Consider the following 115,343-nt stretch of genomic DNA (forward strand, 5'->3'; position numbering starts at 1 on the left):
GTCGCCGTCACACCCAGATCGAACGAACCACTGAAGTCATCGGCAGGCGTAATCGTCAGACCGTCAAGCTGATCCGAACCCAACGTCCAAGTGCCGTCGCCATTATCGGTCCCGGCAGACAAAGTCGCGCCATCAGGCACACCAGAGATTGTGACCGTCAGGGTTTCGGAGCTGTCGGTGAGACCTGCATCAATATCGAGCGCAATGGCGCTGTCTTCGGAACCGCTTGCATCCGACACATCAAGTGTCGGCGCATCGGCCACACCCGTAACATCAACCGTGATGCTGTCAGTCGTGGTCGCAACATCAGAACCATCCGCCGACGTCGCCGTCACACCAAGATCGAACGAACCACTGAAGTCATCCGCCGGCGTAATCGTCAGACCATCAAGCTGATCGGAGCCCAGCGTCCAGGTGCCATCACCATTGGCCGTACCAGCCGACAGGGTTGCGCCATCAGGCACGCCGGAGATGGTCACAGTTAGTGTTTCTGAGCTGTCAGTGAGGCTGGCATCAATATCGAGCGCAATGGCTCTGTCTTCGTTACCGGAGGCATCAGTGACATCAAGCGTCGGGGCGTCTGCGACACCGGTAACATCAACGGTGATGCTGTCCGTGGTGGTTGCAACATCCGAACCATCAGCAGAAGTCGCCGTCACACCCAGATCGAACGAACCACTGAAGTCATCGGCAGGCGTAATCGTCAGACCGTCAAGCTGATCCGAGCCCAGTGTCCAGGTGCCATCACCATTATCAGCACCAGCCGACAGTGTTGCGCCATCCGGCACACCACTGATCGTGATTGTCAGAGTCTCAGAACTGTCCGTAAGGCCCGCATCGATATCGAGTGCTATCGCATCGCCTTCACCACCGCTTGCATCAGCAACATCAAGCGTTGGGGCGTCGGCAACGCCTTCGACCTCGACCGTAAGGTTTTCCATCACGACGGCGGTGTCATCGCCATCAGTGGTCGAGACCAGAACGGAAAGGTCGATATCGCCGCTGAAGTTTTCAGCTGGCGTAATCGTCAAGCCATCAAGCTGGTCCGAGCCCAGCGTCCAGGTACCATCGCCATTGTCTGTCCCGGCCGAGAGCGTTGCGCCATCGGGAACACCTTCGATGGTGATCGAGAGGTTTTCGCTGCCATCAAGAAGCTCGGTATCAATATCAAGCGCGATCGCGCTGTCTTCGCGGCCACTGGCATCCGAAACATCAAGCGTCGCGCCGTCGGCAACGCCGGTGACGTCGACGGTGAAGCTGGAACTGGTGGTTGCCGTATCACCGTTGGCTTCGCGGCTGGTGGCGGAGATGTCAAGATCAATGCTGCCGCTGAAATCTTCCGGTGGCGTCAGGCTTAGGCCAATTAGTTGCCCGGCAGTAAGAGTCCACGACCCGTCACCGTTGTCGGTGCCAGCCGAGAGTACCGCACCTTCGGGAATGCCTGAAATCGTTATGGAAAGTGTTTCATTGCCGCCATCAAGGTCATTGAGAGATGCTGACAAATCAAGACTGATCGCACTGTCTTCGGCACCTGTGACATCATCCGCACTCAAGCTTGGCGCATCAGCGACCTTGGGTTCTTCAACCTCAACCTCGTCTTCGGGCTCGATTTCTTCCTCAAGCAGAAGTTCATCTTCTTCTAGGTCTTCATCCGCAGCAGCGGCCTCTTGAACCGGTGCGTCTTCAACAGGCGGGACAAAATCGGCCCGCAAGCCTTCATCCGTGTTGGGCCCGGGATCTTCGCGATCGCCGCGCAGCTCATTGGTATCGTTTGTCGAAAGCGGAACGTCGGGAAGCTCGACCGCGCTGGGCTCGGACTGCAGGGCAATCTCATCTGCACCGTCATTCCCAAGGGTGCTTTGGAAAGTGTCCGCACCTGTATCGAGATTATTTTCAATCTCGGCATTTTCGTTCAGGGAAAGCGTCTGCTGCTCGGTTGCTTCTTCGGCCTGTGCACGTTCCTCGCGCTGGGCGGCGGCATTCTGGCGCTGAAATGCCTGTTGTTCTTCAGCCTGCGGATTGCGGATCTGGGTGCCGTAATGCACCGATCCCAACTCCTGCTCCTGCGGACGTGCGGAACTGTCCTGGTCGTCGTGCAATTCGACCAGTTCATCACTCTCACCATCCTGACTAAGCGAGCGCTCCAGATCCTCTGATGCGGCCTCGTGGTCAAGATCGTTCCGAGCATCTTCAGAACGAGAATTTTCAGTATCGTTACGATCGTCCGCCATCTAACCCATTCTCCGTAAAGCGCGGAATAGGATAGGTCCTTTCCGCACCTCTATACAATAGTATAGAATCACTGTTGCCACCAGTGAAATGTACGGCCAGGCAGTAGAAATGAAGGACATTTCCAGCGGGACCAGATCGTTGCTCAGCGTTCGCTAAACGCTTGATCAAGCGAGACATAAACCGGCTTCAACAGATATTCAAGCAGCGTACGCTCCCCGGTTTGAATATCAGCCTGCACCGTCATGCCCGGTATGATTTTCTGAGCCTTCGCACCCTCGCCGACGGAGTCGTCATTGAGGGCAACTTTGCCCTTATAATACGGACGTCCATCTTCATCAACAAAAGTAGAGGCCGAAATTGAGACCAATTCGCCCTCAATCCCGCCATAGCGAATGAAGTCAAATGCACTGACCTTGACCGTGACCGGCTGCCCAAGATGAACATGGCCGATATCTTCAGTCGAAATGCGCGTTTCCGCGATCAGAACATCATCAACCGGTACCAGTTCCATCACCACCTGAGCCGGGGCAATCACCCCGCCAATAGTGGTGAATTGCAGGCCCTTTATATAGCCGCGGGTCGGGGCGACGATTTCAAGCCGCTCCACGCGATCACGCAATTTGCGGAGCGCTTCGCGGGCCTGTGCCATTTCCCCACCCAAACGTCCAAGTTCGGTAATTGCTTCTTCGCGTTGCGTTTTTTCAAGCTCATTGAGGCGCAAGTTTGCCTCGGCGATGGTTTCACGCGCACGCGCCTTTTCGGCAACCACGCCTGAAAGGTTGCCCTGTGCTTCGTTCAGTTCGCGCTGGATATTAAGGAACAGAACCTTGGAATTGAGCCCCTGCTCATAGAGCGAACGGCGCATCGTCACTTCCTGGCTGAGCAGATCAACCGACTTGCGAAGGGTTGCTTCCTGCTCGCTCAGCTGGGCCAGTTCGGCATTGCGTTCCTTGATCTGGACCTGAAGGATTTCGCTTTGATTGGCATCAAGCTCTGTCTGGATGCGATAGATTTCATCCTGATTCTGCGCCAATTCAGGATACTGCACCATCAGTACAGTGAAATCAGGTTCGCGCCCCTCGGCAAGGGCACGGTAACGCTCGGCTTCAAGCTGCAGATTGCCAAGCCGCGTTTCCGTCTGGGAGAGTTCGGCCTGCGCCCCATCGGCTTTTAACCGCATCAGGACCTGTCCTTTTTCAACCAGATCCCCGTCGCGCACCATGATCTGTTCGATAATACCACCCTCAAGATGCTGGATCTTGTTGACTGCACTGGTTGGCATCACCTGACCGAATGTGATCGCGGTTTCCTTGATTTCGGTCGTCGCCGACCAGGCCACGAGTGCCAGGAAGCCGACCGACAGCATCACCATGGCGGAGCGCACAAAGACGGAAATTCCACCTTCTTCAAGCAGGACCGCATGCGACAAGTACCGCGCCATGCGCCGTGAGCGCCGGAACCGCTGGATCGCAGTATCCTGAACTGCTGCATCACTCATAGGTAGCCTCCGTCTATCACTTGCTGCTTGATGCGTTCGGGCGGGCCGTCGCCGCGCAACTGTCCGCCATCAAGAACAAGAATGCGGTCTGCCAAATCCAGATGACTTGGCCGATGGGTAATCAGGAAGATGGTTGAACCACCGCGCAGGCGATTAATCGTGCTTTGGAAAGCACGGTCTGCACGCTGGTCCAAACCATTGGTGGGTTCATCAAACAAAATAATCGGCGCTTCACGCACAAGCGCGCGGGCAAGTGCCAAACGCTGCAGGAAGCTGGCCGAGAAGCGCGATGAATGCTGATCGCCAACACGGGTCTTGAACCCGTTGGGAAGTGCTTCGACTTCATCAAGCATGCCTGCTGCCATGCAGGCCATACGCAAATCATCGTCGGTCGCCACCGGGTTGGCCAGACGCAGGTTCTGCGCGATGGAGCCACGGAAAAACTCGATATCCTGCGGAACATAGGAAATGGCCTGACGCAGGGTCTGCGGATCCATCTGACGGATATCAGCCCCGTCAATCAAGACCGCACCCGCTTGCGGCTGATACATGCCGGCAATCAGTTTGATCAGCGAAGATTTACCCGCACCGTTCGCACCAACAACAGCCACAACCTGCCCCGGTTTGATTTCGAAATTAACCCCCATCAGGGCCGGATCTGAATCCGCTGTGTAACGGAAACTTACCCGTGAAAATGTCACGGCACCGTCAAAGCGATGCTGTTCGACCGAGCGCGGGACAAGATCGCCTTCGGGTGAGATCGTCATCAGACGGTTGATCTGGCGGACACTGCCGCGCAGCTGCGCCAGCCGCGGCATACCGAGAAACGCCTGATTGATCGGACCCAGAACCCGCCATGCCAGCATCATGGATGCCACCAAGGCACCGACACTCATCTGTGCGTCCATCACCCGCTGCGCGCCAAAGGCCAGAACAAGCGCACCCGATGTAATCATCAAAACCTGAGCGGATGTATTGATCACGTTATTGACCATCGCCACCCGGTAGCCTGCATAGGCCGTGTCGGCCGAAATATCGCGGAACCTCGTCAGCCAGCGCTTTTCGGACGCGGTATATTTCAATGCCGACATCTTGGCGACGGTTTCGACAAGGAATTCCTGCCGGTTTGCGCCATGTCGACCAAGTTCGGAAACACGCCGTGCGACAATCGGAAACGCCACAAGACCAATGATGGCAAACACACCGATCAATGCAATCGGGATCAGGGCCAGCCAACCGCCCAGATAGAACATGACGATCAGGAACAGCGGCACAAACGGCATTTCCATGATGACCATTGCCATCGGCCCGGTAAAGAATTCTCGGACACTTTCAAAGTCGCGAATACGCGAAATCTGCACACCGACCGGCGCACGTTCGGTAAAGGCTGGCGGCAAGGACAAGAGCCGTTCGAAAATGGCCCCGCTGACAAGCGTATCAAGGCGTGCGCCAAAATGACTGACGATCTGACTGCGCAAGGCACGCAGAATCCAGCTCAGGATCAGCACGATGCCGATCCCGATGGAAAACTGGATCAACATCGGAATGGAACGCGTGCCAATCACCCGGTCATAGATGCCCATGATAAAGATCGGGGTTGCCAGCGCCATGATGTTCAGAACAAAGGTCATGGCGAGCAGCTGATAACCAAGTCCCGAGAACCGGTCGGCAATACCGCCAAACCAGCCACGCTTGTCATCTTCGAAATAGCGTTCCCGCCGATCTGCCAACGAGAACTGATAAATCTTGCCCGGAAGCGCTGACAGCTTGATGACCATTTCACGGTCTGTTCCGCCATCAAAGACGCGCACGCCATTTTCTTCGGGCCGGATCACGACAAGGGCCGTGCCTTGGTCAGGAACGAACAGGCAGGGCATCAGACGTTCGTCAATCTGATCAAGCGTCGCGTCGATTTCGCGCGACTGATAATTCAGATGCGCCATCACATTGCGAAAATCGGTCAGATCAAGCGCCCGGTCCATATGCGGCAAAGCTTCTGCCACCTGGCGCGGCAAACCACGCCAGCCCAGCGCCTGAAGCAACGGCCAGACACATGCGTCAAAATCGGACAGGGCATCGGTGCTTTCCAGCCCCATCCGATAATTCATCGCATAGTCCATGTTTTCGAGCTTTTTCATCATGCTTCTGCCCCCGCACCCGCCGGGCTGCCAGTGTCCTTGGCAATAGTGGTCGTTTTGTTGGTACGACGCAGGACAGGCACAAGATGCTTGTCGATCAGGCGGTATTGCTTGTTGGCCATCGCAATCAGGGACGGGCGATGCGATACCATCACCAGCGTGCAGTGCTTTTTAAGCTCCACCATCAGGCTGGTCATGATGTTATCGCCTGCGATATCAAGCGAACTGTTGGCTTCGTCAAACAGGACAATGCGCGGATAATCAATAAGCGCCCGCGCAACCGCGATGCGCTGCTTAACACCGCGCGGCAGGGTTTCGGAAGCCTGACCACCAACCTCGGTGTCATAACCTTCGGGCATGCGCATGACGATGTCATCAAGGCCAAGACGACGCGAAATCTCGACCACACGTTCAATGCCGATTTCCTTACGAAACCCGGTAATGTTTTCAAGGATCGTGCCTTTGAACATCACGCCATGTTGCGGCAGATAGGCAATCTGACGGCGGGTGGATTCTGCTGTGTAATCCGCCGGGTCCTTGCCATCCAGAAGCACTTCCCCGCGATCAGGACGCAACGCCCCCATCAACAACCACAAAAGGGTTGTCTTGCCCGTTCCGTTATCACCGGTAATCGCGATGGAATCACCGGGCTCGACCAGCAGATCAAGGTCTTCGAAGATCTTTTTGCCATCGGCATGGGAGAACCCGACATTGCGCAGTTCAATCGTGCCGTCAAGCAACGGCATATCCGCCGATCCGAGCGTGTCTTCTTCTTCAATCTCAAACAGTTCATTGACCCTCTGGCGCGCAACCCGAATGTTCTGGAATTGCGTCCACAAGGTCATCGCCCGTTGCAACGGCTGGATCGACCGGCCCGAAAGCATCGTGCAGGCAGCAAGGCCACCCACGGTCATCTGGCCATTGATCACCAGTACACTGCCAACAGCCGCCACCAGAACCATGGTCATCATTGAAAAAGTCGCGCTGGCGTTAACGGCGGCATGGGCCGACCGTGCCGCACGCAGGTCATCCCCGGCACACTGTGTCTGCAGCTGATCGTGACGACGGATCATCAGGTTTTCCATCGCCATCGATTTGATGGTGTGGATCCCCGTCAGCGTTTCGATAATGAAGTTGTAACGTCGTTCGTCCGATTGGCTGCGATCATCAAGGGCGGCGCGCAGCTGACGCCCCAAGAACATTGCGGTCAAAAGAAACGCCGCAAGGATTGCAAGTGGCACAAAGACCAGTTTCCCGCCAATCACTGCAATCAGGGCCAGGAACAGAACAATGAAGGGCAAATCAACCACTGCCCCGATCGCCTGCCCGGAATAGAAATCACGCAACATATTAAGGCTATTGAGCCGCTGCAGATGCAGACCCGGCGCGGTTTTGCCATAGTCCGTCAAACTCGCCGACAGTAAATGACCCACCGCCTGTTGGGAGCTGTAATGTTCAAACTTTGCAGCTGAAAGCGAAGAGACATAAGACCGGCCGAGACGCAGAATGGCTTCAAGAACAAGCGCCCCCAAAACCCCGAAAATCAAAAGGGTAAGCGTCGGGATGGAGCTGTGCGGCAACACCCGGTCATAGACCTGCAAAAGTGTAATCGGCAAGGCAAGCGTCAGCAGGTTGATCACCAATGCCGTGATCAACAGCGCAAAGCGGCCGGTGCGCAGGTGCGACAATGTGCCGATATTCAATCGAGACCGACGTCTCATCAGGCGGGCAAGCTCCAGAATTTTACAAAATCTACCACCCCAAAGTGGTGGACATATACAATAAGATAGGATGCATACCGGATTGCCCCATCCAACGCAAGAAAATCGTGACGATAATACAACCGGATGTGACTCGTATTACCCGAAATAACCGACCATGGATCAGTTACGGCACAAATATCGGATATACCAACGCATATTATGCATTGCTGCCTTCACCGCGCAACCGGTCGAGGGCGCGACGTTCGGCCTTGGTCGGCCGCCCCGCCCCGGCTTCGCGTTCAGCGACCGGTGCCGTGCGGATATCGGATGCGACATCCTTTTTCGGCGTTCTGGGCGGAGAGTGATCACTGTAAAGCGTTTGCGCCTCTGGCGCCGGACCGCGACGTTGTCCAAGGGCCACGACTTCGATCACGCGCAAATGTGGTCCCTGAAAGAATTGCAGGCGATCACCGGCAACGACGGTGACACTCGCCTTGGAAACAGATTGACCGTTCAGAACAATATGCCCGGACTGGCATGCCTTGCTGGCAAGCGATCTGGTTTTGTAAAACCGCGCATGCCAAAGCCATTTATCAATCCGAAGCTTTTCTGCCTGTTCCGTCACAGCCACCGATTTCCTCCAATCAACGGAATGCTATACATTTGGAAAGCAGAACGGCGACCCACAAGGGTCGCCGTTCAACGCACAATTCTTGAAATGATCAGCCCTTGGCTTCAAGCATTTCCTTAAGCTTGGCAAATGGCGAGTCTTCGTTGATCTGATTGGCTTTTTCAGACGATTGATTGCGACCGCCACCCGGCTTGCCGCCACGACCACCTTTACCGCCCTGGTTCGGACGATTGCCGCCCTTGCCTTTCGCGCCACCCTTGCCACGTGCTTCCTGACGCGGACCGCGCTGACCACGGTTTTGACCACCACTGCGTTTGCGACGATCAACACGGACGAAGTATTTCACTTCGACCAGTTCATCCCCATCGGCATCGGTTTCAACCGCTTCGGTCTCTGCACTGGTCTCCGCAGCAGCTTCGGAAGCCGCTTCTGCCGCCTCGGCCGGTGCTGCCGGTTCAGCCTTGGTTTCCGTCGCGGCTGCTTCCTCTGCCGGGGCTTCGGCCTTGGCCTCGGTTGCTGCGGCTTCGGAACCTTCTGCCTTATCGGCATCAGCCTTGTCGGCTTCCGGCTTGGCTGTTTTGGCAACCTCTTCGGCCTTTTTCTCAGCTTCCTTGGCTTCAAGCTCGGATTTCTTGACCTTGGTCACCTCGGCACGCCAGCCAAGAGCGGTAAACACACCCTCAGCCTGTTCGACCGTGCAGCCCAGAAGCGACAGCAGATCAGGGTCAGGACGTACCTTGCCATCGTTTTCGCGCGCCTTCTGACGCAGAAGGGCAGCAAACCGTTCAAGCATATCCACACGCGCCGCAAGCGGGCCGACCGGCATATAACCGGCCGCCAGATAGAAGCCCTTGGAATTCGCACGGTCATTCGGGACAGAAGTGCGACCAGCCGGCGGCAATTCGGGAAGGGCATCAAGTTCGCGTGCGACCGCCCACAAAATGCCGCGCAGCTCAACCGGATCGGGTTTGAGCGCATCAAGCACATGGACAGTTTCAACACCCAGACGCACACCAAGCTTGGCAAGCGCCTTGCGGTCTTCGTCAGACAGGTCCTTGACCAGACTTTCAAGTTCCGAACGCGGCACACAGCCCAGGCCTTCGTTCAACTGGAACAGAAGACCACGAATCGGCCCCGACAGCTGACAATCGCGGAGCCGCGTCAGCATTTTAAGGCGCGTTTCGATATGGGCATTGATGAAATTCTGCAGCCGGGTACGCACCCGTTCACGGGTCGGACCATCAAAGAACTCGCTGTCGATGACCTGAATTTCGGGCGACAGAACCGTGTCACCTTTTTTCAGCACCCCGACCGGGGCCCCGTTCCACAGCACCTGAAGCTGTCCGTTTACTGCGAATTTGTCGTCTTCGTCAGTTTCAAGTTGTTTGACACGTTGGGCGATTTCGCCGGTCAACGCGCGACGTGCGGCACTGGCGATAGCCTTGCCTTCAAAAGCAGCATCGGTTTCATCAGCAATGAAACGGAATCCGTCAAGACGGCCGACAAATTCACCTTCGACCTGTACTTCACCATTCGCAGTGATGGTAGACATGAGTTCAGACTTGTCCTTGAGACTTTTCAATAAAACCGAGGTTCGTCTGTCAACGAACCTTTGGGTCAGGCGTTCATGTAGCACATCTGAGAGCTTGTCCTCAATGGCCCGCGTGCGTTCCTGCCAATGATTGGCATCTTCGAGCCAGTGATGCTTGTGCGATACATATGTCCAGACGCGAATACCTGCCAAACGTGATGACAACTGATCAATATCACCATCATAACGATCCAGACGCAAGATTTGTTCACCGAGCCAGTCGATGGGCAATTTGCTTCCGGGTTTCGCCAGATAGCGATAGATAGATGTTAGCAGCCTTGGATGCGCATCGGTATGGATATTTCTGAAGTCGGGAATTTGGCAGACTTCCCACAATAATTGTACCCGATCCGGCGCGGTTGCGATGCGTGCGACATCTTCGTTGCGCGCCAGATGATCAAGCATGATTTCATCAACCGGCTCCCGCGCCAGAATAAGGGTCGGATCATCAGACCGACGGCGCAGCGACTTCTGCAGCGCACCGACAGTTCGGAATTCAAGCCGGGCGTTCCGCCAAAACACTTTTGAAAGCGGCTCGAACTCGTGCTCTTCGATCTGTTCGATAATGTCGGGATCAATCCCTGAAAGATTGCCGGTCACGCCAAACGTGCCATCATTCATATGTCGCCCGGCACGGCCAGCAATCTGGGCAGTTTCGGCCGCTGTCAGGCCACGATTGAACTTGCCATCAAACTTTTTCATCGCGGCAAAGGCGACATGGTTGAGATCAAGGTTCAACCCCATGCCAATCGCATCGGTCGCAATCAGGTGTTCGACCTCACCATTCTGAAACATCTCGACCTGGGCATTCCGTGTCCGCGGGCTTAGCGCGCCAAGTACCACGGCCGCCCCCCCCTTCTGGCGGCGAACCAGTTCGGCAACCGCGTAAACTTCCTGGGCCGAAAACGTCACCACCGCCGACTGGGCTGGCAGGCGCTGGATTTTCTTTGCCCCGTTATAGGTCAGGGTCGAAAACCGTTCGCGACGATCAAATTCGACATTGTCGACCAGCTTGCGAATCACCGGACGGATGGTTTCCGCGCCCATGAACATGGTCTCGGAACGCCCGCGCGCATGCAAAAGCCGGTCGGTAAAGACATGGCCGCGTTCGGGGTCGGCGCACATCTGGATTTCATCGATTGCCAGAAAATCGACCTGTTTGGCGATTGGCATCGCCTCGACCGTGCACAGGAAATAACGCGCTGTTTTGGGAAGGATGCGTTCTTCACCGGTGATCAATGCCACCGCCCCCTTGCCGACCTTGGCGACTGCGCGGTCATAATTTTCGCGCGCCAGAAGTCGAAGCGGGAACCCGATCATCCCGGTCGTATGTGCCAACATCCGTTCCATGGCCAGATGGGTCTTGCCGGTGTTGGTCGGCCCCAATATGGCAAGGATACGAGGACCGGTTCGGGTTGAAATCTGCATCAAACTTTTCCAATCGACAGCCCAATGATCCGGGCCATCGCAATCAATGGGCCTTTCAACACGCGATCCGGCGCGCTGTCAAGCTTTCTGCCTGCTATCACCCGCCCTATCAAGCCGGTTCCAAAAGGCCAAAACGCCGGGTAGGCAGCAAAGCCGCCTATTCCTCTTCGAGTTCGAGTAACCTGGCCCCCGGACCATCACCCGCAAGCGTGTCATCAGGGTTGTACAGAGGGCACGCTGCAATCGACAAACACCCACACCCGATGCATTTCCCCAACTGATCGCGCAAACGTGTCAATTGTTCGATCCGCTCATTAAGATCATCACGCCATTGCGATGAAAGCTGCTCCCAGTCCTTGGCCGTCGGCACCGTGTTGCGCGGCAGTTCGTCCAAGGCCGCGCCGATTTCCGAAAGCGGAATCCCGGTTTTCTGCGCGACCTTGATAATGGCGAGCTTGCGCAAGACACCGCGGTGAAAACGCCGCTGATTGCCATCGGTCCGGATCGAACTGATCAGGCCCTTGCGCTCATAAAAATGCACTGCAGAAACTGCAATTCCGCACCGACTTGCGACTTCACCGACGCTCAGATAGCGCTGCAGCACGCCCTTTTCCGCCATTTCGCTTCTCCCATTGCCGACTTTGTAAAACTTCAAAAACGCGCTTGACCTTAACTTTAGTTGAGGTTTTAGAACCTTACGCATTGAAGGCAAATTGGCAAGGAGTCAAAGCCGTGAAAGAAACATTTAACATCGCCGTTATCTTCGGCAGTGCACGTGAAGGCCGCTTTTGCGACACTGTCGGAACCTGGGTGGTTGAAACCCTTAAATCCGATCAGGAGCTTTCGGTCGATACGATTGATCCCGCTGATCTGAATTTGCCCGCCGCCCACGTTGGTGCCGATCACCCTGCAGTACAGCAACTTCATACCGCACTGGCAGAGGCCGACGGGTTTGTCGTCGTGACCCCGGAATATAATCACAGCTTTACAGGCGAGCTAAAGCTCCTGATCGATGCGGCCAAACAGCAATGGAAACGCAAACCCGTTGCCTTTGTATCCTATGGCGGAATGTCAGGTGGCTTGCGCGCTGTTGAACAGTTGCGTCTTGTTTTTGCCGAACTGCATGCCATGACCATGCGCGACGTTGTCAGCTTTGCCCAAGGCTGGGACAAGTTCGATAATACCGGCCGCCCCAAAGACCTTAACGGCACGAACGCCGCCCTGCATCACATGATGACCGACTTTAAATGGTGGGCCGGTGCGCTGCGTGATGCACGGTATCCGCAAAGCCATGAGCAAGTTCTTGAGGCGATCGCATAACGCGTGTCCCTCCCGTGATTGAAGCGGCTTCCCCTAGCCAATTCAATACTGTGTATCAGTTCGGCGCTGCTTATCCCCCAACCCCGGCGGTGTCGGGCTGATACATCTCTCTGGCCACCTCGTGCCACCACACGAAAAAGCGGGGCGACCATCCGGTCGCCCCGCTTGCGTTTTCAAACCTCTTTGTGAACCTTAGTGGTTCCGCATCTTGTCTGCGTATTCCTTGAGCTGGCGCCGCGCCGCCTGAAAACTGTTTTTAAGCGCGATATAAACATCTTCATGGGCGTGGTCAGCACTGTCGCGCTTCACCATGATTTCCTTGCCCGGCACATGGATGCCAAAGTGTACGGCAAAGCGGTTTCCATGGTTATGAGAAGCCTGCGGGCGTTCCACTACAACATGACAACTGGTCATGCGATCGAAGGTTTCTTCCAGTTTTTCCACCTTGAAACGGATACGCTCATCAAGCGCATCAGACTGATCAACATCACGGTAGGTGATTTGAACGGGAACCTTCATGGTACGGCCTCCTGTGTAAAGCCTTGGACGCAATACAGGGCGTTGCACCCTGCAGACTAACCCGGCGCATTTGCTGCGGCTCGGGGACATTCAGGAACGCTTCCAAACTGTTTTGTGCGTCCCTGTAATAAAACCGTCTTTCTATATACTTAGGATACAAGACTTGCGCTGCAAGATGCGTTGACGCATATCAAGCTCGGTTTAAACTAAACCCCGTTGAGGTGTCGGTTCTTCTGCCAATATCGGAGGAGACTGACAGACGCTTGAAACAAAGGAGAAAAAAGAGGTCATGACGGAAGAAAAAATGCGGTTCGAGGCGGAAGTCAGCCGACTGCTCGATATCGTTGTCCATTCGCTTTACTCCAACAAGGACATCTTCCTGCGCGAGCTGATCTCCAACGCTTCGGATGCCTGCGACAAGCTGCGCTACGAAGCGATTGCCAAACCGGATTTGCTCGCTGGCGACGCTGAATTCAAGGTGCGCCTGCTTACAGACAATGTTCGCAATGTTCTGACGATTGCCGATAACGGGATCGGGATGAACAAGGAAGATCTGGTCGAAAACCTGGGTACCATTGCCAATTCCGGCACGGCAAAATTCCTTGATGCCGTTTCGAAATCCGAAAACGCCAAGGATGTCGATCTGATCGGTCAGTTCGGGGTTGGTTTCTATTCCGCCTTCATGGTCGCCAACAAGGTCGAAGTCGTCAGCAAGAAAGCGGGTGAAGATCAGGCATGGAAATGGTCATCTGATGGCAAGGGCGAATACACCATCGCCGAAACCGAGATGGAAGGCCGTGGCACGCAGATCACCCTGCACCTGACCGATGACAACAAGGAATTCACAGACGAAAATCGTCTGCGCCATATCGTCAAAACCTATTCCGACCATATCGGCATTCCGGTGGTCCTGATGAAGGGCGACGGTGATGAAACGCTGAACGAGGCATCCGCACTCTGGACCCGCCCGAAAAGCGAGATCACCGAAGAACAGTACAAGGAATTCTACAAGCATACCTCGCACGCCTTTGATGATCCGTGGAAAACCATCCACTATCAGGCAGAAGGTGCAATTGAATATACCGGTCTGCTGTATCTTCCGACCATGCGCCCGTTTGACCTTTATGATCCAAAGCGCAAAGGCCATCTGAAGCTTTATGTCCGCAAGGTCTTCATCACCGAGGGTGCTGACGAATTGCTGCCGCCTTGGCTGCGGTTTGTCTCCGGTGTGGTCGACAGTCAGGACCTGCCGCTCAACGTCTCGCGCGAGATGTTGCAGGACCATCCGCTGCTGACGAAAATCAAGAGCGGCCTGACCAAAAAGGTCCTCTCCGAACTCGAAAAGGCCGCCAAGAAAGACACCGAAGGGTTTGAAACCTTCTGGGAGAACTTTGGCGCGGTCGTCAAAGAAGGTCTTTACGAAGACCAGTCCCATCAGGACCGTATCCTTAAGATCGCCAAGTTCCGCTCGACCAACGGAGACGGCTGGACCACGCTTGCCGACTATGTCGAACGCATGAAAGACGGCCAGAAGGCGATCTATTACATCAGCGGCGAGGATATCGATGCGCTTAAACGCAGCCCGCAGCTTGAAGGCTTTGCTGCCAAGGGGATCGAAGTCCTGCTTCTGACCGATCCGGTCGATGAGTTCTGGATGCCCTCAGTTGGCCAGTTTGAAGAAAAAGACTTCAAATCTGTCACCCGTGGCGGCGCGGACCTCAATGACATCAAGTCTGATGACAAGGATGCCGACAAGGACGATAAGAAGGACGACGATGCCGCAAGTGATGCATCGGTCGATGCCCTGATTGCCGCGATCAAGCTGGCGCTTGGTACTGGGGTCAAGGACGTTCGGGAATCTGATCGTCTGACCAGTTCGGCCTGCTGTCTGATTGCCGATGAGATGGGCATGGATTTGCGGATGGAACGCCTGATGAAACAGCACAACCGTGTTGATGAAGTCAGCCCGCGCATCCTTGAAATCAACCCGAAACACAGCCTGATCAAAAAGCTGTCCGACATCGCGATCAAGGATGCCAAGGCCCCGATCCTGGGTGACGCAGCCCAGCTGCTGCTCGATCAGGCCCGCATCCTCGAAGGCGAAGCCCTGCCCGACCCGGTCAGCTTCGCCCGCCGCCTTGATCTGGTCATGGAAAAGGGTCTCGGTGCGTAACTGCCCCGACAAGACTTAGCGTTTGCAAAACGGCGCATCAGATGATGCGCCGTTTTCTTTTGGTTTGCGGCAAAATTTAAAATGCTTATTTACCAACAACCGGCATAAACATCCCAGATAGTGAAAAACCAAAGTCCGACCGGAAGGCGCGAAACAAGATGACTGCGATGATGAACTGGCAAAAACTGCTTTCACCGGCGCGCCTTGGCACCCGTCATTCCAGTGTCGGGCCGTTTGGCCGATCAGACTTCCACAAGGACTATGACCGGATCATTTTTTCCGCATCCTTTCGCCGCCTGCAGCGCAAGACACAGGTCCATCCCCTGCCGGAAAATGACAACGTCCATACCCGACTGACCCACAGTCTTGAGGTTTCCTGCATTGCCCGGTCGCTGGGGCTGATGGTTGGTCATCGCCTGCACGAAAAGGGTAGCCTGCCCGACACGATTGAACCTGACCACATGGCCGCCATCGTTCAAGCGGCGGCCCTTTGTCATGATATCGGCAACCCGCCTTTTGGTCATGCCGGCGAATATGCCATCCGCCAATGGTTTGTCGACGCCAGCCCGGAATACACCGAAAGCCTGACAGAGGCGGAGTTCGCCGATCTGACCACATATGAGGGGAATGCGCAGGGATTCCGCCTTCTGACCAACAAACGGACTGGTCTGTATGATGGTGGTATGCGCCTGACCTATGCGACATTGGCGAGTTTCCAGAAATATCCGTGGTCGGCCGCCGGAAGCCCCTTCCCGCACAAAAAGAAGTTCGGCGCGTTTCAAAAGGAATTCGCCCTGCTCGAAGAAGTCGCCAATGCCACAGGCCTGATCCGGACCGGTGATCAGGCATTTTGCCGACACCCGCTCGTCTATCTGGTCGAGGCCGCTGATGATGTTTGCTATGCCCTGATTGATATCGAGGACGGCGTCGAACTTGAACTGGTGGAGTTCGACGTTCTTGAAAAGATGCTGCTGCCTTGTATTTCGGATGAGCTTCCCGCCGAATACGCCCGTGAACCCAATGCCAGTCGCAAGATTTCCTTCCTGCGCGGCAAAATCATGACCGGGCTCATCGACGCGCTGGTCGACGCGTTTGTTGCCAATGAAGAAGCCCTTCTGGCAGGCGAATGGAAGGGCGACCTTCTGGCCTGTGCGGACGGCCCCTATAACGACCTCATCACTCAGGCCAAGTCATTCTCGGAAAAACAGATCATTCTCAACCGGCGAAAGGTCCAGATCGAGGTCGGGGCCTTTGCCCATCTCGAAACATTGCTTGAGACATTCTGCAAGACTGCCCTTGATGTCCACCGCGCCACATCAGAGGCCGATATTTCCTATCGTGCCGGTCGGGTACGTGAACTGATCGGCAAGGATGCCATGCCGATTGGCGCATCGCTTTATGACCTGTATCTGGTCATTCTCGATTATGTATCGGGCATGACCGATGACTTCGCCGCCCGCCTTGCGCGTGATATCGGCGGCGGGCAGCATTAGGGGCCGAACTCATGTGGTTGATTGGTCGCTTCATCGCACGATACCGGCGTCGTACGGCCTTTCTGGGCGCAGCGGCATTGGCCGCAATCATCTATGGTCTGGTCGAACAAAGTACACGCCCGGAGATCGAGGCGTGGTATTGGCCATCGCTTGCCAGTGCGGTGACATTTGTCGTCACCCGTTTTGTTATCGCGCGTCTGATCGGTCGGTTTATCGGCGGTGTGCGTCGAAAACTCCAATAGCGATCATGCACCAAACACAATAAAGGCAGGCTCGAAAGCCTGCCTTTACACTTCAGGTTACAATCTGTTCGCAATATCAGGCGAACAGGGTCAGTCAGTCCTGACCGCCACCCATGGCGCTGTTGATTTTCTTGTCGGTGTTATACTGACTCAGCGAGTAAACAGCCCAGATTGCGGCCGGAACCCAACCTACCAGCGTGATCTGCAAGATCAGGCAGATGATGCCAGCAATCGGACGCCCGATGGTAAAGAAAAGCAACCAAGGCAGAAGTAGTGCGATCAATAGACGCATGGATGAAATCCCCTTTTTAGTTCGACGTGCTTACATGCCGTCTTCGAAAGTGACCGTCACAACGCGGTTGCCCTGTTCAGCAACACCGTCTGCGGTGGAAACCGGTACATTGGCCTCGCCGCTGATGCTGATGATCAGTTTGCTTGCCGGGATACCGGCATCACGCAATTCCTTGACCACCGCATCGACACGCGACTTGGCCAGCATGTCATTATACATTGCATCACCGGCACGGTCAGCATAGGCAACCAGGGTGATCATTGCCGGTTCATATTTGCCATAGGCTTCAACGATACCATCAACAACAGACATCGCCTTGTCACTGACTTCGGCGCTATCGAAACCGAAATAGACATTCATCGGGACCGGCATCGGCATGGCTGCCATCGGGGCCGGTGCAGTATCAAGTTCGGCCTGAACGATCGCAAGTGCCTGATAGAATGCCGAACGGCAATTATCGATGTCTTCCTGCTGAATGTTTTCTTCAAGTTCCTGCAGCCAGCAGTCAAAACCGGTCTGCGCACGGGCGGCAGCACTTGCTGCCTTTTCACGACCACCGGCATCAAGCGCTGCCATCAGGTCCGCACGGGCAACCTCAACTTCGGCCATCGTACCGTCCGGCAGGTTACGCTCTGCAATTTCCTGCGGGCCTGCATCCATGCCCATCGCGGCAGTCTTGGAACGGTTGGTGAAATAGCGCGCATCCGACCAGTCAGCTTCGTCATATTCAGCCTGAGCAAGATCGGCATAATTCTGGTGAAGAGCAGCGTCAAAAGCCGACCCTTCGTCTGCCATCTCGCGTACTCCGGGAATATTCATGTTTGCGCACGCGCTCAAAAAGGCAGCGGCGGATACAACGGCAAGCAGTTTAGCTTTCATCGGTTTTACTCCTTGGTCTGACCGACTATCGGGATCCCATTCCCATTTTTCAGGCCCGGTGACGTTTGTTCCCAACGTCTTTTCTGGCCATCGTTGCGGGTCTTGTGACCCGTCAGTTTCCGTGCCGTTCTTGTTATCAATCAGATCAAAGACCTGACCCCGAATGCCGACCAGCCCCAAGCTCATGGTCAAGCGCCCCAAGACAACACAGATTGCGGATATACTTATCCCTATCCAGAAATATATAGAAGTCAAATTCATGAAAAAAAGCAGTGGGATAGAGAAAATTCAAAAACAGCCAACATCATGTCCCGCCTGCGACGTGGCCAAAACGGATGCCTGATGCCCCTGATAACGACAACGGCCCGACGCATGATGTTCATCCGTCGGGCCGAAGATCAACTCAGATCAATAAGATCAATTGGTGCTAGTCCGAAGAGCCGCCAAACAGTCCCTTCACTGCACCACCAAGCGCATCAGCACCATCTTTCAGCTTTGCGCCACCGCCGCTGGCAGCACCGCCGACGGCACCAACGACCCCCTTGCCGAGGTCACCGACCCCTTGCAACAGGCCATCAACATTCAGGCTGGAAACCGCCTTGAACACAGACGTGTTGATTGCAGTCAGAATTTCGCCTGCCACTTCGGCCGGGGTCGCCCCGCCATCATCCTTGCCAACATCGGTCAGGTGAATTTCCGGCAAGTTGGTCGACAGTTTCTTGCCCTGCAGGAAACCGGCCGAAACGCCGACATCTCCGTTCCGGACATAAACATCGTCAATAATGATCTTGGTCCCGCCCTCATCGGCAACACCACCGCCTGATGCTTCGCCGTCCGATCCGCCTGCACCGGTCGGGCCGGAGACACGCTGAACAAAGGCCTCAACATTGCGCTGGATGGTTGCGATGTTCGAACTGCCATTGCCCAATTCGTAAATCACGCTTGGTGAGTCCACGACGACCTCGATGATACGGATGGTATCGCTGGTCAGGGTCGTACCATCAAGGCGGACCGAAATATTGCCAAGCGAGAACGCGTAGTCGGTGTTGAAGCCATCCGGATTACCCACCACAAGCCCGTTAATCGAAGCGGTATTTTGCGTTGTCTCAATCGATACCCCGTCAACCGTGACATCGGCCAGGGTCACACGCGTGCCAGCCTCTTCGATTGTGGATTTCACAATGTCATCAAGATTGACGTAAACATATACAAGCCCGCCGACGACCAAAACGATGATCGCTGCCAGCCCAATCAGTACCTTTTTCATTGCCCGTATCCTGCGTAGTGAGCCACCGAAATTGCGTGAGTTTTATCCCTATGAAATCAAATGGGCACGCATCTGGTTTCCTTCAACCAGAAGAGTTGCGCTGATCTGCCTGACAATCAAGTTATTTCACATGACAAAACAGCGGATTAGGTTTCCCTGATCCGCTGTTTTCGTTCGGTTTGATCGCGCTTTTGTCAGAGGTTGAATTCAACCACAACGGGGGCATGGTCCGACGGTTTTTCCCAGTCACGGGCGGGATCATAGACAGATGCTGTGCGGACTGTTCCGGCCATATTGGGCGTCATCCAGACATGATCCAGGCGACGTCCCTTGTTGCTCTTGCGCCAATCGCGCGCACGATAGCTCCACCAGCTAAACAGCTTTTCCGGTTCCGGCACCACTTCGCGCACGGCGTCGATGAAATCGCCTGACTGGCGGAATTTCTCAAGAATTTCCACCTCGACCGGGGTGTGGCTGACAACACGCAAAAGCTGCTTGTGCGACCATACGTCGTTTTCCGATGGGGCAATATTGAAGTCACCCACCAGAACCGCCTTGCGATCCGGGTTGGCGGCGCGACGTTCACGCCACCAGCTGGTCATTTCATCAAGGAAAGACAGCTTGTGGGCAAACTTTTCATTGATCGCCGGGTCCGGTTCATCGCCACCTGCCGGGATATAGAAGTTATGAAGTTCGACACCGTTTTCAAACTTCGCCATGCAGTGACGGCGGTCTTCCTTGCCACAGAAATTCTTGATATCGGTTTCAACGAACGGCAGGCGCGAAACAATCGCAACCCCGTTATAGCTTTTCATGCCGTGATTATGGCGATGCACATAGCCCGCCGCTTCAAAGGCATCATGGGGGAAATGCTCATCCGGGCATTTCAATTCCTGCAGGCAAAGCGCATCAGGCTGCTGTTCTTCAAGGAACTTGACGACCTGTTCGATACGCAGACGAACGGAATTGATGTTCCAGCTTACGATTTTCAAAACGGGCTCCGTTTTCATACTTTTAGGGAGGGGCTTTTCGACATGGGCTCCTGACCCACGATCCGCCGCGTGTCCTATTTCAAGGTAACGGACAGGTCCGCAACATCGGCAATCACCAGATCCATGCGATCCCCGCGCACGACCTTGCCAACACCTTCGGGCGTTCCGGTAAACAGAAGATCGCCCGGCTTGAGTTCAATCAGCGTCGAAAGGTGCATCAGCGCATCAACCACCGGCCAGATCATTTTGGCCGTGGTATCGTTCTGTCGGACCTCGCCATTGACCGACAGTTTCAGATTGGTCGCATGCGGATTACCTGCATCGGCTTTGGGCCGGATGGCGGAAATGGCCGCACAGCCATCAAAGGATTTCGCCATATCCCATGGCAGGCGACGCTCCTTAAGACCCGCCTGAACATCGCGGCGGGTCATATCAAGACCGGCGGCATAACCGAAAATAGCGTCTTCGACAGCGGCCCGATCCAGATCCTTGCCGCCTTTTGACAAGGCCGCCACGAGTTCGCCCTCGTAATGCAGATCTTCGGTCCCCGAGGGGTATGGCAGATCACCATTACCAACCACCAGGCAGTCGGTCGGCTTCATGAAGACACAGGGTGGAGTATCCGAGGGGTCAGAACCCATTTCGCGAACGTGCTCGGCGTAGTTCTTGCCGATGCAGAAAATGCGGTTTACCGGGAAAACGTCGTCAGAGCCCTGAACCGGAATGGTCGTCGGTGCAGGTGCGTCAAAGATCAAACTCATGATGACCCCATGTTGTTTATTCAAACTTTGCAACAGTCATAAACAAGCACGGTTCAGAAAGAAACGACCAAAACGATTTGGCAGACATCTGCTGTCAGGAATTGTCAGGAGGCGTAATCGTCACCCCATGGGAGCACATTTGCCGATTACTTCTGATTGTCACACTTCTCAAGCTTCTCAAGCTTCTCGCCAAGGATCATATCCCGCACTTTGGTCCTTGCAGCCATCAAGACAGAAAACTTTTCAGGGTCATGAAGCGCCGGCACAGCAAGGATGAGAAGCTTGGCTGCTTCGCCCGCATTGACATGCAAATGGTATCGCTGCCCCTGAGGGATTGAAATGCAGCTGTCACGGCTTTCAAAGACATTGCCATCACCATCGCTGATTTCAACGGTTCCGGAACGCACAAAGACAATCTCTTCGGCATGACGGGTTTGAACGCCCGACACCACGCATGGTCCCTGCAAGGCGACTTCGCGTGTCGCAAGACAGGATGCAACCTCATCATTTACCGGGGTCGCCGTGTCCTGATCAGTAACAAGGGTATTAAGCCGTCTTACCATTTGTGCAATTCCCGAAATTAAAACCTGTTTGGTTTGAACGCGGGGAAAATGCCGATATCGGGCAAAGCACACCATCCACAAATGGGGAGTGCAGAAAAAAGGGGTGATACAACCTGTACCACCCCTTTGAAATCATTATGAAATGCGGATTACAATAATCCTTCGATCACACGATCCGGTGGTGTGTGACCATCAACAAAGGTCTTGATGTTGATCAGGACCTTCTCGCCCATGTCAACGCGACCCTCAATCGTGGCTGATCCCATATGCGGCAACAGCACTGCGTTTTGAAGTTCCAGCAATTTCGGGTTTACCGCCGGTTCGTGTTCAAACACGTCCAGACCGGCACCGGCAATTTCACCATCCGCCAGCATCCGGGTCAGGGCCGGTTCATCAACGATCTCGCCGCGCGCAGTATTCACCAGAATCGCATGCGACTGCATCAGTTTCAAACGTCGTGCCGACAGCAGATGATAGGTCGCTGGCGTATGCGGACAGTTGACCGAAATGACATCCACATGGGCCAGCATCTGATCAAGGCTTTCCCAATAGGTTGCATCAAGTTCTTCTTCGATATCGGGATGTACACGCCGGCGGTTATGGTAATGCACCGACAGGCCAAAGCCCTTTGCACGGCGTGCAAGTGCACGGCCAATGCGGCCCATGCCCACAATGCCAAGCCGCTTGCCCCAGATACGATGACCCAGCATAAGCGTCGGGCCCCAGCCATCCCATGCGCCCTTGCGAATAAGGCGTTCGCCCTCTGCCAGACGGCGCGATACCGACAGGATAAGCGCCATGGTCATATCGGCGGTATCCTCGGTCAGTACGTCGGGCGTGTTGGTCACGGTGATGCCGCGCGAACGTGCGGTTTGCAAATCGACATGATCAACACCGGTACCGAAATTGGCAATCAGACGCAGGTTCGGCCCCGCATGGGCCAGAACCGCCGCATCGATCTTGTCGGTCACGGTCGGCACCAGCACGTCAGCTTCCTTGACCGCATCAATCAGTTCCTGCTTGCCCATCGGCGCATCGTCAATATTCAGACGCGCGTCAAACAGTTCCATCATGCGGGTTTCAATCGCTTCCGGCAGCTTCCGGGTCACGACGACAAGCGGTTTTTTCTTGGTCATGTGCCGATCCTATGCGGTCTTTTAACTCTTTTTCAGACAAAATACGGCATGTTGCATTTTCATGCCCTGCCGCACTGCAGTGATGCCATGCCAAAAGGTACAAAAGCAAGGATTTTGACGCATTTTTTGTAATTTTATTTCGCAATCGCGAACTTTTACAAAAGCCGTGCAAATGAAATAAACGAGGGAATACCAACAAGATGCCGCAGATTTTGCGCAAATTTCTGTATCGCTTCATGGCTTTGGCGATTCTGGGCAGCCTGACCACACCGATCGTGGCCAGCGCACAGGAATCGGGCCTGCCGATCCCGCGATTTGTCGCACTGCGCTCTGACAAGGTGTTTTTGCGGGCTGGTCCGGGGCTGCGATATCCGAAAGTCTGGATTTATCATCGCCGCAACATGCCGATGGAAGTGGTGTCTGAATTCGACACCTGGCGCAAAGTCCGTGACTGGGAAGGCAGCGAAGGCTGGGTCCATCAGAGCCTTTTGGTCGGATCGCGCCATGTCATCGTTACAGACGAGAACATCACGCTCTATTCTGCGGCCGACAAGAACGCACGCAAGATCGCGCTTGTCTCGACAAGCGTGATTGGCAGCATCGAGGATTGCCCGACCACCGTCGACTGGTGTCAGCTACGTTTTGGTGATTTCGAAGGATGGACGCCCCGTCATGGCTTTTGGGGCATCTATGAGGACGAGAATATCGAAGGATAACAATCCTACTCGGTCATCCCGTCACGCCTGATCAGGTTCAGGCTTCAACAGAAATCCGGTTCGTCGGACGATCAGTGCCGAAGCTGCCACCAGATGTTCCATTGCCACCGCTGTCATATCCGCCAAAGGCGGGCACTGCAAACGGCTGAGCGGGTTCATTGCCTGCACCAAGGAAGCCCTGATCCGACAACGCGTTTTCATCTTCAGCATCCGGATCAAGGAACGGATTTTCTTCACGCTCAGGCACCGGATCAGGTCGCGGTTCTGGCAGGGTAATGCCGCCCACTGCCACCGACTGGCTGGCAAGCTGCGCAGACACGTCTCCAAGATAGGCCTGCAAGTTTTCAGAAATGCGGGCTTGTGCATCCTCACGGCCAGATGGCTCTGATGCGGCAAGCTGTGCCTGCAGGATATTTTCACCCGCAACCTGTGAAACACGGTTTTGATCCTGCGCATTACGCAGGCTGCCCTGATCAGACGCGATGGAAATCTCGCGATCACGGAGTGCTTCCTGCGCGTCGTCAACCAGCGTTCGGGCATTGGAAACGCCAGCAGTATCTGAAACGTTGATGGCTGACAGACCGGTTGCCAGATCTTCAGAGCTTGAGGCTGACAGTTCAACATCAATACGGTTATCCGATGATGTCCCCGTCCCGACCTGGAGCGTGATCGTCTGATCGGATGCCAACAGATCGCGATTCTCAAAGCTGCTATTGGCAGCGATATCGTCAATCTGGGTCAGATAATCTTCGATTTGCGTGTTAAGCTGTGCGCGCTGCTGGGTAGACAGATCGCTGTTTTCTTCTGCGATCGTGACCAGCGCATCAATTTCGTCAAGCGCATCACCAATCCGCGAAAGGTCGCTGGAAGCCTGACCAAGAAGCGAACTGGCATCCCCAAGCGAACTGTTTAATTGCGTACTTGCGTACCCGGCACCCCGGAGCGAGTCGGCATTGCGATTTGTATTCTGATTATCAGCAGAGGACTGGCTGCTTTCAGACGCAATCAACCTGTTCTGCGGTGCGATTGCACGCGCAGTATTGGTATAGATTGGCAGCTGACTGGCCAGTGGTTCCATCGTTTTTCCGCTCAAACAAGCCGGCAAAACAACTACGTGCTGCACGGGCAGAAGGACCAAGCAGTATCGATCCCTTGCCAACCTGACCATCCTGGTGTCCGGCGGAAATACCAGCTACTAGTATAGTATATAAGCGAACAAAAATTAAGCCCCAAAGCGTACCGGTCTACAAACCGGCCTTATTCATTGGGTTTACGCCGCAATATTGCGAACATTTCCAGGTGCGATGACCACAAGAACTGATCCACCGGAACGACTTTTTCAATTTGATAACCACCATTGCGCAACACCCGCATATCGCGGCTAAACGTCGCCGGATTGCATGATACGGCAATAACCCATTCCGGCCCGTCGACGGCCAGGGCTTCACACTGTGCCAGCGCACCGGCACGCGGCGGGTCAAACACAACAAGATCAAAACCGGTCAGTTCATCGCCGACAAGCGGCTGGCGGAAAAGATCGCGTCGCACGACCTTGATCGGGCTTCCCGATTGTCCAACCGCATATTGCAGCAATTCAACCGCACGCGGGTCGCTTTCAACGGCTGTTACCGAACGCCGTTTGCCCGACAGGGCGAGTGAGAATGTAAAACTGCCAACCCCGCAGAAAAGATCGGCCACGTTTTTCGGTGCAATCTCGTTTACCGCGGCCTTGATGGCAGCAACCAGTGCCTGTTCCCCTTCACGGGTGGCTTGCAAGAAACCACCGGGCGCAATCGGAACATCAACATTTTCAAAATGAACAACCGGGGTATGGCGTGCGGCAAGGGGTTCATCCGGACGATCCCCGGTTTTCCAACTGAGCCGCGCAATATTCTGGTCACCGGCGAACTCTGCCAGATCCTGACGCATATCAAGTTCGGGATCTTTGCTTGCCTGAACCAGCACATCCAGTCCCGTATCGGTCAGGGTGACAAACACTTCCTTGATGTCACGCGCCTGCTCGGGCGGGCATGCTTCAAGGAACATCACAAACGCTTCGCGAAACGCCATTAGTTCCGGACGCAACACTGCGCAATCGGGCACGTTTAGGACCGTATGGCTAAACCGCCCATGAAACCCGACAAAGACACCGGTCGCACCGACATGCACGGAAAACCCGGCCCGCCGACGGCTTGCCGGTGGTGAAATTTCGACATCTCCGACCAGCGCATCCGCATCTTGCGGATCGACACCTGCCCGTTGGACTGCCACCAGGGCCTTGTCACGTTTCCACGTGCGGTAATCATCATCATTCATGTGCTGTAGTGCGCAGCCACCGCATTCCTTGAAATGCGCACAACGCGGCGCGCTGCCACCACTGGCGCGTGCAATTTCGGCAACAACCTCTGCACCATAGCCATCACCGCGTTTCTGGCGCAGTGCGACACGCACTTCATCCCCGGGCAAGACGCAATCCACATAGATCAGAACCGACTTTCCATCCGGGGCGATGACATGCGCGATCCCATCGCCACGCGCACCGATCTGCTCGATGGTGACGTCTGCTTCATACCCGATCAGCGGATCACGTCGGGATGGTTGACGCTTGCGTCCCCCGCGGGCGCGGGGATTGCGGTTATGGTGTTTCATGGACTCTCTCTGGGGGTGAACCTTGTCACGCAGTAACCGGCCCTGACTGCGGGGGCCGGATTTCCGCCTGAGATACACCACTTCACGTTTTCAGAACAGGGGCTAACAACGATTTATTATCGCCAAACCGGTCTCAAAACCCTGTCCGGGAAAGCTTTTTGGCAATCACTAGCGAAAATTATTCCGCAATTGCAGGCGACCAACCCCTTAAAGTCGTGTAAGAATAACACCATAAAAGAACGGTACCGTTTTTTGACTCGCAAGATGCCGGACCTACTTTTTATACGTCAGCGCGCATAAGCGCCGATGTTTGCTGGTGACCAGACACCAAGTGTGGGCACGGCCCTGATCGGGGAGGATCAGGACGGGTCGCTGTGTTGGGGGAGATATGGAAGAAGAGACAAAGCACTCAGAGGAAAACGCCAACAAGCAAACGTCACGTTTGAAAAAACGGGCATCGGCGGCGGGTTTCCTGACGGCTGCTTTCTTTGCATCGGTTACTTTCTTTATCTGGCAAACGGTCCAGAATGATCGCCGGACCATCCTCCAATCTGCGGGTCATATAACGGCAAGTGCCGTCGCTCAGCAGGTCAAGGGCATCGTGAACAGCAATCTCTCTGTGCTTGAAAGCTTTGCTGATAATTGGCAGGGCGGCCCGCCAGAGGATGAACGCGACTACCTTTCGATCGCCACCCCACTCCAAAGCCGTTTCCCGGCTCTTCAGGCGATCAACTGGATCACCCCGAATTACATCATCCTTTATGTTGCCCCGATCAAAGGCAACGTTCCGGCCATGGGCGCAGATCTGAAACGCCATCCGCTGGCGGGGCCGGTGCTTGATATCGCGCTTGATCAACGCCGTACCCAGATCACACCGACACTTGAACTGATGCAGGGTGGCCGCGGCTTTGCCGCCTATAGCCCTGTACTTGGACGTGATGGCGAGATTATTGGCATCATCAACGGTGCATTTCGCATTCGATCCATGCTGGCTTCTGTGATCAATACCGAACAGGTCGAAGATTACAGCGTGCGTGTACGCGAAGGCGATACGGTTCTGTTCGAAATTCGTGGCGAGGGTGATGACGAAACCCTCCAGCGCACTGTGGCCTTTGATGTCGTCGGTCGCCAATGGCAGGTCGATGTCATCGCCGATCCGAAACTTGCGCAAGACACCATCAACCCTGAACTGGTGCTGATGTTCGGCGCGTTGACGACGATACTATTTACCACAATCATCTTCCTGCTCGCCAACCGGCAGAAAACCGCCCTGCGGCGGACCGTTCATCACATTAATGCCGGGGATGATATCAGTGACCTGTCGCTTTCGATTACCAAGCTCGACGGTCATCTGAAGTCGATGTCACCGGAAACCGCCGAATTCTTTGACCTGCGCGAAGAGGATTACGGCTTTATCCGGTTTTATAATCTGGCACCGGAATTCCAGTCAGATGGCACGGCATCGCGCCGCTCGCAGGAAAAGATGTTGCTGGCAATCAGTCGCGGTGACGAGGAAATTCGGCGCGAATGGATTGTCCGCAGTGCCGAAGGCGTGCATGTGGTCTGTAACCTGGCGATGAAGCCGTCAACGACCAACCCTGACTGTGTCGACATCACCCTGCACCACAACCCTGCTGCCAACGCATCGGTCAATCGGCTGCGCTATCTGGCAACCCATGACCCGCTAACAGGCCTGCCAAACCATGCGCTGTTTGAAGACCGCCTTAATCAGGCCGTCGCACATGCCAAGCGCTATGAAAAGCTGCTTTCGGTTCTGGTGGTCGATATCGACAACTTCCGGGCGATTAATGACCGGTTTGGTGCGGATGTCGGGGATGAGACGCTCCGCACCATTTCCGGGCGCCTGCGCGCCACTGTGCGCGAAAAGGACACCTGTGCGCGGTTCTCGGGTGATATGTTTGCGATTATCGCAACCGACCTCTCCGAGGCCGAAGGTGCGGCCCTTGTCGCCGAACGCGTTGTCGAAGCCATGTCGCAACCGATCCTGACATCCACCGGTGACGAAATCCGCCTGCATGTCAGTGTCGGTGTTGCACTCTATCCCAATGATGCGCGGGCCCCGTCACAATTGATGGCCAATGCTGACGCGGCGATGTATCGCGCCCAGAAATCAGCAGAATCGTCTTATTGCTTCTTTGTCGAGACGATGAACAACGTCATGCATGCACGCCTGTCGATGGAAACGCAGCTCAGGCGCGCTGTTGATGAAAAACGCTTCGTGCTTGAATATCAGCCGCGCTATCGCACATCGGACCGCACCCTGACCGGGTTCGAGGCACTGCTGCGCTGGATTGATGATAGTGGCAAACGTCGCCTGCCGCCTGATTTCATCGCGGTTGCGGATCGTACCGGCCTGCTTTCGCCACTTGGCCACTGGATCATTGAAACCGTCTGCAAACAGGTCGCTGACTGGCGTAAGCAAGGTTACGTCCCGGTTCCGATTGCGCTCAATGTCTCGAGCCGCCAGTTCATTCAAGCCGATCTGATCAAGAACATTACCGATCTGACCACCGAACACGAAATCGACGCTGCGATGATCGAGATCGAGGTTTCCGAAGAAATCGCCATGCGTGATCCCGAACGCGCACTCGGTCAGTTCTATCGCTTTGCCGAGGCAGGCATTGGTCTGACGCTGGATCACTTTGCGGCGGGCAATACGTCACTTCGTTATCTCAAACGCTTCCCGGTTCAGCGCATCAAGCTGTCCAAATCGCTGTTTAACGTCGCACTCGATGAGCAGCCGGAAAACAGTGTCCTGCAACCGGCAATCCGGCTGTGCAAAAGCCTGAATCGCAAGGTCGTGGCGGTCGGTGTCGAGACAGAGGAACAGATGGCTTCCCTGCAGGCCGCCGATTGCGATGAGATGCAGGGTTTCCTGCTGTCAGCACCGCGCGATGCGGCCGATACGCTGGAACTCCTGATCCAGCAAAATCCAAGCCAGCCAGCGCCAAAACTGACGGCAGCACCGCCAAACAACAAGCAATCCGGATAAGCAGAAATTCCCGTCAAAGCAAAACCCCGCAGCCATATTGGATGCGGGGTTTTATGTTTCTAGGACGTTATCAAATGGCTGGTTAAAGCAGGAAGGCTGCGGCCAGTCCAAGGAAGGCAAAGAAGCCGACCACATCGGTAATCGTCGTCAGGAAGACCGAGGATGACACCGCCGGGTCAATACCGGCACGCTCCAGACCAAGCGGGATCAGCGCCCCGAACAACCCGGCAAACAGCAGGTTGATGATCATCGCAACACCGATGACGCCACCAAGCATCATGTCATCAAACCAGAACCACGTGACCGTCCCGGACAAGACGGCAAAGGCAAGACCATTGAGACCGCAAACCGCAACTTCCTTGCGGATCACACGCCAGGCGTTGGTGCTGGAAAGTTCACGCGTTGCAATGGCGCGCACCGCAACCGTCAGGGTCTGGGTACCGGCATTCCCCCCCATCGAGGCCACAATCGGCATCAGAACCGCAAGGGCAACAAGCTTTTCAATCGTGCCTTCAAACAGGCCGATCACCGCCGATGCCATAATCGCCGTGCCAAGATTGACCAAAAGCCAGGTAAAGCGCGACCGGGTGGTGGCAAGAATGGCGCTTGAAAGGTCATCCTCCTCACCAACACCGGCAAGGCGCATCATGTCTTCTTCATATTCCTCGTCAATAACGTCAACGACGTCATCGACCGTGATCACACCGACCAGTCGGCCGCTATCATCAACAACCGGTGCAGAAATCAGGTCACGCTGACGGAACAGGTGGGCGACGTTTTCCTGTTCCTCGGTCACAACAACCGTGCGCATTTCATCTGATTCCATCACGTCACGGATCAGAACCGGGCGATTGGTGCGGATCACACGCGACAGCGGCACAATGCCGACCGGACTATAGCGCGGATCAACAACAATGATGTCATAGAAATCTTCAGGCAGGCTTTTGGCCGAACGCAGGAAATCAATCGTTTGCCCGACGGACCAGTAATCCGGGATCGCCACCAGCTCGCGCTGCATGATACGACCGGCGGTATATTCCGGATAGGACAGCGCCTCTTCAACACGCGCTCGTTCGATGTCAGACAGCGCGCCCAAAAGCTCGCGCTGTTCATCTTCATCAAAGTCCTCGATGACCTCGACAACGTCATCCGAATCAAGTTCGGTGATTGCCTCGGCCACCACCTCGGTACCCAGAAGGCCGATGACTTCTTCACGAAGTTCGTCATCAAGTTCGGTCAGGAATTCCGGATCAAAATCCGGACGGATCAGATCGACAAGCTGTTCACGCTGGTTGGAGCTGGCCCACCCCAGCAAATCGGCGATATCGGCAAAGTGCAGTTCAGCCAGAAGGTCGGCCGCCTTGTTGCCTTCTTCTTCGCCCAGCGCATCAAAAACTTCGCGGGCATATTCGGGAGTAAGATCGACATATTCATCGCCGGAAGACGTATCCGCCGGACGGTCGAGTTCTTCGACTTGACCTGTCATCTGCCCCTCCCTGATTAATGAGCCGCCAATTTTTCCTGCACAAGATTAAACGCCGTGCCCGGCATTGTGTTCCAATGCCTGACACGGCTGTTTCTGCGCCATCACAGTGCCCCGGTCAAGAGCGCGATGGCAGATACCCTGCCCCGCCTGTGATTAAACACGGGACCGGGGCAGATGTTACTGACTTTCCTGAGTCCGTGTTACGGCGTCAACCACGGCAATCGCGGTCATATTGACAATTCCGCGCACGGTAATCGACGGGCTGACAACGTGGGCCGACTTGGCCGCACCAACCAGGATCGGCCCGACCGGAAGCCCGTCGCCCAACATCTTGACCATGTTGTAGGAAATGTTGGCCGCATCAAGGGTCGGCATCACCAGAAGGTTAGCCGAACCGCTCAGCATCGAGTGCGGGAAGATCCGGTCACGGATCGGCTGCGAAATTGCTGCATCCGCATGCATTTCACCTTCGATCTCAAGGTCGGGTGCCTGCGTTCTGATGAGCTGAAGCGCATCACGCATCTTGCACGCCGACTTGTTTTCGTGACTGCCGAAGTTGGAATGCGAAATCAAGGCGGCCTTTGGCGTAATGCCGAAACGCTTGACCACGTCTGCTGCCATGATGGCGGTTTCCGCCACATGTTCCGGCGTCGGATCCACCGAGACATAGGTATCGGTCAGGAAGAACGTGCCCTGCTTCATGATCATCATGTTGACCGTGGAGAAATCCGTCACTCCCTTGCGCAGGCCGACAAGATTGCGGACATAGCGCAAATGGCGCAGGAAACCACCCTGACAACCACACAGCATCGCATCGACTTCGCCCCGACGCAGCATCAGCGCCGCAATCACGGTCGGACGTGTACGGACAATCGCCCGGGCATATTCCGGGTTGATCCCGCGACGGCCCATGATGTTGTGGAAGTCCTGCCAATCCTGTTCGAAATGCGGATTGTCATCCGGATCGTGAATTTCGATCTGCTCATCAGGGATAAGACGCAGGCCAAGCTCGGTGATCCGCTCAAGGATCACTTCACGACGACCGATCAGAACCGGATGGCAAATACCGTCATCGACAAGCACCTGACAGGCCTGCAAAACACGGCGTGATTCGCCTTCGGGATAGACAACGCGTTTCTTGTGCGAACGTGCAACGTCAAACACCGGCTTCATGACAAGGCCAGACCGGAAGACAAAGCCTTCAAGCTGCTGACGGTACTCGTCAAAATCCTCGATCGGGCGTTTGGCAACACCACTATCCATCGCGGCCTTCGCAACACGCGGCGGAATTTCCAGCATCAGGCGCGGGTCAAACGGCTTCGGGATCAGATATTCCGGTCCGAATTTAAGCTCCTCGCCGCCATAGGCGGTTGCCACCACGTCGGAAACTTCGGCTGTTGCCAGATCGGCAATCGCCTCGACCGCGGCAATTTTCATTTCCTCGTTGATCTCGGTCGCACCAACATCAAGCGCACCACGGAACAGGAACGGGAAACACAGAACGTTGTTCACCTGGTTCGGATAATCGGTACGACCGGTCGCCATAACCGCATCCGGGCGGATTTCCTTGACCAGTTCCGGGGATACTTCCGGGGTCGGGTTGGCCAGCGCCATGATGATCGGGCCTTCGCCCATTTTGCGAAGCTCATCCTCGCCCATCACGTTCGGTGCCGACAGGCCCAGGAAGATATCAGCGCCTTCAATCACGTCGCTGAGTGTACGCGCATTGGTTTCGATGGCGTATTCGGCCTTCCACGGATCCATTTCCTCGGCCCGGCCCTTATAGACCACACCAAACCGGTCAGTGACCGTGATGTTGTGCCTGGGCAACCCCATGGAAACCAGAAGGTTCAAGCATGCCAAGGCTGCTGCACCGGCACCCGATGTGACAAGACGGACCTTGTTGATGTCCTTGCCGGTGACACGCAGACCGTTCAGGACAGCCGCCGCCACACAAATCGCGGTGCCGTGCTGGTCATCGTGGAAAATCGGAATGTTGCAACGTTCGCGCAATGCCTTCTCGATGATGAAGCATTCCGGCGCCTTAATGTCTTCCAGGTTAACACCCCCGAAAGTCGGTTCCAGGGCGGCTACAATATCGATGAATTTTTCGGGATCGGTTTCGTTCACTTCAAGATCGAAGACATCGATATTGGCGAACTTCTTGAACAGAACCGCCTTGCCTTCCATCACCGGCTTGGACGCCAGCGGACCAATCGGCCCAAGCCCCAGCACCGCCGTACCGTTGGAAATCACCCCGACCAGATTGCCACGAGCCGTGTAATCGACTGCGGTATCGGGGTCTTTGACGATTTCCTCGCAGGCAAACGCAACGCCCGGCGAATAGGCAAGCGCCAGATCACGCTGGTTGGCCAGGGTGGTGGTTGCCGTTACGGACAATTTCCCCGGGGTGGGATACCGGTGATAGTCCAAAGCTGCTTCGCGCAGCTTGTCATTTCTATTTGCCATTATAATACCTTTGATTTCAGGTATTTACATAAATTAACCGTAAATCGGTTAAATCCTGATAATTCACTCTAGCGGGATTATTAGACTAAATGAGTTTGGCCCGCGATTGAAGCACTCAGTTCATTCTCTGCCAAGGGGCTGCATTGCGTAATTTTCAACGCCGCACCGCACAATAAATCAATCGGTTGTGCCGCAACTGCGACATCGGATGTCCCAACCGATTCCATGCCGGATGCAAACCATTGTAGGGGATATATGGGGAAGGTCCAGAAACGAAAAAACCCGCCATTGCTGGCGGGCTCTTTTTCGTGACCATCCCGATTGGCCGGGAGGCCAGATAATGGTGCGGTCGAGAAGACTCGAACTTCCACGGGCTATTAACCCACAGCGACCTCAACGCTGCGCGTCTACCAATTCCGCCACGACCGCATATGTATGTCTGCAAGCCCTTGAGGTATCGAAGCGGGCTTGCCTTGGCGCGGAAAGGGAGATAGCAAATTGGTATCCCCTGATCAAGGGCTCATTTCACTTATTTGACAGGAAAAATGCAAAGCAACGCCCCAACCGCGCAAATCCCCGAGTGGCGCACCACCCCGGAGTTGGTTTCCTACCCCGAAGCCCTTGCAGAAATGGAAGCCCGCGCAGAAGCCATAAATGCTGGCGAAGCCCATGAACTTGTTTGGTTTCTTGAGCATCCGCCGCTTTATACAGCCGGCACCAGTGCGCAGGCCGACGACCTTGTCGACCCGGATCGCTTTCCTGTCTATGACGCGGGCCGTGGCGGGCAATATACCTATCACGGGCCGGGGCAGCGCACGGTTTATCTGATGCTCGACCTCAAGAATCGCGGTCGCGACGTGCGGGCCTATGTCCATAATCTTGAAGAATGGGTGATTCGCACCCTCGCCCTGCTTGGCATTACCGGCGAACGCCGTGACGGTCGCGTCGGGATCTGGGTCGTGCGCGATGATGGACGCGAAGACAAGATCGCTGCCATTGGTGTGCGCGTGCGCCGCTGGGTCACTTTTCACGGTATTGCGATCAATGTTGCCCCGGACCTGTCACATTTTGGTGGGATCGTCCCGTGTGGGATTGCCGATCATGGTGTCACCAGCCTCAAGGATCTTGGCGTCGATATTCCTATGGCGGAACTGGATCGCCTGTTAAAACAGACCTTTGGTGAAATCTTTTCGTGAAATCGTTCTCTGAAATCGTTGCTGGGCCATCCGCATGAGTGACAAGTCGCAACCGGCCAAGGCAGACCCTGCCGTGACCAAGCCGACCAAGGGCAAGTCCAGGGGCCATAAAATGCCCGGAAGCGTTGCCGATGGCGGGATGGCTGATGCCGAACGCGATATCCTGGCCGAACTCGAAAAGGCACTTGGCGAACATGTCGCGCTTCTGCTGCGCTGGAACCGCAAACTCATCCTGCCGGATTCGCCTCCCAATTCTGATACCGACAGCGATGAAGACGATCACGACTGTGATTTCGGCGCCTGGTATGCGCTTAACCGCCATAATCGGCTGATTGATCAGCCCGCCATGCATGCGCTGGCAACAACCCATCAACAACTTCACGATTCGGCCAAACGCCTTTTATCCGCGCGTGAGGTCGACGGCGAAGTCGATTCGGCCGAATTCGACATGATGGCACTGCGCGCAGAATCCTTCTTTGCCCAGTTGCGCCGCCTTGAACGCGCATTCAGAACCGCGCGCTCGGATGTCGACCCCCTGACCGGCACATACAACCGCCAAACCATGATGGGCGATCTGAATTCCGAACGCGAACGCACGATCCGTACCGAAGTCCCCACCGCCATCGCGCTGGTCGATCTCGATCACTTCAAATCGGTCAATGACACGTATGGCCATCAGGCAGGCGACATGGTCCTCCAGTCGGTCGCAGGCATCCTGCAATCGCACGTCCGACCGTTTGACAAGGTCTATCGCTATGGCGGGGAAGAATTCCTGATCTGCCTGCCCAATGCCGATATGAAGCAATGTGCACGCGTGCTTGAACGTCTCCGCCGCGTGATAGAAGCCTCCCCTGTCACCATTAGCGACGAGACGGTTCTGCCGGTCACCGCTTCGATCGGGGCAGCCCCCATGACCAAAAGCCGCACCACCGAACAGATCATCGAAAAGGCCGACAGGGCCCTATACGCCGCCAAGGAAGGCGGTCGGAACCGCGTGCGCGTCTGGCGTAACCCAGACGGCAAGAGTGCACCCAAGGCCACAAAAACCGGCAAGGAAGCGACCTGAGCACTTCAGGATCATCTACACACCCGTATTTTATGGAACAGGGCACACCGCGAAAAATTTTCGCGGGAAAATGTCGCATTGCAGCACCCGAAATCTGCGACTGATTACAATCTCTTGTATTGAAAAAGTGTTTTTGTTCACTGCGAAGAACAAAAAATTCCGCATAAGCGAAATCTTGTCTTCACAAGTTGGAAACATATCTGCAAACTATAATAACAATAAGGCGGCCGGGTTGATAAACCCACGAGATAGAAAAGCCGCTGTCTTGGGAGGGAATTCGTTTAGACCCGAACGGAGGCCCATGAATGTCCAGTTCTATGGATTTCGCGCCTGGCGATCCCACCTTGATGCTGACCGTGCTTCGCAGCGCCGAGGCTAATCTTGATCGCAGCATGTTGCTGCGCCGTGTCTTATCCCTTTTTTGCACTGATGATTACGGCAATCAAATTGCCATTGAAGACAGTCCAGAGCTGCAGCGCCGGATCGACAGTGCCATTGCCCACCTCAAACTGGCCGGACTGATCCGCGTGACAGCTGGCGACGAACTTTCGATCACCTCGCTTGGCACCGCCATGATGATGGCCTACCCGCTTGGCATTGATGACGGTGTGCTGTGCTCCCTGCCGGCCTTCCGCAACAGCATCTATGAAACCCATGCCCCGGTGGTTCAGGAACGCCATCTGCCAAACTCGGCTTATGGGTCGGGTTTCTCGGCTGGTATTGATGCCCACCGTCTGACTGAAAACCCTTATCCCTCTGACTCCCGCGACCACGAAGACTGGTTGATGGGCTGGGACGAGGCCCTTGATCAGGCCAAACGCGAAGCGGAAACGCTTGTAAACTGATCCCCGCACTGCCAATCGGCATCGCGGCCAAAGATGTGCGACCGGCACCTTGAAAAGGACTTTACGGTGCTGTGATTTGATGACCCGGCCATGCCGGACCTGCCGTGCAAACCTGTGTAACGGCCAAAACCTGCCCGTTTGACCCGCAACGCTGGCAAAAGGCCACCGTCACTGCGCACCAAACCCGGGCAGCGAACCTTTGCCACTCTGATCCCAAATTCCTGAAAACATCGCACACATGTCGGCTAACGCAGGCGCGTAAACCCATGCGATTACAGCCACCGCCACGTGACCAATCTGAATATGATGTTCAGAGAAAAACCGGGAAATCAGTGATCAGAAGAACGATCAGGCTCAGGCGCGAAAATTGAAACCACATTATTCTCGACGCGTTCGGCGGATGCTGTTTCCTCGCCCGTCGATTTCTCCGCCGCCGGATCGCTGGCATCGGCGACATCCACACGCTTGTGCCCGTCATGCTGCTTGTCAGCGTTCTTGCGTTCCTGATCGGTCAAACTGCGCTCGCCACGCGTTCGGCCATGCAAGGCACGATTTTGATCGGCCTTGCGCGCCTTTTCATCACGTTGTTTTTGTTTGCGTGCCTGACGCAGATTGACGAGATCGCCCATGTGACTCTTCTGTTTGCAAGCTTGCCAAATGCGGCGAAGCCCAAAATAAAAACGGGCGCTTCGATATCCCGAAGCGCCCGCCAGCCGTTCTTAAAATCCGTTTTGTCCGTTTGGACTTAGCGCACGAAGACGTGCACCTCGTTGGACGAAACTGATGCGCTGGTCGCATCGGAAGCACGCACGCGCGAGCTTGGCATGCCCATATCGGTCAGGGACCGAAGAACTGCCTGCGCGTTACGCTTGGATTTGTTGGCGTTCAGCGCAACCTGCGCCGGGGTACCACGATTCGGCGTTACCGCAACCACGTCAAAGCTTGCCTGCGGACGGCGTTCCAGAACACGGTTGACCGCGTTATAAAGCGCCTGTTCGTACTTCACGCTGGCCGAATCAAAGCGAATGACAACAAGCGGACGCTCGCTCGGTGCGGCAGCCATACGCTGACCGCTTGATGCCGGAGCAGCCTGTGACTGGAAAACACGCTTGGAAAAGGAATCCCCGAAGATCTCGCCGTTTTTGACAGCCAGAGCCAGCGCATTGAGGTTCGCACGCTCGGTGCTGACATAAGACGTCTGACGGGCAAGGCTTTCGCTGATTTCATTGAGAAGACGGTCAATCAGCACCGTGGTGCGGTTGGTTTCGTCTTCAAGCAGGGCCAGCTGACGGTGGTCTTCGTCAACAGCGCCTGAAACCTGATAGGCTGAACGAACCGACTCAAGCAGGAAGGTCGACAGCGTGCTGTCGGCGGCAACCTTGTTGGCCAGCGAGTTCAACGCGGCAATATCGTCATTCACACGGTCGAGTTCGCCCTGTGCGGTGTTCCACTGCTGCACCAGAACCGGGTTACCCGGGGTCGTGCCAACCTGCAGACGGGCGCTGATCGCTGCCACAGTGCCATGATAGGCCTGCGAATGCGCAACGGTTTGTCCACGCAGCTGCTGCAACTCATTGCTATGATTGTTCAAAGCCGCCTTCAGACGGTTGAGCTCCTGCTGCATGTTCTCGACTTTGGAACCGACAAAGGTTCCGGTCTGAGACACACCCGTCAGCGGTTCCGTGCTTGCAGCAACGTCATAGCTGGTGATGGCATCGGCACTGGCGGGCTGGGAAGCAACTGCAGTTTCCTGCGTCGTTTCCTCTTCTCCGGCAAGTGTCGGCCACAGGGCCTCAGAAGAAAAAGAACATCCCCCCAGCATCAGGGCGGTGCCGATTACGGCGAGGTAGGTTTTACGAACGGCCATTTCGATCTATTACCTAAGTAGAAATATGCGAATCTCCCTGGGCCTGCCTTTTTATCTAGGTGAAACAAGCCCCTGCTCCCCCGGGATTGAAAGCATCTTAGTCTACGACCACTTATGGAACAAGACGCATTTGCCCCTTTTTTGCCGAGTCTTGTCCTTATTCACTTCAAACCGGACAAAGCCGGGCAAATCAGAGGCGTAGCAGTCAGGCAAACCGCGCCTTACGAAAAAATGGCAAAATTTCAAATTTACTACTTGCAATGACCTGCGCGTTTGCATAAGTTCCGCTCCGCCGACGGGGAGAAGTCCTTTGCAAACCGCCGGAAAATAAGGCAAAGCGCCCGTAGCTCAGCTGGATAGAGCATTTGACTACGAATCAAAAGGCCGGGAGTTCGAATCTTCCCGGGCGCGCCATTGAAAGGCTCGACGTTATCGCGTCGAGCCTTTGCCTTTTATACAAGTCAAAAAGCGCCCGTAGCTCAGCTGGATAGAGCATCTGACTACGAATCAGAAGGCCGGAGGTTCGAATCCTTCCGGGCGCGCCAGTCAAAGGCCCGACGTTAACGCGTCGGGCCTTTGTGTTTTGCCCCACTCACGTCGCATCCCTTTGTTTGCATTTGTGCTCTGTGAACAAGGCCACAGCAAATCGACGATCCGGGCACGTTATGGCTGTTTGACACCGCCTGTCCCTTGCGAAGACCACCCTGCCGTTCATATCCAGATGCAATAGTGACAGGAGGAAGAAATGGATATTGGCAAACTACTTGGCGATGTTTTGGGATCTGGCAACGCGAACACGTCCGGTGGCGGTGGTGGTATGCTCGGCAAAATCGCCCAAAGTGCCCAAAGTGCAGGTGTGTCGTCACAAGGCGCCTCCAACGCAACCAAGGGCATCGGCAATATGTTGGGTAACGGTGTTGGCGGCGGGTTGGTCGGTGGCGCAATATCGGGCGGCCTGATGTCTGCTGTGCTTGGCTCCAAGAAAGGTCGCAAAATGGGCGGCAAGGTGCTTGCCTATGGCGGGACAGCACTGGTGGCAGGCCTCGCCTATAAGGCTTGGCGCGACTACCGCAATAACCAGCCGCCATCCGATCACAGTCAGGATGCAGATCTTGCAAATGTCCCGGTCGATAGCGGTTTTGCCCCCGATCATGAGCCCGACGCCAACCAAATGGATTTCCGATTGTCGCTTGTCCGCGCGATGATCGCGGCAGCCAAATCCGATGGGCACATTGATCAAACCGAACATGCCCGGATTTCTGAACAGATTGCAGCACTGCAACTTGGCCCCGAAGAAAAAGCCTTTCTGTTCGATGCCTTCTCGGCCGACGCCGACCCCATCGAAATCGCGAAACTCGCCAAGACCGAGGAACAGTCAGCGGAACTTTATCTTGTCTCCAATCTGGTGATTGATCCCGACGATCCCGCTGAAATGCAATATCTCGAAAGGCTAAGCGACGGGTTGCGCCTGTCAAACGACCTGCGCCAGCACCTTGATTTTCAGGTGCAAAACGCACGTCATCACAACGCAACCTGAACGCCCGCCAGCAAGCCTGTGTTTTGCAACCAACATCCGAACATATAAAAGCCCGGTGCGTTTCCACACCGGGCTTCTTTTTTTGTCTCGTTGTACTGGGCTTACATGCCCGGCATGATCACGGTGTCGATCACGTGAATCACACCGTTGTCAGCCTCGACATCAGCACTAACCACCGTGGCTTCATCAACCATCACACCGCTGGTGGCATCGACATCAATGCTGTCACCCTGGACACTGGCAACCATCATTTCCTTGCCTGCGATATCCCCGGACATCACTTTGCCCGGCACCACATGATAGGTCAGGATCGAAACAAGCTTGTCCTTGTTTTCCGGTTTCAGAAGATCCTCAACAGTTCCGGCCGGAAGCTTGGCAAAGGCTTCATCTGTCGGGGCAAACACCGTAAACGGACCTTCTCCTTTAAGCGTATCGACAAGACCGGCGGCCTTGACGGCAGCCACAAGCGTATTGAAAGAGCCCGCAGCAACGGCAGTATCAACGATGTCAGCTGCTTTGGCGGACATGGCACCAAAGGTAAGGCTGGCAGCGGTCGCAACGGCAATGAGAGACGATTTAATCGCAGACATGGTCTTAATCTCCTGTTGACCAACGTTAAGTTTAAACGTCGAATTGTTGCTGTCACACGAAGCCATACGCCCCATCAGCACGCGTCAGTTCAATCATATGATTGTGATGACGATGGCCCCATCCAATCACCTGTTCACAACGTACTCGGCCCTTCGTGCGCAGCGATTTCAGGACAAAATCACTGCACCTCGGTTCGCTGCGGTGTTATGGTCTGCTGATCACAAGGGCAAAGCCCGATAAGGGACCTAGGAGGAAGCGCACCAATGAATGCCAACACCCGGATCACCATTTCCTGCGATGACCGCGTCGGTTTGATTTCCGATATCACCGGGCGGCTATTTGATATCGGCACCAATCTTGGTCCGACGTCCTTTTCACTCGAAGGCGGTGTTGCCAGGTTCGAAACCACTTGCGAACTTCCCGAAGATTGCCCGATTGCCGAATGTGAAACCGGCCTGCGTGAACTCGCGCTTGAAAATGCCGACATCACGGTCGAAACCATCGCCGCCGCGCCGGAGCTGACCACCGCACCGGGGGCCACCCATCTGATTGAATGTTCGGGAATTGATCAGCCTGGCCTGATCGCGCGTCTGTCGGAAATCTTTATCGAATATAATGCCAACATCGTGCGTCTGGCAGCATCGGCAACCGACGAAAAGGATGCGCGGATCTACACCCTGCGCTTTGCGGTTGCCATTCCGCCGGAACGTGCCGCCAACTGCTTGGCAACCCTTGCCAATACGGCGGGCTCCATGCGCCTCGTCTTCAAGTTCGACGAACTCTAGGCTTGGCTAAATCACCACGCGGTTCCGACCGGATTGCTTTGCCTGATAAAGCTTCTGGTCGGCACTTTTCAGCACCGCCCACGGATCGGTGGTTTCCTCATCACGTTCGCACACACCAACTGAAATGGTGACGGATACGGATTTGGATTTTTCCGGCGGGGTGATTTTGTTCTCCGCGATCCGCTTGCGCAACGCATCAAGCGGCTCTTGTGCCCGTTCGGCACTGCGCCCGGCAAACAGCACGGCAAACTCTTCACCGCCATAACGGTATGCCTTGCCGCCCCCGCCAACACGTGCGAGTTCGCGTGCAACCTTTTTCAGAACGATATCGCCAACATCATGGCCATAGGTGTCGTTGAACTTCTTGAAGTGATCAACATCGAGCATCGCAATCGCATACTGATTGCCAAGTTCCGCCATGGCATGACCCAGTGCACGCCGCCCCGGCAACCCGGTCAGATCATCAACAAACGCCATCCGCCAAGCTTCCTGCGCCAACCCCGCCAGCACAACACCCGTCGCGGCCAGATACCCGTACTGAATAACACCGGTTCCCATCACCGTTGCCACATCAATGGCGATGATGGCGGCGGCAAAACTCGTTTCAAGCGGTCTGTGCCGGATCAAAAGCAACACCACCGCGATGAACGAAATGATCATCGCCGGATGGGGCATCGCGCCCAGAATGCCGCTACTGACAAAAAAGCGCGTATCGAGCACGCGATGAAGGGCTGATCCGACATCGGGCTGGCCTGCCAGCATCAACATGACAAATAGCTGCAATCCCAGAACCAGCATCCGGGCAATGCCGCGCGGGTTCAAAACACCACGCTCCGCCGTAAAGCCCAGCAAAAGCAGATTGATCGGGATCAGATAAAGTGTTGCGATCCGAAGAAACGCCAATCCCTCCGCCGAGATGCCCGCCCCATTGCCAACCAGCAGCCAATAGCAAACCAACAACAGCAACATGACAAAAACCGCACGCCCGCGGTTAAACCACCAGCCAATCGCCCCGCCCAGAACCGCCAGCAAAAACGGCCCATATTGCACCAGACCGGCAAGTTCCGCAGGCACCAGTGTTGGTGAAACAGCCAGCACCAGACACGCGCCCAAAATAAGCGCAGGTGCCAGACCGGCAGAAACAACAATGGAATAAGCGCGACGCATGGGGCGTTCGATACTACCTGCTGATGGGGCCTTAAGGACCCGCTTTTGGCGGCGTCCCCGGTATCGCCGGTAATCTAACGGCAGTCCGGTTAAGGGGCTATTGCTTTATCCGGCTTGCATCGAGTTTTTCTTAAATACGGAATATCTGCGTCGAAAGCACTAGAAGGATAATCGTATTAGGGCTTGCCAGCATTCGCGTCCGCACCATAAGTTACCCACAGGATTACTGCGACGCACAATGATTGCAGACCACATAACTGTCACGGCGGCCACGGTACGATCCCGAAAACGGGACGCATAAATACGCCACATGCTTCGCGCGATGATCCGTCGCCTGCGACGCACTGATTGAAATGACAGGTTCTGGAGAAACGTTACCATGAGCTTCACCACACCGACCCCGGCCCCGGCACGTCTGAACCGCTCCGAGCTTGCCGTTCCCGGCAGCCGGATCGAACTGTTTGAAAAGGCCGCAAAATCTAAGGCCGATGCCATTTTCCTTGATCTGGAAGACGCGGTTGCGCCCAGTGACAAGGAACAGGCGCGCAAGAATATCATCGAAGCCATCAACGACATCGACTGGGGCGACAAGGTTCTCTCGGTCCGGATCAACGGCCTTGATACCCATTATATGTATCGCGACGTTGTTGATGTGCTCGAACAGGCTGGTGATCGGCTGGATCTGATCATGATCCCCAAGGTCGGCACTGCTGCGGACGTTTACGCCCTTGATATGATGGCAACCCAGATCGAAACCGCCAAGGGCCGCAAAAAACGCATCGGGTTTGAACTGATCATTGAAACCGCGCTCGGCATGCAGAATATCCACGAAATTGCTGCCGGATCACCACGTAATGAAAGCCTGCATTTCGGTGTCGCCGATTACGCCGCCTCGACCAAGGCGATGACAACCGGTATTGGCGGCCCGAACCCTCATTATGGCGTTCTGACCGACAAGGATGGCGACAATCCGCGTGACTATCACTGGGGGGATATGTGGCACTACGCCATTGCCCGCATGGTGGTTGCGGCGCGGGCCAATGGTCTGCGCCCGATTGATGGTCCGTTTGGCGATTTCTCTGATCCCGATGGCTACCGCGCACAAGCCGCCCGCGCCATGGTGCTCGGCTGCGAGGGCAAATGGGCCATCCACCCAAGCCAGATCGCCCTTTCCAACGAAGTCTATTCGCCGTCGGAAGAAGAAGTCACCAAGGCCAAGCGCATCCTTGAAGCCATGGAAAAGGCCCAGGCCGAAGGTGCCGGCGCCGTTGCCCTGGATGGCCGTCTGATTGACATCGCGTCGATCAAACAGGCCGAAGTCATGGTCCGACAGGCCGAAGCCATTGCTGCGCGCGACGCGGGCTAAGCCTTTATAGACAGATCAAAATCGAAAGGGCCGGGGTTTCATCTCCGGCCCTTTTTGATTTTCCTCTAAGATGCCATCGCACGGACTTTGCGAACCTGTCCGCGCAGCACTTCTTCAGGATCACCATCACGCACCAGATGCATGTTGATGCCATCCGACCCACCCCCCAGCTCGGGCTTCAGCCGCTGCTTGCCATCATAGTGCCCGCCATTCTGGGTGCGATACGGGATTGGATCATCGGTAAACAGACCTGCCAGACGCTCCCTGAACGCGGTCTTGATTCCCGCCCATCCTTGTTCATCCATGCGATCACTGCGATAGACCGGAAATGGCGGCATGACATCCATTCCGGGATAGAAAAGCGCGCCATGCTGGATCGGCCATAGCACATCGTGAATGCTGCCATTCACGCCACGGTCGCTGTAATGCGGCAAATGTCCGCCAATCGGCACGATCAGCATCGCCCGACGCCCGGCAAGTGTGCCCTCGCCGTACCGATCCCCCCAGCGTTGGGCATTATGTTCGCCGACACCATAGGCAAAACCAAAGGCAAACACCCGATCAAACCAGCCCTTCAGGATGGCGGGCATCCCGTACCACCACAACGGAAAGCTGAACAGCACCGCATCTGCCCATAAAAGCTTGTCCTGCTCGGCGGCAATATCATTGGACTGGGTGCCAGCCGCATAGGCCTTTTTGGATTCCGCGATGTAAATCAGGCGATCAGGATCGCGGCGCTCGGTAAAGTCTTGCGCATCGGCAAGCGGCTTCCAGTTCATCGCATAAAGATCGGAAACCTTCACCTCATGCCCATCAGCGCGCAGCTTTTCAACCGCGATATCCTTAAGCGCGCTGGTCAGGGATGCGGGTTCCGGGTGGGCATGAACAATCAAGACATTCGACATTGGGCCGTCCTTTTCAAAGGGGATCACGTTCGATGGGTGATCATGGCCTGATCTTCTGCTATCTTTGAAATTCAATGATTTTTGGTCTGGTATAAATATGACAGATATCAGCAAGCTTGACCTCAACCTGCTGGTTACGCTCGATACCCTGCTGGCCGAACGCAATGTCACCCATGCGGCAAGGCGCCTGAACCTGAGCCAACCAGCCATCTCGACCCGGCTGACACGCCTGCGGGATTTGCTGGATGATCCATTATTGCTGCCCGCACAGCGCGGCATGATCCCGACCGAACGCGCACTTGAATTGCAGGAACCACTGCATCAGGCGCTCGAAGGCGTGCGCCGGGTGATTGCGGAAAACAGCCCGTTTGACCCATCGACCATCACCGCCACCATTGCGATTGCCGCCAGTGACTATGTGCAATACGCGGTCCTGATGCCGCTTCTTGAAATTCTGCGCCGCGATGCGCCGGGCATCAAAGTCGCCTGGCGGACGATTGATACATCGATACTCGATGCCCAAATGGCGCGCGGCGATATCGGCTTGGCCCTTTCCACCCCGGAAACCGCACCCGAAACACTTCGGATGCGCAAAATCTATCGCGAGGAATATGTCGCAATCGCCAGAACCGACCATCCGGCAATCAGTGGAACGCTTGATCTCGACCGGTTTTGTGCGCTGGACCACGTGATCGTCTCGCCCGAAGGCGGCGGCTTTCAGGGGCCCGCCGATGATGCGCTTGCGGCCCTTGGGCGCAAACGCAATGTTGCCTTATCCGCACCGGGATTTCTTGTTGTCCCTGAAATCGTCGCACGCAGTGATATGATTGCCCTTGTACCCAGCCGGGTTGCACAGGGCCGCGCCGATCATATCCAGATATTTGCGCCACCCCTGCCCGTCACCGGTTTTGACATGGCGCTGATCTGGCATGACCGCACCACCACACATCCGATGCATCGCTGGATCCGTGATCAGATCACAACCCTGATCGGCAATGACGCGACCGGTTTATCCGCGCAACCTGCCAAACCAAAAAAGGCCGACCCGCGACAGTTACGTGGATCGGCCTGAGATTGAGATGCCTGTTATCGTCAGGCCTCGTGATCAGTCGGCAATACCGTCAAAGGTGATCTTGCCAATGGCCTTGCCGCTTTCCAGCAACGCATGCGCCTTCTGAAGGCTTTCCGGTGTCAGCGGACCAAAGCTTTCATTGGCGGTATTGGTAATGATGCCGTCATCAACCAATTGGGCGACCGTCGTCAGAAGCTTGTGCTGCTCGATCATATCGGCCGTTTCAAACATCGAACGGGTAAACATGAACTCGTAAGAGAAGCTGGCAGACTTGGCTTTCAGAAGATCCACATTGTGGTTTTCCTTGGCCTCGGTGATCGTCACGATCCGGCCTTGCGGTGCGATCAGGGTGGTCATCACATCAAAATACTGATCGGTTTCCGACGTGCAGAAAATGTAATCAACATTGGTAACGTCGATGGCCGACAGTTCTTCATCCAGCGGTTTGCGATGATTGATCACCTGATCTGCACCAAGCTTTTTGACCCATTCGATGGTTTCCGGGCGCGATGCGGTCGTGATGACTTTCAGGCCGGCAAGCTTTGCCAACTGAATGGCGATTGACCCAACCCCACCGGCACCGCCAATGATCAGGATTGTTTTGTCAGCATTGGCCTCAACCGCTGTACGATCGATCAGAAGACGATCAAACATCGCCTCCCACGCGGTAATCGTGGTCAGTGGCAAGGCCGCGGCTTCGGCAAATCCAAGTGATTTGGGCTTGGGTGCAACAATGCGCTCATCAACAAGCTGCAGCTGGGCATTGGAACCCGAACGGGTCACATCCCCGGCATACCAGACCTCATCGCCCGGACGAAACAGGGCAACGTCTTCTCCAACCGCCTCGACCACACCGGCCGCATCCCAACCAAGCACCTTGAACGCACCGTCATCCTGCTTGCCCTTGCGGACTTTGAAGTCGACCGGATTAACCGCAACGCCCTTGACCCGAACCAGGATATCGCGTCCTTCGGCGACCGGGGCATCGGTTTCGATCTGGGTGAACAACCCGTCGGTTTCGACCGGGGCAGACGTATAAACACCAATGGCTTTCATCGTTGGCCTTCCTTCTCATCAAAGGTTTGATTTGTGAATGGCCAAGTTCTAACGCATAATCCCCATTGAAATAAGTACGCACATTTTTTGCATATAGTATCAGTTTGTATACTATTGTGATTTTCCGCGTCTTACAGGATCAGAACCTGTGCTAGAACTTGATTATTTAGAGGTTGAACATGGCGACCTGCCCATCAAACAGAAGTCCCGGCTGCCCGGTTGAAGGCGCGCTTGATGTGATTGGCGGCAAGTGGAAAGGCGTTGTCATTTTCCATCTGCTTGACGGCACCAAACGCTTTAACGAGTTGCGCCGTTTGATGCCCGGTGTGACGCAGCGCATGTTAACCCGCCAACTCCGAGAGCTGGAGGCGGACGGCCTTGTGCATCGCGAAGTGTATGCCGAAGTCCCACCGCGCGTTGAATACAGCTTGACCGCCAAGGGCGAAACGCTGCGCGGCATCATTCTGGCCCTGAAGGATTGGGGCGAAACCCACGTTCCTTACTATGCCCTGTCAAAAAACCCGATGCCCGAAAGTGAAACAGCGTAATCACAACGCCGACCAATACGTCTCCCTGTTTAATAACCGGGGGCTTTATGGTCTGTGTGATCTGGTTACTGGACGGCACCGACATCAACGTGCAAACTGGTGATATTAAAAATAGCTTTAAGCGCCAGATGCTTTACATAAACGGAAAATGTGGGCCGCGGATCGGTCGCCCCTTGACGTAGCGGGTCGATATACTATGTTCCGCCCAAATGTTTCCCAGTCGGATATGATGCCCTGATGCATAACTTCCTTGATTTTGAAAAACCGATCGCCGAACTCGAAGGCAAGATCGAAGAGCTCCGTCACCTGACGGGCAATGACGAAGTCAACATCGCAGACGAGGTTTCCCGCCTTCAGGAAAAGCTGACCAAGCTTTTGCAAGGCACCTATGGCAAGCTGACTCCTTGGCAAAAGACCCAGGTGGCGCGCCATCCGGACCGTCCGCATTTCACCGACTATATCGCCAATCTGTTTGACGATTTCACCCCGCTTGCCGGTGACCGCCAGTTTGGCGAAGACGCAGCAATCATTGGTGGTTTTGGTCGTCTGCAGGGTCGTACGGTAATGGTAATCGGCCATGAAAAAGGCCGCGACACCGAAACCCGTGTAAAACACAATTTCGGTTCTGCCCGTCCCGAAGGCTATCGCAAGGCGATCCGCCTGATGCGTATGGCGGAACGTTTCAATATTCCGGTTGTCACCCTTGTTGATACCGCCGGTGCCTTCCCCGGCGCCGATGCCGAGGCCCGCGGCCAGTCCGAAGCCATCGCGCGGTCAATCGAAGCCTGCCTTGATATCAAGGTGCCGCTGGTCTCCGTGATCATTGGCGAAGGCGGATCGGGTGGCGCGATTGCACTTGCGGTCGCCAACAGCGTTCTGATGCTTGAAAACTCGATCTATTCGGTGATTTCACCAGAAGGCTGTGCATCGATCCTCTGGCGTTCCGGCGACGAAGCCAAAACTGCCGCCGAGGCATTGCGTCTTACTGCACAGGATCTGTTGCAGCTTGGCGTGATCGACGAAATCGTGCCAGAGCCCCTTGGCGGCGCACAGCGCGACACCAAGGAAGCCTGCAAACGGGTTGGAAATGCGATCATCAAGCAACTCGAAAGCATGGATGATGTCGAAGGCGGCGTTCTTAAGGCACGCCGTCGTGACAAGTTCCTTGAAATGGGCCGCAAGGGCCTGAACTGATTTCTCATTCAGGGCGCAGACCATCATCAGTGATGCTGCGCCCTGTTGTTATTTTCCGGCGCAGTCTGTCCGTCGGTTATATCCGGCACATCAAAGCGCCCTTTTCCGGCTTGGTCGGGAGGCACCATGAACTTTCTTCGCCGGATTGTTGAATCCAACCGTTTTCAAAATTTCATCACCGCTGTCATCGCGCTGAATGCCATCATCCTCGGGCTTGAAACATCCCCGACGGTGATGAATGCAGCCGGTGCTTTTCTGCATGCGCTTGATCAGTTGGCGGTCGCGATCTTTGTCGTCGAACTTCTGATGAAACTGATCGTTTATCGCTTGGCATTCTTCAAACGCGCCTGGAATATTTTTGATTTCACCATTGTTGCCATCACCCTGTTGCCCGCCGGTCAGGGCGTCTCGGTGCTGCGTGCCCTGCGTATCCTGCGTGCCTTCCGCCTGATTTCGACGGTTCCTTCGATGCGCAAGGTGGTCGAGGCCCTGATGCGTGCCATTCCGGGCATGGTTTCGGTTCTGACATTACTGTCATTGGTGTTTTACGTATCAGCGGTGATGGCCACAAAGCTGTTCGGTGAAGGTTTTCCTGAATGGTTTGGCACCATAGGCGCGTCGCTTTATTCCCTGTTCCAGATCATGACGCTGGAAAGCTGGTCGATGGGGATTGTGCGCCCGGTCATGGAGTCTTATCCGCATGCGTGGCTGTTCTTTGTACCATTTATCCTGATCACAACATTTGCAGTGCTGAACCTGTTTATCGCGATTGTGGTCGATGCGATGTCGAGCCATGTCGACGTTGAAGAAACCCAGACTCGTGATGTGATTGAGCTTGATCATCGGGAAATTATGAACGAACTGCGCGCCCTTCGTGCCGAAATGAGCAAACTTTCCAGCGCGCGGAACGAACAGCCGCAAGACGCTTCAGCCGATCAAAACAAGTCATCCACAACATCGTGAACAATCGGTCATGTTGGGGTTGCCTGTAAAAATTGAGGTATTTCTCATAAAAAGGGGGTGGTTAAACGCCATGAACCTCGTCTAATCTTTCGACAAAATATCGGGAGATCGGGGAATGAAGCTTACGTTTGCGGGGACAGGTTCGGCCTTTTGTATGGCCGCTGACAATTTTCAGAGCAATATGGTTCTGGAAACGACCCCGTCGGGCAATGACCAACCACAGCGCCTGCTTATTGACTGTGGCTCAGATGCGCGCCATTCGCTGCGCAATCTTGGTTACATGCCAAACGATTTTCATGGCGTTTATATCAGCCATCTGCATTCGGACCATATCGGTGGTCTGGAATGGATGGCGCTGGCAAACTACTTTGTCTTTGATGGTCATCGCACAGAGCTGTTTGCAGTCAAGGAATTGCTCGATCCTCTGTGGGAACATTCCCTGCGCGGCGGCCTTGAGACCAGCGACCATGGCAACAGCAAGTTGTCATCCTATTTCGATGTCGTGCCGCTCAACACCAAGGACGGTTTTGACTGGCAGGGCATGCATTTCAATGTGATCCCGGTTGCCCATGTCGTCACACCGGAAAATACGATGTATTCCTATGCCCTGTTCGGGCATGGAAAAGATAAGTCATTCTTCCTGACAACTGATGCGATCTTCAATCCAAAAGATCATATGCCGTTTTACAAAAAGGCGGATATCATCTTTCAGGATTGTGAACTCGGCCCCCGCCATTCCGGGGTACATGCACATTACGACCAACTTGTAACCCTGCCTGAAGACGTAAAGGCCAAGATGTGGCTGTATCACTATCAGGCCTATGACCAGCCTGACGCGGTGGCAGATGGTTTCTGCGGGTTCATTGAACCGGAACAAAGTTTTGATCTTGGTTGATCACAAACCCGGCGCATAACCTGCACACTAGGGTCAGGACCCTACCCAATAATAAAACGAGCAAACGGAACAAAAATGTTCCACAACCACAAAACGGGACGTGCGAATGCCCAAATCGGTTTTTGCCTATATATGGCGCCATAGCCGCCTGCAGCAGATCATTTTGACCGTGATCACGCTGGCCTCTTTCCCGTTCCTGTATTACTCGCTTGATCTGCCCAAACAGATCGTCAACGAAGCCATCGGCGGTGCCGGTGCGCCTTATGACATTCTGGGTGTCGACCTGACCCAGATCGAATACCTGTTTGCCCTTTCAGGTATTTTTTTGGCCCTTGTCTTCGTCAATGGCGGGTTCAAATATTTCATCAACGTTTATCGCGGGGTGATGGCCGAACGGCTGTTGCGGCGCCTGCGCTATTTGCTGTTCGATCGTGTTTTGCGGTTCCCGGTTCCGCATTTCCGCAAAACCAGTCAGGGCGAAATTGTTTCCATGATCACCGCCGAGGCCGAACCGCTTGGCGGTTTCTTTGGCGAGGCGATCTCATTGCCGCTCTATCAGGGCGGCATTCTGATAACGATTTCGGCCTTTATTTTTATTCAAGATCCCTTGATGGGACTGGCAGCCATCGCGTTCTATCCGCTGCAAGGCTACCTGATCCCCAAGCTGCAAAAACGCGTCAATCTGTTGGGCAAACAGCGCGTGCAGAATGTGCGCCGCATGTCCGAACATATCGGCGAGGCGGTTGGCGGGGCGACCGATATTCGCGCCAACGAAACGCAAGGCTTCGAGCTGACCCATTTCACCCAGCGCCTGGGCCGGATTTTCGATATCCGCAAGGAAATCTATTATCGAAAGTTCTTTATCAAGTTCCTCAACAACTTCATCGCCCAGATCACGCCGTTCTTCTTCTATTCGATCGGTGGCTATTTGGTGATCACCGGTGATCTGAGTTTCGGTGCACTGGTTGCTGCCCTTGCAGCCTACAAGGACATGTCCGCACCCTGGAAGGAGCTGCTCGCCTATTATCAGCGCCTTGCCGATGCCCGCATCAAATACGAACAGCTTCATGAACAGTTCGAACTAAGCGACCTTGCGCCTGAACATCAGCTTGATGCCCAGACGTCCAAACCCCTCACCGGACCGCTTGACGTCAGTGCGCTGTCTTGGACCGATGATGACGGGACGCGCGTCGTTGAAAATGTGTCCTTCAACATGCCCCTTCCGGGCAAGGCGCTTTTGGTCGGATCATCAGACAGTGGCAAGTCACAATTGGCGCGCCTTCTGGCACGCATTCTTGACCCCAGTGGCGGGCGCATCCAGTTTGCCGATCTGGATGCTTCAACCCTGCCTGCTGCCGTGGTTGGGCAACGTCTGGCCTATGTCGGGGCAGACGCCTATCTGTTTAATGGCAGTATTTCGGACAACCTGTTCTATGGCCTGAAACACCGTCCGGTCTTGCTCGAACAGGGCAACGACAATCCAGACCCGAAAGAGGCCAAGACAGAAAACGCTGTTGTCACCACCAATGCGGCCCCCGAAAAGACAAAGCCCTATCCGGATCCCAAATTCGTCGATGTGATCGAACTAAGCGATCCAACCGAATTGCCCTGGAAACTGACCCGCGAGATGTATGACGAGATCAACCTGTCGGGCAACATCCCGTATGATCCGTCGGCCGAGTGGATTGATTATGTCGGGCCGGGCTTTGAATCGCGCGAAGACCTGCAAAAGGAACTGATGCGCCTGCTTGAGGTGGTCGGCCTTGATCGTGACATCTATCGCATCGGTCTTCTGCGCCGGATCAGTCCGGAAGAACGCCCGGGGCTTGTTCAATCGGTCCTCGACGTCCGCCCGCGACTTAAGGAAATTCTGGCCGAACGGCAGTTGTCAGATCTTGTCGAACCGTATGATTTCGAAAAATACAATGATAACGCACCGGTTGGTGTGAACATCATGTTCGGGACACCGTCGCGCACCGAATTCAAACGGTTTGACTTCCTGTCGCACCCCTATATCCAGAAAAGCCTGCGTGAGAACGGCCTCTACGACAAAATGGTCAAGATGGGCCGTGAAACGCTCGATCTGATGATCGAACTGTTTACCGGCCTGCCGCCGGGGCATGAATTCTTTGACCGCTACAGCTTTGTCTCGGCCGACGAAATTCCCGAAGTCAAAAACATCCTGCGCCGAACAGACGGTGTGGCGGTTGATGACATGCGCAAGGAAGACCAGTTGCATCTTCTTGATGTCGCCATGCACCTCACCCCGGCCCGTCACCGTTTGCGCGTGATTGATGACGGTTTCCGTGAACTTGTCTTGCAGGCCCGACCAAAGGTCCGCGCCAATCTGCCAGACGAACTGGCGAAATATATCGACTTCTTCGATGCCGATGGCTACGCACCTGCGGCACCGATCCTTGATAACCTGCTGTTTGGCCGCTTTGCCTATGGCCGTGCAAATTCTGAAGAACGCGTTGGCGAGGTCCTGTTTGAAATTGCCCATGAAGGCGGCCTTTACGAAGGGCTGGTCGCACTGGGTCTGGAAAGTCAGGTCGGGGTTGGCGGCAGTCGCATGTCCCAGACCCTGCGTCAGAAAATCGCGCTTGTCCGTGCCCTGATCAAGAACCCGGATCTTCTGGTGGTTGATGAAGGGTTGTCTGCCCTTGACCGTGAAACCCGCGAAAGCATTATCAATTACCTTACCGGTGAAAGTGATCATACCAGTCTGGTCTGGGTTGATGATGACGATCATGACGGGGATAAGTTCGATACGCTTTTGCAGATGTCAAACGGCAAACTGGTCAAACGTCGCAGCATTGCAGATGAAGGCGAGACGACAACCGAGGATGCCGAAGACGATGCCGCAGCTCCTGAAAGCGGTGACATCGATCAGGAAGTCCGGCTGCTGCGCACGATCCCGCTTTTCGCCGGGCTTGATCCCAGTGTCGTCAAGCTGCTGGCCTTTACCAGCCCACGCCTGACCTTCAAACATGGCGAGGTTCTCGTCAAACAGGGGGATCCGGGCGATGCTGCCTTTATCGTCATTTCCGGACGTGGTGAGATCTGGCTGACCACCGATGAACACCAGACCCTGAAACTGCGTGATGTCCACCCCAAGGAAGTCATCGGTGAAATCGCGCTTCTGGTTGATGCACCGCGTTCCGCCACGATCCGTGCTGTCGAAGACATGACGGTTCTGAAACTCGACAAGGCCGAATTCCTTGGCCTTGTCCGACAGGACCAGGCTGTCTCCAACCAGCTGATCCGCGTTCTGGCCGAACGGCTTGATCAAACCACCAAACAGCTCACCAACCGCACCAACGACAATGGATGACGGCCTTTGCGCAGTCATCCCTGCCTTGTACCAAATGAACCTGTGATCCCTGCCCCATGAACAAGATCGCCTCTATCCTGCTTGCCGGACTGCTCGCCATTGTCATGCTGGGTGGCTTTGTCGCCCTTGTGGGCGGCAGCATCGTGGGTGCGCTTGTTTTTGTCGTGGGCATTCCGGTCGCCTTTCCGATGACAACCAGCGTGGTGGTCCTGTTCTTTGCCGTCATCATCATCCGCACCGTCATAGAAAAGCAGCGCCAGAAGCGGGAAATGCGCAAATATCTCGACGACGCAGAAGATTGATTTTCTGCGCTTTTTAGCCACTGGCAGAAAAAACATTCGTTTTTTGCCACCTCGGGCCAAAAAAAACGCATCAAATGGCATGGAGTTCGGACACCTCCTCTGATCAACCGTTGCTACCTTCCTCCCAGTTCAATGACACGCTTCGTGCAAACCGCGCCAAGCTCAAGGAAGGAGGCCACCATGACGGCACAATCAAAGGAACAACGCTGCGTATCGCTTAGCCAGCTGTCCGATCTGCGTCTGCTGCGCGAACATGCCTATATTGATGGCCGCTGGTGCTCGGCTGATAACCTGCAAGTCATCGAAGTCACCAACCCGTTTGACGGCAGCTTCATCGGCACCGTTCCGAACATGGGGATCTCCGAAACCCGCAAGGCCATCGCGGCCGCCAAGGAAGCCTTCCCGAAATGGGCCGCCCTGTTGCCGCAGGAACGCGCAAACGCATTGCGCCGCTGGCATGATCTTCTGATCGAAAACAAGGAAGACCTGGCCCTTCTGATGACCCTTGAACAGGGCAAACCGATCAACGAAGCCCGCGGCGAGATTGATTACGCCGCAAGCTTTGTCGAATTTTACGCCGAGGAAGCCAAACGGGTGAATGTTGAAAACATCACATCCCACCTGCCCGGTCGCAATATGTCGGTCAAACGCGAACCGATTGGTGTCACCGCGGCGGTAACCCCGTGGAACTTCCCGTGCGCCATGATCACTCGCAAGGCTGCTGCTGCACTGGCGGCGGGTTGCTCCATGATCGTGCGTCCGGCCACCGAAACGCCGTTCTCGGCAACCGCTTTGGCCGAACTGGCCGAACGTGCCGGTATCCCGGCGGGTGTGTTTAACATCGTCACCGGCGATCCGAACCCGGTCGTGGGCGAGCTTTGCGGCAACACCGAAGTCCGTGCACTGTCCTTTACTGGTTCGACCGAAGTTGGCCGTTTGCTGCTGTCCCAGGGCGCACAGACGATCAAGAAAATGTCGATGGAACTGGGCGGTCATGCGCCGTTCATCGTCTTTGATGATGTCGATCTCGATGAGGCCGTCGCACACGCGGTAAACGCCAAATTTGCCACCAGCGGCCAGGACTGCCTTGCTGCGAACCGCATCTATGTTCAGCGCGACATTTATGACGACTTCCTTGATAAATACGCCAAGGCCATCGCAGATTTGCGGGTTGGCAACGGCATCGAGGAATATGTCGAAATCGGTCCGCTGATGCATGACCGTGCGGTTGCCAAATGCGAAGAACATGTTGCAGACGCACGCGCCAAAGGCGCACGCGTTGTCACCGGCGGCAAGAAAATGGGCGGGCTGTTCTTTGCCCCGACCTTGCTTGCCGATGTCACCGAAGACATGCAGATCTATCGCGAGGAAACCTTTGGTCCGGTCGCACCCGTCATGGTCTTTGACACCGAGGACGAAGTCGTCGCCAAGGCCAATGACAGCGAATATGGCCTTGCTGCCTATCTTCTGACCAAGGACAACGACCGGGCGGCACGTGTTTCCAATGCACTTGAATACGGCATGGTTGCGCTGAACTGCGTGAAAATCACCGGCGCGCCGATCCCGTTTGGCGGCGTCAAGCAATCCGGTCTGGGTCGCGAAGGATCGCGCCATGGCCTCGAAGAATTTACCGAACTGAAATACGTCTGCGCTGCTTACAAAGCGTAATGCGCGCAAGGGCATCAACCGCATTCACATGGGAGAATTAAAATGAATGTCATCAAAAACACCACTGCTGACCTGCAGGAAATGGACCGGGCGCATTTCATGCATCCGTCGACCCATATGCGTCAGCACGCGGCTGGCGAAACCCCGAACCGCATTATCAATGGCGGCAAGGGCATCTATATCCACGACACCGAAGGCAAGGAAAGCCTTGATGCGTTTGCCGGTCTGTATTGTGTAAACGTTGGTTATGGCCGCACCGAAATTGCCGATGCAATCTATGCCCAGGCCAAGGAACTGGCGTACTACCACACCTATGTCGGTCACAGTAACGAAGCGATCATTCGTCTGTCGGATCGTATCGTCAAAAGCGCACCCGAAGGCATGCAGCGCGTCTATTATGGCATGTCCGGTTCGGATGCGAACGAAACCAACATCAAGCTGATCTGGTACTACAACAACATCCGCGGCCTGCCGCAGAAAAAGAAAATCATCTCGCGTTGGCGCGGCTATCACGGCTCGGGCATCATGACCGGCAGCCTGACCGGCCTTGCCGCCTTCCACAACGCGTTTGACCTGCCGCGTGCACCGATCCTGCACACCACCTGCCCGCACCACTACTGGAACGCAGAGGCCGGTGAAACCGAGGCAGAATTCGCCAAACGTTGTGCCGATGATCTGGAAAAAATGATCCTGCGCGAAGGTCCGGAAACCGTTGCTGCCTTCATTGGCGAGCCGGTCATGGGCACGGGCGGCATCATCACCCCGCCGGAAGGCTACTGGGAAGCAATCCAGGCCGTTCTGAACAAATATGACGTCCTGCTGGTTGCTGACGAAGTCGTTACTGCCTTTGGCCGTACCGGGTCCTATTTCGGCTCGCTTCACTATGGCATCAAGCCGGACCTGATCACGATTGCCAAAGGCGTCTCGTCGGGTTACCTGCCGCTTTCGGGTGTGATCATTGGCGAACGCGTCTGGAAAGTGCTCGAACAGGGTTCTGATCAGATGGGCCCGATCGGCCATGGCTGGACCTATTCGGCCCATCCGGTTTGCGCGGCTGCGGCCAACGCCAACCTTGATATTGTCGATGGTGAAAACCTGACCGGCAACTCGGCTGAAACCGGTGGCTACTTCCAGCAGCGCCTGCATGAAACCTTTGACAACCATCCGCTGGTTGGCGAGGCACGCGGCGTTGGCCTGATGGCGGCCCTTGAGTTTGTCGCAGACAAAACCAAGAAGGAACGCTTTGATCCGAATGCGAAAATCGGTCCGCGCGTTTCAGCCGCCTGCCTTGAGCGTGGTATGATCGCACGCGCCATGCCGCATGGTGACATCCTTGGCTTCGCACCGCCGCTTTGCATCACCAAGGCAGAGGTCGACAAGGTTATCGACATCGCCAAACAGGCCGTTGATGCGGTTGCCGACGAAGTTGCCGCTGGCAAATAAGCCAGACTGATACCACTACGACATAACCGATAGCCGCCGCGTCATACCTTCTTCCCGACGCGGCGGTGCACAGGGGCCGGGCCCATGACCGGCCCCTGTTTTTGTGTCTGCGCGCCAGAAATCAGGTCATCAGCAGGCAGTTTCAAACTTGCCATCGGCACCTTTTTTTGACGACACCGTGCACTCGGCGGTCGGACTGCCCGATGCATTGATGATCGTAAGTTTGATTTCGGCGTTTCCACCTTTCGTTGCCGGCTTCCACCAGATCGAACCGGCACCATCCGAACCAGACAGGTTCAAATAGGGCGCGGCCCCCTTGTTGGTCACCCCGGCAACGACGTCGGAATTGTCAGAGTTGCTCAGCGCATCCTCTACGGTCACCGCTGCCGCATCCGGCGATTTCTCAGCCAGTTCGGTTTTGGAAATCGGCACACCATTGGGATTGCGCACCTCAGCCTTTGGTGAGCTCACAATCGAGCCGAGCAACAGCAACGCAAACATAATCGCCGGGAAAAGAGCGTCACGGATACCCTGAAGCAGATTGAACATATTCACAGCCAAATCCTTTCACGTCAGTTTCATCACCACAGTCCGATCCCCGGACAGGGCACGTATCTGACGCAGCACACTTGATGTTGTGAGCATCGCAGGGATGTATCAACCGACCATTCAGTCCAGATTTCCTGACGTCAAAACGTATAGTCGGCACAAACAAAAACCCCCGCAAGCATCGCCTGCGGGGGTTTTGTGAAATCCCGTTAAGTCGGGGAATTCAAATTACATTGCGGTACCGAATTCTTCACGAAGCGATTTCAGCACTTCTTCGGTATCGCCACCAACTTCTTCAACAAGGCTTGCGCCAACGCCTTTGGACGCTTCCTTGAAGGCCGCACGCTGTTCATCGCTCAAGCGGATAACTTCGATTTCCGGCTTGGCTTCCTTGATGCGGGCAAGGGCTTCGTCGTTTGCCTTTTTCTGGGCTTCATAGATGAAGTCATCCAGTTCGGCCTTAACTTCTGCCAGCATCTCTTTGCGTTCATCCGACAGACCGTCATAGAACGCCGCGTTTGAAACCACGGTGGTGGTGTATTGCTGCTGACCGGCATAGATCAGATAGTCGGTCACTTCGTAGAATTTCGCACTTTCAACGAAGAAGATCGGGTTTACCTGTGCATCGACCACGCTGGTCTGAAGACCGGAATAAACCTCACCCCACGGAAGGGCAACCGGATCGGAACCAAATGATTTATAGGTCTCGATCAGGATCGGCGAGGTCATGACGCGGAATTTCACACCATCGAAATCAGCCGGCTTTTCGACCGGTTTCTTGGTGGTCCAGACCATTTCGCCTTCCGGGTACATGGTATAAAGCTTGAGCCCCTTGGACTCGAAATCCTTCGACAGACCGTCATAAATCGTCGGGCTCGAAGACAGAACCTTCTTGTTTACCTCGTTATCCTGCGACAGCAGGTACGGAACGCCAAAGACCTGAATTTCCGGAACAAAGGTGCCAAGGTGGCCCGGCGATGCGTTCGAGAACTGAACAGCACCGGCTGCAGTCAGCTCGGTAATGTCGTTCTCGGTACCAAGCTGGCCATAGGTGTAGATGGTCACATTCACATCGCCATCAGTCTTTTCTTCGACAAGGCGTTTGAATTCCTGCGCATAAAGGTCCTGAACATCACCCGGGCTTTCTTCGTGGGCGAATTTCCATTCCTCTGCTTGGGCGGCGGTTCCGGCAACCGCAAACAGCGCAGCGGCAGAAAGGGTCGCCTTAAGGAGTTTGTTCAGACTCATATCGAAGTCTCCCGTGTTATCGCACTCAACGACCGGCGCCAACACGCTTGAAGGCACTCAGATCGGAACGCTTGATTTCAAGATCACATTAGGTGAACGCGCAAAGTGTTGAAATGTTCCTGCATCAGGTCAATGCTAGTTTTGTCTCATGACAAATTAGTATCAAGGCCTACACAGAACCCCACCCGGCATGTTAGGGTCGCGAAAACATCAGGGGTGGAAATAGAAACATGTGGTTACCTGAAATCGACCTAAGTGGCGAAACAGGTCCAAAATACAAGGCCCTCGTCGAAGCAATCATCACCGATATCGAAGCAGGCAGACTTCGACATGGCGTTCGGATGCCAACACACCGTGAACTGGCCTACCGCCTGAAAGTCAGTGTCCAAACCGTAAGTGCCGCTTACAAGGAAGTCGAAAGACAGGGATATCTGCGATCCGAAAGGCGACGTGGAACCTTTGTTCAGGCCCGCCTGACAGACCGGGCATCGTCCTTCATTCTCGATAGTCGCCAGCCCGATCTGATTGATCTTTCCATTGTGCGGGCGGCCTATACCGATTTCCATAATGATCTGTCGCGTCAGATGCACGCCAAACTGGCCGAAGAACCCCATCACAGCTGGATGGAAAGCTGCCGCCCGGTCGCAGGCTTCGAGTACCACCGCGAGATCGGCCGCACCTGGCTCGCAGGTATGGGGGTCGATGTCGAGATCCCGAACCTTCTGATCACCAATGGCGCGGCACAGGGGGTCTTTACCGCCCTGTCCACTGTCATTCAGCCCGATGACGTCGTGCTTACCGAAAGCCTGACCGATCATGGCGTGATCGGATCGGCCAGCATCCTGCGCTTTAAGCTCGGTGCCCTTCCCACCGATGACGAGGGCATCTTGCCCGATGCCTTTGAACGCGAATGCCGCACGCGACAGGTCCGCGCGCTTGTCGTGACCCCGATCTTCACCAACCCGACCAATTGCCTGATGGGGCTGGAGCGGCGCAAACGCATCGCCGAAATCGCCGAACATTATGGCGTTTACGTCATCGAGGATGATGTTTATCGCCCGCTTCTCGAAGAAAATCTGCCACCGATCACAAGCTTTTTGCCCAAGCTTGGCTTTCATGTTTCAAGCCTGACCAAGGTCGTCATGCCGGGCCTCAGAACCGGATTTTTGACCGTTCCGGCACACTTGTCGATTCGCGCCAGCAGCGTTTTGCGCGTCACCGGCTGGATGGGGACTCCACTGATGGCAGAGATAGGCGCACGCTGGATTGCCGATGGCACGGTCGATCAGGCCGTCACGGTTCAGCGCGCCCTGATGCGCGAACGTCAGGCACTGGTCGCCGACATTCTGGGGGATGCGGTCGTCCGCCATCACCCGACATCACTCAGCGCCTGGGTCCGCATCCCCGAACATTGGCAGGAAGAATGGTTTGCCTCTGAACTGCGGAAAAACGGGGTTGCGGTCACGATTTCCGACCCGTTCATGACGGTCAAAGTGCCCCGGCCAAATGCCATGCGCATCTGCCTTGGCGGTGCACCTGATACGCCGACCGCGCATCACGCCCTGATCCAAATTCGTCACACCATGGATCAGATGCCGGGCGTTCATGCCTTCGACGTGATGTATTGATTTTGTGTCATGACAAAAATCTGATTGAACCATCACAAAGCGTTTTTATTCTGACTGAACCGGCGTGAAGCGAACGACAGCCCGTGTGGGAGGGAACCAAACAACCACACAGTACGTTCTACAACAATGTCTCGCACGCGCATCAAGGAGGTTCTATGTCAGGTTCAAACGGGGAGGCCCCCGCTCCGAGCGGCGGGGCGTTGGGTATTCTGAGAAAACTTGATCACGGCTTGTCCGTTGTCGAGCGACAGCTTCTTGGATGGAGCATCATCATCATGGCGGTGAATACCGTCGCCAATGTGATCATGCGTCTGGGCTTCAATTCGAGCATCTTCTTTTCCGAAGAACTCAATCAGTTTCTGATCATTCTTGTGACCTTTGTCGGCATCAGCGAGGCCGCCCGCATGGGGCGCCATATCCGCATGTCGGCCTTTACCGATATGCTTGGGCCGCGTGCCAGCAAGATCATGATGATCATCATTACCCTTGGCACGGCCTGCCTGCTGTTCCTTCTGGCGTGGTATTCGCTTGATTATGTTTCATCCCTGATCACGTCAAACCGTCTGACCCCGGCCTTACGCATCCCCTATTACCTGACCGTTCTGATCGTGCCGTTTGGCCTGTGCGTTACAGGCATTCAGTTTGTTCTGGCAGCGTTGACCAATATCCTCAAACCGGGGACGCACCTGTCCTATCAGGTTGAGGACAAGTTTGACGACGCCGACGAGCATCATCTGTAAGGGGGAATGGAAAAATGGATTTAGGTACAACAATCCTTCTGGTGATGCTGGTCCTGCTGGTGCTGGGCTTCCCGATGATGGTGCCGCTGGCAACCGCCAGTGTCGTTGCCTTCATGTTTTACATGCCGATCCCTGAACGCATTCTGATCCAGCAGATGGTCACGGGGATTTCACCGGTCGCGCTGATCGCGGTGCCAATGTTTATCTTTGCCGCCGACATTGTGACAAAGGGGCATACCGCCAACCGGCTGATTGACCTTGCCATGACCTTTGTTGGCCATGTGCGCGGCGGTTTGGCCGTCACAACGGCCCTTGGCTGCACGATGTTTGGTGCGGTGTCGGGGTCGACACAGGCGACCGTGGTTGCCATGGGCGGACCGCTGCGTCCCAAGATGCTCAAGGCGGGCTACGAAGACAAATTCGCCATGGCACTGATCATCAATGCCAGCGACATTGCCTTCTTGATCCCGCCATCAATCGGCATGATCGTGTTTGGCGTGGTTGGTAAAGTCTCGATCGGTGAGCTGTTCCTGGCCGGTATTGGTCCGGGCATTCTCATTCTGATCATGTTCTCGCTGTACTGCATGTACTACGCCAAAAAGAACGACATCCCGACCATCCCGCGCATGACCTGGGCGGAACGCGGCAAGGCCGTGATCAATGCTGGTCCTGCCATCATGTTCCCGGTTCTGATTGTCGGCGGCATTTATCTGGGTTGGGTCAGCCCGACCGAGGTCGCGGCTGTTGCCGTGGTCTATGCGATCATTCTTGAAGTTCTGATCTTCAAGTCGGTCAAATGGTCGGAACTGCTGTCAATTGCGCGTTCAACCGGGCTGATCACAGCGGTCGTGTTCATTCTGGTGGGCGCTGGCACGACATTCTCGTTCGTGATTTCCTTTGCCCAGATCCCGCAACATGTGATTGGGGCGCTCGGACTTGAAGGGGCGAACCCCTACATCATTTTGGCCGCGATTTGCATTGCCTTCTTCATCGGTTGCATGTTCGTTGACCCGATTGTAGTCATTCTGGTACTGACGCCGATCTTCATGCCGCTTGTCAATGCGGCTGGTCTGGACCCGGTTCTTGTCGGTACGCTGGTCACACTTCAGGTCGCTATTGGCTCTGCCACACCCCCGTTCGGGTGTGACATCTTTACGGCCATAGCGATCTTCAGGCGACCCTATGCCGAGGTCATCCGTGGAACGCCGCCCTTCATCTTCATGCTGCTGCTTGCAGCGGTGATTTTGATCTTCGTTCCGCAGATCGCGCTGTTCCTGCCAGAGCTTGCCTTCCACTGATCAGGCTTTGGCCCGCAATTTCCGGGTTCGCCCGGAAGCACATTTGAAAATTTGAAAACGGGGTCGTCCCAGGATTTATCGGGACGACCCGCCTTCTGGAGTTCAGGATGATGTCCGTATCCCGTGCGGTCACGCCAGAGCCGGTAGATGTGCCGTATTCTCCTGCCCCTGTTGGACCGGCAGGGCGGATCGGCCTGATCACGCTGGCAACCGATTTCAACAGCGAGGATGACCTGCGCGCCATCCTGCCGGGTGACCTGCGCCTGTTCACCACGCGCATTGAAAACGCCAATCCGGTCACGGTTGAAAACCTGCAATCGATGGCAGCCGACCTGCCGCGCGCGGCCAAAACCCTGTTGCCGGGATATGGCGTCGACGTTGCCATTTTTGGCTGCACATCAGGCACCGCTGTTACCGGATCAGACAAGATCGCAGCCCTTATCAATGAAGGCATGCCAGGCACAAAGGTCACCAATCCGCTTCTGGCCAGTGAAATGGCTCTCCGTGCCGTCGGGGCGCAAAAAATTGCCATCCTGACCCCGTATGTTCCCGATGTGACGAAATCCGTCGCCGATGAGTTTTCCGCCAAGGGGTTTGATGTCACCCGCGTGATGGGCTTTGGCCTTGATAATGATTTTGACATGACCGCCTTGCCGCCCGAGGCCATTCTGCAGGGCGCGCTTAAGGTCGACACGCCTGATGCAGATGCGGTGTTTATATCCTGCACAGCCATCCGGTCAGCCGAAATCATCCATGAGGCCGAACGCCGACTTCAAAAGCCTGTGATCACAAGCAATCAGGCCCTTGTCTGGCACGCATTAAAACTGATTGAGTACAAAAAGCCGATCACGGGGTTTGGCACCCTGTTTGATCAGGCTCCGCAACCAACGAACGAAGTCGAGGTCCCATGAAAGACCCCATCACATTTGCTGATGTTCTTTCTGCCCGTAAAAACATTGCGGATCATGTCATTCACACACCGCTCCGCCCGTCAGCAAGCCTGACAGACCGTGTCGGCAGCCCGGTGTGGCTCAAATGCGAACAGCAACAATATACCGGCAGCTTCAAGCTGCGCGGGGCGGCCAATGCCGTGCTGCGTCTGAGCGAAGAAGAAAAGGCCAAAGGTGTGGTTGGCGTTTCCACGGGCAACTATGGCCGGGCGCTGGCTTATGCGGCGCGCAATGCCGGGGTCCGGTCCGTCATCTGCATGTCCGAACTGGTCCCGCAAAACAAGGTCGATGGCATCCGCGCTCAGGGGGCCGAGGTCCGCATCATCGGCCAGTCACAGGACGAAGCCCAGCATGAAGTCGACAGACTGGTCAAAGAAGAAGGCATGATCATGCTGCCGCCCTTTGACCATGCTGATGTCATTGCCGGTCAAGGCACCCTTGGTCTTGAAATCATCGAAGCCCTTCCCGAAGTGGACACCTTGTTGGTGCCCTTGTCCGGCGGCGGGTTGCTGGCTGGTGTGGCGCTGGTTGCGAAATCAGTCAATCCGATGATCCGGGTCGTTGGGATCACCATGGAACGTGGCTGTGCGATGATCACCAGTCTGCAGGAAGGCAAACCAACCGCGGTCAAGGAACTGCCAACACTGGCAGACAGCCTTGGTGGCGGTATTGGTGAAAACAACCAGTACACATTTGATATGTGCGGCGATCTGACCGACGATTTCGTGCTGGTCAACGAAGCCCAGATCGCCGATGGCATCCGGGCGGCATACCTTGATGATCAACAGGTGGTCGAGGGGTCCGGTGCCGTGGGTATTGCGGCCCTTCGTGCCGGTCTGGTTGACAATCCGGGCCGCACCGTGGTGCTGGCGACCGGCTGCAATATCGACATGGACCTGCATAAACGCATTGTCGGCGGCGAAGACGTCGACCTGATGGCGGAGTAACCCGATGCCCACGATCAGAATTCTGACCGAAACCGACCTGCGCAAGGTCATTGATCTGGACATGGATGCCATTGACTGCGTCGAAGGCGCATTCAAGGCCCTTGCCACACAGGATGTCCGCATGCCGCCGATCCTGCGTCTGGATATTGACGAATATAATGGCGAGGTCGATGTCAAAACCGCTTATGTCCCGGGCATCGACAGCTTCGCGATCAAGATCAGCCCGGGCTTCTTTGACAATCCCAAACTCGGTCTGCCATCGGTCAACGGTTTGATGAACCTGTTTTCATCAAAGACCGGCCTGCTTGAGGCCGTCTTGCTCGATAACGGCTATCTGACCGATGTGCGCACGGCTGCGGCCGGTGGCGTTGCCGCCAAACATCTGGCCCGCGAAGATGCCAAACATGCCGCTGTCTTTGGCGCCGGTGTTCAGGCACGCCTGCAGCTCAAGGCACTGACACTGGTGCGCGACATTACATCCGCCACCATCTGGGCGCGCGATATCGCCAAGGCCGAAGAATGCGCGAAAAAGGCATCCCTTGAACTGGGCATTCCGGTGACCGCGACCGATGATGGCAAGGATGCGGCAAGCAATGCCGACATTATCGTCACCACGACGCCTGCGCGCGAACCGGTCCTCATGGCCGACTGGGTCCAGCCGGGGACCCATGTGACCGCGATGGGATCAGACGCAGAACACAAAAACGAAATTGATCCTGCCCTGATCGGGCAGGCTGATCTTTATGTCAGCGACAGTCAGGCGCAGACGTGTATCCTTGGCGAACTGCATCACGCCATGGATGCCGGTATTGTGTCCTCAGACGCGACATTGCCCGAACTCGGCCAGATCATCGCCAAATCCTTGACCGGCAGAACTTCTGCGGGTCAGATTACGGTTTGTGATTTGACCGGAACCGGTGTCCAGGACACCGCAATCGCCACCCTCGCCCGTCACCGCTGCGATGCAGCCGGTGCAGGGGTCGAGATTAATTCGTAACAACAAAAGGAAAATGGGTCAGGTAGCTGAAACCCCGCCTTTATCTGGAGGCCTGCGATGAGCCAGGTAGAACTGAATTTCACGCGTGAGGAATACGCCGAACGCCTGGAGAAAACCAAAAAAGCCATGGTGGAAAAGGGCATCGATCTTCTGATCGTGACCGATCCGTCAAATATGGCCTGGCTGACCGGCTATGACGGCTGGTCGTTCTATGTCCATCAATGTGTGCTGGTACCGATAGAAGATGACCCGATCTGGTTCGGGCGTTCGCAGGATGCCAACGGGGCGAAACGTACGGTCTATATGCCACATGACCGCATCATCCCGTATGCGGATTACTATGTGCAATCGACCACCCATCACCCGATGGACTACCTTGCCGAGGTGATTGAACATCGCGGCTGGGCGACGCGTCGCATTGGTGTTGAAATGGATAACTACTATTTCTCGGCCAAGGCGTTTCTCCAGCTCCAGACGCATTTGCCTGATGCCAAGTTTTCCGACGCCACAGCCCTTGTAAACTGGCAGCGTGCCGTAAAATCCGAGACCGAGATTTTCTATATGCGCCAGGCGGCCCGCATTGTCGAAAACATGCATGAGCGCATTTTTGAAATCGTCGAACCGGGCATGAAAAAGAACGAACTGGTGGCGGAAATCTTCCGTACCGGCATCGCCGGTGTGGACGGGATTGGGGGTGACTATCCGGCGATTGTGCCGCTTCTGCCGTCTGGCCAGGATGCCAGCGCCCCGCACCTGACCTGGGATGAAAAACCCATTCCGGCAGATGCCGGGACCTTCTTTGAAATTGCCGGCTGTTTCCGCCGCTACCACGCGCCGCTGTCACGCACGATCTATCTTGGCGATCCGGACCAGCGGTTCCTTGATGCTGAAAGTGCCCTGATCGAAGGTCTTCAGGCCGGTCTTGAAGCGGCCAAACCGGGCAATGTCTGCGAAGATATCGCCAATGCCTTCTTTGGGGTCTTGCAGAAATACGGCATCGAAAAGGACAGCCGCTGTGGCTATCCGATCGGGCTTTCCTATCCGCCAGACTGGGGCGAACGCACCATGAGTTTGCGTCCGGGTGACCGCACCGTTTTGGAACCGGGCATGACATTCCACTTCATGCCGGGCCTGTGGTTCGATGACTGGGGGATCGAGATCACCGAAAGCATGATGATCACCGAAACCGGGTCGAAAACCCTGACCAGTTATCCCCGTCAGCTGTTTGTCAAAAACTGACCCACAAAACCGTTCCGCACGTCATGACATAACAGTCATGGCGTGCGCTACCACACGCCACAGCCTGACGACGACGGTCGCGAAGTCAGGCTTTTTAAGGATACGACCATGACAAAACCATCACCCATCAGCCCGACGATCCCGCTTGATCAGGATGGCATCCACCACGGCTTTTTGAAGCTTCCCTATTCGCGCGATGATTCCGCGTGGGGGGCCGTGATGATCCCGATCACTGTCATTCGCAATGGCAATGGCCCGACGGCCCTTTTGACCGGTGGCAACCATGGCGATGAATATGAAGGCCTGGTCTCGCTGTTCAAACTGGCAGAATCGCTCTCGGCCGGGGAGATCAATGGCCGTGTGATCATTCTACCGGCCATGAACTATCCGGCGTTTCGCAATGCATCGCGGACCTCGCCGATTGATGCGGGCAACATGAACCGGTCGTTCCCGGGCAAGCCCGATGGCACGGTCACGCAAAAGATTGCCGATTACATTTTCCGCTATCTCGTGCCCGAAGCCGATATCGTCCTTGATATCCATTCCGGCGGCAAGACGCTTGATTTCATTCCGTTCTCAGCCGTTCACGTCCTGCCCGACAAGGAACAGGAAGCCCGCTGTGTCGCGGCCATGAAGGCATTCGGCGCGCCTTATTCGATGATGATGCTCGAACTCGATGCGGTCGGCATGTTTGACACCGTCGTCGAAGAAGCTGGCAAAACCTTTGTCACCACCGAACTTGGTGGGGGTGGTTCGACCACCGCCGAACGTGTTGCAATTGCGGATCGCGGTGTGCGCAACATCCTGATCCATGCCGGTATCCTTGGCGGTGAACTTGAACCCTCCCCGACCGGGACGATCATGCTCGATATGCCCGACGACACCTGCTTTATCGCATCCGAGGCCAGCGGCCTGTACGAGCCCTGCGTCGATCTGGGGGATCGGGTTGAAAAGGGTGATCTGATTGCGCGCATCTATGATGTTGAACGCACCGGCACCCCGCCGCGCGAATATTATGCCCCACGCGCGGGCATCGTATCGTGCCGTCACTTCCAGGGCCTGATCAAAACCGGTGACTGTCTGATTGTGATTGCCGAGGTGCTCTGAACATGATCAGGCTTGATGAGCTGGATCTGAAAATCCTCAAAACCCTGCAACGCGAAGGGCGCATCACCAAGGTCAAACTGGCCGAGGCGGTGAACCTTTCGCCAAGCCCGTGTTGGGAACGGCTCAAACGCCTCGAAGATCTTGGCGTCATTTCGGGCTATCACGCCCATATCAATCTGGAAAAGCTGGTCAAACCAACACTGGTTCTGACCGAAATCACGCTCCGTCATCACCAGCATGACGATTTCCAGATTTTTGAACGCGCCGTTCAGGATATCCCCGAAATCGTCGAATGCTACGCGCTGGGCGGCGGGGTGGACTACATGATCAAGGTGCTCTGTCATGACGTTGATGCCTATCAGCGCATGATCGATGGCCTTTTGGTGTCCAATATCGGCATCGACCGGTATTTCACCTATATCGTCACCAAAAAGGTCAAAACCACGCCGATTCCGCCAATCGAAAATCTGGTCGCCCCGCCAGAACGCAAGTAACCGTCAAAACCGGCAACAGACAAAAAAACGGGGCAGGATATACTTCCTGCCCCGAAGTTTGGCTTGCATCCAGAGAGAGTTATCCCCCTTTGGATCAGTGTTTGTCTTCCTTGTGGCCCATGGCGACATGCCACATATCCCATCCGGCAAGCCCCACCGTCAGCGCCACCATGACCGCAAGGTCAAAGCGGGTAACATAGCCCACAAGAATGCCGACAAATCCAACAAGAACGGCAAAAGCCAGAAGTGCCATGGCACGGTTCAAAAGACTGTTTTCCATTATGCGTTCTCCTGACTGTTAAGATGTGATTTCAACCAGTTCGCGGTCCGCATCAACCGTGCATCGTCGCCAACCCGACCAACAAGCTGTACGCCCATTGGCATGCCGTTTTGCGACCATAAAAGCGGAATGGTCACAGCCGGCGTGCCGCAGAACGTCCAAAGCCCGTTAAAGATCGGGTTGCCGGTCGTCTGAAGGTTGGCTGGTGCCGGGCCCGTGGCGGCAGGGGTGATGATCGCATCACAGCGATTAAACACTTCGTCGAGCCCGGCATTCAGCACCTTGCGCCAGTCAAGGGCAGCCAGATAGTCACGCGCCTTGACGTCATTGCCTTTGTCGATGGCATCACAAATTTCCGGCGACAGCTGATCCCGACCGCGCTTTTCATAGCCGTAATAATCCTTGGCCATTTCGGCAAAGTTGATCCGGGCCCGCAGGGCATTGGCATCTTCGAACGCCTTTGGCAAAGGGGCCTCGAAGCATTGATCGCCGAGCATTTCAGTAATTTCGCGAAACGCCGCAACGGTTTCCTCGTCTGCCACCTCGTCAAATTGCGGCGGCCGGACAAAGGCAAACATCGGGGTGACCAACGGATCGCTTTTGGCAACATCGACCAATCGTGGCGTCGGGCTTGGGCTTGTCGCCGGATCACCCGCGTCATAGCCAAACAGGCTTTCGGCCACCATCGCCGCCCCGGTAACCGAGTTGGCGAAAACACCGATGGTATCAAGCGTCGGGCTTTGACTGAGAACCCCGGTACGGGCGATTGCACCAAACGTCGGCTTGAAACCAACCACCCCGCAAAATGACGCCGGGCGAATAACCGACCCACCGGTTTGCGTCCCCACCGCAAGCGGCACCATCGCCGCGGCAACGGCAGCTGCCGATCCGGCCGATGATCCCCCCGGGGTGTGGTCCGGGTTGTGCGGATTATGGGTCTTGGACGGATGCATGAAGGCAAGTTCGGTCGAAACCGTCTTTCCCATGATAATCGCCCCTGCCGCCTTAAGCCGCGATACCAGAACCGCGTCCTCGTCGGGCACACGCCCCTTATCAAGGACGGTCCCGTTTTCGGTCGGGATTTTGGCGGTATCGATGACGTCTTTCAGACCCACCGGAAGTCCATGCAGCGGACCAATCGGGGCGCCTGATTGCCGTCTGGCATCAAGGGCACGCGCCTGTGCAATCGCATGATCACTGTCAAGCCACGCCCATGCCTGAACCTGGGGTTCGACTTCGGCAATGCGTGCCAGGCAGGCCTCGACATATTCAACCGCGCGCACCGCCCCGCTGGCAAGGCGGTCGCGCAGTTCGACAACATCAAGTGTCAGTAACGGGTTGATACTACTCATCACATTCTTCCCCTAGCGTGCGCCATAGAACAGATCAGGCAAATGGAACACGATTTGCGGGAAGCTGTACATCAGAACCATGCTGACGATCACCATGAACAGGAATGGCATGATCCCCTTGAAGATATCGGTCAGCAATATCCCGCTGGGCGCCACCCCCTTAAGGTAATAGGCCGACATGGCCATGGGTGGCGTCAGGAACGATGTCTGCAGGTTCAATGCGACCAGAATACCAAAGAACAGCGGATCAATATCAAACAGCGGCAACAACGGCAGGAAGATCGGAACAAAGATGATGATGATCTCCGACCATTCCAGCGGCCAGCCGAGCAGGAAGATGATCAACTGTGCCAACAACAGGAACTGCAGCGGTGTCAGGTCCAAGCCACCGACGAACTCGGCAATCACATGTTCCCCACCAAGGTAGGAGAATACTGACGAGAAGGTGTAGGACCCGACAAACAGCCAGCACACCATCGCCGATGTCCGCACCGTCAGATAAACCGACTCACGCAGGCGATCAAAGGTCAACGCCCGATAGGCCGCGGCCAGAACCATCCCGCCCAGCGCACCAATCGATGCCGCCTCGGTCGGGGTTGCCAGACCAAACAGGATCGATCCGAGAACTGCAAGGATAAGGAAAGCCAGTGGGAAGAACGATGTCGCCAACATCCAAAGCACTTTTGGCAATGGAACTTCCGGTACTTCATCCTTGGTCGGGCGCGGGGCTGCCTTGGGCTGCAGCATCGCACGCCCCATGACATACAAAAGATACAAGCCCACAAGCGTCAGACCCGGCAACAAAGCGCCAGCATAAAGCCGCACGATCGAAACACCCGATGCGGCGGCATACACAATCAGCATGATCGATGGCGGGATCAGAATACCAAGTGTCCCGCCCGCACAAATGATGCCTGAGGCAAAGCTTTTGTCATAGCGCGCCTTTAACATCGCCGGCAGGGCCAGCATCCCCATCAGGGTCACAACCGCGCCAACAATCCCGGTCGCAGTCGCAAACAGCGCACAGGTAATCAGGGCCGCAACCCCAAGCGACCCCGGAATGTTGCGCGCAGCAATATTAAGCGTCGAGAACAGCCGGTTGACGATATTGGCGCGTTCAACGATATAGCCCATGAACAGGAACAGCGGCACGGCGGTCAGAACTTCGTTCGACATCACCGTGTATGTCTGGTTGATAAACAGATCGAATATTCGGTTGTTAAACGCCCCTTCGAACCATGTTATCGCGGATGTCAGGGTATCGCTGTCCTCAGCCAGCCGGTTAAAGGCCCGCCACATGCGGCCGGCATCGAAATAGGCGTAATAGCCAAACCCGATCCCCAGCGCCATCAGGGTAAAGGCAACCGGAAAACCGAGGAATACCAGTAAGATAAAGATGCCCAGCATCATCAGGGCGACATGTGCGTCAATCACTTTGGCTGCTCCGTTCGGGGGCGTGTATCGCGTATGGCATGGTGATCTTGATCGTCATCGGATCAGTCTTCCTTGGCCACGCGTTGTTTGATCAGCAGTTCTTCGGTTTCTTCAACGTCATCATCTGCATTGCGCCAGTACCCTTCGCGGATACACAAAATGCAGCGCATCACCTGTGCGATGCCCTGGATGAACAGAAGAATACCGGCTGCGACAATCACCGCCTTGAATTGAAAGATCGGAACACCCGCCGGGCTGTTCACGCTAACTTCCCCATAACCCCACGAACGGGCGGCATATTTCCAACCCGACAGGATCAGGGCGGTAACACCCGGGAAGAAGAAAAAGATATAAAGAACCAGATCCACCTTGGCCTGGGTTCTGGGCTTCCAGAGGCGATAAAGGAAATCGCCGCGGACATGCCCGCCACGCGACAGGGTATAGGCCCCACCCATCATGAACAGCGTGCCATACATGATGAAGGACACATCCAGCGACCATGTGGTTGGCGCATTAAATAGGTATCGCGACGCCACCTCATAGCTCATGCCGAGCGTCATGAGGATAATCAGCCAGCCAAAGCCCTTGCCAAACCAGGCCGAAAGCTTGTCCGCGAATTCAATAAATCCAATCATGAAATCCTGTCCGTTCGCGTATTGACTGCTCCGAAGGCTGCGATCAGGCCAACGGAGCAGTCAGGATCATCGAAACACTGAAAAACCCGAACCGGGGATCAGAGTTTCAGTTTGCCCGGGAAGTAGTGATCATAAGCGAGCTGATAATCAGGTGAGTTCATCAGTTCGTAGAAGGTCACACGTTCGACCCAGGCACGCTGGCTATCAAGAACCCGTTTCATGAACGGATCTTCTTCAAGCGTCGGGATCAGTTTGTCCCAGGCTTCAAGCTGTGCGGCCAGGATCTCTTTCGAGGTCCGGTGCACTTCAACGCCCTCATCCTGCAGTTTCTGCAGATCCGAGGAATAGTTATCCATCGCAAGGGCCGTGTTCGAAGTCGACGCCGCCTCGACAGAGTGACGCAGGATCGCCTGCAGATCCGGCTCAAGGTCTTCCATCAGGGATTTGTTGAACAGGAACTCGAAGCTTTCCGATGCCTGATGGTACGAAGACAGATAGTAGTTCTTCGCAACATCCTGCGCGCCAAAGCGCATGTCAGAAGACGGGTTGTTGAATTCAAACGCGTCAATCACGCCACGTTCCATTGCCGGCACAATCTCGCCACCCGGAAGCTGTGCGACCGACATGCCCATCGACTGCAGAAGGTCTGCTGCCAGACCCACCGTGCGGTATTTGAAGCCTTCGATATCGGCGACAGTGTTGACCTCTTCCTTGAACCAGCCGAACGGCTGTGCTGGCATCGGGAAGCCAAGAAGACCGACCACGTCCAGACCCATCACATCCTGGGTCAGCTCGCGATAGAACTCTTCACCGCCACCGGCATAGAACCAGCTCAGCATGGTGGTTGCAGAACCACCAAACACCGGACCGGTCCCAAATAGCGATGCAGCCTTGTTTTTGCCGTACCAGTAAACCGGCACGGAATGGGCAATATCAATCACGCCGTCATTAACACCATCAAGAACCTGGAAGGCGGCAACAACAGCACCTGCGGGCAGAAGGTCGATTTTCAGGCGACCACCCGACATGGATTCAACACGGTCAACATACTGCTGGGCAAACGTCATCCAGATGTCCGATGACGGCCAAGAGGTCTGCATTTTCAGAACCATCGGTGCAGGCTGCGCGTGAACAGCCGGTGCCGCAAACATACCGGTTGCCGCAGCACCGCCAGCAACCACCCCGGTCGCCCCTTTGGTCAGGAACGAACGACGGGATACTTCCTTGGACTTCACGTCTTCAGATTTGGTCTTCATTTCCATTTTTCCTCCCAGATATACCGCTGTTTGCCGCCAACCATTGACGGGGAAACAATCGGTAACTGTCAGCCTTCAAAGGCCCCTGATCTTGGTATTCAAGACCATTTTTGATGCGCTTGGCCCGTTCCGGGACCCCTAAAAACGGTACGCATTTTGTTATTAAAGACTTGAACGAACTTTATTCCGGCGGTTCTCCCGCCTTCTACGCCACCCGGTCACCGGGTTCTTTTCCTTGAAAATAGGCATCAAGGTTATCGAGCGCGCGAAAGCCCATGGCATCGCGCGTTTCTTCTGTGGCAGAGCCTATATGTGGTAACAAAAAGACGTTATTCAACGCGCTAATCCGTTGATTTCCGCCGGGTTCATTGCAAAACACATCAAGGCCTGCCGCAAACAGCTTGCCGCTTTCAAGGGCGGAAACCAGCGCATCCTCGTCAACAAGGTTGCCGCGCGCGGTATTCACAAGGATCGCGCGATCCGGCAGCATCGCAATTGTCTTGCTGTTGATGATGCCCTTTGTTTCGGGCGTTGACGGGCAATGCAGTGACAACACGTCGGAATGGGCAAACAGGTCTTCGATGGTTTCGTGGAAAATTGCGCCCTTGGCCAGATGATCTGGCAGTGGCTTGCGGTTGTGATAGTGCACTTCCATGCCAAACCCACGTGCGCGTTCGGCCGCAACCTGCCCAACCCGGCCCATGCCCAATACGCCAAACCGCTTGCCGGTCACCTGACGCCCGACCATGAAGGCTGGCGACCAGAAATCCCATTTGCCAGCCCGGACCATCGCATCCCCCTCGGCCCCGCGACGCGACGCACCGAGCATGCACAGCATGGCAATCTCGGCCGTGGCATCCGACAGCACATCAGGCGTGTTGGTCACAACGATCCCGGCCTCCTTGGCCGCTGTCAGATCGACATGATCAACCCCGACGGAATGATTGGCGATAATCTTGAGGCTTTTGGGGAGTTCGGCGATGACATCGGCCGAAAAATGTTCAGAGTGGCACGGCAGGACAGCATCAACTTGCCCGCACTTTTCGATCAGTTCCGCGCGCGTGAAAACGTGGTCATCATCGTTGGTCACGACGTGATAGTCCCGCGCCGCGCGCGCCTGTACGGCATCACGCAATCGTCGCGTTATCAAAAGCTTTGGCTTCTCGGGCATGCGGACGCTCCCGGTGAATTCCCTGAAAGTAGTCTTATTTTTTATAATCCTAGGAAACACCTATACGGAAAATCCAGCAATAGGCGATCAACCAAGAGGCAACTCTTTTTCACTTCGTGGAAAACCACAGGGTGCTCTAGGTTGCGCAAATTCGCATCAAAGAATATTCAACTTATTGATTTTAATGATTTAAATTTGCGCAAACCTTGCGGTTCCCCAATGCCGCTCCAAATGCAAAAAGCATCACACCGGGCATATTTATGCGCTGTTTGCTGGCAAGAATCGGCTGAACTCAAAAAAAAAGAGCCACAACCTGAAAGGCTGTGGCTCTATGCCGACATAACGCCGGTCGGGAAGAACACGTTTCAATGGCGATTCCTCACCTCCGGGAATCCCCAGATTTCCCGAACATGAGGAATGATCACATTTTAACCCAAACGGCCCCGTCCCGGCCCGAACGCACGACGGCTTCAACAAATTTCATGCCTTCAAGGCCTTCTTTGACACCCGGCACAGGCTGTGCTGCCGCATCGGCCTTATCACCACACAGATGCGCGACCAGTTGGTCGGCAAAGTCGGTATAAAGGCAGGCAAAGCCTTCAAGGTACCCTTCCGGGTGACCTGCCGGAACCCGAACACCATGCTGACCCGCGTCTGAATTGCCCGGTCCTGCACGGGTGATCAGTTCAGGGCGCCCGTCAAGCGGGCGGAAATGCATGTGGTTTGGATGCTCCTGCGCCCATTCAAGCCCGCCCTTGTCACCATAGATCCGCAGACGAAGGCCATTTTCGTGACCAATTGCCACCTGACTTGCCCAAAGCATCCCGCGTGCGCCATTTTCATAGCGCATCAGGACCTGCACATTGTCATCAAGCTTGCGGCCCTCAACGATGGCATCGACATCGGCGCAAATTTCGCTCGGCGTCATGCCGGATACGAAATTCGCAAGGTTATGGGCATGGGTACCAATATCGCCAAGCGCCCCGCCCATGCCGGCCTTGGTCGGGTCGGCACGCCAACTGGCCTGCTTGTTATCGGTATCTTCGACCCTTGTGGCCATCCAGCCTTGCGGATATTCAACCTGAACCAGCCGGATATCGCCAAGTTTGCCATCCGCCACCATCTGGCGCGCCTCGCGCACCATCGGATAGGCCGTGTAGTTATGGGTCAGGGCAAACAACAATCCGGTTTCCTGGACCTTGGCCGCGATCTTTTCGGCTTCATCAACCGTCATGCAAAGCGGCTTGTCGCAAATCACGTGAATACCGGCATCCAGCATCGCCATGGCCGCGGGGAAATGCAGGTGGTTGGGTGTAACAATCGCGCACACATCAATGCCGTCATCGCGTGCCGCTTCCTGTTTGGCCATATCTTCAAAACTGGCATAGCTGCGATCAGGATCAATAAACAGCTCGGCTGCTGATGCGGCCGCGACATCGGGCTTTGATGAAAGCGCGCCTGCCACCAGTTCATAGCGATCATCAAGCCGTGCAGCGATACGATGAACGGCCCCGATAAAGGCCCCCTGACCGCCACCCACCATGCCAAGTCGCAGGCGACGGCCCAGGGATGCTTGTTTGCTCATATCTGCCTCCAAATTCCGGATGGAAAAGTCCTGCCCGTGTGATGACCTAATCGATGCCCAGGATGCGGCGGTTTGCCGCCTCGTCCGTGCCACCATCGGCAAAGTCGTCAAAGGCCTTCTCTGTCACACGAATGATGTGGTTTTTGATGAATTCGGCTCCTTCACGGGCACCGTCTTCAGGATGTTTAAGCGCGCATTCCCATTCGAGCACGGCCCAACCATCAAAATCAATCGCCGCAAGTTTCGAGAAGATCGCGCCAAAATCTACCTGCCCGTCACCAAGCGACCTGAAACGGCCTGCCCGATCAACCCAGCTTTGATACCCGGAATAGACCCCCTGTCGACCGGTTGGATTGAATTCGGCATCCTTGACGTGGAACATACGGATACGATCGGCGTAAATATCGATGAAATCAAGGTAATCAAGCTGCTGCAATACGAAGTGGCTTGGATCATACAGGATGTTGGCGCGCGGGTGATTCTTCACGCGTTCCAGAAACATCTCGAACGTTGCCCCGTCAAACAGGTCTTCGCCCGGATGGATTTCATAACAAACATCAACACCCGCCGCGTCAGCCGCATCAAGGATCGGTGTCCAGCGTTTGGCAAGTTCGTCAAAGGCGGTTTCGATCAACCCGGCCGGGCGTTGCGGCCACGGGTAAACAAATGGCCAGGCCAATGCGCCGGAAAATGTTGCATGGGCCTTGATACCCATATGGCTTGATGCCTTGATCGCCGCCTTGACCTGATTGACCGCCCATTCCTGGCGCGCTTTCGGGTTGCCGCGTACTTCCGGTACGGCAAAGCCGTCAAACATCTCGTCATAGGCGGGGTGAACAGCCACAAGCTGCCCTTGAAGATGCGTTGAAAGTTCGGTCAACTCCACGCCATGCTGGCCGAGTTTTCCGATCACTTCATCGCAGTAATCCTTGCTTTCGGCCGCCTTTTCGACGTCAAACAGGCGTTTGTCCCAGCTTGGGATCTGAACACCCTTGTATCCCAGTGACGCGGCCCAACGGCCAATGGAATCAAGATTGTCGAACGGGGCTTCGTCGCCAGCGAATTGCGCCAGAAAGATCGCCGGTCCCTTAAGCGTTTTCATCTCAGACCTCTTTAGCTGCGTGACGTTGGATTTCTGTGGAAAGTTGGCTGCGTCGGGCGCGGTGCGCCCGACGCAATCATGCGTGTCCCAATCAATTCTTCTTAGAACGGGCTGTCCGGGAAATAGAAGTTCTCGGCATTTTCCTGGGTGACGACGGTTGCGCCCAGAATGTAACGACCTTCAACCGGTGCGTTCGAGGTGAACTTCATAACCGTCACGTCCATCGCAGTTGCGATCATCGCCGGCGGATACAGAACATCAATCGGGGTCAGTTCATCACCATCCATCACGCGTTTGATGATGTCTTTCATGCCAGCACCACCAACGATGAACATCTCATCAGTACGATCCGCCTGCTTTACGGCCTCGATCACGCCAAGGGCAATGTCATCATCCTGTGCCCAGACCGCGTCAATTTCCGGGAAGCGCGACAGGAAGTCCTGCATCACTTCATACCCGTCATCGCGGTTCCAGTTGGCATGTTTCATATCGAGGATTTCGATGTTCGTGCCTTCAAGCTCTTCAACAAACGCATCTACGCGTTCGGTATCAATCGTGGTCGGAATACCGCGCAGAACAACGATCTTGCCCTCGTCATTCAGACGTCCGCGGATATATTCGCCCGAAACACGGCCAAGCTCCGGGTTGTTACCAGCGACATAAACGTCTTCGATCCCCGGAAGCGAAAGACCGCGGTCAACCACGGTCACGAATTTGCCGGCCTCCTTGACCTGCTGGACCGGAACGGTCAGCGGGTCAGACTCAAACGGCAAAACGACCAGGGCATCGATATCCTGTACCGACACCAGATCTTCAAGATCGTTGGCCTGTTCGGTTGCACCATTCGCGCTGACCACAATGATATCAATATTCGGATAGGTTGCCTCGATGCGCTTTTCCGCCTGTTCGGCATGCCAGTTCAGGCCACCGGCCCAACCATGGGTCGCCGCCGGGATCGAAACCCCGATCTTGATCTTCTCCTGTGCGATTGCGCCGGTCGATGCCAAGCCAAGGCCCAGAACACAGGCGGCCCCCAGATATTTTGTAAACGTTTTCATCAACGTTTCCTCCTGATCAAAAAAAATGATGCGTTTTCACATTCTTCCCGGACGTTGATCGCCGGTTATTTGCTCTTTTTGCGTCGCCAGTCCCCGCGCTGCAGGAACACCGCAACGATGATGATCAGCCCCTGAACCGCTCCGTTCAGATAGTTACTGATCGCATCCGTCAAATTCAGAATATTGCCAATCGTGGTCAGCATGATCGCGCCAACAACCGTGCCCCAGATCCGGCCATAACCGCCCTTCAGCATCGTGCCGCCAATGATCACGGCTGCAATTGCCTCAAGTTCCCAAAGCACCCCGGTCGAACTGGATGCCGACCCCAGGCGTGGCACATAAATGATGGTCGCAACCGACACGCACAGACCCTGAATGACATAGGTCAGCGTCTTCACACGGTCGACATGGATGGCGGAATAACGTGCGACCTGCTCATTCGAACCGATGGCAAAACATTTGCGCCCGAATGGTGTCATGTTCAAAAGCACATAGCCGACAACTGCGACCGCAAAAAACACAAGCACAGGCACTGGAATGCCCAACACATCGCCGTAATAGACCGGGCGATAAACGCCGCGCACCCCGAAATCAAGCGACAGCGTGCCACCATCCGCCATATAGGTCACAAGCGAACGGTAAATCCCCATCGTGCCCAGCGTGACGATAAATGCCTCGATCTTGCCCTTGGTGCTGACAAGACCATTGACTGCACCGGCTGCAATCCCCAGCAACACACTGACCAGAATACCAATCAGAACCGTCTCGACACCGGCGCCGAGTGTTTCGACAAGCGTATTCATCACAACAATCATCGCGCCCGAAATAAACGCTGCCATCGACCCCACCGAAAGGTCAATGCCGCCTGCGGTAATCACAAAGGTCGCGCCCACCGCGATGATGCCGATAAAGGCCGCACGGGTGAAAATGTTCGAAAGGTTGCCGCCGCTTAAGAACGCGTCATTGATGACGGTGCCCAGAACGAACAAACCAACGAGGGCCAAAAACGGACCCAAGGCTTTGAAATCGATATTGAAACCACTCGAAGTCGAAGCTTCAGTGCGCTCAAGGCTACTCATGAACAGACACTCCCTGCTTGCCTGAAATTCCTGTCGCGTGCCGCATGATTTCATGCTCGTTGCGGTCGTTGCCTTCAAGAATGCCGGTGATCCGCCCGGCCGCCATGACCGCGATGCGATCAGACAGGCCCAGCATTTCCGGCATTTCGGACGACAGGAGAATGACGGATTTACCGCGTTTGGTAAGATCGCCGATGAAATGATAAATCTGGCTTTTGGTGCCGATATCGATGCCGCGCGTCGGCTCGTCGATGATCACGACTTCCGGGTCGGTTTCCATCACCTTGGCCAGCAACAGCTTCTGCTGGTTGCCCCCGGAAAAATCACCCACCTTGGTTTTCGGATCGGCCGCGCGAATGTCAAAGGCCTCAATTGCCTTGGCAAGGGCGGCTTCTTCGGCCTTGCGGTCGATAATGAAGGTCCCGAATTTTTCAAGCGCCAGCAAAGTCAGGTTGGGTCGCATATCCATATTAAGCAACAACCCACTGCCCTTGCGGTCCTTGGTCAGATAGGCAATGCCGCATTTCTTGGCATCCTGCAGACTGTTGATTGGGACAATCTTGCCATTGCGCGCTATATCGCCAGATGTCCGGTCTCGCAGACCAATGATGGCCTCCATCAACGCCGTCCGTCCTGCCCCGACAATCCCGGCAAAGCCCAGAACTTCACCACGCCGCAGGTCAAAACTGGCGTCGCGCACCTGCCCTTCGACAGAGACATCCCGCACCGACATTGCAACATCATGGGCTTCGACCGGTTCGCGGTCGGGGAACATCTGTTTGATGTCACGACCGACCATCAGGCGCGCCATGTCATCTTTTTCAACTTCGGCCACCGGCTCGGTCGTGATCAGGTGGCCATCGCGCAGCACCGTTACCCGGTCGGCAATCGCCTTGATCTCGTCAAGCTTGTGGGAAATGTACAGGATCGCGACACCCTGCTCGCGCAGGCGTTTGATCTGGTCAAACAGGATATCAACCTCGCGCCCGGTCAAAACCGCCGTCGGTTCATCCAGGATCAAGATATCGGCGTTTTTCGACAGTGCCTTGGCAATCTCCACCATCTGCCGATCCGACACCGCAAGGTCCTTGATGCGCGCACGCGGATCAACATCGCATTGCAGCTGATCCAGAAGCTTTTTGCTTTCCAGCCGCATCGCGGCCTTATCCAGGAACCAGCCCCGCTTGATCTCTCGGCCCAGAAAGATGTTCTCTTCAACGGTCAGTTGCTCGGCCAGGTTCAGTTCCTGATGGATCAGGATGACGCCATGATTTTCGGCAACTTCGCTGTCTTCGAATGTGACCGGTGCCTGATCAAGGGTAAGGTCGCCGCTGGTCGGTTGATGATAGCCAGACAGGATTTTTACCAATGTCGATTTGCCAGCGCCATTTTCACCCAAAAGCGCATGCACTTCGCCTGCGCGCAGATCGATGGATACATCGAAAAGCACCTGTGCGGGCCCAAATGACTTGCAAATCTGCCGACCGGACAGGCGCACGCGCGCATCCGGATCGGGATTAACGGCGTGAACGGCCGCATCCGTCATGAATATATCCTCCCTAGCGTCGCATTTCTTGCGATCAACTTGATTAGGGTCAGGACCCACTAATTTGATTTCGATGGCAGACGTTATATCTGTGAAATCCAAGGAACAGCCCGCCGGTCGGGTCGGCATCCCGACCAAGGGATATGACGCCGGAGTTCGCAGATATAACGTCTGTCCTTCGGATTGACCGGATTTGCACGGCCTAATTTGTCGAAAAACCTTGAAAGATGCATATCTTCCTGCGGTTTTCCTCCGCGTATCCGCACAAATCCGGTCAACCATCTAAACCAAATTAGTGGGCCCTGACCCTCGCCCTGTGTAAACGTTTTCATTTTTAATGTAAACCTTTACATTTCTCTCCGAGTGACCAAAATCACCTGCCACATCGGATATGCAATGCCGCTGGACAGTCTGCGACCGGCGGAGTAGGAAGAAGAATGACCGAAAAAATCGCGACGATTGAAGATGTTGCCCGCCAGGCAGGCGTGTCTATTGCCACTGTCAGCCGGGCCTTGCACAAACCCGATGTGGTTTCCGAAACCACACGCGAAAAAGTGCAAACCGCCATCGCCGCGACCGGTTACACCGCCAATGTCATGGCGCGAAACCTGCGTCTGAACCGTTCGGGCATGATCCTGTTGCTGGTGCCCGATATCGGAAACCCGTTCTTCTCGTCGATTCTCTCGGGCATTGAAAAGGGTGCCAGTCAGGCGGGCTATAACGTTCTGATTGGTGATACGCAAAACGATCCCGAACGCGAAGCAACCTATGCCGCCTATCTGCGCAGCAATCAGGCCGATGCCATGATTTTGCTGAATGGCAGGCTGCCCGCCCCACTCGCCAAGGCCCCGGCAAATGCGACCTCACCGGTGGTGATTGCCTGCGAACGCATTCCCGGATGTGCGTTGCCAACCGTGATCATTGATAATGACGAGGCATCCTTTGTCGCCACCCGCCATCTGATTGATCTGGGCCATACCCGCATTGCCCATGTCAGCGGCCCGACGGGCAACATCCTGACCACGGACCGCGTGACCGGCTATCGCCGGGCGCTGAAATCGGCGGGCATCACAAGTGAGCCAAACCTGATTTATCGCGGTGATTTTTCCATCGATTCCGGGATTGCGGCGGGCCGTGCCCTGTTGGCAGATGCCAAAACCCGACCGACGGCGGTGTGTTGTGCCAGTGATGGCATGGCCATCGGGGTGATTGTCGCGGCCAAGGAAGTCGGGCTTCGCATCCCGCAAGATCTATCGGTTGTCGGCTTTGACGACATCCCGCATGCCGCGGCCTATGACCCGCCAATCACCACCGTGCGTCAACCGCGCCGCCGTCTTGGCGAACAGGCCATCGCCCTGCTTTTGGATCGGCTGGGATCAAAAATCCCGTCTGCGCACCATGACAGCGGCCCGGTGATCGTCCCGACCGAACTGATCATCCGTCAAAGCACCGGCCCCTGCCCCTCTTAACTGCTTAACTGCCCGAAATCTTCTGCCATTCGCCGAAGACCGACCGGGCATTTCCCTCGTGATCCTCGCCGGATTTGGCAATTTCGGAGGCAAAAATTTCAAACCGGATGCCGTTGGGATCGCGCATGTAGAGACGGCGCGACTTGCCGTCATCCTCGCTGTGATACACCACCTTGTGCTGGAACAGGTGGTTTTGCCAGGCAATCACATCGCGCGGGGCATCACACCGCAACCCGATATGAAACACATCATCAGGCATTTCCGGGTCATCCGGATAAGGCCCGGTATCGGCCGGCCAGTCAAAAAATGACAGCCGCGTGCCATCGGGCAAGGTATAGGTGATCAGCAAATAATCGGATTTCCACGACGGGCTATAGCCACTTTCCGCATGAACAAGTGTCGCCCCCACCACCTTGGAATAAAAATGGTCGGTGGCTTCGAGATCGCGGGTCGGAAAAGCAAGATGGTCAACACTTACAGGTGCAGGTGACATGGGCCTCCTCCGTCTGAATGTATCCCTGTTATGATCGCTGCGACATCCGTCACACCTGATGGTACGCGCAAGCAGCATCCATGATCAACAGATGGGGCAATAGCGTTTGGAAATCAATGCAATTGCCCCTTGATCAAACCGTCACGAAACCACAACATGCACAGACACGCGAAATCGCCTAATAAAGGCGACATTGCAGTATTGACCGCCCCCGCCCCCGCTGCTATTGGGACGCAGCAAAACCCATTGGCAGCACCCCGAAGGATGGAGGCATCTGATGAATGAATACAGTTTATCTGTCTCCGTCTATTGGATGACGCACCGTCAGGCCGATCACTAGACGCAGGCGCGCTGCCACCAGATTGGTGATTTTGCCCAAACCCGGAACTTTTAAGCCTGATCGCGCGTTCCGAGTTAATCCGCATTCCCCGTGACATAGTTGTAGAGAGCCCTCCATGCCCGCAACGCCCTATTACCTACTCGACAAGTCCAAGCTGCTGCGCAACATGGAAAAGATCGCCTATGTGCGCGAACATTCCGGCGCCAAGGCGTTGCTGGCGCTTAAATGCTTTGCGACCTGGTCGGTGTTTGACTTCATGTCGGACTACATGGATGGCACCACATCGTCGTCGCTTTATGAGGTCAAGCTGGGCCGTCAGAAATTCGGCAAGGAAACGCATGCCTACAGTGTCGCCTATTCCGATGATGAAATCGGCGAGGTGATCGAAAATGCCGACAAGATCATTTTCAATTCCATCAGCCAGCTGACCCGCTTTGCCGATCACGCATCCGGCATTGTCCGTGGATTGCGCCTGAACCCGCAGGTCTCGACCTCAAGCTTTGATCTTGCCGATCCGGCCCGCCCGTTTTCGCGGCTGGGCGAATGGGACGTTGCCAAGGTCGAAGCGGTGATGGATCAGATTTCCGGCTTCATGATCCACAATAACTGCGAAAATGCCGACTTTGATCTGTTTGATCGCATGCTGACCGATATCGAAGAAAAGTTCGGGTCGCTTCTGTCGCGCGTTGAATGGGTCAGCCTCGGCGGCGGCATTCACTTCACGGGCGATGACTATCCGCTCGATAAATTCTGTGCGCGGCTTAAGGCCTTTTCGGAAAAGTTCGGCGTGCAGGTTTATCTTGAGCCCGGCGAAGCCTCGATCACCAACAGCACCACCCTTGAGGTCACGGTGCTTGATACCCTGTTTAACGGCAAAAACCTTGCCATCGTCGATAGCTCGATCGAAGCGCACATGCTCGATCTTCTGATCTATCGCGAAAATGCCAAGGTGCTGCCAAACACGGGCGATCATTCCTACATGATTTGCGGCAAGTCCTGCCTTGCCGGCGACGTATTTGGCGAATTTGATTTCGAAAACGAGATCAAGGTCGGCGACCGTATCTCCATTCAGGATGCGGCTGGCTACACCATGGTGAAAAAGAACTGGTTTAACGGGGTCGGCATGCCGTCCATCGTGATCCGGGAACTCGACGGAACAGAGCGCATCGTGCGTGAGTTCACCTTTGACGACTACGTTTCGAGCCTTTCGTAATTAGCGAAAGCGCAGTTTTCATAGCGAACCGGAGCACGCAGTGCTCCACCTCTCAAAACAGGGGAGTTTTTGGCCCGACATGAAAAAGAATGTTCTGATTATCGGCGCAGGTGGCGTCGCCCAGGTCGTTGCACATAAATGCGCGCAGCATAATGACGTGCTTGGCGATATTCATATCGCATCGCGCACGGCATCCAAGTGCCAGGCCATCATCGACAGCATCCATGAAAAGAAAAATCTCAAGAACCCCGGCGTTCTAGAAGGTCACGCGCTGGATGCCACCGACGTTGATGCAACCGCAGCCCTGATCGAAAAAACCGGCTGCCAGATCGTCATCAATGTCGGCTCTGCCTTCATCAACATGCCGGTCATGTCGGCCTGCATTAAAACCGGTGTCGCCTATCTTGATACCGCCATCCATGAAGAGCAGGACAAAATCTGCGAAAACCCGCCATGGTATGCCAACTATGAATGGAAGCGCCGCGAAGAATGCGAAGCCGCTGGCACCACCGCAATCCTTGGTGTCGGCTTTGATCCGGGTGTGGTGAACGCCTATGCCAAACTGGCGGTCGAAGACTATTTCGACAAGATTGACTCAATTGACATCATCGACATCAACGCTGGCAGCCACGGCAAATACTTTGCCACCAACTTCGATCCGGAAATCAACTTCCGCGAATTTACCGGCACGGTCTATTCCTGGCAGGACAGCAAATGGCAGTCGAACAAGATGTTCGAGATCAAAAAGATCTGGGACATGCCGGTTGTCGGCGAAAGCCAGACCTTCATGACCGGCCATGACGAGGTCCATTCCCTGTCGCAGAACCTTGATGTGCCAAATGTGCGTTTCTGGATGGGCTTTGGCGATCACTACGTCAATGTCTTCACGGTTCTGAACAATATCGGCCTTCTGTCCGAAAAACCGGTGACCACGGCCGAGGGACAGGAAGTCGTACCGCTGAAGGTCGTCAAGGCCTGCCTGCCAGATCCAAGCTCCTTGGCACCGGAATATACCGGCAAGACCTGCATCGGTGATCTGGTCAAGGGCACGAAGGACGGCAAGGAAACCGAAGTCCTGATCTATAACGTGGCCGACCACAAGGACGCCTACAACGAAGTCGGAAGCCAGGGCATTTCCTACACCGCTGGTGTTCCGCCCGTCGCGGCTGCGATGCTGATCGCCACCGGCGAATGGGATGTGAAAAAGATGGCAAACGTTGAAGACCTGCCATCCAAACCGTTCCTGAACTTGCTGAACGGCATGGGTCTTCCGACCCGCATCAAGGATGCCAACGGCGACCGCGCGCTCGACTTCTCCTAAGCGACATACTCAGACACACATGCAAATGGCGGGTTTCGACCCGCCATTTTCGTTTTTTCGATCCATGTGGATTGGATTGAACGTGGTTTCGCCTCAGGCACTTCGCCAACTGACGATCACACCGCAAATCACCAAAACGGACCCAAGCCCGGCCATGGCGGCAAAGCCGAACCCGGCATAAATCGGCCCCATGATCATCGGCCCGGCAAACACCGCCGAATAGGTCACCGCACTATTAAGCCCCATCACCGCCCCGCGGGCATCGGACGCCTGACGGTTCAGCGACACCACCATCGCATTCAGGCCAAGCTGATTCAGCATCCCCCAAATGGCGGTTCCCGCCAATGCACTGATCTGGCTTTGCAGGGTCAATCCCCAGGTGGCATAGCTTGTCGCAATCGCGATCAACACCAAACACAGATACCCACGGGTAATTTTGGGCGATACCACACCCAGAACAAATCCCATGGCGCCAAATCCGATGCCATAGGCCATGACATACATACCGCTTCCCTGTGCTGTCAGGCCAAAGGCCGTGCGCACACCAACCCCGAAAAAGGCAAAACAGCCGTAAAAGGCCGTCATGTAAACCAGCATCACCGCCAACAGTTGCCAAACACCGGGCAGCCAGAACGCGCGTAACGGCGATGTCCGCGTCGTCATCCCGCCACGCACATCCGACAGCAAAATCACCAAAACACCGGCCACCAGAACCGACAAACCAGCCATCAGGAAATAAACCATCCGCCAGCCAAATTGCTCGGTAATGAAGGCTGCGGCGGGGACTGCCACCACCAGTGATAACGCCCACCCGGTCAGAACCACGCCAAGCCGCGCGGCCTCGCGCCCTTTGGGCGCTGTGGCGGTGACCGTGGCATAGGATCCCGGCAACAAGACACCAACCGCCACCCCGGCCAGTGCCTGCGACAGACACAACCACATCCAATGCTGGCTCAGCGCGCTTGAAACCTGCGCCACGGCCAAAAGAAGGGCCGCACCTCCCAAAACACGACCAACCGACATCCGGTCGATCATCCCCGCCAGGGTCAATGCCGACACCGCCGTCGCCGCGCCAAACGCCGAAATCGCCCAAGCCACATGATAGGTTTGCGTCGAAAGCCCACCTGCCACTTCTGACAGGATCGGACTTAAAACAAATGAATTCGCCCCGACAAGCAGCACAGCCCCAAGCAAGGCCAGTACCTTCACTTGCCGAATAGCATTCGGATTCTCTTCCACATTCTGGCTTGTCATGAAAGCGAGTGTTAGCGCGTGCAGCTGATCAGGCAAGGAAATTCGCTAAATGCCAAGCCAAAAAAAACAGGCTTCAAATTGACAAGGCTTAAACAAAAAAAACGCGGGCACGCTGCTTGCCACCTTTATTTCAGCGACCCCAAAACCGCCAGACTTTCATAGCGTTTGACATAGGGTTCGTGAAATACCCGCTCGACAAATTCGCTGTATTCTTCCATGTCGCCAACCTGAATCCGCAACACAAAATCATGCGCCCCGGTCACATGATGGCACTGCACAACTTCAGGCATTTTGGCAAAGGCATCACGCATCAGCATAAAACGATCCGGGCGGTCGCGTTCCATGGTCAGAAGCACGATCACTGTCATCTTCTTGCCAAACACCTTGGGCGAGACAATCGCAACATCGCGCTCAATCACCCCGGTTTCACGCAAACGCTGCACCCGGCGCAAACAGGCTGCTGCAGACAGCCCGACCTTTTCTGCCAGTTCATTGCCTGTCAGGCGGCTGTTTTCCTGCAACAGTTCCAGCAGGCGACGGTCAAATTTATCGAGTTCCGCCAAGGTTCAGTATCCCAAAAGATGATGTAACACCCTGTGTGCAAACATGACTGATGCGGCCTGAGAAAGAAAATCGTTTTTGTCGAATCATTGCGAAAATCTCGCACGGATTTGCGAACTTTGCGCGCTGTTTCACATAATCGAAGCGTAAATTGCTTGTGGGTTCGAAGGAAACTTTGTTCCCTTATTAGCAAATCAAACTAGCGAGCCAGCATCATGCCAGCACAGATGACACATACCTCCCTCGCCGCCACCACCAATGTTGCGCCGGTTTCGGGCGCATCTGTTTGGCGCTGGCTTGTCCTTTTGCATCGCCAATGGGCCGATGCCCGCAAATTGTCCCGTGACATGGATTTTCTGCGCAATGCGCCCAGCAATCTGCTGGATGATATCGGTATTGAACGCTGCGAAGTTGACATCACCTGCAAGTACGGCCGTTCACCGAAATAACGCCTGATACCCAGCAAACAGGTGCCCCACCCTGTTAGCAAAAAAGCCTGTCCGTGCAGTGATGCATCGACAGGCTTTTTGTTTGAAAACGCTGCATTTTTTATGCCGGTGTGAACAACCGGGCGGCGGGATGTTCGAAGGTCACCCGCCCATCTTTCATGCCCCAAATCGGGCGGCTGATTTCGGAGACCACTTGGGCCCGACTTTGCGCGGGCAAGACGATGAAACTGGCCGCTTCGCCAACTGCGATCTTGTTCGATCGGCCGAGAAGTTTGGCCGGGGCGTCTGACACCATGGCAAAGCAGGTTTCAAGTTCGGCCTCGGTCGCAAGCTGGCTGACATTGGCATAAAGGTTTGCCATACGTGACAGCGAACAATCGCCATAGGGCGTAAACGGGTTCAGCACATTGTTGGTCGCAATCGTGCAGCACAGACCATGTTCCGCAAGCTTGTGCGCCGGGGCCACGCCGCACGGCACAGAATGATCATGATCGCGCCCGGTCAGGAACAGGTCGGTCGCGGGCAATACGGTCAGGCCGATCCCGGCATCGCGCATGATGGCAATGGTGTCTTCAAGTTCGGGTTTGGGCAGCACCGACAGCTTGGTCACATGGCCGATCATCACTCGGCCCTGCCAGCCAAAGGCGATGGATTGTTTGGCGACTTCATCCAGATGCCGCCAGCTGGCATCAAGGTCGAAATCAAGATGGAAATCCAGATCGACATCGTATTCGCGCGCCATTTCAAACAGGCGCAGGATCTGACCATTCGGATCGGTATCCATATAAGGACAGCCACCCAGCAGATCAGCCCCGTTATCAAGCGCCTCGCGCAACAGTTCCTCGGTGCCGGGATAGTTAAACAGGCCTTCCTGGGGGAAGACGCAAATTTCGATATCCATTGCCCAGGCATAATCGGCCTTGAGCCGCTTGATGGCGTCAAAGCCCGCCAAGCCGATGCCCGGATCAATTTCCACATGGGTGCGCACCGCATTGGTGCCCTCGGTAATTGCCTTTTCAATCACACGCGCACCACGGGCGTAGATATCATCCTCGGTAAAGCCGCTTTTGGCATTGGCGACCGCACTAATCGCACCCTTTAACGTGCCGGTTTCGTTTTTGGCACGATCCAGGATGCAGGCCTTATCAAGGTGGATATGGCTTTCAACAAAGCCCGGGCTGATCAACTGACCCGCAGCATCAAAGCTTGGGGCGTCGCCGCCAATCGACGTGCCAATTTCAACAATCTTTCCGTTCGCCACGGCCAGATCGACAAGCGAACTTTCACCGGGCAGGCAGGCGTTCCTCACCAGATAATCAAGCATGTTCGTGTGCTCCCTGTTCAGGGTTATTATTGCCTTGTTCAGCACCACCAAGATAAGCAGCAATCAGACGTTCGTCCTGCCGCAAATCGGCAGCCTTGCCCTTGGCGACCACCTGCCCCTGTTCAAGGACATAGGCGTAATCGGCCACCGAAAGTGCCATGGTTGCCATCTGATCGACCAGAAGGATGGTGACACCCTCGTCGCGCAATTCGCCCAGAATGGCGTAGAGCTCCTCGACCATGGCCGGCGCCAGACCAAGCGATGGTTCATCCAGCAACAGCGCCTTGGGCTTGGCGACCAAACCACGCGCAATTGCCATCATTTGCTGTTCCCCACCTGACAACAAACCGGCCTGGCTGTTGATGCGATCGCGCAGACGCGGGAAACGGTTCAGGATGGCTTCAAGTTCATCGGAACTAACCGGTTTGGGTTGCTTATAAGCCCCCAATTCGATGTTTTCGCGCACGGTCAGTTCCGGGAAAACCTGACGGCCTTCGGGCACCAGAACCAAGCCCTGCTGCACGATCTGATGCGGGGCAAGGTCATGGATATACTCGTTGTTCAAAACGATCTTGCCATCCACGGGGCGCAGCAACCCGGCCAGTGCGGTCAGGAAGGTTGACTTGCCCGCACCGTTTGCGCCCAAGAGTGCGACCATTTCGCCCTGACGGACTTTAAGATCGATGGAATGCAGAACCGGTGCGGCACCGTAACCAGCCGTGAGACGCAGGGTTTCAATCACCGGGGAGTCCCCAGCCTCAAACGGGATCGGACGCGGGCGGGCCTTCATTTCACCATCGCCAAGATAGGCGGCAATGACCTGCGGGTCTTTTTGAACGGCCTGGGGTGTATCAAAGATGATCGGTGTGCCGGCATCAACCGCCAAAATCTGATCGGAAATGCCCATGACCATTTCCATATCATGTTCTACCAGAACCACGGTAATCCCGGCATCGGCCAGCTGGCGCAGCAATTTCGCCAGTGACACCTTATCGGCATGCATCAGACCAGCAGCCGGTTCATCCAGCAACAGCACACCGGGCTTGGTGGCAAGGGACCGGGCAATTTCAACCAGCCTGCGATCGACATGCGGCAAATCACCGGCACGGGCATCGATATCCCCGCCATAGCCACAAAAGGCCAGAAGCCCGGCGGCATGGTTGCGGTTGGCGTCTGAGGCAATCGCACTGAACGGCTTGCCAAAGCGGCCAACCGGAATGCCCGCAATCACATTGTCGATCACTGACATATTTTCAAACAAACGGGTCGCCTGATAGGTGCGCGCAATGCCATTGCGGGCGGCAAAATCGGTCGGCTTGCCAGCGATGTCCTGATCGCCGATGCAAACAGTTCCTTCGGTTGGTTTGTAAAACCCGCTGATGATGTTCAGAAGCGTGGTTTTACCCGCCCCGTTCGGGCCGATGATCGATGTCACATCACCCGGCTTGGCGGTAAAGGACACGCGATTGACCGCCTTTACCCCGCCAAAGGCAATGGACAGGTTTTCAACCACCAGCCCATCTGATTTGGCGTAGGCTTTCAATCCTGCCTCGATCTCGTTGGCCGGGGTTGCGGTGACACCGCGCTTGATCAGCGGGATGAAGCGCGCGATCACGCCGACAATGCCGCGCGGGGCAATCAACAGAACCACGATCAAAAGACCACCAAAAATCAGCAGGCGATATTCGGCAAAGTCGGCGAGAAATTCCGGCAGCAGCACCGAGACCGAAGCCCCCACCAGCGGCCCCAGAACCGTGCCCGCCCCGCCCAGAATGACGGCAAACAGATACAGGATTGATTGGCTGAGCGGGAAATTGGAAGGAGCGATAAACATCATAAGCGGCGCAAACAACGCCCCGGCAAGCCCCGCCATGGCAGCCGCAATGGCAAAGCCGGTCGCCTTGACGGCAAAGGCGTTATAGCCCAGCGAACTTGCGGCAATTTCGGCATCGCGCATGCTGGTCATCGCCATGCCCCAGCCACTGATCGCCAAACGGCGGAACGCCAAAAGCGCGACCCCGGCCAGAACAACGCACAGCATGACAAGGTCACGTTCGCTAAACATATAGCCAAACAGTTCGGGCATCGGGAAGCCCATCAGGCCATTTTGCCCACCGGTGAGCACCCGCCATTCAATCGCGCCATGTTCGACAATAAAGGCAAAGGCAATCGTCACCATGGCAAGGAACGGCCCCGCCATCCGCACCGCCGAAAGGGCCAAGACGCAGCCCGCCAATCCGGCAATCACGGTGGCAGCAATCAGTGCCAGCCAGAAATTCAGCCCCGCCAAGGTCAAGATCGCACTGGCATAGGCGCCGATGGCAAAGAAACCAACCTGCCCCAGCGACACAAGACCGGTCAGGCCATACAAAACGTTCAAGCCAACACATAAAACCGTGGTGATGGCGACAAGACCGATGACGAACTGGGTATAGCCGCCCGTGATGGCAACGCCGATCAATCCGGCGATGATGGCAGCGAGGATCGTCACATCAAGGGCGACGGGTTTGTTGAGTTTGGGCATGGGATTTTTAAGCTTCATATCGCGTTTCATCATCAGACCTTCTTGATCGCAGCACGGCCAAACAGGCCACTGGGTTTGATGGTCAGAACCGCGATGACAAGCGCGAAGACGACGATGAAGGTGTAGGACGAACCGAGATAGGTGGTCACACCGGCCTCAACCAAGCCATAGATAAAGCCAGCCAACATCACGCTATAAGCCGATGTCATGCCGCCCAGAATGGCCACCGCAAAGGCCTTAAGACCAAACAGCGTGCCCATATCCGAATGCACCGAAAATAGCGGCGCAATCAAAAGCCCGGCACAGCCCGCCAGCATGGATGAAATGGCAAAGGACCCGGTTACCATCAATGTGGTGTTGATCCCCATCAGCTTGGCCGCCTGTTGGTTTTGCACAACGGCCAAAAGGGCGCGACCATGACGGGTCCGGCGGAACAGCGCATTCAGCGCCAAGGCCACACCAATGGCGGCAGCCGGGATCAGGATTTGTTGCGGATAAACACCGGTGCCAAACACATTCCAGCTTTCACCGACAAGGGCGGATGGCAGCGTGCGGGGTTCATTGCCAAAGGTAAACAGCACGGCGTTATCAAGCAAAATACCACCTGCGACAGTTGCCATCAGCCAGGCTTCGGAATTGCGAACGGCAAATGGGCGGACAAGGAAAAATTCCACCATGATACCGGCAAGCCCGCAGCACAGAATGGCCAGCGGATAGCCGACAATGACCGGGAAACCGTATCGCTCGCAAAACACAAAGCCCAGAACGGCGCCCAGCATCACCATCGACCCTTGGGCAAAATTGACCTTGGAGGACACCGAATAAGTAATCTGGAAGCCAAGCGCGATCAGGCCATACATACTGCCCAGACCGATGCCGGTTATCAGAGCTGCGATTAAGAGTGTCATTGCCAGTTGCCTGCTTATGCCGTGCACATGCGTGCATCATTTAAAATGGATAAATCCCCGGATGGCGCGCATTGGGGAACGCGCCATCCGAGTTTGATAAAGTGCTTATTTGATCGGAATGATCTGGCCTTCGACGAAATGCGCGAAGGTGTAGTCTTCCGGACCAAGCGCATCCTGATCGTCCGGGGTGAACGGCGTGTCATAGGTTTTGATCATGCCTTCAACACCGCTGATTTCGTACATGGCTTCGCGAATGGCGGGACCATCGGTCGAACCGGCCTTTTCAATCGCCGCTGCGATCAGAAGGGTCGCGTCATAGGCATTGGCAATGCCCGTTGCCGGGGTTACGTCGGCAAGGGTTTCGATCTCCGGGAATTTTTCCTGAAGTTTGACGAACATCGGATTGGCCGGATCGGTAAACAGATAGGTCTGGATGAAATGGACTTTTTCGCCCGACTTGCCTGCCAGTTCGGTGAAGCGGCCACCGGCCGGACCCCAATGCGAGGAAATCGGAACATCCCAACCCATACGATCAAGCGACTTGATCACCTGTGCGGTCGGGGCCACGTTGGCAACGACGAACAGGGAATCAGCGCCATTTTCCTTCAGACGGGTCAGCTGCGGGACAACATCAACGTCGTTTGATTCAAACTTTTCGATCCCGGCATGGTCCATGCCGCGTTTTTCAAGCGCCTTGAGCAAGCCCTTTTCATTCGACTCCCCCCAAGGGTTGTTGATCAGGATCATGCCCGGTTTCTTGGCACCGTAATTGGCGATCAGATATTCGGTGATGGCTTCATCGACATATTCATCAACGGCCGAAACACGGAAGACATAGTTTTCATCCGCACCGTTTTTGGTGATGCCGGTGCCAGCGGCCCATGGACCGATGAACGGAATTTTCTGTTGGTTAACGTACGGCACGATGGCAAAGGATACCGGCGTATCAAGACCGCCAATGATCGCAGCAACGCCTTCGCGCTGGGCAAGTTCACGGGCGGCAACCAGCCCCTTGCCCGGGTTGCTTTCATCATCACGCGATACAAGTTCAAGCGGCTTGCCCAGAACGCCACCCTCGGCATTGATCTTGTCCATCGCAAGCGTAATGCCGCGGGTGATGGCTTCACCCGATTTGGCCGACTGGCCGCTAAGGGCGGCAACAAGGCCAAGCTTGATGGTGTCGTCTGCACGGGCATCATGGGCAGGCAGAACTGCGGCAAACATCATTGCAGCAGCCGCGCCCAGAAGGGCGGCACGTCGTGTTATTCTTGGCAAAGGCGAAGAAATAGGCATGTGAGACTCCCTGATTATGTGTCTGCGTCGTCCGGCGTCGCAAATGCGTGTTGCGCACCAAATCGTCACCGCACTGCAGCAAAGGCCATGCCAAGAATCAGAATCATTTAAAATCAACGCTTTGCGAATTTTTCTGTTACTCCTCAAAGCAGAAATGCCTCATGTATACGCAAATTGCATGCAATTTTTGCATAAAATTAGTGCATGCAAAATTTCTGCACAGCGTTTATGCTGTTTCAGATCAATTGCCGATAACAGAGGACCTTCTAATGAGTGACCAGACCGCGGAAAATGTGCTTGATACCTTGCCGCCAGAGGCGCAGACGGTGCGTGATTTTCTTGATGCATCCATGAAGCCCGACCCGGAACTGGCCGCGACTTTTATGTCGGATGATGTCGTCATCACCTTTACTGACGGTCAGAAATACGACCACCCGTCGGGCACGACCGCCTTTAACGCGGCACGTTATAAATGGGTGAAAAAGAAGTTCGGCCAGTTCGATGTTGCGCAGACCAATGGCCAGACTGTTGTGTACAGCACCGGCTGGCTGTATGGCGAATGGCCCGATGGCACCCCGTTTGAAGGCAACCGGTACATCGACCGTTTCGTGATTGAAAACGGCAAGATCGTCAAAATGGATGTCTGGAATGAAAGCGCGGAACGCATTCTGATCCGCAAGGGCATCAAGGCATAGCTGCGATTGCATGCAACACATACAGACCATACAGCAAATCTTTTGCCCGCCATTGCAGATGGCGGGTTATCAGCTGTGTGATCGCAGTGGTGAATTAGGCCCCTCCGTCGCGGACCTTCTTGGCATAGGGTTCCAGCGCGTCGAGATACAGAAGCGGCCCGCCTTCCTCAGTCGTAAACAGGGCCCGGTCGGCAACCGCCGTCAGATGATGGCGCATCAGTTTGCGCGCCGCGTCCTCGTCCCCCTTGGACAGGGCCTCGATGATCTGGCGGTGTTCCTGAATACCGCAATCGGTCGAATGCGGGCGGGCATAGAGCGACAAGGTCAGGCCGCAGCGATAGCCGATTTCCTCAACATAACGCAGGAGGACCGGGCTTCCGGCAAGCTTTGCCAAAAGGATGTGAAATTCAGTGGCAAGCCGGATCGAAATTGGTTCGGACGCGTTTTCGGCCTCGACTTCCTTGGCAAGGTGGGCTTCAAGCTCGGCCAGCAATTCCGGGCTCATATTCTTGATCACCCGGCTGATGACAAGGTCTTCGATCTGGGTGCGAAGTTCAAACAGATCGCGGGCTTCTTCAAGGCTGGGCTTGGCAACCATCGCACCCTTGTTGCGCCGAAGCTCCACCAGACCTTCGGCGGCAAGCCGTTCAAGCGACTGGCGAATCAGGGTTCGACTGACGCCGAAACGCTCACCCAGCGAATCTTCGGGCAGCTTCATGCCGGGCATCAACACGCGTTCGAGAATTGCCGAACGCAATGCCGAACTGATCATGTCTGTGCGATGCTTTGCCTTGTCCGCAGCTTTCATCCCGATCCGCCAAGTTTCTTGTTTCGAAGATTTTATTACCTGCGCTTGTATAAAGGATTGCATGCAATTTCACCAGAACCGATCCACGCGCAACCCGAACCAATTTAAACGCAACCACTTTGGCTGAAAGAACCAGGCCCATGACCGCACACCCAAATCCATCCAAACATCGCGCCATGGTGACAAGCCCCAGCACGGCAGCCAGCGAAGCCGGGGCGCAAGTCTTGCGCGATGGCGGCACCGCGATTGAAGCGGTTGTCGCGACAACCGCCGTGTTAGCGGTAACCTACCCGCATTTCTGCGGTATTGGCGGTGATGCGGTGTGGATGGTTTCCGATGACACCGGAAGCGTGCAGTCTTTCCTTGGTATTGGTCAGGCGGCTGGAAACGGTGGCGATAACATCACGCCGGGTACCCCAATCCCGTTGCGTGGTCCGGGATCCACGCTGACCACGGCCTGTACAGTGGATTCCTGGCAACACGCACTTGATCATTCGGCAAGCAACTGGGGCGGGACCAAAAGCCTGTCGGAGCTGATCACACCCGCGATTGACCTAGCAGAAAACGGTTTTGCGATCAGTCCGTCACAATGCTTCTGGCTTGATTTCCGCAAAGAGGAAATCGCCAATTGGCAGGGTTTCATGGATGTCTTCACCCCAGAGGGTCGCATGCCCAATGCCGGCGAAACCTTCCAGCAGCCGCAACTGGCCAACAGCCTGAAACGCATTGCCGAATTTGGTGCGCGTGATTTTTATGAAGGCGGGCTTGCGGATCAGATTATCAAGGGCCTGTCGGCAGCCCGATCGCCGATCACCAAAGCTGATCTAGCAAAAACCCATACCAGAACCGTCGATGCGGTTTCACTTCCTTATGGTGACGTGACCCTGTTTGCCCCGCCTGCCCCAACGCAAGGGCTGGCGACACTTATGACCATGGGTGTGTTGCGCGAACTGGGTGACAAGGACTGGGCCGAAGGAACAGCGGATCACTACCATCTGGTGGTTGAGGCGATCAAACGCGCATTCTTGAAGCGCGATCAGATCGCCGACCCCGCTTTCACCGACACCGATTTTGCAGCCCTTCTCGACCAGGCCGGGTTGGCATCCGATGCCAAAGACATCTCGCCCACCAAGGCACTTGAATGGCCGTATCCGTTCCGGCATGGCGATACAGTGTTCCTTGCCGCCAAGGACGCCAATGGCAATTGCGCAAGTGTCTTGCAAAGCACCTATTTCGATTGGGGCAGCGGGGTTGTCGCGGGCGATACCGGCATTGTCTGGCAAAATCGCGGGGCGGCGTTTAGCACCGATCCCGCCCACCCGAATGCCTTCGCACCCGGCAAGCTTCCGTTCTATACGCTGAACCCCGGCATGGCGCTGAAAGACGGCAAGCCGCATTTGCTCTATGGGACGCAAGGCGCCGACGGACAGCCGCAAACGCTTGCCATGCTGTTAACCCGGTTGCTTGATTTCGGCCTGTCGCCGGCGGACGCCCTTGCCAAGCCGCGCTTTCTGTTGGGCAAGACGTTTTCAGATACCAATGACAGCCTGAAACTTGAAGTCGATGCCGGGGATGACGTGTTTGACGAACTGGCCGAACGTGGCCACATCCTGCGCGCCATTGAGCAACAAAGTGCGCTTGCCGGTCAGGCCGGGATCATTCGCATCGAGGGTGACGGCTTTGTCGATGGTGCACATGATCCGCGCAGTGACGGTATGGCGATTGGCGTCTGAGCCGCCATCTGCACAACACCCTACACACAACGGAAAAGGCCGCGCCCCGTAGGCACGGCCTTACCTGTTCCGAAGCCCCCCTTACAACTAAGCTTCGGAAACTTCCCCCCAAGCAAAAGATGCTAGAAAGACTCAGATCGCAAGGTACTGATCACGCAGTTCCTCATCATCCAGAACAGCCTGCGCGGTCCCGTCAAAGACGATCTCGCCGCTATCCATGATGATGGCACGGTCAGCCAGTTTCAGGGCCGCAATCGCATTCTGCTCAACAATGATGGTGGTAATGCCAAGCTTCTTGACGTTTTGCAGCGTCTTTTCGATTTCCTGAACAATGACCGGTGCCAGACCTTCATAAGGCTCATCAAGCAGCAGGAGCTTGATGTCGCGGGCCAGTGCACGGCCAATCGCCAGCATCTGCTGTTCGCCACCGGAAAGGGTGATGGCTTCCTGTTCCGCCCTTTCGCCAAGGCGCGGGAACAGTTCATAGATGCGCTGGATCGACCAGCCATGCGGCTCGGCGATCTGGGCAAGTTCAAGGTTCTGCTGAACCGTCATGCCCGGAATGATGCGCCGATCTTCCGGCACAAGCTGCAGGCCGAGGCGTGCAGCCTGCCATGCCTTCATTTCGTGCAACGGCTGGTGATCAAGCCAGATTTCACCGTGCTTGAGCTCCGGATCCCCCATGCGCGCAAGGGTACGCAGCGTTGAGGTCTTGCCCGCCCCGTTACGTCCGAGAAGGGCAAGAATTTCACCCTCGCGGATGTCAAAGGACAGCCCCTGGACGATGTAGCTTTCACCGTAATAGGCGTGGATGTCATAGACCGAGAAAAACGCCGGATCTCCACCCTTTTTGCGGACGGGTTCCTGTTTTGGCAAAGCGTTCATACCGTTTCCCCTCCGAGATAGGCTTCCTTGACCCGTGGGTCGTTACGTACTTCTTCGGGCGTGCCTTCACAAATGATGGCGCCCTGAGCCAATACACTGATGCGATCAGCCAAGCTGAACACAACATGCATGTCGTGTTCAATGATCACCTTGGTCATGCCGCGTTCCTTGATCCGTTTGAGCAGATCAATCGTGCGGTTGGTGTCATGGCGGGACATACCCGCTGTCGGCTCATCGAGCAGGAACAGCTTGGGATGCTGGCCAAGGCACATGGCCAGTTCCAGACGGCGTTTGTCACCACGTGACATGGAGCCGGCAAGATGATCCTTGTGTTCAAGCAGACCGACGTCTTCAAGAAGATGCTCGGCATGTTCGAGGACTTCTTTCTCCGCAAACAGGCTGCTGAGGAAGTTCATCTTGAAAATGCCTTCGCGCTTGGCAAAGGCCGGGACCATCACATTTTGCAAAAGCGACAGTTCCGGGAAGATTTCCGGCGTCTGGAAAACACGTGCAACACCAAGCTGGTTGATCTCGTGCGGTTCCTTGCCGGTCAGAACCTGATCGCCAAGCAACACACGACCGCGGCTTGGCGCAAGGCGCCCGACAATCACGTTCAGCAATGTCGATTTGCCTGCACCGTTTGGCCCGATGATTGCGTGCACGGTGCCTTCCTTGACCCGAAGGTTGATATCGGAAAGCGCCTGCAGACCGCCAAAGTTCTTGTCGACGTCGGTGACGTCAAGAATGTATTCGGACATGGATCAGACCTCCCCCGCCGATGTTTGTTCTTTTTCTTTGCTTTCATGGCCGTCGGATTTCGGCTCGGACTTGTTACGCTTGAACAGCAGACGCGACAGGCGACTGATACCTTCCATGATGCCACCGGGCAGGAAGATCACGATCAGCATGAAGACAAGGCCAAGGGTCAGATGCCAACCTTCGCCAACAAACAGGCCGACCACGGATGCAACCGGGTGCGCCAGCCAGTCCGGCAGGAAGGAGAAGGCGTTAAGCAGAACGGTATCGTTAAAGGCCGAGAAGATGTTCTCGAAATACTTGATGATACCAGCGCCGAGAAGCGGACCAATCAGCGTCCCAACACCACCAAGGATCGTGATCAGAACGACCTCGCCCGATGCAGTCCACTGCATGCGCTCGGCCCCTGCCAGCGGATCGGTCACCGCCAGAAGCGAACCGGCAAGACCGGCATACATGCCCGAGATGACAAAGGCCGTCATCAGATAGGGACGCGTGCTGAACCCGGTATAGCCCATGCGGTTCTGGTTTGACTTGATCGCGCGCAGCTTAAGCCCGAACGGCGAGCGGAAGATACGCAGATAGATGAAGAACGAAATCAGCATCAGGGCCGCACAGATATAGAAGCCCGAATACCCGATCCCCTCAATCCCGAACAGGTTCGGGGTCGGAAGCGATCCGTCCGGAACGATGCCCGACATGTGATCAAGAACGCGCGGGTCGGACTGTTCAAGCTGCAGACCGGTTTCACCGTTGGTGATCGGGGTCAGAACCGAATAGGCCAGGTTATAGGACATCTGCGCAAAGGCCAGTGTCAGGATCGAGAAGTAAATCCCCGAACGACGCAAAGACACAAAGCCGATGGCGAGCGCAAACAGACCGGACAGAACCGTGCCAAATATCATCGCCGGAATGACGTTCATCGACAGCAGCTTGAACGACCAGACGGCGGTGTACGATCCGACACCCAGAAAGGCCGCGTGACCAAAGGACAGATAACCGGTCAGACCAAACAGAATGTTATAGCCGATGGCAAAGATGCCAAAGATCATGAACTTCTGCATCAGATCAGGGTAGGCCGCCCCGAAGGGCTGCAACCACAAAGGCATGGTCAGGACCACGGCCGAAAGGATGGCCATGAAGATCATATCTTTTTTGGGCGAGACGATTTTTGTATTGGACATTTTTTTAGCTCTCCATCACGCCCCGGCGTCCCAGCAAACCACGCGGACGGGTCAGCAGAATGACGACGGCAACAAGGTAGATGATGATCTGGTCAATCCCGGGGAAGATGTCTTTCACCTCGGTCATGGACGAGAAGGACTGCAGAATCCCGAGCAGGAAGCCAGCGGCCACCGCACCGGGCAAAGAGCCCATACCACCCACAACAACGACAACGAATGACAGCACCAGGAAGTCCATGCCCAGATGGTAATCCGGGGGAAGAACCGGCGTATACATCACACCTGCCAGACCCGCGACCACGGCCGCGATGCCAAACACAATCGTAAAGCGACGTTCAATATTGATGCCCAGAAGTTCGACCGTTTCACGGTCAGCCATCCCGGCACGCACCACCATCCCGTAGGTGGTGAAATGCAGGAACGAGAAGACCAAACCGATGGTCACCAGCGAGAACGCCAGATAAATCAGACGCCACCACGGATAAACCACAGCTTCGCCCAGACCAAAGATCGCACCAACGGCTGCAGAACCCGAAACGATATCAGGTGCCCCTTGCGGGATCGGGTTTGCGCCAAAGGTCGCCTTGACCAGTTCCTGAAGAACAATGGCCAGACCAAAGGTCACAAGAATCTGCTCGGCGTGAGGACGCTTGTAGAAATACCGGATGAGAGATCGTTCCATGACAATGCCGATTAACAACATCACCGGTATTGCCAGGATGATCGATAACGGTACCGACCAGTCAATGATCGCCGTTCCGGTATCGCCAAACCACAGTTCGAGGTAAGGCGTTTCCTTGTAGGCGTCAAAGAAGGTGACCGACTCATCCTTGACCTTGACCGAGAGGGTCAAAAGTTTTTCCAGAGTTACCGCGCAAAACGCGCCCATCATGAAGATGGCACCATGCGCGAAGTTCACCACGCCAAGCGTGCCGAACACCAGGGTCAGACCAAGTGCAATCAGTGCATATGCACCGCCCTTGTCCAGACCATTCAGGATTTGAAGAAATATAGCGTCCATCAGTTATCCGCCGCGTATTCGTAAGGGGACTTAGTCAAAAGTCGTATAGGCCGAGGCCAGAGGGCAAACGGGCCGGCCATTGGGAGATGGCCGGCCCTGCTTGCATCAATGTTGGGTGTATCAGACCTGATACGGACCCAGTTCTCCGCCGAACATATCGGCCGGATATTCGACCTGTGCACGCGGAACGTTCTTGACGACTTCGAGAAGGTCGAAGTTGGACTGCGGGTTTTCTTTACCACGCACAACCAGAACGTCTTTGAAGCACTGGTGATCTTCTGCACGATACAGGGTCGGGCCGTTGCCCGCGCCATCGAACTCGAAGCCTTCGAGCTGTTTGATGACTTCCCAAGGTGCGAAGGTACCGGCCATTTCGCAGGCGTTTGCATAAAGCAGCGTCTGGACGTAGCAGGTGTGTGCAGCCTGGGACGGCGGGAAGCCGTATTCCTGACCGAACGATTTCACGAAGGCCTGCGAACCGGCATCCGTCAGCGACCAGTGCCAGTTGGTGGTACCAAGGATACCTTTTGCAGCTTCGCCAGCACCCTGTGCCATCAGGCGGGAATACAGCGGAACAACGATTTCGAAGTTCTTGCCATTCACCTGCTTGTCACGCAGACCGAACTGAACAGCCTGGGTCAGGGAGTTGACCATGTCCTTACCATAGTGGTTCAGGATCAGGACATCTGCGCCAGAGTTCAGAACCGGGGTGATGTACTGCGAGAAGTCACCAGCACCAACCGGGGTACGAACGGTGTTCACAGTTTCCCAACCGATATTCTCGGTCGCGGCCTTGATCGATTCTTCCTGGGTCCAGCCCCAGGTGTAATCAGCCGTCAGGTGGTAAGCGCGGCGCTCGTTGCCATACTCATCAAGCAGAACCGGCGCGATCGCCTGGCCGGACATGTAAGCGTTGAAGAAGTGGCGGAAGCCATAACGCTTTTTGTCTTTACCTGTGGTGTCGTTCGAGTGGGTCAGACCCGCCATGAAGATGACGCCCATTTCCTGGCAAAGACCCTGCACGGCAATTGCCACACCAGAGGACGAACCACCGGTGACCATTGCCACATTGTCTTTTTCAATCATACGCTTTGCAGAAGCACGCGCAGCATCGGACTTGGTCTGGGTATCACCGGTCACGAACTCGACCTTCTTGCCGAGGATGCCGTTACCCTTGAGCTCAAGCGGCTTGATGGTATTGAGCATACCACCGTCGCCTTCGCCGTTGATGTGCTTGACCGCAAGCTGGTAGGCACGCAATTCGTCAGCACCCTCATCGGCATACGGGCCGGTCTGCGGCACGTTGAAACCGAGTTTGACGCTGGCAGCGCTACCCGGATCGCCACGGAAGGTCTGGGCATGCGCGTTCTTGATGAAATGCATCGGGAAAGTGCCGCCGATGAGGGCTGCACCAGTGGTTGCCGCGGAACCCTTAAGGATCGTACGACGAGATACATTTCCGATAAGCTTAGTCTCCGACATGGTTTTCCTCCCCAATGTCTTGGGATCTGTTTCAGAGAAATCTGAGGTCTGTTTTCTGGTTCTTTTTTTTTAACGACCTGACAAAACAATGAGGAGCAATTGAAAATGAATCAACACCTAGTTGATATAAAACAGTTTTTTTGTAAATATATATGTGACCGTTGTGAAAATTTGTAAATCTTGTCAACAGGTAAGACTTTAGTATGGCGCGACAGGCCCCCATCGGACACCGCATTCGCGGTCGGCGAAAAGACATCGGAATGACCCAGAATGCCTTGGCAAAGGCTGCTGGCATCTCGGCTTCCTACCTTAATCTGATCGAACATAACCGCCGCTCCATTGGCGGCGGATTGCTGATGCGGATCGCCGAGGCGCTTGAAATTCAGCCGCACACATTATCAGGATCCGAGGAAAGCCGATTGCTGTCCGATCTGGCCGAGGCCGCCTCGGACCCGGTGTTTCGCACAACCCCGGTTGAAAGCCGCGAGTTCCCGGCCATGATCGCCGCAGCCCCGGGCATGATCACCGCGTTCCTGTCCCTTTACCGGGCCTATCGCAGTGGCCTTGATGATATAGATGCCCTGTCCGAGCGGCTCAGCCACGACCCGTTCCTGACCGAAGCCAGCCATTCGATCCTGACGCGAATCACCTCGATCCGCACCGTGGCCGAGATTTTTGATGACTATGACGACCTTGCACCGGATCAACGCGCCCGGTTTAACGCGACCTTGGTGCGCGAGTCCCAGCGCCTTGCAGAATCCGCGACCGAGATTTTCAACTTTCTTGAACGCGGGGAAGCCGGTCGCCCGGCCGCCAGCCCGGCCGAGGAAGTCGACGATCTGCTTTATGACAATGCCAACCACTTCCCGACCCTGGAAGAACACGCCAACAAGATGCGTCCGATCATTGATCCGGACGGCGGGCTTTATCTGACAGATCTGATCAATTATCTCGAAAACAGTCACAAGACACGGATCGAACGCCTGCCATCCGAGGAATTCCTGACAGGCGGCCACCAGTGGGATGCCAAAAACAATACATTGCGCATTTCGCGCGCCCTTCCGATCACCTCAGCACGTTTTCAGGCTGCCCGCACCATCTGTCGGCTCGAAGCGGCCGATCCGATCAATGAAATCATTGAGCGCGCCCAAATCGGCAGCACGGCCGGACAGGTTCGCGCATCCGAGGCCCTGATTTCATATGCTGCTGCGGCCTTGCTGTTTCCCTATGACCTGTTTCTGGATGATGCGCGCAGCATGCGCCATGACATCGAATTGTTGCAGCAACGCTATGCGGCAAGCTGGGAACAAATCTGCCACCGCCTGACGACACTCCGCCGTCCGGGCGCCGAAGGCATTCCATTCCATCTGGTGCGTACCGACATTGCCGGAAACATTTCCAAACGCTTTTCGGCATCCGGCCTGCAATTGCCACGCTATGGCGGGGCCTGCCCGCGCTGGGTCGTGCACGAAGCCTATACCGCGCCCGAACGCGTCATTCCGCAGTTTGTCCGCCTGCCGGACAACAGCGAATATCTGTTTGTCGCGCGCGCGCTTAGATCCGGTGCCGGGGGATATGGCGTGCCGCGTTCAGTGCATTCGGTGATGATCGGTTGCGACACGGCGTTTTCAAATGACGTTGTCTATGGCGACCGACTGTCGCTGGATCGCCCGGAATCCGCCGTTCCGGTCGGGATTGCATGCCGCCAGTGCCCGCGCGAAGACTGCGCCCAACGCGCCTATGAAATGGCTGATGGCACGCCTAAAACAACCGCGAAATAGCTGGCAGTTGCCTGTTAAAGTGAAGCCTTATGTATACCACCCCAAAGTAGCATTATCATTCAGACCATAAGCCGCTAGGATTGGGAATATAACAATCCGAAAAATCGGGAGAACGTCCTTGAATGAGAGACCAAAGGTCTTGATTGCCGAAGACGAGGAAACCATTGTCGAATCACTCAGCTTTCTGATGGAAAAGGAAGGCTATGATGTTAGCGTCGCCACAGATGGCCGGACCGCAATTTCCATGATTGCGCGCGACATCCCGGATATGGTTTTGCTTGATGTAATGATGCCCGTTTGCGACGGGTTTGAAGTCGTGCGCGCAGCGCGCAATGACCCCAATACCCGACAAATTCCGATCATGATGCTGACGGCCAAAACCCGCGAGGTGGACCGGCGCAAGGGGCTTGAGCTTGGCGTGGATGATTTTGTCACCAAGCCATTCTCGACACGTGACGTCGTATCCCGGGTCAAAGCCCTGCTGGAACGCGCAGAAAACTGAAACGCGGTTTGCGTTCCGCATCAACTGGCAGGAGGCCCCCATCACACCGCCACGCAGACTTACCGAACGCGCCCTTGTCCTGATGCTGGTGGCCCTGTTCATCTGGCTGCCGCCGATTGTGGGGATGTTTTCGCTTGATGGCACGATCCTTGGCCTGCCGATCCTGTTTGTCTATTTCTTTGCCGGATGGGCAATTCTGATTGCGCTTTGCGCCATTCTGACACGCGCGCTGCGCCACGCTGCCCAGACCGAGAGGAAATAGCCCATGCTTTCCTCGGAACTGGTTATCCTTGTCTCGCTGATCTATGTCGGCCTGCTGTATGCAATTGCATGGTGGGGCGACAAGCGTGCACGCGATGGCCATTCCTGGGTGCGTAATCCGACGGTCTATACCCTGTCGATTGCTGTATATTGCACGTCCTGGACGTTTTATGGTGCAGTTGGCACCGCGGCGCGCAACGGACTTGAATACCTGACGATCTATCTGGGTCCGACCGTGATCTTTCTGGGCTGGTGGTTTTTGCTGCGCAAGATGCTGCGCATTTCCAAGGCCCATCGCATCACCTCGATCGCCGACTTTATATCGTCGCGCTATGGCAAAAGCACACAGCTTTCCGTCCTTGTCACCCTGATCGCGGTGATCGGCACCACGCCCTATATCGCGCTTCAGCTGAAAGCGATTGCCACCAGTTACACCGTGCTGACTGGCTGGGAATTCGGCATGATCGAACCGGTCCGCGAAACGGTCAGCATCTTTTCCGACAGTGGCTTTTGGGCCGCCGTTGGCCTGACGCTTTTTGGCATTCTGTTTGGCACGCGCTTCATTGATGCTGATGAACATCACGAAGGCATGGTTGCTGCCATCGCTTTTGAAAGTCTGGTCAAGCTGTTTGCCCTTCTGGCTGTCGGGTTCTTCGTGTCCTTTGTCATGTATGACGGGCTTGGCGATCTGTTTGCACAATCGGCCGAAAACGCCGATACGGCAAAACTTCTGGTGCTGCCCGAAGGTGGCAGCTCGCGCTGGCTGACCCTGATGATGTTATCCATGGCGGCCATTTTGTGCCTGCCGCGTCAGTTTCAGGTCATCATTGTTGAAAACGTTGATGAACGTCATCTCGCCACCGCAAGCTGGGCTTTTCCGCTTTATTTGCTGGCGATGAACCTGTTTGTTCTGCCGATTGCGCTGGCCGGGCTCGGTGCGCTTCCCGTCTGGTCGGACCCGGACTTCTTTGTGATTTCCGTGCCGCTGTTTGAAGGTCAGTCGTTGCTGGCCCTTCTGGCCTATGTCGGCGGTTTGTCGGCCAGTACCAGCATGGTGATTGTCGCGACCATTGCGCTGTCGACCATGGTTTGTAACGACCTGATCGTGCCCGCCCTTTTGCGCATTCGCCCGCTCCGTCTGACCGAACGCGATGATCTGACCGGGCTTCTGATCTTTATCCGGCGGGCTTCCATCGTCGTTGTCGTATTTATGGGCTTTGCCTATTACCGCTCCGCCGGGGCAAGCGATGCGCTGGCAGAAATCGGGCTGATTTCCTTTGCCGCAATTGCGCAGTTCATCCCGATCATGATTGGCGGACTTTACTGGAAGGGCGGCACGCGCACCGGTGCGCAGGTCGCACTTACTATCGGCTTTGCTGTTTGGGGCTATACGCTTTTGCTGCCGTCGCTTGCTGATAGTGGCTGGATGGATCCATCGCTTATTCTCAATGGCGCGTTTGGTCATCCGTGGTTGCGGCCTGAAAGCCTGTTTGGGTTGAACGATTTTGCCCCGCTGACCCATGCGCTGATATGGTCGATTTCGCTGAATACGGCGGCCTATGTCCTGATCAGCCTGTTTACCGAACCAAGCGCGCTGGAACGCATTCAGGCGACCCTGTTTGTCGATGCCTTTTCGCGTAAAGGTCAGGATACGGTGATCTGGCGGTCATCGGCCTCGGCCAATGATCTTTATGAACTGGTGGAACGGTTTTTGGGGCGTGATCGCGCCTATCAATCCTTCCGTCAGTTTGACCGAAGCATTGATCCTTCCTGGCGCGGCAAGGGGGAAGCCGATGCTGACATGATCGCCTTTACCGAACGGCTTCTGGCGGGCTCCATCGGGGCGGCATCGGCGCGCGTGATGGTATCCTCGGTCGCAAAGGGCGAAATGGTCAGCCTTGATGAAGTGCTTGAGATTTTGGAAGAAACCTCACACGTCATTGAATATTCCCAACGCCTTGAAACCAAATCGCGCGAGCTTGAAAAAGCTGCCGCCGAACTGCGTGCGGCCAATGAACGGCTTAAAGAACTCGACCGGCTCAAGGATGAATTCCTGACCATGGTCAGCCATGAATTCAGAACGCCACTGACCTCGATCCGGTCGTTTTCGGAAATTCTGGTCGATTCCCCGAACCTTGACCACAAACAGACGGACCATTTCCTTGAAATCATTGTGCGCGAAAGCGAACGCCTTACGCGCCTGATTGATGACCATCTTGACCTTGCCCGTCTTGAGGCTGGGCATTCCGACTGGCGGGCGGTCGAGGTTGACCCGCGCACGGTGCTTGATGAAAGCATCGAGGCCGTCAAAGGCATGTTCGATGCCAAGGGTGTTGTCCTGACCAAGGAATATTCGCGAAATTCGGCACTTCTGCATGTGGACCGGGATCGCCTGACACAGGTCTTTATCAACCTGTTGTCCAATGCGGCCAAGTTCTCTGATCCCGACCATCCCGAGGTTTCGGTGCGCGGGGAAGCCATGGATGGCGGCTATCTGGTATCGATCACCGATAACGGCAAAGGCGTCGCGCCCGACGAACTTGAGATCATCTTTGACAAGTTTTCGCGCGGCGGCAAATACGCCGATGACAAACCAAAACCTTCGGGATCGGGGCTTGGTCTTGCGATTGCCAAGCATGTTGTCGAACACTGCCAGGGCAAGATATGGGCCGAAAGCCCGCCGGGGCGTGGGGCAACTTTCCGAGTCTTTATCCCCGGCAAGATCATGGAGGCCATTGATCCGGTCAAACCCGGCACATCTGATCAATAGCCCGAATAGGCCCGGCACCCGACAGAAAACAACAAAAGGCGCGTCCGTTTCCCGACGCGCCTTTTGTTTGTGCTGTCCGAGGACTGCTTATTTCATCGTCGGCATGACGAATTCAGCACCCTTGCGAATGCCGGTCGGCCAGCGCGAGGTGATGGTTTTAAGCTTGGTATAGAAGCGAACGCCTTCCGGACCATGCATGTGATGATCGCCAAACAGCGATGCTTTCCAGCCACCGAACGAATGGAACGCCATCGGGACCGGGATCGGCACGTTGATACCGACCATACCGGTCTGGGTACGCGCAGCAAATTCACGTGCGGTGTCGCCATCGCGGGTAAAGATCGCAGTCCCGTTGCCATATTCATGGTCATCAACAAGGTTGGCAGCGGTATCGAAATCATCGGTGCGCACAACCGACAGAACCGGGCCAAAGATCTCTTCCTTGTAGATCGACATATCCGGGGTGACGTCATCAAACAGGGTGCCACCGACGAAGTAGCCGTCTTCATAACCCTGCAGTTTGATATCACGGCCATCAACGACCAGCTTGGCACCTTCTTCGACACCCTTGTTGATGTAGCCAACAACCTTGTCACGATGGGCAGCGGTGACCAGCGGGCCCATTTCAGCTGCCGGATCGGTCCCCGGTGCGACGCGCAGTTCATTGATGCGCGGAACCAGTTTCTCGATCAGGGTATCGGCGGTTTCCTTGCCGACCGGAACAGCAACCGAAATCGCCATGCAACGCTCGCCAGCGGAACCGTAAGCAGCCCCCATCAGGGCATCGACCGCCTGATCCATATCTGCGTCCGGCATGATGATCATGTGGTTTTTCGCACCACCCAGCGCCTGGCAACGTTTGCCTTGGGCTGTTGCGGTTTCGTAGATGTATTTGGCAATCGGGGTGGAGCCGACAAAGCTGATGGCCGAAACGTCCGGATCAAACAGAAGCGCATCAACCGCTTCCTTGTCGCCCTGAACAACGTTGAATACGCCGTCCGGCAGACCAGCCTCGGTCAGCCATTCTGCCAGCAGAAGGGATGCCGACGGATCGCGCTCTGACGGTTTCAGGATGAAGCAGTTGCCGCACGCAAGGGCGACCGGGAACATCCACATCGGCACCATGGCCGGGAAGTTGAACGGCGTGATACCGGCAACGATACCGAGCGGCTGACGGATGGAATGACTATCAACCTTGGTGCCCACGTTTTCGGTGAACTCACCCTTCAAAAGCTGCGGCGCGCCAGTGGCAAACTCGACAACCTCGATCCCGCGAGTGACTTCGCCCAGCGCATCGGACAGCACCTTGCCATGCTCGGCGGTGATGGCGGCAGCCAGTTCTTCGGAACGGTCCTCAAGGATGCCAAGGAATTTGTTCAGAATACGCGAACGGCGCAACGGCGTGGTTGCTGCCCATTCGGCGGCGACGGCGGACGCGGATTCAACAGCGGCGCGGACTTCGGCCTTGGACGCCAGATCAACCGTCGCGCTCTCTGCACCCGTTGCCGGGTTGAAAACCGGTGCCGTGCGGCCGGACGTGCCGGCAACGCGTTTGCCGTTGATGTAATGGGTAAGTTGGGTAGCCATTGGGTTTCTCCCGATAAACCTGATGATCAGTGGGACGATCTTAATATAAGTGGGGTGTTTCCCCTAAATAACTTGATCGCATTATGACTATGCACAGGGATGCACATCAATTATCATTTTCGCAAATTCGATGTGCAAAAATTAAAGTCATCACAGGATCACCCCCACCATGGATTGGGATCGTTTCCGTATCTTTCTTGCTGTCGCCCGGCAGGGCCAGATCCTTGCCGCCGCCCATCAGCTTGGCCTCAACCACGCAACCGTCGGCCGCCAACTGACCGCCCTTGAAAAGGAACTTGGCACCAAACTGATTGAACGGCGCACCACCGGATCGGACCTGACCGCAGCCGGACGAGAATTGATGCAGGCGGCAGAGGCCGCTGAATCTGCTTTCTTGCGGGCGGGCACGGCTGTTTCCAACCAAACAGAAACCATCAGTGGCACCGTCCGCGTCGGCGTCCCCGATGGATTGGGCAACTACTTTCTCGCAAGTGAGTTGGCTCACTTTGCATCAAACCACCCGGACCTCGTCATCCAGCTGGTGCCGCTGCCACGCACATTTTCCCTCTCACAACGCGAAGCCGATATCGCCATCACACTTGATCGCCCCAAACAGGGACGTCTGGTGATCAGCAAACTCACCGACTACACGCTCAGTGTCTATGCCAGCAAATCCTATATCGAACGCTTTGGCGCGGTTGAAACCGAGGCAGATCTGACAGACCGCCTGTTTGTCACCCATATCGAAGATCTGATTTACAGCCGTGCGCTCGATTACGCCGCGCGTCTTGGCAAGTTGATGAAGCGCCGCTTTGAATGCGGCAGCGTGGTGGCCCAGATGGAAGCGGTCCGCAATGGCTATGGCATCGGCATCCTGCACGACTACGCCACCGAAGGCATCCCGGACCTCGTTCGCCTGCTGCCGGAAATCCGCTTCACCAGAAACTACTGGATGCTCCAGCACCCGGATACCAAGGACACGCGGAGTTTGGCAGCGATTGCAGAGTATATTACTCGGGTTGTCCGGAGCGCACGAAGTCGGTTCGTAGTAGAGCACTCCCTCCAAAGAGACATCATAACACACAAAAACTAACCTTAGGTTGAATTTCCCCTTGTTGCCGTGCACAAAACGAAGCTAGAATGCGGGATAATATTGTCTTTGATATTCAAACCACAAACTAGGACGAGCACTAATGGACATTGGCAAGCTTATTGAAGAAAAAGGGGCCGTTTACGCATTTCGCACGGTTGGCATAGCATTGTTTGCTGGCGGGGGTAGCGAAGCTGCAGGTGCTTTTACGTTTAGCTGGCTATCCGGCAACAGCAACCTAGGGTTGGCTTCTGTGCTAGCCGGGACACTTTTCATTGTCTCATCTTCATTACTTAACGTCTATATTAAGTCAAATATGAAGCAAGCTGAGCTTGCAAGAATGCAAGCCAAGCACCTTCGAACTCTGTCAGAAGCTTTCCACAGCATCGCCGAAAAAGAAGAACTTGCCGAGTTCGAGAGGCAGATGAATGGCCAACACTAGTTAAGTTAGAACATCAAAGATAGTGAATTCAGTTCTTTAGTAAGATTTTAAGAAGCGTTCTATCATCTTCTGCACAGGCACGCTAAAGAACTGAAAAGAATTGATAATTGACCAGTAAGGAAAGGTAGTAAGGACGGGCCTTCAGACTTGAGCTACACTGAGAACTGAAGGCAGGCAACCCTTATAATGGGTTCAAATGCTTCACTTTGATTAGCTGTTAGACTTCAACGGCGCCCTGCTCTGCTCATTCCCGGCATCAATCGCTTTCGCCATCAAGCGCAACAGCTCTGATTGTTCCTCCCCATCAAGCCCCGCCAACATGCTTTGCTGTGCTTGCTGGACGGCCGGGCTGACTTTGGCGAAGGTGTCGCGGCCCTTGTCAGTCAGGTGGAGTTCGCGCGCACGGCGGTCGCGGGTGCTGACAACGCGTTCGATATAGCCTTTCTGAACCAGACGGTCGACGACACCGGTGATGGTGGCGCGGTCATAAGCGATCAGGCCGGCCAGAGTCGCCTGATCCACGCCATCAATCTCGGCGATTTTGGCCATGGCGGCATATTGCACCGGGGTCAGGTCGATCCCGGTCTTGGCGACCTCGGCGTGGAAGATTGCCACGGCAATCTGTTGAAAACGCCGGATAAGATGGCCTGGCATCTGATCAACTTCACTCACACGCACCTCCTGATCGGGCCGTTATCTTGACAGCCCGATTAATAGTAAGCATACTTATCATTAGCACACAAATTATATAACAATCCGTAGTGCCTGTTATTTCGCAACTTCGGAGATTTGTCCAATTCGGAGGAACAATCATGCAATTCCATCTCGACGGTTTTCGCGCTGGTGACCCGACCATCGAACCGGCCAACACAGCCACTGATGCACTGCAGGGAGATACTCTGCCAAGCGAGGTGGATGTCCTGATTGTCGGCAACGGCCCGGCGGGTCTGACCCTTGCCGCCCAGTTGGCCGCCTTCCCCAACATCAAAACCCGCATCGTTGATCAGAAAGATGGCCCGATGGAACTGGGTCAGGCAGATGGCATTGCATGCCGCACGATCGAGATGTTCAATGCATTCGGTTTTGCCGAGCGGGTGTTGAAAGAAGCCTATTGGGTCAATGAAGTTTCGTTCTGGAAACCGGATCCGGCGGATCGCAGCAAGATTGCCCGGACCGACACCATTCAGGATACCGAAGACGGCCTTTCGGAATTCCCGCATGTGATCCTTAACCAGGCACGCGTGCATGATTTCTATCTTGATGTCATGCGTAATGCGCCGAACCGTCTGGAACCCGATTATTCCCGGCAAGTCATCGATGTCGCGATTGATCCCAAGGCCGGCACCAAAAGCAGCCCCAGCCACCCGGTAACTGTAACGCTTGAGCGCACTGACCCCGATCACGCCGGGCAGCGCGAAACTGTTAGGGCACGCTACGTGGTTGGTTGTGACGGGGCGCGAAGTGCGGTGCGCAAATCGCTTGGTCGCGAGCTTCGTGGTGATTCCGCCCATCAGGCATGGGGCGTGATGGATGTACTATGTGTCACGGACTTTCCCGACATCCGCAAGAAGGCCACCATTCATTCCGCCAATGAGGGCAATGTCCTGATTATCCCGCGTGAAGGTGGCTATCTGGTGCGCTTGTATGTCGAGCTCGACAAACTGGCCGAAGGCGAACGCGTTGCCAGCCGCAACATCACATCAGACCATCTGATTGCCGCCGCCCAGCGCATTCTTCATCCCTATACGCTGGATGTGAAGGAAATCGCCTGGTGGTCGGTCTATGAGATCGGCCAGCGCCTGTGTGAGAAGTTCGACAACCTCAATGGCGAGGCCTCTGCCACCCGTATTCCCAACGTCTTCATTGCCGGTGATGCCTGCCACACCCATAGCCCCAAGGCCGGTCAGGGCATGAATGTTTCAATGCAGGATACCTTTAACCTTGGCTGGAAACTGGCCGGTGTTCTTGAAGGCCGGATCAAGCCGGAAATCCTGCACAGCTATTCAGAAGAACGTCAGGCGATTGCCAAGGAACTGATCGATTTTGACGGCAAGTTCGCCAAGATGTTCAGCGCCCGCCCGAATGAGGACGGCACAACCGACAGCAATGGCGTCGATCCCAAGGAATTCCAGAAATACTTCATCCAGCAGGGCCGCTTTACCGCCGGCACCGCCACCCGTTATACGCCCTCAATCCTGACCGGTCCGGATACCCACCAGGATCTGGCAAAGGGATTTGTGATTGGTATGCGTTTCCACTCGGCACCGGTGGTGCGCTTGTCGGATGCCAAGCCGGTACATCTTGGCCATTGCGCCAAGGCCGATGGGCGCTGGCGGCTTTATGCCTTTGCCAGCAAGGAGGACCGCGGCCAGCCGGGATCAGGTATTCACGCGCTGTGTGACTTCCTGCAAAACGCCCCCATCTCGCCAATGGCAAAGTTCAACCGCAACGGCGAAGACCCGGACAGTGTTGTTGACGTGCAGGCCATTTTCCAGCAGCCCCATCGCAGCCTTGCGATTGAAGCCATGCCAAAACTTTTGCTGCCGCGCAAAGGCAAATACGGCCTGACGGATTATGAAAAGATCTATTGCCCGGATTTGAAATCGGGTGCTGATATCTTTGATCTGCGCAGCATTGATCGTGACCACGGTTGTATGGTTCTGGTCCGCCCGGACCAGTATATTTCCCATGTCCTGCCGCTTGATGCCTATGGGCAACTCAGTGCGTTTTTAAGCAACATCCTGATTGCGCAAAACTGATCGCCACCAGCAAAAACGTTCGACCGCGCAAACAAAACAAAAGCCCGTTCAATCCTGAACGGGCCTTTGAAACATCAAAAAATGACGAATGGTCATTTATTTCGCCATTCGATCTCGAACTTGGTCTGCGGCGACAAGGTGCGCAGCTTGTCTTCGAGATAGGTCTGCATTTCGACAAGACTGTTTTCGTCGGCAGCTGACATCGCGACCGTCAGAAACAGAGACGTCGCACTCAGCTCGCAGGCGCCTTTTTCGAACATCAACAAACCTGCATCGGGTTCGCGCAGGGTGCCTTTGACATCCTCGCCACGGGCCTGCAGCATCAGCCCCTTGAAATAACAAGGTGCACTGCGGAGATAAATGTCCGCAAACGCAAAGCTGTCGGCACCGCTTTGCTGCTTGGAAGTTTGAGAAACAGGGGACGTGCCTTCAATCGAAACATCCATCGATTTGACCGCATCCGGCCAGGCTTCATTCACTTTGATCGCCAGGTTAGACATGTGCATCACCAATCCTTTAAGGGCGCAATATGCGCACGGTATCCCCATACCCCTTGGACACGCATTTCACATTGCTTAAGCGCTGAACAATAATGACTATCAGTCATTTATCGCACAACACCAAAGAACGTCAATGCACTTTATCATGACAAAAATGTTCGAAATCGCGAAAGGCGCAAGCCCGAAGATGGTATTTTTGCCGCGGCACCGGCGCAAATATGCCCATTCCGGCAGAAAATCTTGGTTTTACAGAGGCATGCGCCCCGCATCACATTGGTGTGAGGCGGGTGCATCGGAAACGTTTGGGTCAACGCATAACAGGGTTGCTCAGCCCTGAATCACATCCTGACGCTGCGCGCCCAGACCATCGATTCCCAATTCCATAACGTCCCCGGGCTTCAGGAAGACCTGCGGGTTTTGCCCCATGCCGACACCGGGCGGCGTCCCGGTCGAGATAATATCACCGGGCTGCAGGCTCATGAAACGTGACAGATAGCTGATCACGAATGCGACGCCATAGGCCATGGTTTTCGTACTGCCATCCTGATAGCGCTTACCATTGACATCAAGCCACATGGAAAGGTTTTGCGGATCAGGAACCTCGTCGCGGGTGACCAGCCACGGACCAATCGGGCCAAAGGTATCGGCACTTTTGCCCTTTACCCACTGACCGGAATGTTCAAGCTGAAAGGCGCGCTCGGAGATATCATTGCTCAGGCAATAGCCTGCGACATAGTCAAGCGCATCGGCTTCATCGACGTACTTGGCATGTTTGCCAATCACCACGCCCAGCTCGACCTCCCAGTCGGTCTTGGTCGAACCGCGCGGGATTTCGATTGTGTCGTTCGGGCCGCACACAGCCGAGGTCGCCTTAAAGAAAATGATCGGTTCCGGCGGCAATTCCATGCCCGCCTCTGCGGCGTGGTCGGAATAGTTCAACCCGATACAGATAAATTTCCCCGGACGCCCGACACAGGCTCCAATGCGCGGATCACCTGACACGACCGGAAGGCTTTCCGGATCAATGGCAGCAATGCGTGCAAAGGTTTCATCCGAAATCGTGCCCGGATCAAGATCATCAATCACACCCGAAAGATCACGGATAACCCCGCCCGCATCACAAAGCCCCGGTTTTTCTGATCCCTTGGGGCCATAACGCAAAAGCTTCATGATCTGATTTCTCCTGGTGGCGTCGTGTGATCCTCTTACGGTTTGCATAAGTGCAAAGACCGAAAAAAGAAGAACTTATTGG

At 55.4% G+C, this 115,343-nt stretch carries 97 protein-coding genes, 3 tRNA genes and 1 pseudogene; 45 read left to right on the forward strand and 56 right to left on the reverse strand.

The genetic code is table 11. The annotated features are described in order from the left end of the window. The 7 genes and pseudogenes from HED22_RS11990 to soxR form a co-directional block, all read right to left on the reverse strand. Window positions 1-2,231, reverse strand: a pseudogene (locus HED22_RS11990) (Ig-like domain-containing protein); the annotation flags it as partial. Window positions 2,232-2,374: 143 nt separating this feature from the next. Then, complete coding sequence (locus HED22_RS11995) at window positions 2,375-3,730, reverse strand: HlyD family type I secretion periplasmic adaptor subunit (protein WP_167722468.1); 1,356 nt, start codon at window positions 3,728-3,730, stop codon at window positions 2,375-2,377. Next, window positions 3,727-5,871, reverse strand: coding sequence for a peptidase domain-containing ABC transporter (locus HED22_RS12000; protein WP_167722470.1), 2,145 nt, complete (start codon window positions 5,869-5,871; stop codon window positions 3,727-3,729). Before HED22_RS12000 ends, HED22_RS11995 begins: the two co-directional genes overlap by 4 nt. Then, window positions 5,868-7,589: a peptidase domain-containing ABC transporter gene (locus HED22_RS12005; protein WP_167722472.1), complete on the reverse strand. Its 1,722-nt coding sequence runs from the start codon at window positions 7,587-7,589 to the stop codon at window positions 5,868-5,870. Before HED22_RS12005 ends, HED22_RS12000 begins: the two co-directional genes overlap by 4 nt. 199 nt (window positions 7,590-7,788) lie before the next feature. Beyond that, complete coding sequence (locus tag HED22_RS12010; RefSeq protein WP_167723249.1) at window positions 7,789-8,196, reverse strand: RNA-binding S4 domain-containing protein; 408 nt, start codon at window positions 8,194-8,196, stop codon at window positions 7,789-7,791. A 97-nt stretch (window positions 8,197-8,293) separates the two neighbouring features. Next, window positions 8,294-11,221 (reverse strand): helicase-related protein, encoded by a 2,928-nt coding sequence (locus tag HED22_RS12015; protein ID WP_167722473.1) that lies wholly within the window; start codon window positions 11,219-11,221, stop codon window positions 8,294-8,296. Window positions 11,222-11,378: 157 nt separating this feature from the next. Continuing rightward, window positions 11,379-11,840, reverse strand: a complete 462-nt coding sequence (soxR, locus tag HED22_RS12020; protein ID WP_167722475.1) for a redox-sensitive transcriptional activator SoxR — start codon at window positions 11,838-11,840, stop codon at window positions 11,379-11,381. Between the two features lie 113 nt (window positions 11,841-11,953). Between soxR and HED22_RS12025 the strand changes: the two genes are divergently transcribed. Next, a complete protein-coding gene (locus HED22_RS12025) occupies window positions 11,954-12,541 on the forward strand; it encodes an NAD(P)H-dependent oxidoreductase (protein ID WP_167722478.1) in 588 nt (195 codons plus the stop codon). Window positions 12,542-12,733: 192 nt separating this feature from the next. Here the strand turns inward: HED22_RS12025 and HED22_RS12030 are convergent, their stop codons facing one another. Next, on the reverse strand, window positions 12,734-13,060 hold the full coding sequence (locus HED22_RS12030) for an HPF/RaiA family ribosome-associated protein (protein ID WP_167722480.1): 327 nt from the start codon (window positions 13,058-13,060) through the stop codon (window positions 12,734-12,736). A gap of 289 nt (window positions 13,061-13,349) precedes the next feature. Here HED22_RS12030 and htpG point away from each other — a divergent pair, with 289 nt between their 5' ends. The 3 genes from htpG to HED22_RS12045 all read left to right on the forward strand — a co-directional run bounded on the left by htpG (window position 13,350) and on the right by HED22_RS12045 (window position 16,968). Continuing rightward, window positions 13,350-15,233 (forward strand): molecular chaperone HtpG, encoded by a 1,884-nt coding sequence (htpG, locus tag HED22_RS12035; protein ID WP_167722482.1) that lies wholly within the window; start codon window positions 13,350-13,352, stop codon window positions 15,231-15,233. Between the two features lie 158 nt (window positions 15,234-15,391). Then, on the forward strand, window positions 15,392-16,726 hold the full coding sequence (locus tag HED22_RS12040) for a deoxyguanosinetriphosphate triphosphohydrolase (protein WP_254870000.1): 1,335 nt from the start codon (window positions 15,392-15,394) through the stop codon (window positions 16,724-16,726). A gap of 11 nt (window positions 16,727-16,737) precedes the next feature. After that, a complete protein-coding gene (locus tag HED22_RS12045; protein WP_167722484.1) occupies window positions 16,738-16,968 on the forward strand; it encodes a hypothetical protein in 231 nt (76 codons plus the stop codon). Between the two features lie 94 nt (window positions 16,969-17,062). Here the strand turns inward: HED22_RS12045 and HED22_RS12050 are convergent, their stop codons facing one another. The 7 genes from HED22_RS12050 to HED22_RS12080 all read right to left on the reverse strand — a co-directional run bounded on the left by HED22_RS12050 (window position 17,063) and on the right by HED22_RS12080 (window position 22,858). Continuing rightward, window positions 17,063-17,260: a YqaE/Pmp3 family membrane protein gene (locus tag HED22_RS12050; protein ID WP_167722486.1), complete on the reverse strand. Its 198-nt coding sequence runs from the start codon at window positions 17,258-17,260 to the stop codon at window positions 17,063-17,065. Window positions 17,261-17,290: 30 nt separating this feature from the next. Then, the gene (locus tag HED22_RS12055) at window positions 17,291-18,325 is read right to left on the reverse strand and encodes an OmpA family protein (protein WP_254870001.1); all 1,035 of its coding nucleotides are present in this window, start codon (window positions 18,323-18,325) and stop codon (window positions 17,291-17,293) included. Between the two features lie 241 nt (window positions 18,326-18,566). Continuing rightward, window positions 18,567-19,406, reverse strand: a complete 840-nt coding sequence (locus HED22_RS12060) for a hypothetical protein (RefSeq protein ID WP_167722488.1) — start codon at window positions 19,404-19,406, stop codon at window positions 18,567-18,569. 194 nt (window positions 19,407-19,600) lie between these two features. Beyond that, complete coding sequence (xth, locus tag HED22_RS12065; protein ID WP_167722490.1) at window positions 19,601-20,398, reverse strand: exodeoxyribonuclease III; 798 nt, start codon at window positions 20,396-20,398, stop codon at window positions 19,601-19,603. Between the two features lie 74 nt (window positions 20,399-20,472). Then, the gene (locus HED22_RS12070) at window positions 20,473-21,159 is read right to left on the reverse strand and encodes a fumarylacetoacetate hydrolase family protein (RefSeq protein ID WP_167722492.1); all 687 of its coding nucleotides are present in this window, start codon (window positions 21,157-21,159) and stop codon (window positions 20,473-20,475) included. Between the two features lie 146 nt (window positions 21,160-21,305). Continuing rightward, window positions 21,306-21,722, reverse strand: a complete 417-nt coding sequence (locus HED22_RS12075; protein ID WP_167722495.1) for a cupin domain-containing protein — start codon at window positions 21,720-21,722, stop codon at window positions 21,306-21,308. 149 nt (window positions 21,723-21,871) lie between these two features. Further along, window positions 21,872-22,858 carry a D-glycerate dehydrogenase gene (locus tag HED22_RS12080; protein WP_167722497.1) on the reverse strand — a complete coding sequence of 329 codons (987 nt, stop codon included), beginning with the start codon at window positions 22,856-22,858 and terminating at the stop codon, window positions 21,872-21,874. A 200-nt stretch (window positions 22,859-23,058) separates the two neighbouring features. Here HED22_RS12080 and HED22_RS12085 point away from each other — a divergent pair, with 200 nt between their 5' ends. After that, window positions 23,059-23,574, forward strand: a complete 516-nt coding sequence (locus HED22_RS12085; RefSeq protein ID WP_167722499.1) for an SH3 domain-containing protein — start codon at window positions 23,059-23,061, stop codon at window positions 23,572-23,574. Window positions 23,575-23,611: 37 nt separating this feature from the next. Here HED22_RS12085 and HED22_RS12090 read toward each other — a convergent pair whose 3' ends face one another. Continuing rightward, window positions 23,612-24,652, reverse strand: a complete 1,041-nt coding sequence (locus HED22_RS12090; RefSeq protein ID WP_167722501.1) for a hypothetical protein — start codon at window positions 24,650-24,652, stop codon at window positions 23,612-23,614. 179 nt (window positions 24,653-24,831) lie between these two features. Next, entirely contained in the window at window positions 24,832-26,223 is a 1,392-nt protein-coding gene (locus HED22_RS12095; protein ID WP_167722503.1) for a class I SAM-dependent RNA methyltransferase, read from the reverse strand. Between the two features lie 388 nt (window positions 26,224-26,611). Here HED22_RS12095 and HED22_RS12100 point away from each other — a divergent pair, with 388 nt between their 5' ends. After that, window positions 26,612-29,236, forward strand: a complete 2,625-nt coding sequence (locus HED22_RS12100) for an EAL domain-containing protein (protein WP_167722505.1) — start codon at window positions 26,612-26,614, stop codon at window positions 29,234-29,236. Between the two features lie 82 nt (window positions 29,237-29,318). Here the strand turns inward: HED22_RS12100 and mgtE are convergent, their stop codons facing one another. The 3 genes from mgtE to HED22_RS12115 form a co-directional block, all read right to left on the reverse strand. Beyond that, a complete protein-coding gene (gene mgtE, locus HED22_RS12105; RefSeq protein ID WP_167722507.1) occupies window positions 29,319-30,722 on the reverse strand; it encodes a magnesium transporter in 1,404 nt (467 codons plus the stop codon). Window positions 30,723-30,899: 177 nt separating this feature from the next. Next, the gene (locus HED22_RS12110; protein ID WP_167722509.1) at window positions 30,900-33,191 is read right to left on the reverse strand and encodes an NADP-dependent malic enzyme; all 2,292 of its coding nucleotides are present in this window, start codon (window positions 33,189-33,191) and stop codon (window positions 30,900-30,902) included. Window positions 33,192-33,532: 341 nt separating this feature from the next. Beyond that, window positions 33,533-33,620, reverse strand: a tRNA-Leu gene (locus tag HED22_RS12115). Window positions 33,621-33,736: 116 nt separating this feature from the next. On the opposite strand from HED22_RS12115, the gene lipB reads away from it, so the two are divergent. The 3 genes from lipB to HED22_RS12130 all read left to right on the forward strand — a co-directional run bounded on the left by lipB (window position 33,737) and on the right by HED22_RS12130 (window position 36,298). Beyond that, on the forward strand, window positions 33,737-34,387 hold the full coding sequence (lipB, locus tag HED22_RS12120; RefSeq protein WP_167722512.1) for a lipoyl(octanoyl) transferase LipB: 651 nt from the start codon (window positions 33,737-33,739) through the stop codon (window positions 34,385-34,387). A gap of 34 nt (window positions 34,388-34,421) precedes the next feature. After that, the gene (locus HED22_RS12125; RefSeq protein ID WP_254870002.1) at window positions 34,422-35,453 is read left to right on the forward strand and encodes a diguanylate cyclase; all 1,032 of its coding nucleotides are present in this window, start codon (window positions 34,422-34,424) and stop codon (window positions 35,451-35,453) included. Between the two features lie 305 nt (window positions 35,454-35,758). Further along, complete coding sequence (locus tag HED22_RS12130) at window positions 35,759-36,298, forward strand: hypothetical protein (protein ID WP_254870003.1); 540 nt, start codon at window positions 35,759-35,761, stop codon at window positions 36,296-36,298. A gap of 329 nt (window positions 36,299-36,627) precedes the next feature. Here HED22_RS12130 and HED22_RS12135 read toward each other — a convergent pair whose 3' ends face one another. Beyond that, a complete protein-coding gene (locus HED22_RS12135) occupies window positions 36,628-36,927 on the reverse strand; it encodes a DUF4169 family protein (protein WP_167722513.1) in 300 nt (99 codons plus the stop codon). Between the two features lie 116 nt (window positions 36,928-37,043). Beyond that, window positions 37,044-38,165: a hypothetical protein gene (locus HED22_RS12140; protein ID WP_167722516.1), complete on the reverse strand. Its 1,122-nt coding sequence runs from the start codon at window positions 38,163-38,165 to the stop codon at window positions 37,044-37,046. A 337-nt stretch (window positions 38,166-38,502) separates the two neighbouring features. On the opposite strand from HED22_RS12140, the gene HED22_RS12145 reads away from it, so the two are divergent. The 3 genes from HED22_RS12145 (at window position 38,503) to HED22_RS12155 (ending at window position 39,702) form a co-directional block, all read left to right on the forward strand. Further along, window positions 38,503-38,579, forward strand: a tRNA-Arg gene (locus HED22_RS12145). Between the two features lie 54 nt (window positions 38,580-38,633). Next, a tRNA-Arg gene (locus HED22_RS12150) sits at window positions 38,634-38,710 on the forward strand. 200 nt (window positions 38,711-38,910) lie between these two features. Continuing rightward, window positions 38,911-39,702 (forward strand): tellurite resistance TerB family protein, encoded by a 792-nt coding sequence (locus HED22_RS12155; protein ID WP_167722518.1) that lies wholly within the window; start codon window positions 38,911-38,913, stop codon window positions 39,700-39,702. Between the two features lie 101 nt (window positions 39,703-39,803). On the opposite strand, the gene HED22_RS12160 is transcribed toward HED22_RS12155, so the two are convergent. Continuing rightward, window positions 39,804-40,292 (reverse strand): fasciclin domain-containing protein, encoded by a 489-nt coding sequence (locus tag HED22_RS12160; RefSeq protein ID WP_167722520.1) that lies wholly within the window; start codon window positions 40,290-40,292, stop codon window positions 39,804-39,806. A 264-nt stretch (window positions 40,293-40,556) separates the two neighbouring features. Here HED22_RS12160 and HED22_RS12165 point away from each other — a divergent pair, with 264 nt between their 5' ends. Beyond that, window positions 40,557-41,078 carry a glycine cleavage system protein R gene (locus tag HED22_RS12165; protein WP_167722523.1) on the forward strand — a complete coding sequence of 174 codons (522 nt, stop codon included), beginning with the start codon at window positions 40,557-40,559 and terminating at the stop codon, window positions 41,076-41,078. A 6-nt stretch (window positions 41,079-41,084) separates the two neighbouring features. Here HED22_RS12165 and HED22_RS12170 read toward each other — a convergent pair whose 3' ends face one another. Next, a complete protein-coding gene (locus HED22_RS12170; protein WP_167722526.1) occupies window positions 41,085-42,245 on the reverse strand; it encodes a diguanylate cyclase in 1,161 nt (386 codons plus the stop codon). Between the two features lie 379 nt (window positions 42,246-42,624). Between HED22_RS12170 and HED22_RS12175 the strand changes: the two genes are divergently transcribed. Continuing rightward, complete coding sequence (locus tag HED22_RS12175) at window positions 42,625-43,611, forward strand: CoA ester lyase (RefSeq protein ID WP_167722529.1); 987 nt, start codon at window positions 42,625-42,627, stop codon at window positions 43,609-43,611. 65 nt (window positions 43,612-43,676) lie between these two features. Here HED22_RS12175 and HED22_RS12180 read toward each other — a convergent pair whose 3' ends face one another. Further along, window positions 43,677-44,516: an NAD(P)H-dependent oxidoreductase gene (locus tag HED22_RS12180; protein ID WP_167722532.1), complete on the reverse strand. Its 840-nt coding sequence runs from the start codon at window positions 44,514-44,516 to the stop codon at window positions 43,677-43,679. 97 nt (window positions 44,517-44,613) lie between these two features. Here HED22_RS12180 and HED22_RS12185 point away from each other — a divergent pair, with 97 nt between their 5' ends. After that, window positions 44,614-45,588, forward strand: a complete 975-nt coding sequence (locus tag HED22_RS12185) for a LysR family transcriptional regulator (RefSeq protein WP_254870005.1) — start codon at window positions 44,614-44,616, stop codon at window positions 45,586-45,588. A gap of 33 nt (window positions 45,589-45,621) precedes the next feature. Here the strand turns inward: HED22_RS12185 and HED22_RS12190 are convergent, their stop codons facing one another. Further along, the gene (locus HED22_RS12190; RefSeq protein WP_167722535.1) at window positions 45,622-46,644 is read right to left on the reverse strand and encodes a zinc-binding alcohol dehydrogenase family protein; all 1,023 of its coding nucleotides are present in this window, start codon (window positions 46,642-46,644) and stop codon (window positions 45,622-45,624) included. A 179-nt stretch (window positions 46,645-46,823) separates the two neighbouring features. Between HED22_RS12190 and HED22_RS12195 the strand changes: the two genes are divergently transcribed. The 8 genes from HED22_RS12195 to HED22_RS12230 all read left to right on the forward strand — a co-directional run bounded on the left by HED22_RS12195 (window position 46,824) and on the right by HED22_RS12230 (window position 56,991). After that, complete coding sequence (locus HED22_RS12195; RefSeq protein ID WP_167722537.1) at window positions 46,824-47,192, forward strand: helix-turn-helix domain-containing protein; 369 nt, start codon at window positions 46,824-46,826, stop codon at window positions 47,190-47,192. 237 nt (window positions 47,193-47,429) lie between these two features. Next, complete coding sequence (locus HED22_RS12200; RefSeq protein ID WP_167722540.1) at window positions 47,430-48,386, forward strand: acetyl-CoA carboxylase carboxyltransferase subunit alpha; 957 nt, start codon at window positions 47,430-47,432, stop codon at window positions 48,384-48,386. 126 nt (window positions 48,387-48,512) lie between these two features. After that, the gene (locus tag HED22_RS12205; protein ID WP_167722543.1) at window positions 48,513-49,349 is read left to right on the forward strand and encodes an ion transporter; all 837 of its coding nucleotides are present in this window, start codon (window positions 48,513-48,515) and stop codon (window positions 49,347-49,349) included. Window positions 49,350-49,464: 115 nt separating this feature from the next. Further along, window positions 49,465-50,244, forward strand: a complete 780-nt coding sequence (locus HED22_RS12210) for an MBL fold metallo-hydrolase (RefSeq protein ID WP_254870008.1) — start codon at window positions 49,465-49,467, stop codon at window positions 50,242-50,244. A 106-nt stretch (window positions 50,245-50,350) separates the two neighbouring features. Next, complete coding sequence (locus tag HED22_RS12215) at window positions 50,351-53,578, forward strand: ABC transporter transmembrane domain-containing protein (protein ID WP_167722545.1); 3,228 nt, start codon at window positions 50,351-50,353, stop codon at window positions 53,576-53,578. A gap of 56 nt (window positions 53,579-53,634) precedes the next feature. Next, window positions 53,635-53,880, forward strand: a complete 246-nt coding sequence (locus tag HED22_RS12220; protein WP_167722547.1) for a hypothetical protein — start codon at window positions 53,635-53,637, stop codon at window positions 53,878-53,880. Between the two features lie 180 nt (window positions 53,881-54,060). After that, the gene (locus HED22_RS12225; RefSeq protein ID WP_167722550.1) at window positions 54,061-55,548 is read left to right on the forward strand and encodes an NAD-dependent succinate-semialdehyde dehydrogenase; all 1,488 of its coding nucleotides are present in this window, start codon (window positions 54,061-54,063) and stop codon (window positions 55,546-55,548) included. 42 nt (window positions 55,549-55,590) lie between these two features. Continuing rightward, window positions 55,591-56,991: an aspartate aminotransferase family protein gene (locus tag HED22_RS12230; protein WP_167722553.1), complete on the forward strand. Its 1,401-nt coding sequence runs from the start codon at window positions 55,591-55,593 to the stop codon at window positions 56,989-56,991. Window positions 56,992-57,120: 129 nt separating this feature from the next. Here HED22_RS12230 and HED22_RS12235 read toward each other — a convergent pair whose 3' ends face one another. Continuing rightward, window positions 57,121-57,546, reverse strand: a complete 426-nt coding sequence (locus HED22_RS12235; protein WP_167722555.1) for a hypothetical protein — start codon at window positions 57,544-57,546, stop codon at window positions 57,121-57,123. A 222-nt stretch (window positions 57,547-57,768) separates the two neighbouring features. Beyond that, the gene (gene dctP / locus HED22_RS12240; RefSeq protein WP_167722558.1) at window positions 57,769-58,788 is read right to left on the reverse strand and encodes a TRAP transporter substrate-binding protein DctP; all 1,020 of its coding nucleotides are present in this window, start codon (window positions 58,786-58,788) and stop codon (window positions 57,769-57,771) included. A 230-nt stretch (window positions 58,789-59,018) separates the two neighbouring features. Here dctP and HED22_RS12245 point away from each other — a divergent pair, with 230 nt between their 5' ends. The 9 genes from HED22_RS12245 to HED22_RS12285 all read left to right on the forward strand — a co-directional run bounded on the left by HED22_RS12245 (window position 59,019) and on the right by HED22_RS12285 (window position 68,188). Next, a complete protein-coding gene (locus HED22_RS12245; protein ID WP_167722561.1) occupies window positions 59,019-60,416 on the forward strand; it encodes a PLP-dependent aminotransferase family protein in 1,398 nt (465 codons plus the stop codon). A gap of 155 nt (window positions 60,417-60,571) precedes the next feature. Beyond that, a complete protein-coding gene (locus HED22_RS12250) occupies window positions 60,572-61,156 on the forward strand; it encodes a TRAP transporter small permease (RefSeq protein WP_254870010.1) in 585 nt (194 codons plus the stop codon). A gap of 14 nt (window positions 61,157-61,170) precedes the next feature. Further along, window positions 61,171-62,454 carry a TRAP transporter large permease gene (locus tag HED22_RS12255; protein WP_167722564.1) on the forward strand — a complete coding sequence of 428 codons (1,284 nt, stop codon included), beginning with the start codon at window positions 61,171-61,173 and terminating at the stop codon, window positions 62,452-62,454. A gap of 107 nt (window positions 62,455-62,561) precedes the next feature. Beyond that, entirely contained in the window at window positions 62,562-63,365 is an 804-nt protein-coding gene (locus tag HED22_RS12260) for an aspartate/glutamate racemase family protein (protein WP_167722567.1), read from the forward strand. After that, window positions 63,362-64,351: a hydroxyectoine utilization dehydratase EutB gene (eutB, locus tag HED22_RS12265; protein WP_167722570.1), complete on the forward strand. Its 990-nt coding sequence runs from the start codon at window positions 63,362-63,364 to the stop codon at window positions 64,349-64,351. Before HED22_RS12260 ends, eutB begins: the two co-directional genes overlap by 4 nt. A 4-nt stretch (window positions 64,352-64,355) precedes the next feature. Beyond that, complete coding sequence (gene eutC / locus HED22_RS12270; RefSeq protein WP_167722573.1) at window positions 64,356-65,348, forward strand: ectoine utilization protein EutC; 993 nt, start codon at window positions 64,356-64,358, stop codon at window positions 65,346-65,348. Between the two features lie 57 nt (window positions 65,349-65,405). After that, a complete protein-coding gene (doeA, locus tag HED22_RS12275; protein ID WP_167722576.1) occupies window positions 65,406-66,587 on the forward strand; it encodes an ectoine hydrolase DoeA in 1,182 nt (393 codons plus the stop codon). 108 nt (window positions 66,588-66,695) lie between these two features. Next, a complete protein-coding gene (gene doeB / locus HED22_RS12280) occupies window positions 66,696-67,694 on the forward strand; it encodes a N(2)-acetyl-L-2,4-diaminobutanoate deacetylase DoeB (protein WP_167722579.1) in 999 nt (332 codons plus the stop codon). 2 nt (window positions 67,695-67,696) lie between these two features. Next, window positions 67,697-68,188: an Lrp/AsnC family transcriptional regulator gene (locus HED22_RS12285; protein ID WP_167722582.1), complete on the forward strand. Its 492-nt coding sequence runs from the start codon at window positions 67,697-67,699 to the stop codon at window positions 68,186-68,188. A 94-nt stretch (window positions 68,189-68,282) separates the two neighbouring features. Here HED22_RS12285 and HED22_RS12290 read toward each other — a convergent pair whose 3' ends face one another. The 11 genes from HED22_RS12290 to HED22_RS12340 form a co-directional block, all read right to left on the reverse strand. Beyond that, window positions 68,283-68,468, reverse strand: coding sequence for a hypothetical protein (locus HED22_RS12290; protein ID WP_167722585.1), 186 nt, complete (start codon window positions 68,466-68,468; stop codon window positions 68,283-68,285). Beyond that, window positions 68,468-69,820 (reverse strand): amidase, encoded by a 1,353-nt coding sequence (locus tag HED22_RS12295; RefSeq protein ID WP_167722587.1) that lies wholly within the window; start codon window positions 69,818-69,820, stop codon window positions 68,468-68,470. Before HED22_RS12295 ends, HED22_RS12290 begins: the two co-directional genes overlap by 1 nt. Window positions 69,821-69,832: 12 nt before the next feature. Beyond that, complete coding sequence (locus HED22_RS12300; RefSeq protein ID WP_167722589.1) at window positions 69,833-71,254, reverse strand: TRAP transporter large permease subunit; 1,422 nt, start codon at window positions 71,252-71,254, stop codon at window positions 69,833-69,835. Window positions 71,255-71,316: 62 nt separating this feature from the next. Further along, window positions 71,317-71,889: a TRAP transporter small permease subunit gene (locus tag HED22_RS12305; protein WP_167722592.1), complete on the reverse strand. Its 573-nt coding sequence runs from the start codon at window positions 71,887-71,889 to the stop codon at window positions 71,317-71,319. A gap of 98 nt (window positions 71,890-71,987) precedes the next feature. Next, the gene (locus HED22_RS12310; protein ID WP_167722595.1) at window positions 71,988-73,145 is read right to left on the reverse strand and encodes a TRAP transporter substrate-binding protein; all 1,158 of its coding nucleotides are present in this window, start codon (window positions 73,143-73,145) and stop codon (window positions 71,988-71,990) included. A 205-nt stretch (window positions 73,146-73,350) separates the two neighbouring features. Further along, the gene (locus HED22_RS12315) at window positions 73,351-74,316 is read right to left on the reverse strand and encodes a D-glycerate dehydrogenase (RefSeq protein WP_167722598.1); all 966 of its coding nucleotides are present in this window, start codon (window positions 74,314-74,316) and stop codon (window positions 73,351-73,353) included. A gap of 421 nt (window positions 74,317-74,737) precedes the next feature. Then, window positions 74,738-75,901: a Gfo/Idh/MocA family protein gene (locus HED22_RS12320; RefSeq protein ID WP_167722601.1), complete on the reverse strand. Its 1,164-nt coding sequence runs from the start codon at window positions 75,899-75,901 to the stop codon at window positions 74,738-74,740. Between the two features lie 46 nt (window positions 75,902-75,947). Next, window positions 75,948-77,003, reverse strand: coding sequence for a sugar phosphate isomerase/epimerase (locus tag HED22_RS12325; RefSeq protein WP_167722604.1), 1,056 nt, complete (start codon window positions 77,001-77,003; stop codon window positions 75,948-75,950). Between the two features lie 101 nt (window positions 77,004-77,104). Beyond that, window positions 77,105-78,061 carry an ABC transporter substrate-binding protein gene (locus HED22_RS12330; protein WP_167722606.1) on the reverse strand — a complete coding sequence of 319 codons (957 nt, stop codon included), beginning with the start codon at window positions 78,059-78,061 and terminating at the stop codon, window positions 77,105-77,107. A gap of 65 nt (window positions 78,062-78,126) precedes the next feature. Continuing rightward, window positions 78,127-79,140 carry an ABC transporter permease gene (locus tag HED22_RS12335; RefSeq protein WP_167722609.1) on the reverse strand — a complete coding sequence of 338 codons (1,014 nt, stop codon included), beginning with the start codon at window positions 79,138-79,140 and terminating at the stop codon, window positions 78,127-78,129. Continuing rightward, window positions 79,133-80,686 (reverse strand): sugar ABC transporter ATP-binding protein, encoded by a 1,554-nt coding sequence (locus HED22_RS12340; protein WP_167722612.1) that lies wholly within the window; start codon window positions 80,684-80,686, stop codon window positions 79,133-79,135. The genes HED22_RS12335 and HED22_RS12340 overlap by 8 nt, the downstream gene beginning before the upstream one ends. Before the next feature lie 437 nt (window positions 80,687-81,123). Here HED22_RS12340 and HED22_RS12345 point away from each other — a divergent pair, with 437 nt between their 5' ends. After that, window positions 81,124-82,155 carry a LacI family DNA-binding transcriptional regulator gene (locus tag HED22_RS12345; RefSeq protein WP_167722615.1) on the forward strand — a complete coding sequence of 344 codons (1,032 nt, stop codon included), beginning with the start codon at window positions 81,124-81,126 and terminating at the stop codon, window positions 82,153-82,155. A 4-nt stretch (window positions 82,156-82,159) separates the two neighbouring features. Here the strand turns inward: HED22_RS12345 and HED22_RS12350 are convergent, their stop codons facing one another. Further along, window positions 82,160-82,648: a VOC family protein gene (locus tag HED22_RS12350; protein WP_167722618.1), complete on the reverse strand. Its 489-nt coding sequence runs from the start codon at window positions 82,646-82,648 to the stop codon at window positions 82,160-82,162. Between the two features lie 455 nt (window positions 82,649-83,103). Here HED22_RS12350 and nspC point away from each other — a divergent pair, with 455 nt between their 5' ends. Together nspC and HED22_RS12360 are read left to right on the forward strand one after the other, a co-directional pair. Further along, window positions 83,104-84,201, forward strand: coding sequence for a carboxynorspermidine decarboxylase (gene nspC, locus HED22_RS12355; protein ID WP_167722621.1), 1,098 nt, complete (start codon window positions 83,104-83,106; stop codon window positions 84,199-84,201). A 79-nt stretch (window positions 84,202-84,280) separates the two neighbouring features. Beyond that, entirely contained in the window at window positions 84,281-85,522 is a 1,242-nt protein-coding gene (locus HED22_RS12360) for a saccharopine dehydrogenase family protein (RefSeq protein WP_167722624.1), read from the forward strand. A 93-nt stretch (window positions 85,523-85,615) separates the two neighbouring features. On the opposite strand, the gene HED22_RS12365 is transcribed toward HED22_RS12360, so the two are convergent. Further along, window positions 85,616-86,776 carry an MFS transporter gene (locus HED22_RS12365; RefSeq protein ID WP_167722627.1) on the reverse strand — a complete coding sequence of 387 codons (1,161 nt, stop codon included), beginning with the start codon at window positions 86,774-86,776 and terminating at the stop codon, window positions 85,616-85,618. A gap of 125 nt (window positions 86,777-86,901) precedes the next feature. Continuing rightward, a complete protein-coding gene (locus HED22_RS12370; protein ID WP_167722630.1) occupies window positions 86,902-87,339 on the reverse strand; it encodes an Lrp/AsnC family transcriptional regulator in 438 nt (145 codons plus the stop codon). A gap of 225 nt (window positions 87,340-87,564) precedes the next feature. On the opposite strand from HED22_RS12370, the gene HED22_RS12375 reads away from it, so the two are divergent. Next, window positions 87,565-87,786 carry a hypothetical protein gene (locus HED22_RS12375; protein WP_167722632.1) on the forward strand — a complete coding sequence of 74 codons (222 nt, stop codon included), beginning with the start codon at window positions 87,565-87,567 and terminating at the stop codon, window positions 87,784-87,786. A 100-nt stretch (window positions 87,787-87,886) separates the two neighbouring features. On the opposite strand, the gene HED22_RS12380 is transcribed toward HED22_RS12375, so the two are convergent. The 4 genes from HED22_RS12380 to HED22_RS12395 all read right to left on the reverse strand — a co-directional run bounded on the left by HED22_RS12380 (window position 87,887) and on the right by HED22_RS12395 (window position 93,835). Then, entirely contained in the window at window positions 87,887-89,110 is a 1,224-nt protein-coding gene (locus tag HED22_RS12380; protein ID WP_167722634.1) for an amidohydrolase family protein, read from the reverse strand. Continuing rightward, window positions 89,103-91,667, reverse strand: a complete 2,565-nt coding sequence (locus HED22_RS12385) for a branched-chain amino acid ABC transporter ATP-binding protein/permease (protein ID WP_167722636.1) — start codon at window positions 91,665-91,667, stop codon at window positions 89,103-89,105. Before HED22_RS12385 ends, HED22_RS12380 begins: the two co-directional genes overlap by 8 nt. Beyond that, window positions 91,667-92,542 (reverse strand): branched-chain amino acid ABC transporter permease, encoded by an 876-nt coding sequence (locus HED22_RS12390; RefSeq protein ID WP_167722638.1) that lies wholly within the window; start codon window positions 92,540-92,542, stop codon window positions 91,667-91,669. Before HED22_RS12390 ends, HED22_RS12385 begins: the two co-directional genes overlap by 1 nt. Window positions 92,543-92,647: 105 nt before the next feature. Further along, window positions 92,648-93,835: an ABC transporter substrate-binding protein gene (locus HED22_RS12395; RefSeq protein ID WP_175581233.1), complete on the reverse strand. Its 1,188-nt coding sequence runs from the start codon at window positions 93,833-93,835 to the stop codon at window positions 92,648-92,650. 269 nt (window positions 93,836-94,104) lie between these two features. Between HED22_RS12395 and HED22_RS12400 the strand changes: the two genes are divergently transcribed. Beyond that, window positions 94,105-94,530, forward strand: a complete 426-nt coding sequence (locus tag HED22_RS12400) for a nuclear transport factor 2 family protein (RefSeq protein ID WP_167722641.1) — start codon at window positions 94,105-94,107, stop codon at window positions 94,528-94,530. A 94-nt stretch (window positions 94,531-94,624) separates the two neighbouring features. Here the strand turns inward: HED22_RS12400 and HED22_RS12405 are convergent, their stop codons facing one another. Next, window positions 94,625-95,338: a GntR family transcriptional regulator gene (locus HED22_RS12405; RefSeq protein WP_167722643.1), complete on the reverse strand. Its 714-nt coding sequence runs from the start codon at window positions 95,336-95,338 to the stop codon at window positions 94,625-94,627. Between the two features lie 140 nt (window positions 95,339-95,478). Here HED22_RS12405 and HED22_RS12410 point away from each other — a divergent pair, with 140 nt between their 5' ends. After that, window positions 95,479-97,071: a gamma-glutamyltransferase family protein gene (locus HED22_RS12410; RefSeq protein ID WP_217701889.1), complete on the forward strand. Its 1,593-nt coding sequence runs from the start codon at window positions 95,479-95,481 to the stop codon at window positions 97,069-97,071. Between the two features lie 132 nt (window positions 97,072-97,203). Here the strand turns inward: HED22_RS12410 and HED22_RS12415 are convergent, their stop codons facing one another. The 5 genes from HED22_RS12415 to HED22_RS12435 all read right to left on the reverse strand — a co-directional run bounded on the left by HED22_RS12415 (window position 97,204) and on the right by HED22_RS12435 (window position 102,399). Further along, window positions 97,204-97,956 carry an ABC transporter ATP-binding protein gene (locus HED22_RS12415; protein WP_167722645.1) on the reverse strand — a complete coding sequence of 251 codons (753 nt, stop codon included), beginning with the start codon at window positions 97,954-97,956 and terminating at the stop codon, window positions 97,204-97,206. After that, window positions 97,953-98,714 (reverse strand): ABC transporter ATP-binding protein, encoded by a 762-nt coding sequence (locus HED22_RS12420; RefSeq protein ID WP_167722647.1) that lies wholly within the window; start codon window positions 98,712-98,714, stop codon window positions 97,953-97,955. Before HED22_RS12420 ends, HED22_RS12415 begins: the two co-directional genes overlap by 4 nt. Before the next feature lie 3 nt (window positions 98,715-98,717). Beyond that, window positions 98,718-99,896: a branched-chain amino acid ABC transporter permease gene (locus HED22_RS12425; RefSeq protein WP_167722649.1), complete on the reverse strand. Its 1,179-nt coding sequence runs from the start codon at window positions 99,894-99,896 to the stop codon at window positions 98,718-98,720. A gap of 4 nt (window positions 99,897-99,900) precedes the next feature. Next, a complete protein-coding gene (locus tag HED22_RS12430) occupies window positions 99,901-100,917 on the reverse strand; it encodes a branched-chain amino acid ABC transporter permease (RefSeq protein WP_167722651.1) in 1,017 nt (338 codons plus the stop codon). Between the two features lie 120 nt (window positions 100,918-101,037). Continuing rightward, window positions 101,038-102,399, reverse strand: a complete 1,362-nt coding sequence (locus HED22_RS12435) for an ABC transporter substrate-binding protein (RefSeq protein WP_167722654.1) — start codon at window positions 102,397-102,399, stop codon at window positions 101,038-101,040. Between the two features lie 203 nt (window positions 102,400-102,602). Between HED22_RS12435 and HED22_RS12440 the strand changes: the two genes are divergently transcribed. The 4 genes from HED22_RS12440 to HED22_RS12455 all read left to right on the forward strand — a co-directional run bounded on the left by HED22_RS12440 (window position 102,603) and on the right by HED22_RS12455 (window position 107,713). Continuing rightward, window positions 102,603-104,180 carry a helix-turn-helix domain-containing protein gene (locus tag HED22_RS12440; protein ID WP_167722656.1) on the forward strand — a complete coding sequence of 526 codons (1,578 nt, stop codon included), beginning with the start codon at window positions 102,603-102,605 and terminating at the stop codon, window positions 104,178-104,180. Between the two features lie 118 nt (window positions 104,181-104,298). Beyond that, on the forward strand, window positions 104,299-104,682 hold the full coding sequence (locus HED22_RS12445) for a response regulator transcription factor (RefSeq protein ID WP_167722658.1): 384 nt from the start codon (window positions 104,299-104,301) through the stop codon (window positions 104,680-104,682). Then, window positions 104,633-104,944 carry a hypothetical protein gene (locus HED22_RS12450; RefSeq protein WP_167722660.1) on the forward strand — a complete coding sequence of 104 codons (312 nt, stop codon included), beginning with the start codon at window positions 104,633-104,635 and terminating at the stop codon, window positions 104,942-104,944. The genes HED22_RS12445 and HED22_RS12450 overlap by 50 nt, the downstream gene beginning before the upstream one ends. A 3-nt stretch (window positions 104,945-104,947) precedes the next feature. Continuing rightward, window positions 104,948-107,713, forward strand: coding sequence for a sensor histidine kinase (locus tag HED22_RS12455; RefSeq protein WP_167722662.1), 2,766 nt, complete (start codon window positions 104,948-104,950; stop codon window positions 107,711-107,713). A gap of 87 nt (window positions 107,714-107,800) precedes the next feature. Here HED22_RS12455 and HED22_RS12460 read toward each other — a convergent pair whose 3' ends face one another. After that, window positions 107,801-109,300, reverse strand: a complete 1,500-nt coding sequence (locus HED22_RS12460; RefSeq protein WP_167722664.1) for a CoA-acylating methylmalonate-semialdehyde dehydrogenase — start codon at window positions 109,298-109,300, stop codon at window positions 107,801-107,803. A gap of 169 nt (window positions 109,301-109,469) precedes the next feature. Here HED22_RS12460 and HED22_RS12465 point away from each other — a divergent pair, with 169 nt between their 5' ends. Both HED22_RS12465 and HED22_RS12470 read left to right on the forward strand, forming a co-directional pair. After that, window positions 109,470-110,393, forward strand: coding sequence for a LysR family transcriptional regulator (locus HED22_RS12465; RefSeq protein WP_167722666.1), 924 nt, complete (start codon window positions 109,470-109,472; stop codon window positions 110,391-110,393). 100 nt (window positions 110,394-110,493) lie between these two features. Continuing rightward, window positions 110,494-110,832 carry a hypothetical protein gene (locus HED22_RS12470; RefSeq protein WP_167722668.1) on the forward strand — a complete coding sequence of 113 codons (339 nt, stop codon included), beginning with the start codon at window positions 110,494-110,496 and terminating at the stop codon, window positions 110,830-110,832. 210 nt (window positions 110,833-111,042) lie between these two features. Here HED22_RS12470 and HED22_RS12475 read toward each other — a convergent pair whose 3' ends face one another. Beyond that, on the reverse strand, window positions 111,043-111,504 hold the full coding sequence (locus tag HED22_RS12475) for a MarR family transcriptional regulator (RefSeq protein ID WP_167722670.1): 462 nt from the start codon (window positions 111,502-111,504) through the stop codon (window positions 111,043-111,045). A gap of 140 nt (window positions 111,505-111,644) precedes the next feature. Between HED22_RS12475 and HED22_RS12480 the strand changes: the two genes are divergently transcribed. Then, window positions 111,645-113,591 (forward strand): FAD-binding monooxygenase, encoded by a 1,947-nt coding sequence (locus HED22_RS12480; protein WP_167722672.1) that lies wholly within the window; start codon window positions 111,645-111,647, stop codon window positions 113,589-113,591. Between the two features lie 92 nt (window positions 113,592-113,683). On the opposite strand, the gene HED22_RS12485 is transcribed toward HED22_RS12480, so the two are convergent. Together HED22_RS12485 and HED22_RS12490 are read right to left on the reverse strand one after the other, a co-directional pair. After that, complete coding sequence (locus tag HED22_RS12485) at window positions 113,684-114,097, reverse strand: DUF2218 domain-containing protein (RefSeq protein WP_167722674.1); 414 nt, start codon at window positions 114,095-114,097, stop codon at window positions 113,684-113,686. 321 nt (window positions 114,098-114,418) lie between these two features. After that, window positions 114,419-115,261: a fumarylacetoacetate hydrolase family protein gene (locus tag HED22_RS12490; RefSeq protein WP_167722676.1), complete on the reverse strand. Its 843-nt coding sequence runs from the start codon at window positions 115,259-115,261 to the stop codon at window positions 114,419-114,421. Between the last annotated feature and the right edge of the window lie 82 nt (window positions 115,262-115,343).

Origin of the sequence: Thalassospira sp. HF15 (assembly GCF_011806525.1) — a bacterium.
GTDB lineage: Bacteria > Pseudomonadota > Alphaproteobacteria > Rhodospirillales > Thalassospiraceae > Thalassospira.

Excerpts from the sequence above, each read along its gene's own strand:
- HED22_RS11995 (WP_167722468.1), bottom strand. The coding sequence starts at position 3,730 with ATGAGTGATGCAGCAGTTCAGGATACTGCGATCCAGCGGTTCCGGCGC.
- HED22_RS12000 (WP_167722470.1), bottom strand. The coding sequence starts at position 5,871 with ATGATGAAAAAGCTCGAAAACATGGACTATGCGATGAATTATCGGATG.
- HED22_RS12005 (WP_167722472.1), bottom strand. The coding sequence starts at position 7,589 with ATGAGACGTCGGTCTCGATTGAATATCGGCACATTGTCGCACCTGCGC.
- HED22_RS12015 (WP_167722473.1), bottom strand. The coding sequence starts at position 11,221 with ATGCAGATTTCAACCCGAACCGGTCCTCGTATCCTTGCCATATTGGGG.
- soxR (WP_167722475.1), bottom strand. The coding sequence starts at position 11,840 with ATGGCGGAAAAGGGCGTGCTGCAGCGCTATCTGAGCGTCGGTGAAGTC.
- HED22_RS12030 (WP_167722480.1), bottom strand. The coding sequence starts at position 13,060 with ATGAAGGTTCCCGTTCAAATCACCTACCGTGATGTTGATCAGTCTGAT.
- htpG (WP_167722482.1), top strand. The coding sequence starts at position 13,350 with ATGACGGAAGAAAAAATGCGGTTCGAGGCGGAAGTCAGCCGACTGCTC.
- HED22_RS12040 (WP_254870000.1), top strand. The coding sequence starts at position 15,392 with ATGACTGCGATGATGAACTGGCAAAAACTGCTTTCACCGGCGCGCCTT.
- HED22_RS12045 (WP_167722484.1), top strand. The coding sequence starts at position 16,738 with ATGTGGTTGATTGGTCGCTTCATCGCACGATACCGGCGTCGTACGGCC.
- HED22_RS12050 (WP_167722486.1), bottom strand. The coding sequence starts at position 17,260 with ATGCGTCTATTGATCGCACTACTTCTGCCTTGGTTGCTTTTCTTTACC.
- HED22_RS12055 (WP_254870001.1), bottom strand. The coding sequence starts at position 18,325 with ATGAGCTTGGGGCTGGTCGGCATTCGGGGTCAGGTCTTTGATCTGATT.
- HED22_RS12060 (WP_167722488.1), bottom strand. The coding sequence starts at position 19,406 with ATGAAAAAGGTACTGATTGGGCTGGCAGCGATCATCGTTTTGGTCGTC.
- HED22_RS12070 (WP_167722492.1), bottom strand. The coding sequence starts at position 21,159 with ATGAGTTTGATCTTTGACGCACCTGCACCGACGACCATTCCGGTTCAG.
- HED22_RS12075 (WP_167722495.1), bottom strand. The coding sequence starts at position 21,722 with ATGGTAAGACGGCTTAATACCCTTGTTACTGATCAGGACACGGCGACC.
- HED22_RS12080 (WP_167722497.1), bottom strand. The coding sequence starts at position 22,858 with ATGACCAAGAAAAAACCGCTTGTCGTCGTGACCCGGAAGCTGCCGGAA.
- HED22_RS12085 (WP_167722499.1), top strand. The coding sequence starts at position 23,059 with ATGCCGCAGATTTTGCGCAAATTTCTGTATCGCTTCATGGCTTTGGCG.
- HED22_RS12090 (WP_167722501.1), bottom strand. The coding sequence starts at position 24,652 with ATGGAACCACTGGCCAGTCAGCTGCCAATCTATACCAATACTGCGCGT.
- HED22_RS12095 (WP_167722503.1), bottom strand. The coding sequence starts at position 26,223 with ATGAAACACCATAACCGCAATCCCCGCGCCCGCGGGGGACGCAAGCGT.
- HED22_RS12100 (WP_167722505.1), top strand. The coding sequence starts at position 26,612 with ATGGAAGAAGAGACAAAGCACTCAGAGGAAAACGCCAACAAGCAAACG.
- mgtE (WP_167722507.1), bottom strand. The coding sequence starts at position 30,722 with ATGACAGGTCAAGTCGAAGAACTCGACCGTCCGGCGGATACGTCTTCC.
- HED22_RS12110 (WP_167722509.1), bottom strand. The coding sequence starts at position 33,191 with ATGGCAAATAGAAATGACAAGCTGCGCGAAGCAGCTTTGGACTATCAC.
- lipB (WP_167722512.1), top strand. The coding sequence starts at position 33,737 with ATGCAAAGCAACGCCCCAACCGCGCAAATCCCCGAGTGGCGCACCACC.
- HED22_RS12125 (WP_254870002.1), top strand. The coding sequence starts at position 34,422 with ATGAGTGACAAGTCGCAACCGGCCAAGGCAGACCCTGCCGTGACCAAG.
- HED22_RS12130 (WP_254870003.1), top strand. The coding sequence starts at position 35,759 with ATGTCCAGTTCTATGGATTTCGCGCCTGGCGATCCCACCTTGATGCTG.
- HED22_RS12135 (WP_167722513.1), bottom strand. The coding sequence starts at position 36,927 with ATGGGCGATCTCGTCAATCTGCGTCAGGCACGCAAACAAAAACAACGT.
- HED22_RS12140 (WP_167722516.1), bottom strand. The coding sequence starts at position 38,165 with ATGGCCGTTCGTAAAACCTACCTCGCCGTAATCGGCACCGCCCTGATG.
- HED22_RS12155 (WP_167722518.1), top strand. The coding sequence starts at position 38,911 with ATGGATATTGGCAAACTACTTGGCGATGTTTTGGGATCTGGCAACGCG.
- HED22_RS12160 (WP_167722520.1), bottom strand. The coding sequence starts at position 40,292 with ATGTCTGCGATTAAATCGTCTCTCATTGCCGTTGCGACCGCTGCCAGC.
- HED22_RS12165 (WP_167722523.1), top strand. The coding sequence starts at position 40,557 with ATGAATGCCAACACCCGGATCACCATTTCCTGCGATGACCGCGTCGGT.
- HED22_RS12170 (WP_167722526.1), bottom strand. The coding sequence starts at position 42,245 with ATGCGTCGCGCTTATTCCATTGTTGTTTCTGCCGGTCTGGCACCTGCG.
- HED22_RS12175 (WP_167722529.1), top strand. The coding sequence starts at position 42,625 with ATGAGCTTCACCACACCGACCCCGGCCCCGGCACGTCTGAACCGCTCC.
- HED22_RS12180 (WP_167722532.1), bottom strand. The coding sequence starts at position 44,516 with ATGTCGAATGTCTTGATTGTTCATGCCCACCCGGAACCCGCATCCCTG.
- HED22_RS12185 (WP_254870005.1), top strand. The coding sequence starts at position 44,614 with ATGACAGATATCAGCAAGCTTGACCTCAACCTGCTGGTTACGCTCGAT.
- HED22_RS12190 (WP_167722535.1), bottom strand. The coding sequence starts at position 46,644 with ATGAAAGCCATTGGTGTTTATACGTCTGCCCCGGTCGAAACCGACGGG.
- HED22_RS12195 (WP_167722537.1), top strand. The coding sequence starts at position 46,824 with ATGGCGACCTGCCCATCAAACAGAAGTCCCGGCTGCCCGGTTGAAGGC.
- HED22_RS12200 (WP_167722540.1), top strand. The coding sequence starts at position 47,430 with ATGCATAACTTCCTTGATTTTGAAAAACCGATCGCCGAACTCGAAGGC.
- HED22_RS12205 (WP_167722543.1), top strand. The coding sequence starts at position 48,513 with ATGAACTTTCTTCGCCGGATTGTTGAATCCAACCGTTTTCAAAATTTC.
- HED22_RS12210 (WP_254870008.1), top strand. The coding sequence starts at position 49,465 with ATGAAGCTTACGTTTGCGGGGACAGGTTCGGCCTTTTGTATGGCCGCT.
- HED22_RS12215 (WP_167722545.1), top strand. The coding sequence starts at position 50,351 with ATGCCCAAATCGGTTTTTGCCTATATATGGCGCCATAGCCGCCTGCAG.
- HED22_RS12220 (WP_167722547.1), top strand. The coding sequence starts at position 53,635 with ATGAACAAGATCGCCTCTATCCTGCTTGCCGGACTGCTCGCCATTGTC.
- HED22_RS12225 (WP_167722550.1), top strand. The coding sequence starts at position 54,061 with ATGACGGCACAATCAAAGGAACAACGCTGCGTATCGCTTAGCCAGCTG.
- HED22_RS12230 (WP_167722553.1), top strand. The coding sequence starts at position 55,591 with ATGAATGTCATCAAAAACACCACTGCTGACCTGCAGGAAATGGACCGG.
- dctP (WP_167722558.1), bottom strand. The coding sequence starts at position 58,788 with ATGAGTCTGAACAAACTCCTTAAGGCGACCCTTTCTGCCGCTGCGCTG.
- HED22_RS12245 (WP_167722561.1), top strand. The coding sequence starts at position 59,019 with ATGTGGTTACCTGAAATCGACCTAAGTGGCGAAACAGGTCCAAAATAC.
- HED22_RS12250 (WP_254870010.1), top strand. The coding sequence starts at position 60,572 with ATGTCAGGTTCAAACGGGGAGGCCCCCGCTCCGAGCGGCGGGGCGTTG.
- HED22_RS12255 (WP_167722564.1), top strand. The coding sequence starts at position 61,171 with ATGGATTTAGGTACAACAATCCTTCTGGTGATGCTGGTCCTGCTGGTG.
- HED22_RS12260 (WP_167722567.1), top strand. The coding sequence starts at position 62,562 with ATGATGTCCGTATCCCGTGCGGTCACGCCAGAGCCGGTAGATGTGCCG.
- eutB (WP_167722570.1), top strand. The coding sequence starts at position 63,362 with ATGAAAGACCCCATCACATTTGCTGATGTTCTTTCTGCCCGTAAAAAC.
- eutC (WP_167722573.1), top strand. The coding sequence starts at position 64,356 with ATGCCCACGATCAGAATTCTGACCGAAACCGACCTGCGCAAGGTCATT.
- doeA (WP_167722576.1), top strand. The coding sequence starts at position 65,406 with ATGAGCCAGGTAGAACTGAATTTCACGCGTGAGGAATACGCCGAACGC.
- doeB (WP_167722579.1), top strand. The coding sequence starts at position 66,696 with ATGACAAAACCATCACCCATCAGCCCGACGATCCCGCTTGATCAGGAT.
- HED22_RS12285 (WP_167722582.1), top strand. The coding sequence starts at position 67,697 with ATGATCAGGCTTGATGAGCTGGATCTGAAAATCCTCAAAACCCTGCAA.
- HED22_RS12290 (WP_167722585.1), bottom strand. The coding sequence starts at position 68,468 with ATGGAAAACAGTCTTTTGAACCGTGCCATGGCACTTCTGGCTTTTGCC.
- HED22_RS12295 (WP_167722587.1), bottom strand. The coding sequence starts at position 69,820 with ATGAGTAGTATCAACCCGTTACTGACACTTGATGTTGTCGAACTGCGC.
- HED22_RS12305 (WP_167722592.1), bottom strand. The coding sequence starts at position 71,889 with ATGATTGGATTTATTGAATTCGCGGACAAGCTTTCGGCCTGGTTTGGC.
- HED22_RS12310 (WP_167722595.1), bottom strand. The coding sequence starts at position 73,145 with ATGAAGACCAAATCTGAAGACGTGAAGTCCAAGGAAGTATCCCGTCGT.
- HED22_RS12315 (WP_167722598.1), bottom strand. The coding sequence starts at position 74,316 with ATGCCCGAGAAGCCAAAGCTTTTGATAACGCGACGATTGCGTGATGCC.
- HED22_RS12320 (WP_167722601.1), bottom strand. The coding sequence starts at position 75,901 with ATGAGCAAACAAGCATCCCTGGGCCGTCGCCTGCGACTTGGCATGGTG.
- HED22_RS12325 (WP_167722604.1), bottom strand. The coding sequence starts at position 77,003 with ATGAAAACGCTTAAGGGACCGGCGATCTTTCTGGCGCAATTCGCTGGC.
- HED22_RS12330 (WP_167722606.1), bottom strand. The coding sequence starts at position 78,061 with ATGAAAACGTTTACAAAATATCTGGGGGCCGCCTGTGTTCTGGGCCTT.
- HED22_RS12335 (WP_167722609.1), bottom strand. The coding sequence starts at position 79,140 with ATGAGTAGCCTTGAGCGCACTGAAGCTTCGACTTCGAGTGGTTTCAAT.
- HED22_RS12340 (WP_167722612.1), bottom strand. The coding sequence starts at position 80,686 with ATGACGGATGCGGCCGTTCACGCCGTTAATCCCGATCCGGATGCGCGC.
- HED22_RS12345 (WP_167722615.1), top strand. The coding sequence starts at position 81,124 with ATGACCGAAAAAATCGCGACGATTGAAGATGTTGCCCGCCAGGCAGGC.
- HED22_RS12350 (WP_167722618.1), bottom strand. The coding sequence starts at position 82,648 with ATGTCACCTGCACCTGTAAGTGTTGACCATCTTGCTTTTCCGACCCGC.
- nspC (WP_167722621.1), top strand. The coding sequence starts at position 83,104 with ATGCCCGCAACGCCCTATTACCTACTCGACAAGTCCAAGCTGCTGCGC.
- HED22_RS12360 (WP_167722624.1), top strand. The coding sequence starts at position 84,281 with ATGAAAAAGAATGTTCTGATTATCGGCGCAGGTGGCGTCGCCCAGGTC.
- HED22_RS12365 (WP_167722627.1), bottom strand. The coding sequence starts at position 86,776 with ATGACAAGCCAGAATGTGGAAGAGAATCCGAATGCTATTCGGCAAGTG.
- HED22_RS12375 (WP_167722632.1), top strand. The coding sequence starts at position 87,565 with ATGACACATACCTCCCTCGCCGCCACCACCAATGTTGCGCCGGTTTCG.
- HED22_RS12380 (WP_167722634.1), bottom strand. The coding sequence starts at position 89,110 with ATGCTTGATTATCTGGTGAGGAACGCCTGCCTGCCCGGTGAAAGTTCG.
- HED22_RS12385 (WP_167722636.1), bottom strand. The coding sequence starts at position 91,667 with ATGATGAAACGCGATATGAAGCTTAAAAATCCCATGCCCAAACTCAAC.
- HED22_RS12390 (WP_167722638.1), bottom strand. The coding sequence starts at position 92,542 with ATGACACTCTTAATCGCAGCTCTGATAACCGGCATCGGTCTGGGCAGT.
- HED22_RS12395 (WP_175581233.1), bottom strand. The coding sequence starts at position 93,835 with ATGCCTATTTCTTCGCCTTTGCCAAGAATAACACGACGTGCCGCCCTT.
- HED22_RS12400 (WP_167722641.1), top strand. The coding sequence starts at position 94,105 with ATGAGTGACCAGACCGCGGAAAATGTGCTTGATACCTTGCCGCCAGAG.
- HED22_RS12405 (WP_167722643.1), bottom strand. The coding sequence starts at position 95,338 with ATGAAAGCTGCGGACAAGGCAAAGCATCGCACAGACATGATCAGTTCG.
- HED22_RS12410 (WP_217701889.1), top strand. The coding sequence starts at position 95,479 with ATGACCGCACACCCAAATCCATCCAAACATCGCGCCATGGTGACAAGC.
- HED22_RS12415 (WP_167722645.1), bottom strand. The coding sequence starts at position 97,956 with ATGAACGCTTTGCCAAAACAGGAACCCGTCCGCAAAAAGGGTGGAGAT.
- HED22_RS12420 (WP_167722647.1), bottom strand. The coding sequence starts at position 98,714 with ATGTCCGAATACATTCTTGACGTCACCGACGTCGACAAGAACTTTGGC.
- HED22_RS12425 (WP_167722649.1), bottom strand. The coding sequence starts at position 99,896 with ATGTCCAATACAAAAATCGTCTCGCCCAAAAAAGATATGATCTTCATG.
- HED22_RS12430 (WP_167722651.1), bottom strand. The coding sequence starts at position 100,917 with ATGGACGCTATATTTCTTCAAATCCTGAATGGTCTGGACAAGGGCGGT.
- HED22_RS12435 (WP_167722654.1), bottom strand. The coding sequence starts at position 102,399 with ATGTCGGAGACTAAGCTTATCGGAAATGTATCTCGTCGTACGATCCTT.
- HED22_RS12440 (WP_167722656.1), top strand. The coding sequence starts at position 102,603 with ATGGCGCGACAGGCCCCCATCGGACACCGCATTCGCGGTCGGCGAAAA.
- HED22_RS12455 (WP_167722662.1), top strand. The coding sequence starts at position 104,948 with ATGCTTTCCTCGGAACTGGTTATCCTTGTCTCGCTGATCTATGTCGGC.
- HED22_RS12460 (WP_167722664.1), bottom strand. The coding sequence starts at position 109,300 with ATGGCTACCCAACTTACCCATTACATCAACGGCAAACGCGTTGCCGGC.
- HED22_RS12465 (WP_167722666.1), top strand. The coding sequence starts at position 109,470 with ATGGATTGGGATCGTTTCCGTATCTTTCTTGCTGTCGCCCGGCAGGGC.
- HED22_RS12470 (WP_167722668.1), top strand. The coding sequence starts at position 110,494 with ATGGACATTGGCAAGCTTATTGAAGAAAAAGGGGCCGTTTACGCATTT.
- HED22_RS12480 (WP_167722672.1), top strand. The coding sequence starts at position 111,645 with ATGCAATTCCATCTCGACGGTTTTCGCGCTGGTGACCCGACCATCGAA.
- HED22_RS12485 (WP_167722674.1), bottom strand. The coding sequence starts at position 114,097 with ATGCACATGTCTAACCTGGCGATCAAAGTGAATGAAGCCTGGCCGGAT.
- HED22_RS12490 (WP_167722676.1), bottom strand. The coding sequence starts at position 115,261 with ATGAAGCTTTTGCGTTATGGCCCCAAGGGATCAGAAAAACCGGGGCTT.